This is a genomic window from Citrobacter sp. SX206 (assembly GCF_024181025.1).
In the GTDB taxonomy this organism is placed as follows: Bacteria; Pseudomonadota; Gammaproteobacteria; order Enterobacterales; family Enterobacteriaceae; genus Citrobacter; species Citrobacter youngae.
Window position 1 is genome coordinate 4,489,869 of sequence record NZ_CP049738.1, and the last position, 115,343, is coordinate 4,605,211.

The 115,343-nt window shown below is 52.6% G+C and carries 97 protein-coding genes, 9 tRNA genes, 6 rRNA genes and 1 pseudogene (2 of these 113 cut by a window edge); 31 read left to right on the forward strand and 82 right to left on the reverse strand.

What is annotated here, in order from left to right:
• The 3 genes from G8S19_RS21640 to ompL form a co-directional block, all read left to right on the forward strand.
• Positions 1 to 155 carry the 3' end of an MFS transporter gene (locus G8S19_RS21640; RefSeq protein WP_101741981.1) on the forward strand. 1,228 nt of this gene lie to the left of the window's left edge, so 155 of the gene's 1,383 nt are visible here — the last part of the coding sequence; its start codon lies off the left edge, out of view; the stop codon is at positions 153 to 155.
• Between the two features lie 46 nt (positions 156 to 201).
• Positions 202 to 1,623, forward strand: coding sequence for an MFS transporter (locus tag G8S19_RS21645; RefSeq protein ID WP_124022006.1), 1,422 nt, complete (start codon positions 202 to 204; stop codon positions 1,621 to 1,623).
• A 66-nt stretch (positions 1,624 to 1,689) separates the two neighbouring features.
• Entirely contained in the window at positions 1,690 to 2,382 is a 693-nt protein-coding gene (gene ompL, locus G8S19_RS21650; protein ID WP_048214041.1) for a porin OmpL, read from the forward strand.
• A 70-nt stretch (positions 2,383 to 2,452) separates the two neighbouring features.
• Here the strand turns inward: ompL and typA are convergent, their stop codons facing one another.
• Positions 2,453 to 4,276 carry a ribosome-dependent GTPase TypA gene (typA, locus tag G8S19_RS21655; protein WP_003028641.1) on the reverse strand — a complete coding sequence of 608 codons (1,824 nt, stop codon included), beginning with the start codon at positions 4,274 to 4,276 and terminating at the stop codon, positions 2,453 to 2,455.
• A 379-nt stretch (positions 4,277 to 4,655) separates the two neighbouring features.
• On the opposite strand from typA, the gene glnA reads away from it, so the two are divergent.
• The 4 genes from glnA (at position 4,656) to G8S19_RS21675 (ending at position 9,058) form a co-directional block, all read left to right on the forward strand.
• Positions 4,656 to 6,065 (forward strand): glutamate--ammonia ligase, encoded by a 1,410-nt coding sequence (gene glnA / locus G8S19_RS21660; protein WP_253685874.1) that lies wholly within the window; start codon positions 4,656 to 4,658, stop codon positions 6,063 to 6,065.
• 299 nt (positions 6,066 to 6,364) lie between these two features.
• On the forward strand, positions 6,365 to 7,414 hold the full coding sequence (gene glnL, locus G8S19_RS21665) for a nitrogen regulation protein NR(II) (RefSeq protein WP_005121842.1): 1,050 nt from the start codon (positions 6,365 to 6,367) through the stop codon (positions 7,412 to 7,414).
• 11 nt (positions 7,415 to 7,425) lie between these two features.
• Positions 7,426 to 8,835 (forward strand): nitrogen regulation protein NR(I), encoded by a 1,410-nt coding sequence (gene glnG, locus G8S19_RS21670; protein ID WP_101741990.1) that lies wholly within the window; start codon positions 7,426 to 7,428, stop codon positions 8,833 to 8,835.
• A 112-nt stretch (positions 8,836 to 8,947) separates the two neighbouring features.
• Positions 8,948 to 9,058 carry a YshB family small membrane protein gene (locus G8S19_RS21675; RefSeq protein WP_086523820.1) on the forward strand — a complete coding sequence of 37 codons (111 nt, stop codon included), beginning with the start codon at positions 8,948 to 8,950 and terminating at the stop codon, positions 9,056 to 9,058.
• Positions 9,059 to 9,147: 89 nt separating this feature from the next.
• Here the strand turns inward: G8S19_RS21675 and hemN are convergent, their stop codons facing one another.
• From hemN to G8S19_RS21690, 3 genes and pseudogenes are all read right to left on the reverse strand, one after another.
• Complete coding sequence (gene hemN, locus G8S19_RS21680) at positions 9,148 to 10,521, reverse strand: oxygen-independent coproporphyrinogen III oxidase (protein WP_124022005.1); 1,374 nt, start codon at positions 10,519 to 10,521, stop codon at positions 9,148 to 9,150.
• A gap of 188 nt (positions 10,522 to 10,709) precedes the next feature.
• Positions 10,710 to 11,219, reverse strand: coding sequence for a Der GTPase-activating protein YihI (yihI, locus tag G8S19_RS21685; RefSeq protein ID WP_239505706.1), 510 nt, complete (start codon positions 11,217 to 11,219; stop codon positions 10,710 to 10,712).
• Positions 11,220 to 11,388: 169 nt separating this feature from the next.
• A pseudogene (locus G8S19_RS21690) lies at positions 11,389 to 11,574 on the reverse strand (hypothetical protein).
• A gap of 209 nt (positions 11,575 to 11,783) precedes the next feature.
• Here G8S19_RS21690 and yihA point away from each other — a divergent pair.
• Entirely contained in the window at positions 11,784 to 12,416 is a 633-nt protein-coding gene (gene yihA, locus G8S19_RS21695; RefSeq protein ID WP_253685875.1) for a ribosome biogenesis GTP-binding protein YihA/YsxC, read from the forward strand.
• A gap of 333 nt (positions 12,417 to 12,749) precedes the next feature.
• Here yihA and polA read toward each other — a convergent pair whose 3' ends face one another.
• Positions 12,750 to 15,536 carry a DNA polymerase I gene (gene polA, locus G8S19_RS21700; RefSeq protein ID WP_124022004.1) on the reverse strand — a complete coding sequence of 929 codons (2,787 nt, stop codon included), beginning with the start codon at positions 15,534 to 15,536 and terminating at the stop codon, positions 12,750 to 12,752.
• A gap of 364 nt (positions 15,537 to 15,900) precedes the next feature.
• On the opposite strand from polA, the gene G8S19_RS21705 reads away from it, so the two are divergent.
• The gene (locus G8S19_RS21705) at positions 15,901 to 16,836 is read left to right on the forward strand and encodes an acyltransferase (RefSeq protein WP_115601221.1); all 936 of its coding nucleotides are present in this window, start codon (positions 15,901 to 15,903) and stop codon (positions 16,834 to 16,836) included.
• Positions 16,837 to 16,848: 12 nt separating this feature from the next.
• Here the strand turns inward: G8S19_RS21705 and dsbA are convergent, their stop codons facing one another.
• From dsbA to G8S19_RS21720, 3 genes are all read right to left on the reverse strand, one after another.
• Positions 16,849 to 17,472, reverse strand: a complete 624-nt coding sequence (gene dsbA, locus G8S19_RS21710; protein WP_003028621.1) for a thiol:disulfide interchange protein DsbA — start codon at positions 17,470 to 17,472, stop codon at positions 16,849 to 16,851.
• Positions 17,473 to 17,488: 16 nt separating this feature from the next.
• A complete protein-coding gene (locus G8S19_RS21715) occupies positions 17,489 to 18,475 on the reverse strand; it encodes a serine/threonine protein kinase (RefSeq protein ID WP_121585265.1) in 987 nt (328 codons plus the stop codon).
• Between the two features lie 76 nt (positions 18,476 to 18,551).
• Positions 18,552 to 18,821: a YihD family protein gene (locus G8S19_RS21720; RefSeq protein ID WP_003028616.1), complete on the reverse strand. Its 270-nt coding sequence runs from the start codon at positions 18,819 to 18,821 to the stop codon at positions 18,552 to 18,554.
• Positions 18,822 to 18,947: 126 nt separating this feature from the next.
• Between G8S19_RS21720 and mobA the strand changes: the two genes are divergently transcribed.
• Both mobA and mobB read left to right on the forward strand, forming a co-directional pair.
• On the forward strand, positions 18,948 to 19,475 hold the full coding sequence (gene mobA / locus G8S19_RS21725; protein ID WP_233608947.1) for a molybdenum cofactor guanylyltransferase MobA: 528 nt from the start codon (positions 18,948 to 18,950) through the stop codon (positions 19,473 to 19,475).
• Positions 19,472 to 19,981 (forward strand): molybdopterin-guanine dinucleotide biosynthesis protein MobB, encoded by a 510-nt coding sequence (mobB, locus tag G8S19_RS21730; RefSeq protein ID WP_115644184.1) that lies wholly within the window; start codon positions 19,472 to 19,474, stop codon positions 19,979 to 19,981. Before mobA ends, mobB begins: the two co-directional genes overlap by 4 nt.
• A gap of 149 nt (positions 19,982 to 20,130) precedes the next feature.
• Here the strand turns inward: mobB and rrf (G8S19_RS21735) are convergent.
• The 9 genes from rrf (G8S19_RS21735) to pepQ all read right to left on the reverse strand — a co-directional run bounded on the left by rrf (G8S19_RS21735) (position 20,131) and on the right by pepQ (position 29,662).
• Positions 20,131 to 20,246: ribosomal RNA gene (gene rrf, locus G8S19_RS21735) — 5S ribosomal RNA — on the reverse strand.
• 96 nt (positions 20,247 to 20,342) lie between these two features.
• A 23S ribosomal RNA gene (locus tag G8S19_RS21740) occupies positions 20,343 to 23,249 on the reverse strand.
• A gap of 206 nt (positions 23,250 to 23,455) precedes the next feature.
• A tRNA-Ala gene (locus G8S19_RS21745) sits at positions 23,456 to 23,531 on the reverse strand.
• Between the two features lie 75 nt (positions 23,532 to 23,606).
• Positions 23,607 to 23,683: transfer RNA gene (locus tag G8S19_RS21750), tRNA-Ile, on the reverse strand.
• A gap of 71 nt (positions 23,684 to 23,754) precedes the next feature.
• Positions 23,755 to 25,296: ribosomal RNA gene (locus tag G8S19_RS21755) — 16S ribosomal RNA — on the reverse strand.
• Together the 16S, 23S and 5S rRNA genes with 2 tRNA genes alongside form the textbook arrangement of a ribosomal RNA operon.
• 373 nt (positions 25,297 to 25,669) lie before the next feature.
• Positions 25,670 to 26,215 carry a menaquinone-dependent protoporphyrinogen IX dehydrogenase gene (gene hemG / locus G8S19_RS21760; RefSeq protein ID WP_005133225.1) on the reverse strand — a complete coding sequence of 182 codons (546 nt, stop codon included), beginning with the start codon at positions 26,213 to 26,215 and terminating at the stop codon, positions 25,670 to 25,672.
• Between the two features lie 11 nt (positions 26,216 to 26,226).
• Positions 26,227 to 27,678 carry a Trk system potassium transporter TrkH gene (trkH, locus tag G8S19_RS21765; RefSeq protein WP_003017848.1) on the reverse strand — a complete coding sequence of 484 codons (1,452 nt, stop codon included), beginning with the start codon at positions 27,676 to 27,678 and terminating at the stop codon, positions 26,227 to 26,229.
• 38 nt (positions 27,679 to 27,716) lie between these two features.
• Complete coding sequence (locus G8S19_RS21770; RefSeq protein ID WP_124022103.1) at positions 27,717 to 28,331, reverse strand: IMPACT family protein; 615 nt, start codon at positions 28,329 to 28,331, stop codon at positions 27,717 to 27,719.
• Positions 28,331 to 29,662: a Xaa-Pro dipeptidase gene (pepQ, locus tag G8S19_RS21775; RefSeq protein ID WP_253685876.1), complete on the reverse strand. Its 1,332-nt coding sequence runs from the start codon at positions 29,660 to 29,662 to the stop codon at positions 28,331 to 28,333. The genes G8S19_RS21770 and pepQ overlap by 1 nt, the downstream gene beginning before the upstream one ends.
• A 189-nt stretch (positions 29,663 to 29,851) precedes the next feature.
• On the opposite strand from pepQ, the gene fadB reads away from it, so the two are divergent.
• Together fadB and fadA are read left to right on the forward strand one after the other, a co-directional pair.
• On the forward strand, positions 29,852 to 32,041 hold the full coding sequence (gene fadB, locus G8S19_RS21780; RefSeq protein WP_124022104.1) for a fatty acid oxidation complex subunit alpha FadB: 2,190 nt from the start codon (positions 29,852 to 29,854) through the stop codon (positions 32,039 to 32,041).
• A 9-nt stretch (positions 32,042 to 32,050) separates the two neighbouring features.
• Positions 32,051 to 33,214 (forward strand): acetyl-CoA C-acyltransferase FadA, encoded by a 1,164-nt coding sequence (gene fadA, locus G8S19_RS21785; RefSeq protein WP_061066935.1) that lies wholly within the window; start codon positions 32,051 to 32,053, stop codon positions 33,212 to 33,214.
• Positions 33,215 to 33,392: 178 nt separating this feature from the next.
• Here fadA and G8S19_RS21790 read toward each other — a convergent pair whose 3' ends face one another.
• The 4 genes from G8S19_RS21790 to ubiD all read right to left on the reverse strand — a co-directional run bounded on the left by G8S19_RS21790 (position 33,393) and on the right by ubiD (position 37,760).
• Positions 33,393 to 34,373, reverse strand: a complete 981-nt coding sequence (locus tag G8S19_RS21790; protein ID WP_199986537.1) for a LacI family DNA-binding transcriptional regulator — start codon at positions 34,371 to 34,373, stop codon at positions 33,393 to 33,395.
• A 7-nt stretch (positions 34,374 to 34,380) separates the two neighbouring features.
• The gene (locus G8S19_RS21795) at positions 34,381 to 35,295 is read right to left on the reverse strand and encodes an ROK family protein (RefSeq protein ID WP_199986536.1); all 915 of its coding nucleotides are present in this window, start codon (positions 35,293 to 35,295) and stop codon (positions 34,381 to 34,383) included.
• Between the two features lie 229 nt (positions 35,296 to 35,524).
• On the reverse strand, positions 35,525 to 36,226 hold the full coding sequence (gene fre / locus G8S19_RS21800) for an NAD(P)H-flavin reductase (RefSeq protein WP_048214095.1): 702 nt from the start codon (positions 36,224 to 36,226) through the stop codon (positions 35,525 to 35,527).
• 40 nt (positions 36,227 to 36,266) lie between these two features.
• The gene (gene ubiD, locus G8S19_RS21805; RefSeq protein WP_040230095.1) at positions 36,267 to 37,760 is read right to left on the reverse strand and encodes a 4-hydroxy-3-polyprenylbenzoate decarboxylase; all 1,494 of its coding nucleotides are present in this window, start codon (positions 37,758 to 37,760) and stop codon (positions 36,267 to 36,269) included.
• A gap of 166 nt (positions 37,761 to 37,926) precedes the next feature.
• Here ubiD and rfaH point away from each other — a divergent pair, with 166 nt between their 5' ends.
• Complete coding sequence (gene rfaH / locus G8S19_RS21810) at positions 37,927 to 38,415, forward strand: transcription/translation regulatory transformer protein RfaH (protein WP_005133248.1); 489 nt, start codon at positions 37,927 to 37,929, stop codon at positions 38,413 to 38,415.
• A 10-nt stretch (positions 38,416 to 38,425) separates the two neighbouring features.
• Here the strand turns inward: rfaH and tatD are convergent, their stop codons facing one another.
• The 9 genes from tatD to udp form a co-directional block, all read right to left on the reverse strand.
• A complete protein-coding gene (gene tatD / locus G8S19_RS21815; RefSeq protein ID WP_048214093.1) occupies positions 38,426 to 39,208 on the reverse strand; it encodes a 3'-5' ssDNA/RNA exonuclease TatD in 783 nt (260 codons plus the stop codon).
• Between the two features lie 41 nt (positions 39,209 to 39,249).
• Positions 39,250 to 40,041: a Sec-independent protein translocase subunit TatC gene (tatC, locus tag G8S19_RS21820; protein ID WP_048214092.1), complete on the reverse strand. Its 792-nt coding sequence runs from the start codon at positions 40,039 to 40,041 to the stop codon at positions 39,250 to 39,252.
• 2 nt (positions 40,042 to 40,043) lie between these two features.
• Positions 40,044 to 40,592 (reverse strand): Sec-independent protein translocase protein TatB, encoded by a 549-nt coding sequence (gene tatB, locus G8S19_RS21825; protein ID WP_061066931.1) that lies wholly within the window; start codon positions 40,590 to 40,592, stop codon positions 40,044 to 40,046.
• Between the two features lie 3 nt (positions 40,593 to 40,595).
• Positions 40,596 to 40,850 (reverse strand): Sec-independent protein translocase subunit TatA, encoded by a 255-nt coding sequence (tatA, locus tag G8S19_RS21830; RefSeq protein WP_003017888.1) that lies wholly within the window; start codon positions 40,848 to 40,850, stop codon positions 40,596 to 40,598.
• Between the two features lie 78 nt (positions 40,851 to 40,928).
• Positions 40,929 to 42,569 (reverse strand): ubiquinone biosynthesis regulatory protein kinase UbiB, encoded by a 1,641-nt coding sequence (ubiB, locus tag G8S19_RS21835; protein ID WP_101743054.1) that lies wholly within the window; start codon positions 42,567 to 42,569, stop codon positions 40,929 to 40,931.
• Positions 42,566 to 43,171, reverse strand: a complete 606-nt coding sequence (ubiJ, locus tag G8S19_RS21840) for a ubiquinone biosynthesis protein UbiJ (RefSeq protein ID WP_124022108.1) — start codon at positions 43,169 to 43,171, stop codon at positions 42,566 to 42,568. Before ubiJ ends, ubiB begins: the two co-directional genes overlap by 4 nt.
• Positions 43,172 to 43,184: 13 nt before the next feature.
• The gene (ubiE, locus tag G8S19_RS21845) at positions 43,185 to 43,940 is read right to left on the reverse strand and encodes a bifunctional demethylmenaquinone methyltransferase/2-methoxy-6-polyprenyl-1,4-benzoquinol methylase UbiE (protein WP_003017897.1); all 756 of its coding nucleotides are present in this window, start codon (positions 43,938 to 43,940) and stop codon (positions 43,185 to 43,187) included.
• A gap of 94 nt (positions 43,941 to 44,034) precedes the next feature.
• Entirely contained in the window at positions 44,035 to 45,465 is a 1,431-nt protein-coding gene (rmuC, locus tag G8S19_RS21850) for a DNA recombination protein RmuC (protein ID WP_253685877.1), read from the reverse strand.
• Positions 45,466 to 45,605: 140 nt separating this feature from the next.
• A complete protein-coding gene (gene udp / locus G8S19_RS21855) occupies positions 45,606 to 46,367 on the reverse strand; it encodes a uridine phosphorylase (RefSeq protein ID WP_003017903.1) in 762 nt (253 codons plus the stop codon).
• A 265-nt stretch (positions 46,368 to 46,632) separates the two neighbouring features.
• Here udp and G8S19_RS21860 point away from each other — a divergent pair, with 265 nt between their 5' ends.
• Complete coding sequence (locus G8S19_RS21860) at positions 46,633 to 47,439, forward strand: dienelactone hydrolase family protein (RefSeq protein WP_003017905.1); 807 nt, start codon at positions 46,633 to 46,635, stop codon at positions 47,437 to 47,439.
• Between the two features lie 54 nt (positions 47,440 to 47,493).
• On the opposite strand, the gene metE is transcribed toward G8S19_RS21860, so the two are convergent.
• Positions 47,494 to 49,755 (reverse strand): 5-methyltetrahydropteroyltriglutamate--homocysteine S-methyltransferase, encoded by a 2,262-nt coding sequence (gene metE / locus G8S19_RS21865; protein WP_253685878.1) that lies wholly within the window; start codon positions 49,753 to 49,755, stop codon positions 47,494 to 47,496.
• Between the two features lie 117 nt (positions 49,756 to 49,872).
• Between metE and metR the strand changes: the two genes are divergently transcribed.
• Positions 49,873 to 50,826: an HTH-type transcriptional regulator MetR gene (metR, locus tag G8S19_RS21870; RefSeq protein WP_003017908.1), complete on the forward strand. Its 954-nt coding sequence runs from the start codon at positions 49,873 to 49,875 to the stop codon at positions 50,824 to 50,826.
• Here metR and G8S19_RS21875 read toward each other — a convergent pair.
• The 3 genes from G8S19_RS21875 to pldB form a co-directional block, all read right to left on the reverse strand.
• Positions 50,714 to 51,613 carry a carboxylate/amino acid/amine transporter gene (locus tag G8S19_RS21875; protein WP_016157852.1) on the reverse strand — a complete coding sequence of 300 codons (900 nt, stop codon included), beginning with the start codon at positions 51,611 to 51,613 and terminating at the stop codon, positions 50,714 to 50,716. The genes metR and G8S19_RS21875 overlap by 113 nt on opposite strands.
• Positions 51,614 to 51,688: 75 nt before the next feature.
• Positions 51,689 to 52,489: a sugar/pyridoxal phosphate phosphatase YigL gene (yigL, locus tag G8S19_RS21880; protein ID WP_048214085.1), complete on the reverse strand. Its 801-nt coding sequence runs from the start codon at positions 52,487 to 52,489 to the stop codon at positions 51,689 to 51,691.
• 15 nt (positions 52,490 to 52,504) lie between these two features.
• The gene (gene pldB / locus G8S19_RS21885; protein ID WP_124022114.1) at positions 52,505 to 53,521 is read right to left on the reverse strand and encodes a lysophospholipase L2; all 1,017 of its coding nucleotides are present in this window, start codon (positions 53,519 to 53,521) and stop codon (positions 52,505 to 52,507) included.
• 110 nt (positions 53,522 to 53,631) lie between these two features.
• On the opposite strand from pldB, the gene rhtB reads away from it, so the two are divergent.
• Entirely contained in the window at positions 53,632 to 54,252 is a 621-nt protein-coding gene (rhtB, locus tag G8S19_RS21890; protein WP_003828938.1) for a homoserine/homoserine lactone efflux protein, read from the forward strand.
• 162 nt (positions 54,253 to 54,414) lie between these two features.
• On the forward strand, positions 54,415 to 55,287 hold the full coding sequence (locus tag G8S19_RS21895; protein WP_061066923.1) for an Rpn family recombination-promoting nuclease/putative transposase: 873 nt from the start codon (positions 54,415 to 54,417) through the stop codon (positions 55,285 to 55,287).
• A gap of 38 nt (positions 55,288 to 55,325) precedes the next feature.
• On the opposite strand, the gene rhtC is transcribed toward G8S19_RS21895, so the two are convergent.
• The 3 genes from rhtC to pldA all read right to left on the reverse strand — a co-directional run bounded on the left by rhtC (position 55,326) and on the right by pldA (position 58,797).
• On the reverse strand, positions 55,326 to 55,946 hold the full coding sequence (gene rhtC, locus G8S19_RS21900) for a threonine export protein RhtC (protein WP_003828942.1): 621 nt from the start codon (positions 55,944 to 55,946) through the stop codon (positions 55,326 to 55,328).
• 63 nt (positions 55,947 to 56,009) lie between these two features.
• Positions 56,010 to 57,839: an ATP-dependent DNA helicase RecQ gene (recQ, locus tag G8S19_RS21905; RefSeq protein ID WP_253685879.1), complete on the reverse strand. Its 1,830-nt coding sequence runs from the start codon at positions 57,837 to 57,839 to the stop codon at positions 56,010 to 56,012.
• 88 nt (positions 57,840 to 57,927) lie between these two features.
• Complete coding sequence (gene pldA, locus G8S19_RS21910; RefSeq protein ID WP_003017916.1) at positions 57,928 to 58,797, reverse strand: phospholipase A; 870 nt, start codon at positions 58,795 to 58,797, stop codon at positions 57,928 to 57,930.
• Between the two features lie 165 nt (positions 58,798 to 58,962).
• Here pldA and yigI point away from each other — a divergent pair, with 165 nt between their 5' ends.
• Together yigI and rarD are read left to right on the forward strand one after the other, a co-directional pair.
• Positions 58,963 to 59,430 (forward strand): acyl-CoA thioesterase YigI, encoded by a 468-nt coding sequence (gene yigI, locus G8S19_RS21915; protein ID WP_003017917.1) that lies wholly within the window; start codon positions 58,963 to 58,965, stop codon positions 59,428 to 59,430.
• A 51-nt stretch (positions 59,431 to 59,481) separates the two neighbouring features.
• On the forward strand, positions 59,482 to 60,375 hold the full coding sequence (gene rarD, locus G8S19_RS21920; RefSeq protein WP_101743044.1) for an EamA family transporter RarD: 894 nt from the start codon (positions 59,482 to 59,484) through the stop codon (positions 60,373 to 60,375).
• Positions 60,376 to 60,448: 73 nt separating this feature from the next.
• Here rarD and corA read toward each other — a convergent pair whose 3' ends face one another.
• The 8 genes from corA to G8S19_RS21960 form a co-directional block, all read right to left on the reverse strand.
• Positions 60,449 to 61,399 (reverse strand): magnesium/cobalt transporter CorA, encoded by a 951-nt coding sequence (gene corA / locus G8S19_RS21925; RefSeq protein WP_003017920.1) that lies wholly within the window; start codon positions 61,397 to 61,399, stop codon positions 60,449 to 60,451.
• A gap of 154 nt (positions 61,400 to 61,553) precedes the next feature.
• On the reverse strand, positions 61,554 to 61,610 hold the full coding sequence (gene ysgD, locus G8S19_RS21930; RefSeq protein WP_212723238.1) for a YsgD/CorL family protein: 57 nt from the start codon (positions 61,608 to 61,610) through the stop codon (positions 61,554 to 61,556).
• A gap of 148 nt (positions 61,611 to 61,758) precedes the next feature.
• The gene (gene uvrD / locus G8S19_RS21935; RefSeq protein WP_115601240.1) at positions 61,759 to 63,921 is read right to left on the reverse strand and encodes a DNA helicase II; all 2,163 of its coding nucleotides are present in this window, start codon (positions 63,919 to 63,921) and stop codon (positions 61,759 to 61,761) included.
• 64 nt (positions 63,922 to 63,985) lie between these two features.
• Entirely contained in the window at positions 63,986 to 64,702 is a 717-nt protein-coding gene (yigB, locus tag G8S19_RS21940; RefSeq protein ID WP_101743043.1) for a 5-amino-6-(5-phospho-D-ribitylamino)uracil phosphatase YigB, read from the reverse strand.
• The gene (gene xerC, locus G8S19_RS21945) at positions 64,702 to 65,604 is read right to left on the reverse strand and encodes a tyrosine recombinase XerC (protein ID WP_048214078.1); all 903 of its coding nucleotides are present in this window, start codon (positions 65,602 to 65,604) and stop codon (positions 64,702 to 64,704) included. Before xerC ends, yigB begins: the two co-directional genes overlap by 1 nt.
• The gene (locus G8S19_RS21950; RefSeq protein ID WP_048214077.1) at positions 65,601 to 66,308 is read right to left on the reverse strand and encodes a DUF484 domain-containing protein; all 708 of its coding nucleotides are present in this window, start codon (positions 66,306 to 66,308) and stop codon (positions 65,601 to 65,603) included. Before G8S19_RS21950 ends, xerC begins: the two co-directional genes overlap by 4 nt.
• Entirely contained in the window at positions 66,305 to 67,129 is an 825-nt protein-coding gene (gene dapF, locus G8S19_RS21955) for a diaminopimelate epimerase (RefSeq protein WP_005133314.1), read from the reverse strand. Before dapF ends, G8S19_RS21950 begins: the two co-directional genes overlap by 4 nt.
• A gap of 36 nt (positions 67,130 to 67,165) precedes the next feature.
• Entirely contained in the window at positions 67,166 to 67,369 is a 204-nt protein-coding gene (locus G8S19_RS21960; RefSeq protein WP_005133315.1) for a lipoprotein, read from the reverse strand.
• 137 nt (positions 67,370 to 67,506) lie between these two features.
• Here G8S19_RS21960 and cyaY point away from each other — a divergent pair, with 137 nt between their 5' ends.
• Positions 67,507 to 67,827, forward strand: a complete 321-nt coding sequence (cyaY, locus tag G8S19_RS21965; RefSeq protein ID WP_003828967.1) for an iron donor protein CyaY — start codon at positions 67,507 to 67,509, stop codon at positions 67,825 to 67,827.
• Between the two features lie 46 nt (positions 67,828 to 67,873).
• Here the strand turns inward: cyaY and cyaA are convergent, their stop codons facing one another.
• Complete coding sequence (gene cyaA / locus G8S19_RS21970) at positions 67,874 to 70,420, reverse strand: class I adenylate cyclase (RefSeq protein ID WP_048214075.1); 2,547 nt, start codon at positions 70,418 to 70,420, stop codon at positions 67,874 to 67,876.
• Positions 70,421 to 70,809: 389 nt separating this feature from the next.
• Here cyaA and hemC point away from each other — a divergent pair, with 389 nt between their 5' ends.
• The 4 genes from hemC to hemY are packed head-to-tail and all read left to right on the forward strand — an operon-like array spanning position 70,810 to position 74,893.
• Positions 70,810 to 71,751: a hydroxymethylbilane synthase gene (gene hemC / locus G8S19_RS21975; RefSeq protein WP_137345892.1), complete on the forward strand. Its 942-nt coding sequence runs from the start codon at positions 70,810 to 70,812 to the stop codon at positions 71,749 to 71,751.
• Positions 71,748 to 72,488 carry a uroporphyrinogen-III synthase gene (gene hemD / locus G8S19_RS21980; protein ID WP_253685880.1) on the forward strand — a complete coding sequence of 247 codons (741 nt, stop codon included), beginning with the start codon at positions 71,748 to 71,750 and terminating at the stop codon, positions 72,486 to 72,488. The genes hemC and hemD overlap by 4 nt, the downstream gene beginning before the upstream one ends.
• A 21-nt stretch (positions 72,489 to 72,509) precedes the next feature.
• Positions 72,510 to 73,691 carry a uroporphyrinogen-III C-methyltransferase gene (hemX, locus tag G8S19_RS21985; protein WP_048214073.1) on the forward strand — a complete coding sequence of 394 codons (1,182 nt, stop codon included), beginning with the start codon at positions 72,510 to 72,512 and terminating at the stop codon, positions 73,689 to 73,691.
• 2 nt (positions 73,692 to 73,693) lie between these two features.
• Complete coding sequence (gene hemY / locus G8S19_RS21990; RefSeq protein ID WP_101743061.1) at positions 73,694 to 74,893, forward strand: protoheme IX biogenesis protein HemY; 1,200 nt, start codon at positions 73,694 to 73,696, stop codon at positions 74,891 to 74,893.
• A gap of 455 nt (positions 74,894 to 75,348) precedes the next feature.
• Here the strand turns inward: hemY and G8S19_RS21995 are convergent.
• From G8S19_RS21995 to trxA, 20 genes are all read right to left on the reverse strand, one after another.
• Positions 75,349 to 75,425 (reverse strand) — tRNA-Pro (locus G8S19_RS21995).
• A gap of 41 nt (positions 75,426 to 75,466) precedes the next feature.
• Positions 75,467 to 75,552: transfer RNA gene (locus G8S19_RS22000), tRNA-Leu, on the reverse strand.
• A gap of 20 nt (positions 75,553 to 75,572) precedes the next feature.
• Positions 75,573 to 75,648: transfer RNA gene (locus G8S19_RS22005), tRNA-His, on the reverse strand.
• A 57-nt stretch (positions 75,649 to 75,705) separates the two neighbouring features.
• Positions 75,706 to 75,782, reverse strand: a tRNA-Arg gene (locus G8S19_RS22010).
• 102 nt (positions 75,783 to 75,884) lie between these two features.
• The gene (locus tag G8S19_RS22015) at positions 75,885 to 77,270 is read right to left on the reverse strand and encodes an amino acid permease (RefSeq protein ID WP_048214071.1); all 1,386 of its coding nucleotides are present in this window, start codon (positions 77,268 to 77,270) and stop codon (positions 75,885 to 75,887) included.
• Between the two features lie 278 nt (positions 77,271 to 77,548).
• Entirely contained in the window at positions 77,549 to 78,289 is a 741-nt protein-coding gene (gene wecG, locus G8S19_RS22020) for a lipopolysaccharide N-acetylmannosaminouronosyltransferase (protein ID WP_005133328.1), read from the reverse strand.
• The gene (gene wzyE, locus G8S19_RS22025) at positions 78,289 to 79,644 is read right to left on the reverse strand and encodes an ECA oligosaccharide polymerase (RefSeq protein ID WP_048214069.1); all 1,356 of its coding nucleotides are present in this window, start codon (positions 79,642 to 79,644) and stop codon (positions 78,289 to 78,291) included. The genes wecG and wzyE overlap by 1 nt, the downstream gene beginning before the upstream one ends.
• Positions 79,641 to 80,720, reverse strand: a complete 1,080-nt coding sequence (locus G8S19_RS22030; protein ID WP_253685881.1) for a TDP-N-acetylfucosamine:lipid II N-acetylfucosaminyltransferase — start codon at positions 80,718 to 80,720, stop codon at positions 79,641 to 79,643. The genes wzyE and G8S19_RS22030 overlap by 4 nt, the downstream gene beginning before the upstream one ends.
• Complete coding sequence (wzxE, locus tag G8S19_RS22035; protein ID WP_115601244.1) at positions 80,717 to 81,967, reverse strand: lipid III flippase WzxE; 1,251 nt, start codon at positions 81,965 to 81,967, stop codon at positions 80,717 to 80,719. The genes G8S19_RS22030 and wzxE overlap by 4 nt, the downstream gene beginning before the upstream one ends.
• Before the next feature lies 1 nt (position 81,968).
• A complete protein-coding gene (gene rffA, locus G8S19_RS22040; protein ID WP_048214066.1) occupies positions 81,969 to 83,099 on the reverse strand; it encodes a dTDP-4-amino-4,6-dideoxygalactose transaminase in 1,131 nt (376 codons plus the stop codon).
• 4 nt (positions 83,100 to 83,103) lie between these two features.
• Positions 83,104 to 83,781, reverse strand: coding sequence for a dTDP-4-amino-4,6-dideoxy-D-galactose acyltransferase (rffC, locus tag G8S19_RS22045; protein ID WP_124022127.1), 678 nt, complete (start codon positions 83,779 to 83,781; stop codon positions 83,104 to 83,106).
• A complete protein-coding gene (gene rfbA, locus G8S19_RS22050) occupies positions 83,759 to 84,640 on the reverse strand; it encodes a glucose-1-phosphate thymidylyltransferase RfbA (protein ID WP_048214064.1) in 882 nt (293 codons plus the stop codon). Before rfbA ends, rffC begins: the two co-directional genes overlap by 23 nt.
• A 33-nt stretch (positions 84,641 to 84,673) precedes the next feature.
• Positions 84,674 to 85,741 (reverse strand): dTDP-glucose 4,6-dehydratase, encoded by a 1,068-nt coding sequence (rffG, locus tag G8S19_RS22055; RefSeq protein ID WP_124022119.1) that lies wholly within the window; start codon positions 85,739 to 85,741, stop codon positions 84,674 to 84,676.
• Entirely contained in the window at positions 85,741 to 87,003 is a 1,263-nt protein-coding gene (gene wecC, locus G8S19_RS22060) for a UDP-N-acetyl-D-mannosamine dehydrogenase (RefSeq protein WP_116361244.1), read from the reverse strand. Before wecC ends, rffG begins: the two co-directional genes overlap by 1 nt.
• Entirely contained in the window at positions 87,000 to 88,130 is a 1,131-nt protein-coding gene (gene wecB, locus G8S19_RS22065; protein ID WP_048214061.1) for a non-hydrolyzing UDP-N-acetylglucosamine 2-epimerase, read from the reverse strand. The genes wecC and wecB overlap by 4 nt, the downstream gene beginning before the upstream one ends.
• Positions 88,131 to 88,185: 55 nt before the next feature.
• Positions 88,186 to 89,232: an ECA polysaccharide chain length modulation protein gene (wzzE, locus tag G8S19_RS22070; RefSeq protein WP_124022120.1), complete on the reverse strand. Its 1,047-nt coding sequence runs from the start codon at positions 89,230 to 89,232 to the stop codon at positions 88,186 to 88,188.
• 12 nt (positions 89,233 to 89,244) lie between these two features.
• A complete protein-coding gene (gene wecA / locus G8S19_RS22075; RefSeq protein WP_005133353.1) occupies positions 89,245 to 90,348 on the reverse strand; it encodes a UDP-N-acetylglucosamine--undecaprenyl-phosphate N-acetylglucosaminephosphotransferase in 1,104 nt (367 codons plus the stop codon).
• 239 nt (positions 90,349 to 90,587) lie between these two features.
• On the reverse strand, positions 90,588 to 91,847 hold the full coding sequence (gene rho / locus G8S19_RS22080; RefSeq protein WP_002437993.1) for a transcription termination factor Rho: 1,260 nt from the start codon (positions 91,845 to 91,847) through the stop codon (positions 90,588 to 90,590).
• Positions 91,848 to 91,925: 78 nt separating this feature from the next.
• Positions 91,926 to 92,009 (reverse strand): rho operon leader peptide, encoded by an 84-nt coding sequence (locus G8S19_RS22085; protein ID WP_101743114.1) that lies wholly within the window; start codon positions 92,007 to 92,009, stop codon positions 91,926 to 91,928.
• Positions 92,010 to 92,185: 176 nt separating this feature from the next.
• Complete coding sequence (gene trxA, locus G8S19_RS22090) at positions 92,186 to 92,515, reverse strand: thioredoxin TrxA (RefSeq protein WP_001280776.1); 330 nt, start codon at positions 92,513 to 92,515, stop codon at positions 92,186 to 92,188.
• Between the two features lie 239 nt (positions 92,516 to 92,754).
• On the opposite strand from trxA, the gene rhlB reads away from it, so the two are divergent.
• Together rhlB and gppA are read left to right on the forward strand one after the other, a co-directional pair.
• The gene (rhlB, locus tag G8S19_RS22095; RefSeq protein ID WP_048214059.1) at positions 92,755 to 94,023 is read left to right on the forward strand and encodes an ATP-dependent RNA helicase RhlB; all 1,269 of its coding nucleotides are present in this window, start codon (positions 92,755 to 92,757) and stop codon (positions 94,021 to 94,023) included.
• Positions 94,024 to 94,031: 8 nt separating this feature from the next.
• The gene (gene gppA / locus G8S19_RS22100; RefSeq protein WP_048214058.1) at positions 94,032 to 95,516 is read left to right on the forward strand and encodes a guanosine-5'-triphosphate,3'-diphosphate diphosphatase; all 1,485 of its coding nucleotides are present in this window, start codon (positions 94,032 to 94,034) and stop codon (positions 95,514 to 95,516) included.
• A 50-nt stretch (positions 95,517 to 95,566) separates the two neighbouring features.
• Here gppA and rep read toward each other — a convergent pair whose 3' ends face one another.
• Positions 95,567 to 97,588, reverse strand: a complete 2,022-nt coding sequence (gene rep / locus G8S19_RS22105) for a DNA helicase Rep (protein WP_253685883.1) — start codon at positions 97,586 to 97,588, stop codon at positions 95,567 to 95,569.
• 84 nt (positions 97,589 to 97,672) lie between these two features.
• Here rep and ppiC point away from each other — a divergent pair, with 84 nt between their 5' ends.
• Positions 97,673 to 97,954: a peptidylprolyl isomerase PpiC gene (gene ppiC, locus G8S19_RS22110; RefSeq protein WP_003017999.1), complete on the forward strand. Its 282-nt coding sequence runs from the start codon at positions 97,673 to 97,675 to the stop codon at positions 97,952 to 97,954.
• Between the two features lie 93 nt (positions 97,955 to 98,047).
• On the opposite strand, the gene ilvC is transcribed toward ppiC, so the two are convergent.
• The gene (gene ilvC / locus G8S19_RS22115) at positions 98,048 to 99,523 is read right to left on the reverse strand and encodes a ketol-acid reductoisomerase (protein ID WP_048214056.1); all 1,476 of its coding nucleotides are present in this window, start codon (positions 99,521 to 99,523) and stop codon (positions 98,048 to 98,050) included.
• Between the two features lie 156 nt (positions 99,524 to 99,679).
• Here ilvC and ilvY point away from each other — a divergent pair, with 156 nt between their 5' ends.
• Complete coding sequence (ilvY, locus tag G8S19_RS22120) at positions 99,680 to 100,570, forward strand: HTH-type transcriptional activator IlvY (RefSeq protein ID WP_048214055.1); 891 nt, start codon at positions 99,680 to 99,682, stop codon at positions 100,568 to 100,570.
• An 86-nt stretch (positions 100,571 to 100,656) separates the two neighbouring features.
• On the opposite strand, the gene ilvA is transcribed toward ilvY, so the two are convergent.
• The 7 genes from ilvA to ilvL all read right to left on the reverse strand — a co-directional run bounded on the left by ilvA (position 100,657) and on the right by ilvL (position 107,209).
• Positions 100,657 to 102,201: a threonine ammonia-lyase, biosynthetic gene (ilvA, locus tag G8S19_RS22125; RefSeq protein ID WP_061068785.1), complete on the reverse strand. Its 1,545-nt coding sequence runs from the start codon at positions 102,199 to 102,201 to the stop codon at positions 100,657 to 100,659.
• A gap of 5 nt (positions 102,202 to 102,206) precedes the next feature.
• On the reverse strand, positions 102,207 to 104,057 hold the full coding sequence (gene ilvD / locus G8S19_RS22130) for a dihydroxy-acid dehydratase (protein WP_003844609.1): 1,851 nt from the start codon (positions 104,055 to 104,057) through the stop codon (positions 102,207 to 102,209).
• A 60-nt stretch (positions 104,058 to 104,117) separates the two neighbouring features.
• Complete coding sequence (locus tag G8S19_RS22135) at positions 104,118 to 105,047, reverse strand: branched-chain amino acid transaminase (RefSeq protein ID WP_003018014.1); 930 nt, start codon at positions 105,045 to 105,047, stop codon at positions 104,118 to 104,120.
• 17 nt (positions 105,048 to 105,064) lie between these two features.
• Positions 105,065 to 105,328 (reverse strand): acetolactate synthase 2 small subunit, encoded by a 264-nt coding sequence (gene ilvM / locus G8S19_RS22140; RefSeq protein ID WP_003018017.1) that lies wholly within the window; start codon positions 105,326 to 105,328, stop codon positions 105,065 to 105,067.
• Positions 105,325 to 106,971, reverse strand: a complete 1,647-nt coding sequence (ilvG, locus tag G8S19_RS22145) for an acetolactate synthase 2 catalytic subunit (protein ID WP_253685885.1) — start codon at positions 106,969 to 106,971, stop codon at positions 105,325 to 105,327. The genes ilvM and ilvG overlap by 4 nt, the downstream gene beginning before the upstream one ends.
• A 2-nt stretch (positions 106,972 to 106,973) precedes the next feature.
• Positions 106,974 to 107,024 (reverse strand): peptide IlvX, encoded by a 51-nt coding sequence (gene ilvX / locus G8S19_RS22150; protein WP_197724107.1) that lies wholly within the window; start codon positions 107,022 to 107,024, stop codon positions 106,974 to 106,976.
• 86 nt (positions 107,025 to 107,110) lie between these two features.
• Positions 107,111 to 107,209 (reverse strand): ilv operon leader peptide, encoded by a 99-nt coding sequence (gene ilvL, locus G8S19_RS22155; RefSeq protein ID WP_001311244.1) that lies wholly within the window; start codon positions 107,207 to 107,209, stop codon positions 107,111 to 107,113.
• 352 nt (positions 107,210 to 107,561) lie between these two features.
• Between ilvL and G8S19_RS22160 the strand changes: the two genes are divergently transcribed.
• Entirely contained in the window at positions 107,562 to 109,082 is a 1,521-nt protein-coding gene (locus G8S19_RS22160) for a YifB family Mg chelatase-like AAA ATPase (protein ID WP_124022126.1), read from the forward strand.
• 25 nt (positions 109,083 to 109,107) lie between these two features.
• Here the strand turns inward: G8S19_RS22160 and maoP are convergent, their stop codons facing one another.
• Entirely contained in the window at positions 109,108 to 109,446 is a 339-nt protein-coding gene (gene maoP / locus G8S19_RS22165) for a macrodomain Ori organization protein MaoP (RefSeq protein ID WP_003018025.1), read from the reverse strand.
• Positions 109,447 to 109,552: 106 nt separating this feature from the next.
• Here maoP and hdfR point away from each other — a divergent pair, with 106 nt between their 5' ends.
• Positions 109,553 to 110,398: an HTH-type transcriptional regulator HdfR gene (hdfR, locus tag G8S19_RS22170; RefSeq protein ID WP_101743119.1), complete on the forward strand. Its 846-nt coding sequence runs from the start codon at positions 109,553 to 109,555 to the stop codon at positions 110,396 to 110,398.
• A gap of 103 nt (positions 110,399 to 110,501) precedes the next feature.
• On the opposite strand, the gene G8S19_RS22175 is transcribed toward hdfR, so the two are convergent.
• From G8S19_RS22175 to G8S19_RS22200, 6 genes are all read right to left on the reverse strand, one after another.
• Positions 110,502 to 110,577, reverse strand: a tRNA-Trp gene (locus G8S19_RS22175).
• A 52-nt stretch (positions 110,578 to 110,629) separates the two neighbouring features.
• Positions 110,630 to 110,706 (reverse strand) — tRNA-Asp (locus G8S19_RS22180).
• 55 nt (positions 110,707 to 110,761) lie between these two features.
• A 5S ribosomal RNA gene (rrf, locus tag G8S19_RS22185) occupies positions 110,762 to 110,877 on the reverse strand.
• A 97-nt stretch (positions 110,878 to 110,974) separates the two neighbouring features.
• A 23S ribosomal RNA gene (locus G8S19_RS22190) occupies positions 110,975 to 113,881 on the reverse strand.
• Between the two features lie 219 nt (positions 113,882 to 114,100).
• Positions 114,101 to 114,176 (reverse strand) — tRNA-Glu (locus tag G8S19_RS22195).
• A gap of 85 nt (positions 114,177 to 114,261) precedes the next feature.
• Positions 114,262 to 115,343 (reverse strand): 16S ribosomal RNA (locus G8S19_RS22200); it runs 460 nt beyond the window's last position.

Consider the following 115,343-nt stretch of genomic DNA (forward strand, 5'->3'; position numbering starts at 1 on the left):
CCAGTACGGTCGAAGGATTGCGTCAGCTGATCTTTATTTATCCCTGCGCGTTAGCGGTGATCACCATTGTAGCTATGGGCTGTTTCTACAACCTTAACGAGAAGATGTATGTCCGTATCGTTGAAGAGATAGAAGCGCGTAAACAAACCGTTTGATAATAATAATGAATAGCGCTCTACGGGGCGCTATTGAGGAGCGATTATGTCTTTTCATGATCCGCTAACGCTAAAACTGAGCCTGCGTGAAAAATTCGCCTACGGAGTGGGTGACTTCGGCTCAAATTTGATGCTGTGTATCGGCACGCTGTATCTGCTTAAATTTTATACCGATGAACTAGGGATGCCGGCCTGGTACGGTGGGATTATCTTTTTAGTAGCGAAGTTCTTCACCGCCTTCACCGATATTCTGACCGGCGTGTTGCTGGACTCAAGGCGTAATATTGGCGCAAAGGGGAAATTCAGACCCTTTATTTTGTATGCGTCATTTCCTGTCGCCGTCGTCGCCAGCGCGCAGTTTTTAGCGACAGGCTTTACGCTGACGGTGAAAACCGGGCTGGCAACGGTGTTGTTCATGCTGTTCGGCCTGTTCTATAGCCTGATGAACTGTTCCTACGGCGCGATGGTGCCTGCAATTACTAAAAATCCACATGAACGCGCTCAGCTCGCCGCCTGGCGTCAGGGCGGCGCTACCGTAGGTCTGTTACTGTGTACCGTTGGCTTTATGCCGATTCAGGCGCTATTTGTCAGTTCGCCTTCGCTGGGTTATCTGATTGCCGCACTGCTCTTCTCTGTCTGCGGACTGTTCAGTATGTGGTGGTGCTTTAGCGGTGTGAAGGAACGCTATATCGAAATCGTGCCGGATCACCATAAACCCAGTATTCTCAAGTCGTTTTGCGCCATTTTCCGTAACCCTCCGCTGCTGGTGCTGTGTGTCGCCAACCTGTGCACGCTGGCGGCATTCAACATTAAGCTGGCAATTCAGGTGTATTACACCCAGTACGTGCTCAACGATATACATCTGCTGTCGTGGATGGGTTTCTTCAGCATGGGGTGCATTCTGCTTGGGGTACTGCTGGTGCCCGCAGCCGTAAAACGTTTTGGTAAAAAGCAGGTTTACCTTGGCGGTCTGGCGCTATGGGCAATCGGCGATGTGCTGAACTTTTTCTGGGGCAGCACGTCATTTTTATTCGTGATGTTTTCTTGCATGGCCTTCTTCGGAACCGCTTTTGTTAACAGCCTGAACTGGGCGCTGGTTCCGGATACGGTCGATTATGGCGAATGGAAGACGGGGATCCGTGCGGAAGGCTCGGTATATACGGGTTATACCTTTTCGCGCAAAATTTCCGCGGCGCTCGCAGGCTTCCTGCCTGGGATTATGCTGACACAAATCGGTTATATCCCCAACATAGTCCAGAGCGATGCTACCCTGCTCGGTTTGCGTCAACTTATTTTTCTCTGGCCTTGCGGACTTGCAATTATTGCAGCACTCACGATGGGCTTCTTTTATAAGCTCAACGAAACACGTTTTGCTTTTATTATTGAGGAAATCAGCCAACGGAAGAAAAATAATATCCAACCAGACCCGGTTACCAATAAAAAGAATACCTCTGCTGTAAACGTATAAAAATAATAGCCGCCTATTCCATCCCAATGAATGGCGGCCTCCCTACGCTTAAAAAATGGATTTATCATGAAAAAATTAACGACAATAATTCTCTTATCCTCTGTGGTATCAACCTCTGCTTTCGCTGGAGCCTATGTAGAAAACCGCGAAGCATATAACCTGGCGTCCGATCAAATAGAGGTCATGATGCGCGTCGGCTATAACTCTGATATGGGTGCGGGCATCATGCTCACCAACACCTACACGATGCAACGCAAGGATGAGCTAAAACACGGCTATAACGAAATAGAGGGCTGGTATCCGTTATTTAAACCGACAGATAAATTAACAATCCAACCTGGCGGGCTAATAAACGATAAGAGTATTGGTTCTGGCGGTGCTGTTTATCTGGATGTTAACTATAAATTTACACCATGGTTTAATCTTACCGTGCGTAATCGATATAACCATAATAACTACAGTTCAACCGACCTGAACGGCGACCTGGATAATAATGATACCTATGAAATAGGTAACTACTGGAACTTTGCCATTACCGATAAATTTTCCTATACCTTTGAACCGCACTATTTTATGCGAGTTAATGACTTCAATAGCAGCAACGGAAAAGATCATCACTGGGAAATTACCAATACCTTTAAGTATCGGATCAATGAACACTGGTTGCCCTACCTGGAATTACGCTGGTTAGATCGCAATGTTGAACCCTATCATCGCGAACAAAACCAGATTCGTGTTGGGGCAAAGTATTTCTTCTGATACTGCTGATGATAAAAAAAGCCGCTGATAATCAGCGGCTTTTTTATGCTTACCTGAGAAAGAGCGTTAATTACTCTTCTTTCGCGCCACGCATTGCACGGCGACGATCGTTTTCAGTCAGGTGACGCTTACGAATACGGATAGAGGTTGGAGTAACTTCTACCAGTTCGTCGTCATCGATGAATTCCAGAGCCTGCTCCAGAGTCATCTTAACCGGCGGAACCAGAACCGTCGCTTCGTCAGTACCGGACGCACGCATGTTGGTCAGTTTCTTACCGGTCAGGCAGTTTACAGTCAGGTCGTTAGAGCGGCTGTGAATACCGATGATCTGGCCTTCGTAAACTTCAGCACCGTGACCCAAGAACAGCTTACCGCGGTCCTGCAGGCTGAACAGTGCGAACGCAACTGCTTTACCCTGGCCGTTGGAGATCAGTACGCCGTTCTGACGCTGACCCACATCACCCGCACGAACGTCGTCGTAGTGGCTGAAGGTGGAGTACAGCAGACCGGTACCGGAAGTCATGGTCATGAATTCTGAACGGAAGCCGATCAGACCACGGCTTGGGATCACGTAGTCAAGACGTACGCGGCCTTTGCCATCTGGATTCATGTTTTTCAGGTCGCCTTTACGCTCACCCAGAGCCTGCATGACAGAACCCTGATGCTGCTCTTCGACGTCCAGCGTTACGTTTTCGAACGGCTCTTGTTTACGGCCATCGATTTCGCGGAAGATAACTTTCGGACGGGAAACCGCCATTTCGAAACCTTCACGACGCATGTTTTCAATCAGAACAGACAGGTGCAGCTCACCACGACCGGATACGCGGAACGCATCCGCATCTTCGGTTTCTTCAACGCGCAGCGCAACGTTGTGCACCAGCTCTTTGTTCAGGCGGTCAAGGATCTGACGAGAGGTAACATATTTACCTTCTTTACCACAGAACGGAGAGGTGTTTACGCAGAAGAACATGGTTACGGTCGGTTCATCAACGGACAGAGCCGGCAGCGCTTCGACGTTCTGCGGGTCGCAGATGGTGTCGGATATGTTCAGTTCGCCCAGACCGGTGATCGCGATGATATCGCCGGCTTCGGCAATATCGCTCTCGATACGTTCCAGACCCAGATGAGTCAGAACTTTACCGACTTTACCGTTACGGGTTTTGCCTTCGCTATCAATGATAGTGATCTGCTGGTTCGGTTTAACTTTACCGCGTTTAATGCGGCCGATGCCGATTACGCCAACGTAGTTGTTGTAGTCCAGCTGAGAGATTTGCATCTGCAGCGGGCCATCAAGGTCTACGTTCGGAGCCGGTACACGATCAACGATGGTCTGGTACAGCGGAGTCATGTCTTCAGCCATATCTTCGTGATCCAGGCCTGCGATACCGTTCAGCGCGGAAGCGTAAACGATCGGGAAGTCCAGCTGTTCGTCGGTAGCGTCGAGGTTAACGAACAGGTCGAATACCTGATCAACAACCCAGTCAGGACGCGCGCCAGGACGGTCAACTTTGTTGATAACAACAATTGGCTTCAGGCCATGGGCAAAGGCTTTTTTGGTCACGAAGCGCGTCTGCGGCATCGGACCATCCATTGCATCCACCACCAGCAGCACGGAGTCGACCATGGACATTACACGTTCAACTTCACCACCGAAGTCGGCGTGCCCCGGGGTATCAACGATGTTGATGCGGTAGTCATTCCATTTGATAGCGGTGTTTTTAGCGAGGATGGTAATCCCACGCTCTTTCTCCAAATCGTTGGAGTCCATCACGCGCTCTTGGGTTTCAGCACGTGCATCGAACGTACCGGATTGTTGGAGCAGCTTGTCTACCAGGGTCGTTTTACCATGGTCTACGTGCGCGATGATGGCGATGTTACGCAAATTTTCGATCACAACTTTGCCTCAGGCATTTTAGAAATAGCGCGTTATTGTACACGGATTAATCGCAGTACAAAACAGGATCACAAACATCCTCCGCAAACAAGTATTGCAGAGTTTCTTTGTGATCACATTCACGGAGCGTTAAAAGGGGTAATCTGACATGCTTTGCACCAATATGGTGCTTAATGTTCACATTAAAGCACTATAATGGTGCAATACAACCTTCATGGTGCAGCCCCTTTGCACGATAGTGCGCATGATAACGCCTTTTAGGGGCAATTTAAAAGTTGGCACAGATTTCGCTTTATATTTTTTACGGCGACACGGCCAATTTTTGCAGAATTGAAGACTTCGTTACCACGACGACCATGACCAATCCGGGAGAGTAAGTATGTCCGCTGAACACGTTTTGACGATGCTGAACGAACACGAAGTGAAGTTTGTTGATTTGCGCTTCACTGATACCAAAGGTAAAGAACAGCACGTCACTATTCCTGCTCATCAGGTAAATGCCGAATTCTTTGAAGAAGGCAAAATGTTTGACGGCTCCTCAATCGGTGGCTGGAAAGGCATTAACGAATCAGACATGGTTCTGATGCCAGATGCGTCGACTGCACTCATCGACCCGTTCTATGAAGAGTCTACCCTGATCATCCGTTGCGATATCCTGGAACCCGGTACGCTGCAGGGCTATGACCGCGACCCGCGCTCCATCGCTAAACGCGCTGAAGAGTATCTGCGTTCTACCGGCATCGCAGACACCGTTCTGTTCGGGCCAGAGCCAGAATTCTTCCTGTTTGACGACATCCGTTTCGGCGCGTCTATTTCCGGTTCCCACGTGGCAATCGATGACATCGAAGGCGCATGGAACTCCTCCACCAAATACGAAGGTGGTAACAAAGGTCACCGTCCTGGCGTGAAAGGCGGTTACTTCCCGGTTCCTCCGGTAGATTCTTCTCAGGACATCCGTTCTACCATGTGTCTGATCATGGAAGAAATGGGTCTGGTTGTTGAAGCGCATCACCACGAAGTGGCGACCGCTGGCCAGAACGAAATCGCGACCCGCTTTAACACCATGACCAAAAAAGCGGACGAAATTCAGATCTACAAATACGTTGTGCACAACGTGGCGCACCGTTTCGGTAAAACCGCGACCTTTATGCCAAAACCGATGTTCGGTGATAACGGTTCCGGTATGCACTGCCACATGTCCCTGTCCAAGAACGGCGTAAACCTGTTCTCTGGCGACAAATATGCGGGTCTGTCTGAGCAGGCGCTGTTCTACATCGGCGGCGTAATCAAACACGCTAAAGCGATCAACGCCCTGGCTAACCCGACCACCAACTCCTACAAGCGTCTGGTCCCAGGCTACGAAGCGCCGGTAATGCTGGCTTACTCTGCCCGTAACCGTTCTGCTTCTATCCGTATTCCGGTAGTTGCTTCTCCGAAAGCGCGTCGTATTGAAGTGCGTTTCCCGGACCCGGCTGCTAACCCGTACCTGTGCTTCGCAGCGCTGCTGATGGCTGGTCTTGACGGTATCAAGAACAAGATCCACCCGGGCGAAGCGATGGACAAAAACCTGTATGACCTGCCGCCGGAAGAAGCGAAAGAGATCCCACAGGTTGCTGGTTCTCTGGAAGAAGCACTGAAAGAACTGGATCTGAACCGTGAGTTCCTGACTGCAGGCGGCGTGTTCACCAATGAAGCGATCGATGCGTACATTACGCTGCGTCGCGAAGAAGATGACCGTGTGCGTATGACTCCGCACCCGGTAGAGTTTGAGCTGTACTACAGCGTTTAATTTAACTTTTACACTCTCACATAAAAACGTGCAGAGGATGTAATAACCAATGGATTTCTTGCTACAGCAAGGCAGCAATTGAGTGAATCCCCGGGAGCTTACATAAGTAAGTGACTGGGGTGAGCGAAAGCAGCCAACACAGCTGTCGGGAGAAAGACGAAGGTTTTAGTTGCCGTGGAACTTTTAGCCCATCCCAGGATGGGCTTTTTTCTCCACTAACAACCTGCTTTCTCGCGCTTTTTTGATGTAAAAAGCTATAATGCACTAAATTGGTGCAACACTTTTCAGGAGACTGCTGAATGGCAACCGGCACGCTGCCCGATGCTGGGCAGATCCTCAATTCTTTAATCAACAGCATCTTACTCGTCGACGATGAGCTGGCGGTGCATTACGCCAACCCGGCGGCACAGCAGCTGCTCGCCCAAAGCTCCCGCAAACTGTTTGGTACACCGCTTCCCGATCTGTTGAGTTATTTCTCCTTAAACATCGGACTGATGCGAGAGAGCCTGGAAGCAGGCCAGGGATTTACGGATAACGAAGTGACGCTGGTGATAGACAGCCACTCACATATCCTCTCAGTGACCGCTCAGAGGCTGCCTGATGGCCTTATCCTGCTGGAGATGGCGCCAATGGATAACCAGCGCCGTCTGAGTCAGGAGCAGCTCCAGCACGCCCAGCAGATTGCCGCCCGCGATCTGGTGCGCGGTCTGGCGCACGAAATCAAGAACCCTTTAGGTGGATTACGCGGCGCAGCGCAGCTACTCAGCAAAGCGCTTCCGGACCCGGCGCTGACCGAATATACCAAAGTCATTATTGAGCAGGCCGACCGCCTGCGTAATCTGGTCGACCGTCTGCTGGGACCACAACAGCCTGGCATGCATGTCACGGAAAGTATTCACAAGGTGGCGGAGCGCGTGGTGGCGCTGGTCTCAATGGAGCTCCCGGAAAACGTCACGCTGATTCGTGATTACGACCCGAGTCTGCCCGAATTACTGCACGATCCAGACCAGATCGAGCAGGTTCTGTTAAACATCGTGCGCAATGCTTTACAGGCGTTGGGACCGGAAGGCGGTGAGATCATTCTGCGTACCCGCACCGCGTTTCAGCTCACGCTGCACGGCGTACGTTATCGCCTGGCGGCACGGATTGATGTTGAGGATAACGGTCCGGGTATTCCCTCGCATTTGCAGGACACGCTGTTCTACCCAATGGTCAGCGGTCGCGAAGGCGGTACCGGGCTTGGATTATCCATCGCCCGTAATTTGATTGATCAACATTCCGGCAAAATTGAATTTACCAGTTGGCCGGGTCATACCGAGTTCTCGGTTTACCTGCCTATCAGGAAATAAAGGTGACGTTTATGCAACGAGGAATAGTCTGGGTAGTTGATGACGATAGTTCCATCCGTTGGGTGCTTGAACGTGCGCTCGCAGGGGCAGGGCTAAGCTGTACCACATTTGAAAGTGGTAAAGAGGTGCTGGACGCGCTGGCCAGCAAAACGCCTGACGTACTGTTGTCGGATATTCGCATGCCGGGCATGGACGGTCTGACGCTGTTAAAACAGATCAAAGCGCGGCATCCGATGCTTCCGGTCATCATAATGACCGCACACTCCGATCTGGATGCTGCCGTCAGCGCCTACCAGCAAGGGGCGTTTGATTATCTGCCCAAACCTTTTGATATCGATGAAGCCGTGGCGCTGGTCGAACGTGCCATCAGCCATTATCAGGAACAGCAGCAACCGCGCAATATTCAGATCAACGGCCCAACAACTGACATCATCGGCGAAGCGCCGGCAATGCAGGATGTCTTTCGCATAATTGGCCGACTGTCCCGGTCGTCAATCAGCGTATTGATTAACGGAGAGTCCGGGACCGGTAAAGAGCTGGTCGCCCATGCGTTGCATCGTCATAGCCCGCGCGTCAAAGCGCCCTTTATCGCGCTGAACATGGCGGCTATTCCGAAAGATTTGATCGAGTCTGAGCTGTTTGGCCATGAAAAAGGGGCGTTTACCGGGGCAAATACGATTCGCCAGGGGCGCTTTGAACAGGCTGACGGCGGTACGCTATTTCTCGATGAAATAGGTGATATGCCGCTGGACGTGCAAACGCGTTTACTGCGCGTATTAGCCGACGGGCAATTTTATCGCGTTGGCGGCTATGCGCCCGTGAAGGTGGACGTACGTATCATCGCCGCCACGCACCAGAATCTGGAACTGCGCGTACAGGAAGGCAAATTCCGCGAAGACTTATTCCATCGTCTGAACGTCATCCGCGTGCATCTGCCGCCGCTGCGTGAACGTCGGGAAGATATCCCCCGTCTGGCACGTCATTTCCTGCAGGAGGCCGCGCGCGAACTGGGCGTTGAAGCCAAACAATTACACCCGGAAACCGAGGCGGCGCTGACCCGTCTGGCCTGGCCGGGTAACGTGCGTCAGCTTGAGAACACCTGCCGCTGGTTAACCGTCATGGCCGCCGGGCAGGAAGTGCTGATTCAGGACTTACCGGCCGAACTGTTTGAAGCCAGCGTGCCCAATGCGCCTTCACACATGCAGCCGGACAGCTGGGCAACCCTGTTGGCACAGTGGGCAGACCGGGCCTTGCGTTCCGGTCATCAAAACCTGCTTTCTGAGGCTCAACCGGAGATGGAGCGCACGCTGTTGACCACCGCGCTACGTCATACCCAGGGGCACAAACAGGAAGCCGCACGCCTGCTTGGCTGGGGCCGTAATACCTTGACGCGTAAGTTAAAAGAACTCGGAATGGAGTGACGATTCGTCACTGTGTAAAGATTGATCATTGAGCGCAAACTGCTGCTATTTTGCGCTTTACTGTTCCGATGAGTTAAGTATGATCGTGCCCGGCAAACGGGGGGAAGTCATCATGCTGGAATCAATCATTAATCTGCTATCGAGCGGCTCAGTCGACAGCCACACGCCACAAACTGCGGTTGCCGCAGTGCTGTGTGCGGCGCTGGTTGGGCTGTTTAGCTGAAGGCGCGCCGGATGGCGCTAACGCTTATCCGGCCTACAGATTATCGCGACGTGTAGGCCCGGTAAGCGTAGCGCCACCGGGCAACCCGGTTAAATGACGCGGGAGAACTGCTGCATCCGCGCTTTCTGGCGCAGATATGCATCAAAGCACATGCAAATATTACGGATCAGCAGGCGCCCCTTCGGCGTAACCTGAATCCCCTTCTCATCCACATCCACCAGCCCATCTTTCGCCAGTGGTGCCAGCAGTTTCAGGTCTTCGGCAAAATAATCAGCGAAGTTGAGATCCCATTGCTGTTCCACGGCGGCATAGTCGAGGCGGAAGTTGCAGATCAAAAGCTTAATAACATCCCGACGAATGCAGTCGTCGCGGGTCAGCGTAATTCCGCGCCACAGTGCGTTCCCTTGCTCGTCGACCTGCTGGTAATAGTGCTTCAGCTCTTTCTGGTTCTGCGCGTAGCTGTCGCCAATCATGCTGATAGCCGATACGCCCATCCCCAGTAAATCAGTATCGCCCTGGGTGGTATAACCCTGGAAATTACGGTGCAGCACACCTTTGCGTTGAGCAATGGCCAGTTCATCATCCGGGCGGGCAAAGTGATCCATCCCAATGAACTGATAACCCGTTTCGGTCAGTGAAGAGATGGTCTCCTGCAGAATATCCAGCTTCTGCTGCGCGCTGGGCAGGTCAGCATCTTTAATCTTGCGTTGGGCAGCAAACAGCGTTGGCAGGTGCGCGTAGTTAAAGACGCTCAGACGGTCTGGATTCAGCTCAGACACGCGTTTCAGGGTGAAGGCGAAGCTTTCCGGTGTCTGTTTTGGCAGGCCATAAATCAGATCAATATTTGTTGAGGTAAAGCCAATCTCCCGCGCATGATTCAGCAGCGCAAAGATAAATTCCTCATCCTGCTCACGGTTCACCAGGCGCTGAACTTCTTTGTTGAAGTCCTGTACCCCCATGCTCAGGCGGTTAAAACCTTCAGCACGTAAATGATCAAGGACATCCAGCTCAATTTCGCGCGGATCAACTTCGATCGAGATTTCGGCGTCATCGTTAAAGTTGAAGTTACCACGCAGCAGCGACATCAAACGGCTGATTTGCGCTTTATTTAAGTAAGTTGGCGTACCGCCGCCCCAATGCAGTTGGCTGACATGGCGTCCGACGAACAGCGGAGCGCGGTGAATGATTTCTTGTTCCAGGGCATCGAGGTATTGATCGGCTTTATGCTGCTGGCGAGTCACAATCTTGTTGCAGCCACAGAAGTAGCACAGTTTGTGGCAGAACGGGATGTGAACGTATAGCGAGAGCGGACGCTCAGGATAACGCGCCACGGCCTTTAGAAATGCTTCTGTGCCGTAGTCTTCAGAAAACTCCAGCGCGGTCGGGTACGAGGTATATCGTGGCCCGGAATAGTTATATTTCTGGATCAGGGCCAGGTCCCAGTCTATTAGCTGCTCTGACATGCTCACTCCTTCCGATGGCGTCTCTGGCGGGTACGGCGTACCGGCTTAACCCCAGTGCGGGTGATGAGCCGGTTGCGCAGCCACTTCTGTCGCCGCGACAACCGCTGTAGTTTAACGAATAACCACACCAGATAACATATAACCGGAAGGGTTATAAGCAGGACGGGAAGACCCACGGTGTAAAACCGTTAGTTGCCGCCTTTCAGCAGGCGCATCATGTCTTCCTGCTTTTCTTCCTCTTCCTCTTCTTCCTCGTCATCGTAAGAAAGACCCAGCTTTTGCATCAGCTCATCGATGCGGTCCAGCTTGGCATCAACCCAGGCCTGATCTTCCGCGCTCAGGGTTTCTCCTGCTTCAAGACGCTCCAGCAGCGCATCCAGGCGCTCATCCGTTTCCAGTAAATCCAACTCAGCCTGTGGTGAAAGCATAGGTTTCTCACTCTTCGGTTTGTGCTGTTTGGTGACTTTTTCGGTCACGCCCAATGGAATGGGGTTTTTGCTGCCAATACGAGGATCTTTTTGCTTGTTTTGGTTTCCGCCACCAGAACCGCCTTCGCTACCGGACGCACGGCTACCCGCCGCATGACCACGGTGTTTTTTCTGGCGCTTACGGTCGCGAGCTTCCTGGTTAATTTCTTCGCGTGTTTTACGACGCGCTTTTGCAGGACCTTTACCGCGTGGTGTAGAAGTTGGTTTCATCATGATTCGTCTTTGGCTGTATTTATTCAGTATATAATTGCGCCGGAATCTAGCAGAAATAAAGAAAAAAGGCGACAGAGTAATCTGTCGCCTTTTTTCCTGACTCTCAACCCTTACGGGCTCTACTATCCCTGTTGGCTATCAACACACCCTGTTTTTCCCTTAGCCTCTAACATTCCGTGTTGTTTCCATTTCCTTTTATTAACGTCTCCGGACGTTTGTCTTCCTGACAATCCTGTGTCTTCGCCTCCTGGCGCTCCTGACCCTCATCCTGAGTCGTTTATCCTGTCAGCTTCCTCGCTATGGACGCTACTTTACCGTTTTGGTTTAAACGTACAAGTAACCTGGGTAACAATTTCAACTTTTCAGAATTTAACCCGTCAGTAATTACATGATTTATTTGAATTAGTCTATTTTATGCTCTGTCATCTCGTATAGAAACTATCGGCAATGTCTCACAAAGTGCGAGGTTTTGACTTACACAGCCCACTCGTCGAAAAACCAGCCTTTTGCTGGTGTTCAGGTATAATCGCTGCAAAGCCTTGATTGATGGAGACGACCACGTTGACTAACTTGAATTATCAACAGACGCATTTTGTGATGAGTGCGCCTGATATTCGCCATTTACCTTCCGATACGGGAATCGAAGTGGCTTTTGCTGGCCGTTCCAACGCAGGCAAATCCAGTGCGCTAAATACCCTGACCAATCAAAAGAGTCTGGCGCGTACCTCTAAAACTCCAGGCCGTACTCAGCTCATCAACCTGTTTGAAGTTGTGGACGGTAAACGCCTGGTCGACCTGCCTGGTTATGGTTATGCCGAAGTCCCGGAAGAGATGAAACGTAAATGGCAGAGCGCACTGGCCGAATACCTGGAAAAACGCCAGAGCCTGCAAGGTCTGGTGGTATTGATGGATATTCGCCACCCGCTAAAAGATCTCGACCAGCAGATGATCCTGTGGGCTGTGGAGAGCAACGTTCAGGTTCTGGTGCTGCTGACTAAAGCAGACAAGCTGGCCAGCGGCGCACGCAAAGCGCAGCTGAATATGGTACGTGAAGCCGTACTGGCATTTAACGGTGATGTGCAGGTAGAAGCATTTTCATCACTGAAAAAGCTGGGTGTGGACAAACTGCGGCAGAAGCTGGATAGCTGGTTTAGTGAGCTGGCGCCGATTGAAGAGATGCAGGACGGGGAATAACCCACCGTATTGCCGGATGGCGCCGCTGCGCGTCTTATCCGGCCTACAGCATGTACAAAACTTTTCTTTCGCACAATAAAAAACGCCCCAGTCATTACTGACTGGGGCGGCTAAAATATTCAGCCAAATCCGATTACGTGAAGTAAAAGGTCTGAAAGATAGAACATCTTACCTCTGTACCCTACGTGAATAACTTTACTCTTTTTTAAGCAGCTCAGAAAGCACTTTTTGTAATTTTTTTTCATTCCTTACATAGGGAATTCTAATGGACATCACAAAAAGCTCTATCTTATGTTGCTTAGTTACGAAAAAGAGCCGTTATTCAGTAAACCCTTAGTGCGCCTGATCCCAGTTCTCACCACTACCGACTTCCACCAGCAATGGCACATCAATTTGCGTCTCGTTTTCCATCAGCTGATGGATCTTTTTCGAGACGCTTTCGAGGTCATCTTTATGCACTTCAAACACCAGTTCATCGTGCACCTGCATGATCATACGCACACGCGGTTGCTCGGTTTGCAGCCATCTGTCCACCGCAATCATCGCTCGTTTGATAATGTCTGCGGCAGTACCCTGCATCGGGGCGTTAATTGCCGCGCGTTCTGCACCGGCGCGGCGAGCGCCATTACTGGATTTAATGTCCGGTAAATAGAGGCGACGACCTTCCAGCGTTTCAACGTAACCCTGCTCTTTTGCCTGTGCACGCGTTCGTTCCATATATTCCAGCACGCCAGGGTAGCGCTCGAAGTAGAGATCCATGTACTTCTGTGCTTCTTTACGCGGAATATTCAGCTGACGCGCCAGGCCGAAGGCGCTCATGCCATAGATCAGACCAAAGTTAATGGCTTTTGCGCTACGACGTTGCTCGCTGGTCACAGAATCAAGCGGTAAACCAAAGACTTCTGCCGCCGTTGCGCGGTGAATATCTTTCCCTTCGGCAAACGCGGTAAGCAGACCTTTATCACGTGAAAGGTGCGCCATGATACGCAGCTCGATCTGCGAGTAGTCCGCAGAGACAATCACGAAGTCTTCTGGCGCAATGAACGCCTGACGAATACGACGACCTTCGTCATTACGTACCGGGATGTTTTGCAGGTTCGGATCCGTTGAAGACAAGCGACCCGTTGCGGTAACTGCCTGATGATAGGAAGTGTGCACGCGCCCGGTCTTCTTGTTAATCATCAACGGAAGCTTATCCGTGTAGGTCGACTTAAGTTTTGCTAACCCACGATATTCCAGGATAACTTTCGGCAACGGATAATCCAGCGCGAGCTCTTCCAGCACCTCTTCTGACGTTGATGGCGCGCCGCCAGGGGTTTTCTTCAGCGGCTTAATACCTTGCTTTTCAAACAAGATAGTTTGCAGCTGCTTGGTAGAAGAAAGGTTAAACGCTTCTCCGGCAATCTCGTGCGCTTTTTGCTCCAGCTCGTTCAAACGCAGCGTCAGCTCTTCTGAATGCTTGTGCAGAACAGCCGGATCGATTTTCACACCATTGCGCTCAACGCGGGACAGAACCGGGACCAGCGGCATATCAATATTTTCGAAAACATTTAGCGGCCCTTTGTGCTGCTGCAGTTCTGGCCACATCTTCAGATGCAACTGAAGCGTAACATCGGCATCCTCTGCAGCATAGCGCCCGGCCTCTTCCAGTGCTATCTGGTTAAAGGTCAGCTGGTTTTTACCTTTCCCGGCAATCTCTTCAAAGGTGATGGTTTTATGTTTCAGCCAGCGATCTGACAGGCTGTCCATATCGTGTCGGCCTGCAACACTGTTAAGAATGTAGGATTCGAGCATGGTGTCAAAGGTGATGCCGCGAAGCTCGATGCCATAGTTCGCCAGGATACCGCGATCGTACTTCAGGTTTTGCCCAACTTTATGCGCGTTCTCATCTTCCAGCAGCGGCTTCAGGAGCGCCAGCGCGCGGTCGCGAGAGATCTGATCGGGGGCATCCAGGTAATCATGAGCGACAGGAACATACGCAGCCACACCTGGCTCAATGGCAAAAGACAGGCCAACCAGATTCGCGGAGATGTTGTCCAGGCTGTCAGTTTCAGTATCAAAGGCAAAGACGGGCGCTTTCTTCAGCTTTGCAATCCACGCTTCCAGTGTCGCTTCGTCCAGAATCGTCACATAGTTATCATACGAAAGAACCGTAGCCGGCTCCTCAGGCGTTTCATCGACAACGATGGTCTCCTGCGGTTTAGCTGCCGGTTTCGTCCCTTTCGCCTGTAGCCATTTACCGGCTTCAACGTCAGTAACCCAACGCTTGAATTCATACTGTTTAAACAAGCCCAGCAGTTCTTCTGCTGCTGGTTGGCGCACTTCCAGCTGCTCGCAGGTTAATTCCAGCTCAACATCCGTTTTGATGGTAGCCAGCTTATACGAGAGATACGCCACTTCTTTATTCTGCTCGAGTTTGCCTGCCATGGTTTTGGCACCACGGAAGCTCAGCCCTGCTATTTTGTCGGATTCCGCATAGAGAGTATCCAACCCACCCAGCCCCTGCAGCAACGCCTGAGCCGTTTTTTCACCCACGCCTGGTACACCTGGAATGTTATCTGAGGAGTCCCCCATCAGCGCCAGGAAATCGATGATCAATTCAGGCGGAACACCGTACTTATTTACGACCTCATCCGGACCAAGGATCGTATTAGTCATAGTGTTGATGAGGGTGATATTCGGCGTCACCAGTTGAGCCATATCTTTATCGCCGGTGCTAATCAGTACCGGACGCCCCACCTTCTCTGCCTCACGTGCCAGCGTACCGATGACATCGTCCGCTTCCACGCCTGAAACCGCCAGCAATGGCAGCCCCATCGCTTTTACCATCGCATGCAGAGGTTCAATCTGCGCACGTAAATCGTCCGGCATTGGCGGGCGGTGCGACTTGTAGTGTTCGAATAATTCATCACGGAAGGTTTTACCCTTAGCGTCGAATACCACCGCTGCATGCGTAGGTTGATATTGCAGAATCAAGCTACGCAACATGTTGAGGACGCCGTACATCGCACCAGTAGGCTCTCCTGCGCTGTTCGTCAGCGGCGGGAACGCGTGGTATGCGCGATACAGGTAAGATGAACCGTCTACAAGGATAAGTGGGTTTTCTGGGATCTGAACCATAATGTCCGTGCCTGTTTATCAGATTATGGGTAAAGGATGCCACAGACAGGATGAAAACATGAGTTTTTCGCCGCATTTGTCGAAAATCTTTTGCAGATCTTCTGCGTTGCTCGCAAAGCGTGCTGTGGATAACTTTGTGAATAAATAATTTTCAGCTCTTTAAATGTAGCAACAAAATTATCACTTCATAATTTTTTTATATAAATTTCAAAGCATTAAATAAAGACACAGCATTTTATTCCATTTTTACAGCTTATATCCTGATGTGGATAGATATTCCTGTTTTTTCTATTCAGCGAAGATCCATCATTTGGTTCGTTTTCTGATAAAATCAGCCCCTTGCGCCTCATTTAGCGCACTATCTATGGCTAACCTTTTGAATAATTTAATTATGACGAGAATACTCGCTGCGATAACGCTGTTGCTGAGTATCGTATTGACCATATTGGTCACGATTTTTTGTTCTGTGCCGATCATCCTTGCAGGGGTTGTAAAACTCCTTTTGCCCATTCCTGTCGTCTGGCGCAAGGTTTCTGTCTTCTGTAATTTCATGATGTATTGCTGGTGTGAAGGTCTGGCGCTACTGCTGCACCTTAATCCACGATTAAAGTGGGATATCGAGGGGCTGGAAGGTCTTAGCAAGAAAAATTGGTATCTGCTCATTTGTAACCATTACAGCTGGGCTGATATCGTTGTGCTTTGCGTTCTATTCCGTAAGCACATCCCGATGAATAAATACTTCCTCAAGCAGCAGTTAGCCTGGGTACCCTTTATTGGCCTGGCCTGCTGGGCGCTGGATATGCCGTTTATGAAACGCTATTCGCGTGGTTATCTGCTTCGCCACCCGGAACGGCGCGGTAAAGATGTCGAAACAACGCGTCGTTCCTGCGAGAAATTTCGTGCGCATCCAACAACCATTGTGAATTTTGTTGAGGGTTCACGGTTTACCAAAGAAAAACGCGAGCAAACCCGTTCACCCTATCAAAACCTGCTTCCTCCCAAGGCGGCCGGTATTGCGATGGCCTTGAACGTCCTGGGGTCACAGTTCGATAAAATGTTGAACGTCACGTTGTGCTATCCGGAAAACAGCAGCCGACCGTTCTACGATATGCTGAGCGGTAAGTTAACGCGGATTGTCGTGCGGGTGAATCTGGAGCCAATCCATGAAGAGTTGCACGGTGATTACGTAAACGATAAGGGATTCAAGCGTCGGTTTCAGCTATGGCTAAATACGCTGTGGAGTGAGAAAGACGCGCAGCTCGATGCAATTAAAGCCTCAAATAAAAAAGCCGGTCAGTGACCGGCTTTTCTTTTACTTCTGACCGACCAGATACTTCACGGTATCCGCATACTGTTGTACAAAGATATCCATGCTGCTGGTGTCCATACCCTGCGGGTTGACCTGATATTTGCCATTAACAAACATCGCCGGCACGCCCTGCAGCTGCAAGTCAGCCGCCGCTTTTTCCTGCTGCGCCACGAGTGATTTCACCACGAAGCTGTTCCATGCCGCATCATAGTCTTCGCCTTTAATACCTGCGTCGACAAACACTTTGCGGATATCTGCAACAGATTGAACGGTCTGAGTTTTCTGAACCCCTTCAAACAGCGGAACAGTGACCTGATCTTCAACGCCCAGCGCCATAGCAACCGCCCATGCCTGCGTCAGATCTTTACCCAAAGGCCCCAGAAATTCGACGTGGTATTTGGTCATCTTGGTGCCTTCCGGCAGCTTTTTCTTCACATTATCAGACACGTGAAGCACTTCTTCAAACTGGTAGCAATGTGGGCAGTAGAAGGAGAAAAACTCCAACACCTGCGGTTCACCCGCAACAGGCTTTTCCAGTGTGATGTACTGCTTACCATCCTGGAACTGCGCTGCCGATGCGCTAAAAGCTAAAACCATACCAGCCAGCGCCAGCCATATTTTTTTCATGTTCAAGTTTCTCCGATTAATACATTGGCGTTAATTGTAAGGGGGGCTCTTGCAGAATTTTTGCCTGCTCAATAAAGGTCGCAGTCTGACGATGCCAGTAATCTTCCCCGGTTAACCACGGGAAGTTTTTTGGAAACGCAGGGTCAGCCCAACGTCGAATTAGCCAGGCAAGATAATAAACTAAACGCATAGCGCGTAAAGGTTCTATCAGTCCGATTTCAGAGATGTCGAACTCACTAAACTCTTCATAAGCCTCGATAATGGTTTCAAGCTGCATGCGTTGTTCAGCTTTATCGCCATTGAGAAGCATCCATAAATCCTGAACAGCCGGACCATTACGAGCATCATCTAAATCGACAAACATCGGGCCATCGCGCCACAAAATATTACCGGCATGACAATCACCGTGCAGGCGTAACGTGGTAAAACGCGTATGCCAGCGTTCGGTAACGATCGCGATAAGCGCATCCGTGGCCTTCAGGAAGGCCGCTTTTTGCCCTGATGGGATTAGCTGTGCGTGTTCAAAAACGTTACGCGGCTCAGTCAGATACTCTTCAAGGCCAATCGTTGGGCGGAAGGCAAAAGTACGCTTGCATCCGGTCTGATGCATACGCCCCAGATAGCGACCCACCGCCTCCATCTGATCGATGTTGTCGGCCTCAAACTGTCGCCCGCCGACGCTGGGGAAGATCGCATAATGAAAACCCTGATGACTTAACAGCGTTTGGCCGTTTAGTACTAGCGGCGCAGCGACCGGGACTTCATCGCTCACCAGTTCCAGAGCAAACTGGTGTTCTTCCTGGATCTGATCGACAGACCAACGTTCAGGGCGATAAAACTTAACGACAAAACGTCGACGGTCTTCGTCCTGGAATTGATAGACACGGTTTTCATAGCTGTTAAGCGGGGTAAGCCCGGAATCCACCCGGATCCCCTGCTCAAACAGTGCATCCATGATGGTATCCGGGTGTAGCGTCTGGAAATTAAAAGCGTTGTCGTTCATCCCATCATCCGGAAAATACTACGAATGATTCAGGATATCATTTCGCAGCGCTTTCGGTGGTGGCGATTACAAGCTTTTACTCTTTAATTACGCCACGTGCGCGGAGTAGTGCAGTTTTAAAATCTTCTTCATAATCTTTCTGAATACCTGGGATGACCGCGTCTTTCGCCGAGTCACGCATTTTCAGGTGATAGATCAGAATGTCATCAGTTAAATCCGCCAGTTCGCCGTCAAAACCTGACTCTTGCGCCAGTTTCTGCAAAAATTGCATCAGGTTTAGATCGGGTTCTTTCTGCCAGGCTGGCTGGAGGAGTTCAATAACTTCATTCAGACGTTTACATTTCATGGTTGTGCTCCTTAGGCTCAATACGGATACGTTAGCAGGGTCAATCCCACATTAAAAGAGGCGATATCAGTGATTCTGGATAGTGCAATAACAGGGGTTGTGCTGGCAGGTGGTAAGGCCAGACGGATGGGCGGAACCGATAAAGGTTTGCTTGAGCTGGACGGAAAACCTCTTTGGCGACATGTGGCCGACATTCTCGCTTTGCAGGTCGAAACCGTGGTGGTCAATGCTAATCGCCACCGGGAGATTTACCAGCAAAGCGGCCTGAAAGTGATCCCCGATTCATTGGCCGATTATCCTGGTCCACTGGCCGGAATGCTGTCGGTATTCCTGCAACAAACAGGAGACTGGTTTCTATTCTGCCCGTGCGATATGCCCTATATTCCTCACGATCTGGTCACACGTTTGAAGGAACAGCGCAAAGCTGCACCGGTTGTCTGGGTGCATGATGGTGAAAGAGATCACCCAACCATTGCGCTGATGCACCGCTCTATGCAGCCTTTGCTGCAGGATTATCTTCAGTCCGGTGAACGACGCGTTATGGTCTTTATGCGTCTGGCTGGCGGTCATGCTGTCGATTTCAGCGATCATAAAGATGCGTTCGTAAACGTGAACACCCCCGAAGAGCTCGCAAAATGGCAGGAAAAATCATGATCCCATTACTCGCCATTGCGGCATGGAGCGGCACGGGAAAAACCACGCTGCTCAAAAAATTGATCCCGGAACTACGTGCCAGAGGTATACGTCCCGGATTGATTAAGCATACTCATCACAAGATGGATGTCGACAAGCCCGGTAAAGATAGCTATGAGTTACGCAAAGCCGGAGCGGCGCAAACGCTGGTTGCCAGTAAGCAACGTTGGGCGTTAATGGTTGAAACACCTGAAGAGCCCGAACTGGACCTGGCCTATCTGGTTAGCCGGATGGATGCTTCGACGTTAGATATGGTGCTTGTTGAAGGCTTTAAGCATGAACCTGTCGCGAAGATATTGCTGTTTCGTGAAGCGGCAGGGCACAGCATTGCTGAGTTGTCTATTGATGAGCACACTATTGCGGTGGCCAGCGACGTTGCGCTGGATGTAGGTGTGCCGATTCTGGACCTCAATGATCTAAACAGCATCGTCGAGTTTATTGTTAGTTGGCTGCGTACCCACCCGTAGGCCGGATAAGGCGCTGCGCCGCATCCGGCAATGTGCGCCGGGAGTGCCTGACGGCGCTACGCTTATCAGGCCTACAACAGCCTGGTTATCCGGAAATACAGACGTAAAAAAGCCCATCCGTCAGGATGGGCTTCTTCACTTTATTTGATGCCTGGCAGTTCCCTACTCTCGCATGGGGAGACCCCACACTACCATCGGCGCTACGGCGTTTCACTTCTGAGTTCGGCATGGGGTCAGGTGGGACCACCGCGCTACAGCCGCCAGGCAAATTCTGTTATCAGACCGCTTTATGCGTTCTGATGTCATCTGTATCAAGCTGAATCTGATGTCTGCCTCTTCGCCAAAACATCTTCGGCGTTGTAAGGTTAAGCCTCACGGTTCATTAGTATCGGTTAGCTCAATGTATCGCTACACTTACACACCCGACCTATCAACGTCATCGTCTTTAACGTTCCTTCAGGAGACTTATAGTCTCAGGGAGAACTCATCTCGGGGCAAGTTTCGTGCTTAGATGCTTTCAGCACTTATCTCTTCCGCATTTAGCTACCGGGCAATGCCATTGGCATGACAACCCGAACACCAGTGATGCGTCCACTCCGGTCCTCTCGTACTAGGAGCAGCCCCCCTCAATTCTCCAGCGCCCACGGCAGATAGGGACCGAACTGTCTCACGACGTTCTAAACCCAGCTCGCGTACCACTTTAAATGGCGAACAGCCATACCCTTGGGACCTACTTCAGCCCCAGGATGTGATGAGCCGACATCGAGGTGCCAAACACCGCCGTCGATATGAACTCTTGGGCGGTATCAGCCTGTTATCCCCGGAGTACCTTTTATCCGTTGAGCGATGGCCCTTCCATTCAGAACCACCGGATCACTAAGACCTGCTTTCGCACCTGCTCGAGCCGTCACTCTCGCAGTCAAGCTAGCTTATGCCTTTGCACTAACCTCCTGATGTCCGACCAGGATTAGCTAACCTTCGTGCTCCTCCGTTACTCTTTAGGAGGAGACCGCCCCAGTCAAACTACCCACCAGACACTGTCCGCAACCCGGATTACGGGTCCACGTTAGAACACCAGCCATTAAAGGGTGGTATTTCAAGGTTGGCTCCATGCAGACTGGCGTCCACACTTCAAAGCCTCCCACCTATCCTACACATCAAGGACCAGTGTTCAGTGTCAAGCTATAGTAAAGGTTCACGGGGTCTTTCCGTCTTGCCGCGGGTACACTGCATCTTCACAGCGAGTTCAATTTCACTGAGTCTCGGGTGGAGACAGCCTGGCCATCATTACGCCATTCGTGCAGGTCGGAACTTACCCGACAAGGAATTTCGCTACCTTAGGACCGTTATAGTTACGGCCGCCGTTTACCGGGGCTTCGATCAAGAGCTTCTCCTTACGGATAACCCCATCAATTAACCTTCCGGCACCGGGCAGGCGTCACACCGTATACGTCCACTTTCGTGTTTGCACAGTGCTGTGTTTTTAATAAACAGTTGCAGCCAGCTGGTATCTTCGACTGATTTCAGCTCCATGAGTAAATCACTTCACCTACATATCAGCGTGCCTTCTCCCGAAGTTACGGCACCATTTTGCCTAGTTCCTTCACCCGAGTTCTCTCAAGCGCCTTGGTATTCTCTACCTGACCACCTGTGTCGGTTTGGGGTACGATTTCGTGTTACCTGATGCTTAGAGGCTTTTCCTGGAAGCAGGGCATTTGTTACTTCAGCACCGTAGTGCCTCGTCATCACACCTCAGCGTTAAAAAGGTACCGGATTTACCTGGAACCTCCGCCTACATGCTTAAACCGGGACAACCGTCGCCCGGCTAACATAGCCTTCTCCGTCCCCCCTTCGCAGTAACACCAAGTACAGGAATATTAACCTGTTTCCCATCGACTACGCCTTTCGGCCTCGCCTTAGGGGTCGACTCACCCTGCCCCGATTAACGTTGGACAGGAACCCTTGGTCTTCCGGCGTGCGGGTTTTTCACCCGCATTATCGTTACTTATGTCAGCATTCGCACTTCTGATACCTCCAGCATGCCTCACGACACACCTTCAACGGCTTACAGAACGCTCCCCTACCCAACAACACATAGTGTCGCTGCCGCAGCTTCGGTGCACAGTTTAGCCCCGTTACATCTTCCGCGCAGGCCGACTCGACCAGTGAGCTATTACGCTTTCTTTAAATGATGGCTGCTTCTAAGCCAACATCCTGGCTGTCTGTGCCTTCCCACATCGTTTCCCACTTAACTGTGACTTTGGGACCTTAGCTGGCGGTCTGGGTTGTTTCCCTCTTCACGACGGACGTTAGCACCCGCCGTGTGTCTCCCGTGATAACATTCTTCGGTATTCGCAGTTTGCATCGGGTTGGTAAGTCGGGATGACCCCCTAGCCGAAACAGTGCTCTACCCCCGAAGATGAGTTCACGAGGCGCTACCTAAATAGCTTTCGGGGAGAACCAGCTATCTCCCGGTTTGATTGGCCTTTCACCCCCAGCCACAAGTCATCCGCTAATTTTTCAACATTAGTCGGTTCGGTCCTCCAGTTAGTGTTACCCAACCTTCAACCTGCCCATGGCTAGATCACCGGGTTTCGGGTCTATACCCTGCAACTTAACGCCCAGTTAAGACTCGGTTTCCCTTCGGCTCCCCTATTCGGTTAACCTTGCTACAGAATATAAGTCGCTGACCCATTATACAAAAGGTACGCAGTCACCCCATAAAGAGGCTCCCACTGCTTGTACGTACACGGTTTCAGGTTCTTTTTCACTCCCCTCGCCGGGGTTCTTTTCGCCTTTCCCTCACGGTACTGGTTCACTATCGGTCAGTCAGGAGTATTTAGCCTTGGAGGATGGTCCCCCCATATTCAGACAGGATACCACGTGTCCCGCCCTACTCTTCGAGTTCACAACCTGTGCATTTTGGTGTACGGGACTATCACCCTGTACCGTCGGACTTTCCAGACCGTTCCACTAACACACAAGCTGATTCAGACTCTGGGCTGCTCCCCGTTCGCTCGCCGCTACTGGGGGAATCTCGGTTGATTTCTTTTCCTCGGGGTACTTAGATGTTTCAGTTCCCCCGGTTCGCTTCATTACGCTATGTATTCACGTAATGATAGTGTGTCGAAACACACTGGGTTTCCCCATTCGGAAATCGCCGGTTATAACGGTTCATATCACCTTACCGACGCTTATCGCAGATTAGCACGTCCTTCATCGCCTCTGACTGCCAGGGCATCCACCGTGTACGCTTAGTCGCTTAACCTCACAACCCGAAGATGTTTCGTAAAACACCACCGTGTTGCGAAAATTTGAGAGACTCGAACACACCATTTTTCATTTCTTATTACGGAGAAATGAAACAGTGTGTCGTTTCAATTTTCAGCTTGATCCAGATTTTTAAAGAGCAAAACTTCGCAGTGAACCTTTTCAGGTACACTCTGAAGTTTTCTTGTGTTTTTGCAGTAAAGATGGTGGAGCTATGCGGGATCGAACCGCAGACCTCCTGCGTGCAAAGCAGGCGCTCTCCCAGCTGAGCTATAGCCCCATCGTAGTTATCTCATTCACCTTAATTCTTGCTGAGACTGTGCGGGTCATTTCACAACACGGTATCAGAAAGAATTGGTAGGCCTGAGTGGACTTGAACCACCGACCTCACCCTTATCAGGGGTGCGCTCTAACCACCTGAGCTACAAGCCTGCAGAGATTTTCTTACTGCTAATTTTCATCAGACAATCTGTGTGAGCACTACAAAGAACGTTTCTTTAAGGTAAGGAGGTGATCCAACCGCAGGTTCCCCTACGGTTACCTTGTTACGACTTCACCCCAGTCATGAATCACAAAGTGGTAAGCGCCCTCCCGAAGGTTAAGCTACCTACTTCTTTTGCAACCCACTCCCATGGTGTGACGGGCGGTGTGTACAAGGCCCGGGAACGTATTCACCGTGGCATTCTGATCCACGATTACTAGCGATTCCGACTTCATGGAGTCGAGTTGCAGACTCCAATCCGGACTACGACGCACTTTATGAGGTCCGCTTGCTCTCGCGAGGTCGCTTCTCTTTGTATGCGCCATTGTAGCACGTGTGTAGCCCTACTCGTAAGGGCCATGATGACTTGACGTCATCCCCACCTTCCTCCAGTTTATCACTGGCAGTCTCCTTTGAGTTCCCGGCCGAACCGCTGGCAACAAAGGATAAGGGTTGCGCTCGTTGCGGGACTTAACCCAACATTTCACAACACGAGCTGACGACAGCCATGCAGCACCTGTCTCAGAGTTCCCGAAGGCACCAAGGCATCTCTGCCAAGTTCTCTGGATGTCAAGAGTAGGTAAGGTTCTTCGCGTTGCATCGAATTAAACCACATGCTCCACCGCTTGTGCGGGCCCCCGTCAATTCATTTGAGTTTTAACCTTGCGGCCGTACTCCCCAGGCGGTCGACTTAACGCGTTAGCTCCGGAAGCCACGCCTCAAGGGCACAACCTCCAAGTCGACATCGTTTACGGCGTGGACTACCAGGGTATCTAATCCTGTTTGCTCCCCACGCTTTCGCACCTGAGCGTCAGTCTTTGTCCAGGGGGCCGCCTTCGCCACCGGTATTCCTCCAGATCTCTACGCATTTCACCGCTACACCTGGAATTCTACCCCCCTCTACAAGACTCTAGCCTGCCAGTTTCGGATGCAGTTCCCAGGTTGAGCCCGGGGATTTCACATCCGACTTGACAGACCGCCTGCGTGCGCTTTACGCCCAGTAATTCCGATTAACGCTTGCACCCTCCGTATTACCGCGGCTGCTGGCACGGAGTTAGCCGGTGCTTCTTCTGCGAGTAACGTCAATTGCTGAGGTTATTAACCTCAACACCTTCCTCCTCGCTGAAAGTACTTTACAACCCGAAGGCCTTCTTCATACACGCGGCATGGCTGCATCAGGCTTGCGCCCATTGTGCAATATTCCCCACTGCTGCCTCCCGTAGGAGTCTGGACCGTGTCTCAGTTCCAGTGTGGCTGGTCATCCTCTCAGACCAGCTAGGGATCGTCGCCTAGGTGAGCCGTTACCCCACCTACTAGCTAATCCCATCTGGGCACATCCGATGGCAAGAGGCCCGAAGGTCCCCCTCTTTGGTCTTGCGACGTTATGCGGTATTAGCTACCGTTTCCAGTAGTTATCCCCCTCCATCGGGCAGTTTCCCAGACATTACTCACCCGTCCGCCACTCGTCACCCAAGGAGCAAGCTCCTCTGTGCTACCGTTCGACTTGCATGTGTTAGGCCTGCCGCCAGCGTTCAATCTGAGCCATGATCAAACTCTTCAATTTAAGTTTGATGCTCGTGAATTAAACTTCGTAATGAATTACGTGTTCACTCAGAGACTTGGTATTCATTTTTCGTCTTGCGACGTTAAGAATCCGTATCTTCGAGTGCCCACACAGATTGTCTGATAAATTGTTAAAGAGCAGTGCCGCTTCGCTTTTTCTCAGCGGCGCGGGGTGTGCATATTACGCCATCCCGCTACGAAGTCAAGCATTTAATTTCGCTTTCTTCGCCGGAGTTCTCAGTGGAACCCCGCTGACCCGGCGGCTTGCGTGCCGTTGTTCCGTGTCAGTGGAGGCGCATTATAGGGAGTTATTTCAGGCTGACAAGGGGAAATTTAAAATAATTTTCCAAGTGCGTGTTTTTTATTCTTTGCGTTTATTTTAACAACGTTTTGTTGGTTAATTGGGCAATTTCCCGGGCAAATCCCGCCACCTGTTCCCAGTCGGTATAGATCACTTCTTTCTTCGTATCCGTTTCACCACCTGACATCTTCATAATAAGTTGGATCATAACGCGGTCATACCAGCGATAGCGGGGATACAACAAAGCACCCGCAATGACTGCACTGTGGTCTGGTCGCCACGGTGAACTCATCAGAAACTTACGCGCATAGCTATTAGTTTGCGGTGTGCGTTTCTCCGGTTTACGGGCAACCAGGTTTACAGAGTAAAACGCACTCGGCATCGTATTCAGCTGCGTGGCATGCTTTTTCACAAATTCCTGAAATGCAGAATGGTAATGGCCATAGCGAATTGATGCACCAATCACCACACTGTCATAATTTTTCCACTCAGGCTCTTCGGTACGATGCAAATTCATGACATCTGCCCAGACACCCAGCTCTTTAAGTTCAGAAGCCAGATACTCAGCGATTTCGCGCGTTTGTCCGTCCCGGGAAGAAAAAAGAATCAGTGTTTTCACGTGTTACTCCATTATTCACGCCAGAAAGTAGGGGTAAAGAGCACCAGCAGAGTAAAGACCTCCAGACGACCAAACAGCATGTTGGCAATCAGGATCCATTTCGCCACCGGGTTCATGCTGGCAAAATTGTCGGCAACAACCCCCAGCCCAGGCCCGAGGTTATTCAGCGTCGCCACAACTGAGGCAAACGCAGAGAAGTCATCCACACCGGTCGCAATAATTGCCAGCATACTGATAATAAAGACCAGCGCATAGGCAGAAAAGAAGCCCCATACCGCTTCAAGGATTCGTTCCGGCAACGCTCGGTTGCCCAACTTAATGCTATAGACCGCATTGGGGTGAACCAGTCGCTTCAGTTCGCGGTTACCCTGTTTGAACAGTAACAAGATACGAATCACCTTCAAGCCACCGCCCGTTGACCCGGCACAGCCACCAATAAACGCAGAACACAGTAGCAGCACCGGCAGGAACAACGGCCAGCGAGCAATACTGTCCGTAGTAAATCCGGCGGTCGTCGCCATCGATACCACCTGGAAAAATGCCTGGTTGATCGTCGTGAGCGCCGACCCATAGGTATTATGTATCCACAACACCAGCGTACAGACGGCCACCAGCGTTAGCTGCACCCCGATAAACATGCGGAATTCCGGATCGCGCCAGTAGACCTTCAGACTACGCCCGCTTAATAAAGAGAAGTGCAGGCCATAGTTACAACCGGAGATCAGCAGGAAGATAGCAATAATCGTGTTAATCGTGGGGCTGTCGAAATACCCCACACTGGCATCGTGTGTGGAAAAGCCGCCGATAGCAATGGTGGCGAAGCTGTGCCCAATGGCGTCAAAGGCAGGCATGCCGGCAAACCACAGCGCCAGCGCACACGCAACCGTCAATAGCACATAGATGAGCCACAAGGTTTTCGCCGTTTCGGCAATACGTGGGCGCATTTTGTTATCTTTCAGCGGCCCCGGCATTTCTGCACGATAGAGCTGCATGCCACCCACGCCAAGAATAGGCAGGATAGCCACCGCCAGCACGATGATCCCCATCCCGCCGAACCATTGCAGCATCTGGCGATAAAAGAGAATGGCATGCGGCAGTGAATCCAGCCCCACCAGCGTCGTCGCACCTGTGGTGGTTAATCCGGAAAAGGATTCAAAAAAAGCGTCGGTTATTGTGAGGTTAGGACTTTCCGCAAAAATGAACGGCAACGCACCCACGCTCCCCAGCACGGTCCAGAATAAGACGACGATCAGAAACCCTTCACGGGATTTCAGTTCGCCCTTCTCTTTACGGTTTGGCCACCACAGCATGGAGCCGATAGCCAGAGCCACGAAGAAAGTTTGGGTGAATGCACGCCCTGCCCCATCGCGGTAAATGAGCGCTACCAGTCCGGGGATAATCATTGTCCCCGAAAATAAGATGACCAGCAGTCCAACGATTCGGGTGATGGCGCGAAAATGCATCTCTGCCGCTTCCTTAGTTCTTTAAAATGAGGTGGGGATTATTCTGCAATCGATAACAATTGCAATGAACCACGACTAAAATCCGCCAGCTTTGCTGAAAATTCATCCACTTTCGCATAAGGAAGTGCTACCCGAAGCAGAACGAATGCCTGGTAATCACTGAAAACGATTTTACCGTCAAACTGCCCCAACAGTGTTTCAATGCCTGCCAGTTGGCCGTACTCACACTGCAAAGTATATTCGGTTAATGGCGTCTTGCGCTGTGTCGTTAACTGGCGCAGCGCCTGATTCACACCACCACCGTAGGCTTTTACCAACCCCCCCGTACCGAGAAGGATACCGCCGTAGTAGCGCACCACCACCGCAGTAATCTCACCAACGCCGCTCCCCATCAGTTGAGCGAGCATCGGTTTGCCTGCGGTACCCGCCGGTTCGCCATCGTCTGAAAATCCCAGCTGTTGCGAGTCATTGGGCGCACCCGCCACCCACGCCACACAATGATGACGGGCATCCGGGTGTTCCGCTTTAACTGACTCAACAAATGCTTTCGCCGCTTCTACACCGTCCGTATGGGCGAGCAACGTAATGAAGCGGCTTTTTTTGATCTCTTCAACGACGATAACCGGCGCCGCAGGGATTAACCAACTGTCCATTACGCCAGTTTCAAATCCCGCGTCATGTTTTCAATATTGCTCTCGTGGACAACCACGTTGTCTTCAATACGAATCCCGCCGAACGGCTTCAGGGCTTCGATTTTTTGCCAATTGAAGTGTTTGCTGAGTTGCCCTTCACGCCACGGTGCCAACAGCGATTCAATAAAGTAGATGCCCGGTTCGATGGTCAGAACCATGCCCGGTTGCAAAACGCGGGTGCAACGCAGATAAGGATACTTCGACGGCGCGGCCAGGTGGGTACCGCTGTCATCCTGCATAAAGCCAGCAACATCATGCACCTGCAGACCCAGCGGGTGACCAATGCCGTGCGGCATAAACGGCCCGGTAAGATCGTTTTCTACCATCGCCTCTTCACTCATATCGGTGATGATTTGATGCTTACGCAGCAGTTTCGCGATGCGCTGATGGAACTGAATGTGATAATCCACATAGCTGGTGCCTGCTTTCATCGTGGCAATCAGCGCCAGTTGCTCGTCATTCACATCTTTCACCAGATGCGCATAGTCGTTGTCGCTTTTCGCCGACCAGGTACGCGTCAGGTCTGCCGCATAGCCGTTATATTCCGCACCCGCGTCCAGCAGGAAGCTGCGGATTTCAGACGGAGCCTGATGATCCAGCTTGGTGTAATGCAGAACCGAAGCATGCTCGTTAAGTGCAACGATGTTGCTGTACGGCACGTCGGTGTCACGATGACCGGTAGCCGTCAGGTAAGCGAGGTTGATGTCAAACTCGCTCATTCCGGAACGGAACGCTTCTTCCGCGGCACGGTGTCCATTCACCGCCATTTTCTGGGCTTCGCGCATACAGGCCAGTTCGTAATCTGTTTTATAGGCGCGGTAATAGTGCAGGTAGTCGATCACCCCTTTCGGGTTGATGTTGCTGGCCGCGATATCCAGCTGCAGTGCGCGTTCCGGAACCGGACCAATATAACCGATATTGCCGCGAGCAGCAGGCAGTTGACTACCAATACCGTCCGCTTTTGGCAGCGCGATGATCTCAATTTCTTCCGTCCAGAAGGAGGTCGGCAACGGCTCAACGTTGTGCCAGTAATCGACCGGCAGGTAGAACCACAGTTTCGGCTTGTTCACGCCATCCACCAGCAACCAGCAGTTAGGAACCTGCGTTACAGGCACCCAGGCTTTGAACTGCGGATTAACCTTAAACGGATATGGATGATCGTCGAGAAAGACGTTAATCAGCTCACCTGAGTGAATAAGTAACGCATCCAGCTTGAAGCGTTCCAGCGCGTCGCGCGTCCGTTCTTGTAGGGTAACGATATGATTTTTATAGAGAGCGGCCAGTGATTCCATTTTCTATCCTTCTGTTTTTTTGACCTCAAGTCTCCGCATCTTAGCACATCGCCTTGTGAGTGCGTGATTTCTGCCGAGCGTGATCGAATCGTCATTTCTTTAATCATTCATTTGCATTTTTTTAACATAAAACACACACTTCGATTCATCTGGTATGACCAGATCACCTTGCGGATTCAGGAGACTGACATGCTTTACAAAGGCGACACCCTGTACCTCGACTGGCTGGAAGATGGCATCGCCGAACTGGTGTTCGATGCCCCTGGTTCGGTCAATAAACTCGACACGGCCACCGTTGCCAGCCTGGGCCATGCGCTTGATGTGCTGGAAAAACAACCGAATTTAAAAGGGCTGCTTCTGCGCTCTAACAAAGCAGCCTTTATTGTTGGTGCCGATATCACCGAATTCCTTTCACTGTTCCTCGTGCCTGAAGAACAGTTAAGCCAGTGGCTGCATTTTGCCAACAGCGTCTTTAACCGCCTCGAAGATCTACCTGTTCCGACCCTCTCAGCGGTAAATGGCTATGCGTTGGGCGGTGGCTGCGAGTGTGTCCTGGCAACCGATTATCGTCTGGCAACGCCGGACCTGCGCATTGGCTTGCCGGAAACCAAGCTGGGCATTATGCCGGGCTTTGGCGGCTCCGTGCGTATGCCACGTATGCTGGGCGCGGACAGCGCGCTGGAAATCATTGCTGCAGGTAAAGATGTTGGCGCTGACCAGGCGCTAAAAATCGGCCTGGTCGATGGCGTGGTGAAGCAAGACAAACTGCTTGATGGCGCGATTGCCGTATTACGTCAGGCGATTAACGGCGACCTTGACTGGAAAGCCAAACGTCAGCCGAAGCTGGAGCCGTTGAAACTCAGCAAAATTGAAGCGGCTATGAGCTTTACCATCGCCAAAGGCATGGTGGCGCAGACGGCAGGTAAGCATTATCCCGCACCGATTACCGCGGTAAAAACCATTGAAGCAGCGGCTCGTTTTGGCCGTGAAGAAGCACTGAATCTGGAAAATAAAAGCTTTGTGCCACTGGCGCACACCAGTGAAGCCCGCGCGTTGGTTGGTATCTTCCTGAACGATCAGTTCGTGAAAGCCAAAGCCAAAAAACTCACCAAAAATATTGATGCGCCAAAGCAAGCGGCAGTGCTGGGTGCAGGTATTATGGGCGGCGGCATCGCGTATCAGTCAGCCTGGAAAGGCGTGCCGGTTGTGATGAAAGATATCAACGACAAATCATTAACGCTCGGCATGACCGAAGCGGCCAAGCTACTGAACAAACAGCTTGAGCGCGGCAAAATTGACGGTCTGAAAATGGCGGGCGTGATTTCCACTATTCATCCAACCCTCGACTATAGCGGTTTTGAGCGTGTGGATGTGGTGGTTGAAGCGGTCGTAGAAAACCCGAAAGTGAAAAAAGCGGTGCTGGCGGAGACTGAAGACAAAGTTCGCCCGGATACGGTACTGGCGTCGAATACCTCCACCATCCCAATCAACGAACTGGCCAGCGCGCTCAAGCGCCCGGAAAACTTCTGTGGGATGCACTTCTTTAACCCGGTGCACCGTATGCCGCTGGTTGAGATCATTCGCGGCGAGAAAAGCTCGGATGAAACCATCGCCAAAGTTGTCGCCTGGGCAAGCCAGATGGGCAAAACGCCAATTGTGGTCAACGATTGCCCCGGTTTCTTCGTGAACCGCGTGCTGTTCCCGTATTTTGCCGGTTTCAGCCAGCTGCTGCGCGATGGGGCGGATTTCCGCAAAGTCGACAAAGTCATGGAAAAACAGTTTGGCTGGCCGATGGGCCCAGCTTATCTGCTGGACGTGGTGGGAATTGATACCGCACATCACGCGCAGGCAGTGATGTCCGCAGGCTTCCCTCAGCGTATGCAGAAAGATTATCGCGACGCGATAGACGCCCTGTTTGATGCTAACCGTTTCGGACAGAAAAACGGTCTTGGATTCTGGCGTTATAAAGAAGACAACAAGGGCAAGCCGAAAAAAGAAGAGGATGCCACCGTTGACGGTTTGCTGGCAGATATCAGCCAGCCGAAGCGCGACTTTAGCGATGAAGAAATTATCGCCCGCATGATGATCCCAATGGTCAACGAAGTGGTACGTTGTCTGGAAGAAGGCATTATCGCCAGCCCGGCAGAAGCCGATATGGCGCTGGTGTATGGCCTGGGCTTCCCTCCGTTCCACGGCGGCGCGTTCCGCTGGCTGGATACGCTCGGCAGCGCGAAGTATCTCGATATGGCTCAACAGTATCAGCACCTTGGCCCGCTGTATGAAGTTCCGGCCGGTCTGCGTGACAAAGCGCGCCATAACGAACCGTATTATCCCCAGGTTGAGCCTGCCCGCCCGGTTGGCAGCCTGAAAACGGCTTAAGGAGTCACAATGGAACAGGTTGTAATTGTTGATGCGATCCGTACCCCGATGGGCCGTTCGAAAGGGGGCGCGTTTCGTAACGTGCGGGCAGAAGATCTCTCCGCACATTTAATGCGTAGCCTGCTGGCGCGTAATCCGGCGCTGGAGCCAACCGCGCTGGATGACATTTACTGGGGCTGTGTGCAGCAAACGCTGGAGCAGGGTTTCAACATTGCCCGTAACGCCGCGCTGCTGGCAGAAATTCCGCACTCCGTTCCGGCGGTCACCGTCAACCGCCTGTGCGGTTCCTCGATGCAGGCGCTGCACGACGCGGCACGTATGATCATGACCGGCGATGCTCAGGCGTGCCTGATTGGTGGCGTGGAGCATATGGGCCATGTACCAATGAGCCACGGCGTTGATTTCCATCCAGGCATGAGCCGCAACGTAGCAAAAGCTGCGGGGATGATGGGGCTGACGGCAGAAATGCTCTCGCGTATGCACGGTATCAGTCGTGAAATGCAGGATGCCTTCGCCGCACGTTCACATGCTCGCGCCTGGGCTGCAACACAGTCTGGCGCATTTAAAAACGAAATCATCCCGACCGGCGGTCATGATGCCGACGGTGTGCTGAAACAGTTTAACTATGATGAGGTTATTCGTCCGGAAACCACTGTCGAAGCGCTATCCACCCTGCGCCCGGCGTTCGATCCGGTGAGCGGAACGGTCACTGCCGGTACCTCCTCCGCGCTCTCCGACGGAGCAGCGGCAATGCTGGTCATGAGTGAAAGTCGCGCCCGTGAGCTGGGTCTGACGCCGCGTGCCCGTATTCGTTCGATGGCTGTTGTTGGCTGCGACCCGTCAATCATGGGTTACGGTCCGGTTCCGGCCTCAAAACTGGCGCTGAAAAAAGCGGGACTCTCCACCAGCGACATCGGCTTGTTTGAGATGAACGAAGCCTTTGCCGCCCAGATCCTGCCGTGCATTAAAGATCTGGGGCTGATGGAGCAGATCGACGAGAAGATCAACCTCAACGGCGGCGCGATCGCCCTGGGCCACCCACTGGGTTGCTCCGGGGCGCGTATCAGCACCACCCTGCTCAACCTGATGGAACGCAAAGACGTGCAGTTTGGTCTGGCAACGATGTGTATCGGGTTAGGTCAGGGCATCGCGACGGTATTTGAGCGAGTTTAATCAAAGATAAATTCCCCTAAATAATTCTCGCTGCATCGCGGCGGCAACTGAGCGAATCCCCGGGAGCATAGATAACTATGTGACCGGGGTGAGCAAAGGCAGCCAACAAAGAGGCAGAGTGAATTATGACGGGGAAAGGTTTAGTTGCCGTTCTTCCCGCCTGTCAGGGGCGGGTTTTTTATTTACCTGAACTACCACGCACCACTAATTGCACCGGCAACAGCAGATTCTCTTCCAGTTTCTCTTCCAGCAATAAACGCAGCGCTTCACGCCCCAGTTGCTTTTTATCAACCGCAATAGTGGTCAGCGGCGGATGTGACCAGGCCGCAGCATCGATATCATCAAACCCCACCAGCGCGAGATCTTCCGGGATACGTATATCCTGCTGCACACACACCCGCTGAACAACCATCGCCGCCGCGTCGTTATAGGCAAAAATGGCATCAGGCGGCTCCGGCAGCCTGAAAAGCTCATTAACCGCTTCCACCAGGGATTGCTCGGTATCCAGCAGCGGTGGCGCAACGGCGTCGTATTCTGGCGGCATCAGCAAACGGGCCTCATACAATGCCTGACGGTAGCCCTTCTCGCGCTGACGGATGCTGTAGTGCGCAAGCGAACTGGCAAGAAAAGCGATACGGCTGCGCCCCTGTTCGATCAAGTGTTTTGTCGCCAGATAGCCGCCCTGGGTATTGTCCGGATTGACGCATGGCAAACCTGGAGCCCACAGATCCACCAGCACCAACGGCAATTTCATCTGTTGCAGCAAGCCAAGTAATTCAGGCTCAAAAAAACCGGCGCAGATCAGCGCATCCGGCTGGTGCAGCATCACCTGCTCACTCACTGCATCACCTGGGCCTATAGAGAGAAAACTCAGCGCAATACCCTGATCCCGGCAGGCATCATCGATACCCAGCAGCAGCTGCGAGTAAAACGGCAATGCCCGGCTGATATTGTGCTGGCGGTGAAGCAAAAACAGGACTCGCTTGAGCTTGTCACTGCGCAGGCGGGAAAAATCATAACCCTGCTGTTGCGCCACAGAAATAATGCGCAGCCGGGTATCTTCACGTAGCCCTGGCTGCCCTTTTAGTGCGCGGGATACAGCGCCAACTGAAACGCCGCAGGCTTCGGCAATATCTCTGATTCGTACAGGTTTCGTCATTTCACTCTCATTGATTTACGCTGGCCTTTTGTGCTCCCAGCCAGGCCGCGCCGCGTACGCCGCTGCTGTCGCCGTGTCGGGCCTGAACGATCGGCGTACGGCACTGTTTACCAAATACGTACTGCGCCACTCGCGCCTGCAATCCTGCGTACAGTAACGCGATATTAGATACCCCACCGCCCAGCACGATAACATCGGGATCGAGCGTATTCACAACCCCCGCCAACGCGCGCGCCAGCTGATCGCAATAGCGTTCCCATAACAAACAGGCATCTGCATCACCCGATTCTACCCGCTGCATAATATGTGGCACACCTGCATGTTGCGCGGTGTGATTCATATACTGACGCTCCAGGCCGCTGCCGGAAATAAAGCTCTCAATACAGTTCACCTGTCCGCAATAGCATGTCACTTCAGCCCCGTCCCGAGATTCGTGGTAGCGCGGCAATGCATTATGTCCCCACTCTCCTGCACAGGCGTTAGGTCCAGAGATCAAACGGTTATCGATGCATAGTCCACCGCCGCATCCGGTACCGAGGATAACGCCAAATACGACACGATAGCCCCGTCCGCTACCGTCCATCGCTTCCGACAGTGTGAAGCAGTTGGCGTCATTAGTTACGGGTACTGGCATTCCTAATGCACGCTCAAGATCTTGCGAAAAAGCCTGCTGATTCAGCACCAGGATATTGGAATTCTTAATCAAACCTTCGCTATCCACCGCGCCGGGCACCCCGATACCCACCGATAAAGGCTGATTAACGGCCTGTCTCGCCTTAGCAATCATCTCGGTCACAGCCTGGAAAAAATCACCGTAACTCTGCTTTGGTGTCGCACTTCGCTCGCAGAAAACAATTTCACCCGCGTTATCAATCACCACCGCTTCAATTTTAGTCCCGCCGATATCCAGTCCGAGCCTCATGGTTTTCCCTCGCTGACGTCCCGCAATGTGATGCGATACAGCTTGCCCATTTTGTTTACTAAACAAAATGAGACCCGTCACAAAAACTCAGTTTTATGATTAATAGATAGAAAAAACATGTTTACTAAAAAATGTGCTGAAAAAGAGAAACAACAAGACCGGGTTTGCACCCAGTTAGAAGAAGTAAGGTTGGTAATGGATGCGCCGGAAGGGATCCGGCGCACAGCGCTTAAATGAACGCGAAAGCGTCGCCAAACAGGCGATCTTCACGCGCACTACGTTCATTGCAGAACAGGTCGCGCGCGATTTTAGCCATCTCGAAACGCCCGGCGATATAAATATCATGTTCCGCCAGAGTGCCGTAATCCTGTAATACTGCCGTTAATACGGTTCCCGTACGACCACGCCAGCCGTCTTCAGGCTGCTCTACCACCGGCTCAACGCGCAGGTTCGGGTGATTCACCGACAATGCTTCCAGCTCTGAGAGATCGTAGAGATGCTTCTCTTCGCGCCCGCCCCAGTAAATAGTGATATCGCGGTTTGGATTGCGCGCCAGCGCGGTAAGCAGAATAGAACGCACGTAAGAGAACCCTGTACCTCCGGCAATCAGGATCAGCGGACGATTCTCATCATCCCGCAGCCAGGCTTCACCGTGCGGGATATCGACCTTAATTTCCCGATCTTTCAGAATTCGGTCCATAACAGCCATGGCATAAAGATTTAGCTCAGAAGCACCCACGTGCAGCTCAATGAACCCATGCTCATCCGGCGTAGATGCCATGGAGAACGGGCGTTTATCACGTTCGTCCATCACGACCATTAAATACTGACCTGCACGAAAGGAAAACGCCGCGTCCGGCACTAAACGTACGCGATATACGGTGTCAGTGATAGCTTCTACCGAGGTCACTTTACAGCTTAAGGTTGTCATGCGCTCTCTCTGTCGGATCAATAGGCAAAACGATCGCGCCTCAGGCGCTTTTGCCGTCATTAAAGATGGCTAATTCATCCCAAATTGCGTCAATACGCGCAGTCACTTCAGGATCTTTTTTAATCGGGCGTCCCCACTCTCGTTGGGTTTCACCCGGCCATTTATTTGTGGCATCCAGCCCCATTTTTGAACCAAGGCCGGAAACCGGCGAGGCAAAATCCAGGTAATCAATCGGCGTATTCTCTACCAGTACCGTATCCCGGGCCGGGTCCATACGGGTAGTAATTGCCCAAATCACATCGTTCCAGTCACGTGCGTTGACATCATCATCGCAGACAATAACAAATTTGGTGTACATAAACTGACGCAAAAATGACCAAACGCCCATCATGACGCGTTTGGCATGACCCGCGTACTGTTTTTTCATCGTCACCACGGCCAGTCGATAAGAACAACCTTCCGGCGGCAGATAAAAGTCGACGATTTCCGGGAACTGCTTTTGCAGAATAGGAACAAAGACCTCATTCAGCGCCACACCGAGAACCGCTGGCTCATCTGGTGGGCGTCCGGTGTAGGTGGAGTGATAAATCGCATCTTCACGTTGGGTAATGTGGGTGACGGTGAAAACCGGGAAGCTATCCACTTCATTGTAATAACCCGTATGATCGCCATACGGTCCTTCCGGTGCCAGTTCACCCGGCTCGATATAACCTTCCAGTACGATTTCAGCGCTGGCGGGTACTTCGAGATCGTTGGAGATGCATTTGACGACTTCGGTCTTGGTGCCACGCAGCAGCCCGGCGAAGGCGTACTCTGATAATGTATCAGGTACAGGGGTCACCGCGCCCAGAATGGTCGCCGGGTCTGCCCCTAACGCAACGGAGACTGGGAAACGCTCACCAGGGTGTGCAGCGCACCACTCCTGATAATCCAGCGCGCCGCCACGATGTGAAAGCCAACGCATAATGAGCTTATTTTTGCCAATCAACTGTTGGCGATAAATACCCAGATTCTGTCGCTCTTTATGCGGACCACGCGTGACGGTGAGTCCCCATGTAATCAGTGGCGCAGCATCTTCCGGCCAGCAGGTCATAATCGGAATGCGGTTTAAATCAACGTCATCGCCTGAAGAAATTTTTTGCTGACAAGGCGCACCGCGTAGCCGTTTGGTCGGCATGTTCAGCACCTGCTTGAACTGTGGCAGCTTATCAAACAGATCGCGGAATCCTTTCGGCGGCTCCGGCTCTTTTAAAAACGCCAACAGCTTACCAACTTCCCGTAGTGCTGAGACATCTTCTTGCCCCATCCCCATGGCGACACGCTTCGGCGTGCCAAACAGATTGCACAGCACCGGCATTGAATAGCCTTTTGGATTCTCAAACAGCAGCGCAGGCCCACCGGCACGCAAGGTGCGATCGGCAATTTCAGTGATCTCCAGATGGGGATCCACTGGAAGCGTAATGCGTTTGAGCTCGCCCTGCTGTTCAAGCTGCGTCAGGAAGTCGCGTAAATCGTGATATTTCATGGCGTCCATTATGGCCTCTGTGTAAGCGCCTCATTATACGGCGTTCATCATTGTGATGCTGTATTTTTGTTAAATTAGCGTGAACTCTGGCAACCAACACCGATGAGGCTTGAAAGATGAAGTGTATAATGACTTTTGCTATGCTTGCGCTCAGAACAAGCGGATAAGAGTTATTATGCAAGCCTGGTATTTACTGTACTGCAAACGCGGGCAACTTCAACGTGCCCAGGAACACCTGGAAAGACAAGCAGTAAACTGTTTGACGCCAATGATCACCCTGGAAAAAATGGTGCGTGGTAAACGTACCACAGTCAGTGAGCCACTTTTCCCTAATTACATGTTTGTCGAGTTCGATCCGGAAGTGATCCACACCACGACCATCAATGCGACACGTGGCGTTAGCCATTTTGTACGTTTTGGAGCGACACCAGCCACCGTCCCCTCTCCCGTCATTCACCAGCTTTCTATCTACAAGCCCGAAGGAATTGTTGACCCGGAAACGCCGCATCCTGGAGACTGCGTCATTATCACTGAAGGGGCATTTGAAGGGTTGAAGGCGATTTTCACCGAACCCGACGGCGAAGCACGTTCCATGCTCCTGCTTAACCTGTTGAATAAAGAGGTTAAGCAGAGCGTGAAAAACACCGGCTTTCGAAAAATATAAACAGACTGACTCAGAAGGTCACTTCGAATAACGTTCTGACGTTGGCATCAATCGCCGTTGATAGCCACTGAGGATCTTCCCCGCGCCAGTGCGCAATACGCTCAAGAATATGCGGCAGGTGTGCAGGTTCATTGCGTCGGGAAGTCGGCTTCGGGGCCAGATCGCGTGGGAGTAAATAGGGCGCGTCTGTTTCTATCAGCAGCCTTTCCACTGGGATAAACGGCAGTAGCTCCCGTAGTTCCATACCCCGACGCTCATCACAGACCCATCCGGTAATCCCGATATAAAGCCCTCTGTCCACGCAGTCCTGCATCTCCCGGCGCGAACCAGTGAAACAGTGCAGCACTGCGCCGGGGAGGCTGTCCAGCCAGGGTTCCAGCAGCGTCAGAAAACGTTCGTGGGCATCCCGACAATGCATGAAAACAGGCATCTGCAATTCGGCGGCAATACGCAATTGCGCCTCAAAAGCCCGTTCCTGTTCCTGCGCAGTGGAGTAATTACGATTGAAATCCAGGCCACACTCACCAATGGCGACCACTTCAGACTGGTTCGCCAGTGCAATAATTTCCGCCTCTGTTGAGGATTGCCATTGGCTACTGTCATGCGGGTGGACGCCAGCTGTGGACCAGCAATGTGGATAATGCTGTGCCAACTTTAGCGCCTGCTGGCTTTCATGCAGGTTTGTTCCGGTCAGAAGCATGCCGTTTACACCCGCAGCAAAGGCGCGCGCCACAACCTCATCCCTGTCTTTCGCAAATTGTGAACTGGTTAGATTAACGCCAATATCAAACATGCTTCCTCCCATATGACAACCGCCCTTACGGGCGGCTGAATTTACTCTTCGGTTTTCTCGGTGGCTTCGGCTTCTTTCGCATTCTCAGCCTCGTTGTCTTCGTCTCGCGTACGTCGCTTGCCGACATAAAAACGAGAGAAGAAAACACCCACCTCGAACAGGCAGTACATCGGTATCGCCAACAGCGTTTGCGAGAAGACATCTGGTGGAGTCAGTAACATCCCCACGACAAATGCCCCGACAACTACGTAAGGACGTTTCTTACGTAGGTCCTCAGGTGTCGTAATGCCCATCCAGCACAACAATACAATGGCGACAGGAACCTCAAAAGAGACACCAAACGCCATAAACAGCGCCATGACAAAGCTGAGATAACTGGCAATGTCTGTCGAAACCTGCACGCCTTGCGGAGCTGTGTTGGCAAGGAAGCCAAACGCCAACGGGAAGACGACAAAATAGGCGAATGCCATCCCGATATAGAACAACAGCGAACTTGAGACCAGCAGCGGCACGACAAGGCGACGTTCATGCTTATACAAAGCAGGCGCAATAAATGCCCATACCTGGTACAGGATCACTGGTGCCGACAGGATCAGCGACACCATAAAGGTTAGCTTTATCGGGGTAAAGAACGGTGAAGCCACATCGGTGGCGATCATCGTTGCACCCTGAGGCATCTGCTTAATCAGCGGTGCCGCAACCATATGGTAAATGTCGTTGGCAAAATAAACCAACGCCAGAAAGATCACCATAACCGCAATAATGCAGTTCAGGAGTCGCTTACGCAGCTCAATAAGATGCGTGATGAGCGGTTGAGTATCTTCTACAGACATGTTTACGGTTTATCACTCGACGAGGGTGAGGATTCGACAGCAGGTGCAGCAGGTTTCTTTTCCGCGTCCATCGACGTAACGGAAACAGTGTCCTTCAACTCCGGCGTGTCAGCACCCGTGGATTCCGGTTTTTGCTCCGGCGAACTGGCCTGTGCTTCAGCAGTAGCAGGGGTAACCCCCTCGTGCTGCGCTTCACTTCCTTTCACTACAGGGTTATGGATAGTGTGCGCTTCATCGCTCGCTTTCTCAGGATCGTGCACGCTGTAAGAACGCTTCATCGACTCAGCCGCTTCACGCAGCTCATCCATCGATGCTTTCAGCTCCGGCGTCAAATTTGTCAGGCTCGCTTTCTCTACTTTCTTCAGGCTGTCCTGAAACTCCTGAAGCTTAAGCTCCTGGGTCAGTTCATTCTGCACAGTAGTTGCAAGAGAGCGCAGCGCACGGACCCAGCCCGCGACCGTTTTTACTGCCACTGGCAATCGTTGTGGCCCCAGTACGATGAGGCCGATAACGAACACCAATAACAGTTCGCTAAAACCGATATCAAACACGGATTATACCTGCTCTTTATCTTGGCTTTTGGCGTCTTCTTTCTTCACTTCACCCTGCTTATCGGTGATGGATTTAGCGGTAAAATCAGCGTCCTGGCTGGTTTTATCCTGCTTAGGTTCATCATCACCCATCGCTTTCTTGAAGCCTTTAATAGACGCGCCAAGGTCGGAACCGATGGAGCCGAGTTTCTTGGTGCCAAATAGCAGTACAACGATGACGGCAATGATCAACAACTGCCAAATACTGATACCACCCATACATGTTCCTCTGTCATAGATGATGAATTAATAAGGCCGTAGTATACGTTACACGACCTGCTTTGGGCGATGAAAAAATCAGCGCATTTTGCGCCAGCCGATCAGCCAGGCGATAACACCACCCGCGATTAACCAGCCCGGCATAAGCCCCCACTCAGGGCGGCTTACCAGCAGGAATGTCCCACTTAACAGCAACGTTGCGCCAATACCCAATAAATAACGGGATTGTCCCTGACGTACGTGATTCGCATGAAGCTCGCGCGCAATCTTATCAACACTGTGCTGTAAATATTTGCCCTGGCGCAAACTGTCATACACCAGTTCAGGTATTTCTGGCATTTTTTCGACCCAGAACGGTGCTTTTTCTTTAAATGCCCTGACAAGCGCCGGAATACCGACCTGATCTTTAATCCAGGATTCAAGGAAAGGTTTGGCCGTTTTCCACAGATCCAACTGAGGATAGAGCTGTCGGCCAACACCCTCAACGTACAACAGCGTCTTCTGTAACAGCACCAGTTGAGGCTGGACTTCCATATTAAATCGACGTGCCGTATTGAACAGATTCAACAGCACGTGACCAAAGGAGATCTCTGCTAGCGGCTTTTCGAAGATCGGCTCACACACGGTACGAATGGCGAATTCGAACTCTTCAACGTTGGTATCCGGTGGAACCCATCCAGAATCCACGTGCAGTTCAGCAACTTTGCGGTAATCGCGGTTAAAGAACGCAATGAAGTTTTCAGCCAGATAGCGCTTATCTTCTTTATTTAATGAGCCCACGATCCCGCAATCAATACCGATGTATTTCGGGTTTTCAGGGTGCTCATAGCTGACGAAAATGTTGCCCGGGTGCATGTCCGCATGGAAAAAGCTGTCGCGGAAAACCTGAGTAAAAAAGACCTGAACACCGCGTTCGGCCAGCAGCTTCATATTGGTGCCGTTCTTCTCAAGCGTGGCGACATCTGAAACGGGAATACCGTAAATGCGCTCCATCACCATCATGTTCTGACTGCAATAGTCTGAGTACACTTCCGGGATGTACAACATTGGGCTGTCTTCAAAATTACGCCGCAGTTGAATGGCGTTTGCCGACTCACGCAGCAGGTTCAGCTCGTCGATCAATGTTTTTTCATATTCACGGACCACTTCTGTTGGCCGCAGACGACGACCATCCGGCAGCAGGCGAGGAACCCAACGAGCAAGGCGATAGATCAGTTTTAAATCGGCTTTGATTACCGGCAGGATATCCGGACGAATAACTTTGATCACCACCTCTTTGCCATTCGACTTCAGTCGCGCGGTGTGAACCTGAGCAACAGACGCAGATGCCAGTGGTGTTATCTCAAAATCATCAAACCACTCTTCAACAGGTAGCCCACCCATTGCTTCTTCAATTTGTTCTTTTGCCCGTTGTCCATCGAATGGAGCAACCCGATCCTGCAACAGGGCCAACTGATCGGCGATGTGCGGCGGAAACAGATCTCGACGGGTGGAGAGCATTTGACCAAATTTGATCCATACCGGCCCCAATTCCTGCAAAGCCAGTCTCAGCCTTTCACCCAGCGGCTTATCTTTATGTCGGTTTGGCATCCAAAACAATGTGTAACGCCACAGACGGAGCGGCAGCGTAATACGCATTTTGGGGATGAGTTCATCAAGACCGTAGCTTAAAAAAGTGCGAATGATGAAATAAAGGCGCCGTACTTCTCCTGGCGTCATTTGGCCTCCAGTTTTTCCAGCCGTCTGGCCAGAGATTCGACCGCGCGCTCAACCGCTGCCGTTTCTTCCGCAAACCATGCAACTTCAAGCAGGCCAGGGGCCATACGCCACTCTTCAGTGATCGCTTCGGTAACATAACGTTGCTGACGTTGAATGCCATGACGTAGGAACTTCGCGCCACCGCGCAGGACTTTGCTAACACCTTCCGCGACGATATCACCGGTATAAGGAGCTAATAGCTCTGCAGGGTCGAATTCCGCCAGGTCAGCCAGCGCCACAAAGTTCTGCACCACCTGAATATCGCCCTGCACTTCCAGTTCGCCGCTGCGAATAAGCGTGGTGAGTTGCTGCCGATCGCGTAGTTTCGGTAACACGCTGGCATGTGTAATCACGGTGCAATCGGCTTCGCCTTCCCATGCCCCCAGCACATCGACCTGGCGCTCACTGAATACCAGGACTAGCGACGTCGAAAATCCTTTCAGGTCAAAACGCAGCACCTTACTCTGCAAACGCGTTCGGGCCGATTTCAGCGCAGGAGAACGGTACAGAAAGGTGTTGAGCAGATTTTCAACGCCTGCGGTCACTAAGGGTTTTAAAGGCATCCCCAATCTCCTGTCAGAACTTGTAGCCACGATGCAGCGCAACGACACCTGCCGTCAGGTTGTAGTAATCAACGCTTTCGAACCCGGCATCTTGCATCATTGCTTTTAAGGTGTCCTGATCGGGATGCATGCGGATGGATTCCGCCAGATAGCGATAACTGTCTGCATCGCTTGCTACCATGGAGCCAATGCGCGGCAGAACGTGGAAAGAGTATGCGTCGTAGGCTTTGCTCAGAGGTTCGATAATCGGCTTGGAGAATTCCAGCACCAGTAGACGTCCGCCCGGCTTCAACACGCGATACATAGAGCGTAATGCTTTGTCTTTATCCGTAACGTTGCGCAGACCGAAAGAGATGGTGATGCAGTCAAACGTGTTGTCAGGGAAAGGTAGTGCTTCCGCATTCGCCTGAACGTACTCAACGTTACCCACCACACCAATATTGCGCAGCTTTTCGCGACCCATTTTGAGCATTGAGTCATTGATATCCGCCAGCACAACTTTGCCGGTTTCGCCTACCATGCGAGAGAATTTCGCCGTCAGATCGCCGGTACCGCCCGCTAAATCGAGAACGGTTTGCCCGCGACGCACGCCACTGCAGTCAATGGTGAAGCGCTTCCACAAACGATGAATGCCGAATGACATTAAGTCATTCATAACGTCATATTTAGAGGCCACAGAATGAAAAACGTGGGCCACCATGTCAGCTTTCTGCTCTTTAGCGACGGTCTGAAAGCCAAAGTGCGTCGTTTCTTGTGAATTATCCACCATCTCAGTGCCTGCTCATTCAAAAAATGTTCGAGAAGTGTAACAGATTGGGCCAATTTGCCCTACCCTTCTGCCGGGTTCAACTACCCCAAATGGACTAGCTTGATTGCTGATTTACCGTTTCATCATCGGGGTAAGGCTCATCTTGTTGCGTCTCAGGGACCGAGCGCAAACGGTACTCTTCATCCTGGGTAGTGGCTTGTTCAGCCAGCTCAGGATTAATCTCACGCTTAATTTCCACGCCTAAGCCACGGAAGGCTTCCGCCTGCGATAAGACATTTCCACGCCCCGAAGAGAGCTTCTTCATTGCCTGTCGGTAATTATCCTGGGCTTTATCCAGGCTTTGGCCGATTGCCGACATATCATCCACAAACAATCGCATCTTGTCATAAAGTTTACTGGCCCGATCGGCAATTTGTTGCGCGTTACGGCTCTGATGCTCGTAGCGCCACAGATTGGCAATCGTACGCAATGCCACCAACAGCGTAGTGGGACTGACCAGCATAATGTTATTTCTAAGCGCTTCGGTAATCAGTTCGGGCTGCCTGTCGAGCGCCAGTAAAAAAGCAGGCTCAACGGGGATAAACATCAGCACATAGTCAAGCGTACGTAACCCAGGAAGCTGCTGATAGTCTTTGCGACCCAGCAGACGAATGTGGTTGCGCACCGAAGCGATGTGCTCCTGCAACGCGCTCTCGCGGGTGAATTCATCTTCAGCGTTAAAATAGCGTTCATAGGCGACCAGCGTCATTTTCGCGTCGATCACCACATCTTTGCCCTGCGGTAGTCGGACAATAACATCTGGCTGCATCCGCGAGCGCACATCATTCTCGATGCTAACCTGGGTTTCGTATTCATAGCCTTCGCGCAGACCGGAAGCCTCAAGCACCCGCGTGAGTACGACTTCGCCCCAGTTACCCTGCGTTTTGTTATCGCCTTTTAATGCCCGCGTCAGGTTTACCGCTTCCTGTGCCATCTGCGCGTTCAGTTGCTGAAGATTACGAATTTCGTGCGCCAGGGTATGACGTTCCTGTGCCTCTTTACCGAAGCTGTCCTGAACCTGGCGGCGAAAACCGTCCAGTTGTTCGCGAAGCGGTGCCAGCAGGCTGTTCAGGCTTTGGCGATTTTGCTCATCTACGCGGCGATTGCTGTGCTCGAATATACGGTTCGCCAGATTCTCAAACTGTTCGCTCAGGCGCTGTTCGCTGTTGATCATCTGGCGAATTTTATCTTCCGCATGCTGCTGCGTCGCTTCCAGCCGGGTAGTGACTTCACGGAGATCGGCCTCCAGTGAGGTGTTGATACTGTGCAGGCTGCGGAGTTCGTTATTCAGCAGTTCGCACTCATCACGCCAGTGGGCTTCCTGTGAGAGTTGTTGCCGGGCGGCGCTTAGCGCGATATCCAGTTCACGTCGTTCTTCGATGAGATCGGCACGGATCCTGTCGGCATGCGCTTTTGTTGCCAGCCACCCAACCAGCAGCCCTGCAGCTAACGCCAGCACGGCACTCATCATAATTGAAATATCCACAACGCCCCCTTACAGCAACGACTTACCCGCACAAAATAGAATTGTGCTGTATAAACGTCCAGTTTAAAAGGAATTTCCTGCGAGGTACTACGCAAAATAAAAAGGCCGAACGCGTCGGCCTTTTTGAATAGACGGGAGAATTACAGTAAACGACGCGCAGCTTCCACCACGATTTTCACCGCGTGGCTTTCGGTTTGTTTCATCGTTTCCGCATTAGGAATCTCTTGCTGAGTACGGTTCACGATAACACCCGCGACCATACCGGCACGCAGACCCTGGCTTGCGCACATGGTCAGCAGCGTGGCAGATTCCATTTCGTAGTTCATAACGCCCATAGACTGCCACTCTTCCATCGAGCCTTTGAAACGGCTCACTACGCGACCAGAGAAGGTGTCGTAACGCTCCTGGCCCGGGTAGAAGGTATCAGAAGACGCGGTAACGCCAACGTGGGTAGTGGCGCCGATAGATTTCGCCGCTTCCACCAGCGCGGTGGTGCACTCGAAGTCTGCAACAGCCGGGAACTCCATTGGCGCGAAGTGCAGGCTTGCGCCGTCCAGACGGACAGACGCTGTGGTGACCAGGACATCACCCACGTTGATATGTGGCTGGATAGCGCCAGTCGTACCGATACGCAGGAAGGTACGAATGCCCAGCTGTGCCAGTTCTTCTACGGCAATAGAGGTTGACGGGCCGCCGATACCGGTAGAGCAAACGATCACGGCTTTACCATCCAGCTCAGCACGCCAGGTAGTGAACTCGCGATGAGATGCCAGCTTAACCGGCTTATCCATCAGCGCGGCGATCTTTTCCACACGCTCCGGGTCGCCAGGGACGATAGCAAGCGTAGCCCCTTGTAAATCGCTCTTAGTGAGGCCGAGATGAAAAACATCAGACTTAGACATAAAAACTCCTCTGTGAATCGGTTTTGTCAGAAGAAGCAAAAACACACTTTACCGAAGGCATGAACATATTTTCGTGACAGTCATCACTATGATGTAAATCAATTGCATTCAATTACCATGAAATAGTGATACGCATCACATAAATGATGCGATGTAAGGAAGCCCTGCACAAAAGATAGCCCGTTTAAGGCAATGTGGTTCGTTGCATGTGTCTATAGTTAACAATGCGCTTTTTGGCTGAATATTTAAGGGTACGGAGAATACCATGACAACACAACAATCTGGCTTTGCACCTGCTGTATCTCCACCGACGTCTACCACGGTTCACACTCCGGATAACGCGATTATCGCCGGTGTAACGTCCATACCTTCACAAGGCGATGATATGCCAGCGTATCACGCACGACCAAAACAAACCGATGGCCTACTTCCCGTGGTCATTGTCGTGCAGGAGATTTTTGGTATTCATGAGCACATTCGTGACGTTTGCCGCCGTCTGGCTCTGGAAGGGTATCTGGCTATCGCACCCGAACTCTATTTTCGCGAAGGCGATCCCAATGACTTTGCCGATATCCCGACGCTTCTAAGCGGCCTCGTCGCCAAAGTGCCTGACTCTCAGGTACTGGCCGATTTGGATCACGTCGCCAGTTGGGCCTCCCGCAACGGGGGAGATGCGCACCAACTGATGATCACCGGATTTTGCTGGGGTGGACGCATCACCTGGTTGTATGCCGCACACAATCCACAGCTAAAAGCGGCGGTGGCGTGGTACGGCAAACTGGTGGGCGATAAAACGCTGAACTCCCCCAAACATCCCGTTGATATCGCAACCGATCTTAACGCCCCCGTTTTGGGACTGTATGGCGGCCAGGATACCAGTATTCCACAAGATACCGTTGAAACAATGCGTCAGGCGCTGCGTGCCGCCAATGCGAAAGCGGAAATCGTGGTCTATCCCGATGCCGGGCATGCGTTTAACGCCGATTATCGCCCGAGCTATCACGAAGAGTCCGCGAAAGACGGCTGGCAGAGAATGCTGGAGTGGTTCGCGCAATACGGTGGGAAGAAATAATTCCCGCCAGGCAAACCAATAAACAAAACGGAGGCATCAGCCTCCGTTTTGTTTTTACGCCTGACGCAGATTCTGCGCCGCTTTAACCATGTTTGCCAGCGCAGCACGGGTTTCCGGCCAGCCGCGCGTTTTCAGGCCGCAATCCGGGTTCACCCACAGACGCTCAGCCGGAATACGCTGCTCGGCTTTCTTCAACAGGGCTTCAATCCATTCCACGCTCGGAACGTTCGGCGAGTGAATATCGTAAACGCCCGGCCCGATTTCGTTCGGATAGTCGAACTCTTCGAACGACTCCAGCAACTCCATATCAGAGCGCGAGGTTTCGATGGTGATCACGTCCGCGTCCAGCGCCGCAATGGAGTCCATGATGTCGTTGAACTCGCAGTAACACATGTGGGTGTGGATCTGGGTTTCATCCTTCGCCACTGCCGCGTTAATGCGGAAGGCTTCCACGCCCCACTCCAGATACGCCGCCCAGTCGCTGCGACGCAGCGGTAAACCTTCACGCAGTGCCGGCTCATCAATCTGGATGATGCCGATCCCCGCCGCTTCCAGATCCGCAACTTCATCACGCAGCGCCAGCGCAATCTGCTTCGCGATGGTTTCACGCGTCACGTCTTCACGCGGGAATGACCAGCAAAGAATGGTCACCGGACCGGTCAGCATACCTTTTACCGGTTTGTCGGTCAGCGACTGGGCATACTTCGCCCACTCCACGGTGATCGCTTCCGGGCGGCTGACGTCGCCAATGACTACCGGTGGCTTCACGCAACGGGAGCCATAGCTCTGCACCCAACCGTTCTGGGTAAAGACGAACCCGTCCAGATGCTCACCAAAGTATTCCACCATGTCGTTACGTTCGGCTTCACCGTGTACCAGCACGTCGAGACCCAGACGCTCCTGTTCAGCGATCGCCTGTTTAATATGTTCCGCAATTCCGGTGCGATAGTTACCAGCATCCAGGTTGCCCTTTTTGAAGTCCAGACGCAGACCGCGAATTTCGGTGGTTTGCGGGAATGAGCCGATAGTCGTGGTCGGCCATGCCGGCAGATTAAAGCGGGCACGCTGCGCCTCGGCACGAACCGGATAGGCGTTGGCGCGCTGGCTGTCCTGAGCGGTGATCGCCGCCAGGCGTTTTTCCACTGCGGCGTTATGGACACGGGTAGAGTGACGACGAGCCTGAATCGGTGCGCTCCACTCGACAATTGCCGCCGTATCACCGCTGTTCAACGCATCACGCAACAGCGCCAGCTCGCCGCATTTTTGCAGGGCGAAGGCAAACCAGCTCTTCACCTCTGCATCAAGGCGGGTTTCCACGCTGAGATCGATGGGGCTATGCAGCAGGGAGCAGGAAGAAGCCACCCACAGGTCACGTTTCCCGACGATATCTTTAATTTGCGCGTATTTTTCGCTGAGGTCGGCGCGCCAGACGTTACGACCATTGACCAGACCCGCTGACAGCAGCCAGTCGGCAGGCAGACGTTTGTGCAGCTCGGCGACATCATCTTTACCGTGCACGAAGTCAACGTGCAGCCCCTGCACCGGCAGCGCGGTAATGGTATCCAGGTTTGGCGTTACGCCTTCGAAGTAGGTGGTTAGTAGCAGCTTCACCTGGCCCTGCAGGGCGTCATAAGCCGGTTTAAAGGCATCCAGCCATGCTTGCGGCAGCTCCAGCACCAGAGCAGGTTCATCAATCTGCACCCACTCAATACCCCGTTTTGCCAGCTCAGCCAGCACCTGCTGGTAAACCGGCAGAATGTCGTTCAACAAGCTCAGGCGGTCAAACTGTTCGCCTTTCACTTTCCCCAGCCACAGGTAAGTTACCGGCCCCAGCAGCACAGGTTTCACCTTGTGCCCGAGTGCCAGCGCTTCGTCTACTTCGTCCAGCAGTTGCGTCCAGGTCAGTTTGAACTGCTGACCCTTGGTGAATTCCGGCACCATGTAGTGATAGTTGGTGTTAAACCATTTGGTCATTTCTGCTGCCGCCGCTGGCTCACCGGTCGGTGCGCGGCCACGGCCAATGCGGAATAAGGTATCGATATCAACCGAGGCGTCTTTATTCTGATGACGCGCCGGAACGTTGCCGAGCAGCAGGCTGGTGGTCAGCACGTGATCGTACCAGGCAAAATCACCTACCGGCAGCAGGTCAACACCCGCCTGCTTCTGCTGATCCCAGTGGCGGGCACGCAGCTCGCGGCCAACGGTCAGCAAATCTTCACGGGAAGAATTTCCCGCCCAGTAACTTTCTTGCGCTTTCTTCAACTCGCGACGCAGGCCAACGCGAGGGAAACCGAGGGTGTGATTAAGTATTGTCATTACATGCCTCTTATTTAATTTGCAGGTTTTAGCCGTCCAGATGTTTACACCGCTATATTTCGCAAGTACTGTATATTCCTCAAGCGCAATTTGTTCATGCCGAAGTGAAGGACTTTCATGATCGAGATTAAACACCTGAAAACGCTCCAGGCGTTGCGGAATAGTGGTTCGCTGGCAGCCGCCGCGGCGACGTTGCATCAGACCCAATCCGCTCTTTCTCACCAGTTCAGCGATCTGGAGCAGCGCCTTGGCTTTCGACTTTTTATCCGCAAAAGCCAGCCTCTGCGCTTTACGCCGCAGGGAGAAATCCTGCTGCAGTTAGCCAATCAGGTGTTGCCGCAAATTGGTCGTGCGCTGCAGGCCTGCAACGAACCGCAGCAAACCCGACTGCGAATCGCAATTGAATGTCACAGTTGTATTCAATGGCTGACGCCCGCGCTGGAGAATTTTCGTGCCAACTGGCCGCAGGTGGAGATGGACTTTAAATCCGGCGTGACGTTCGATCCGCAACCGGCGCTACAGCAGGATGAGCTGGATCTGGTGTTAACCTCCGACATTCTGCCGCGCAGCGGACTGCACTACTCACCGATGTTCGATTTTGAAGTCCGCCTGGTACTGGCGCCGGATCACCCGTTAGCCAGCAAAACGCAAATTACGCCAGAAGATTTGGCCAGCGAGACACTGCTCATTTATCCGGTGCAACGGAGTCGACTGGATGTCTGGCGGCATTTCCTGCAGCCCGCGGGCGTGAGTCCGTCGCTGAAGAGCGTGGATAACACCCTGCTGCTGATTCAGATGGTTGCAGCCAGAATGGGTATCGCGGCGTTACCGCACTGGGTAGTGGAGAGTTTTGAACGCCAGGGTTTAGTAGTGACTAAAACCCTGGGTGATGGATTGTGGAGCCGACTGTACGCCGCCGTGCGTGATGGCGAGCAGCGACAGCCGGTCACAGAAGCGTTTATTCGCTCAGCGCGGAATCACGCCTGCGATCACCTGCCGTTTGTACGGAGTGCGGAACGACCCACTTTCGATGTACCCACAGTGAAGCCACTATCACAGCCGCACCAATGATGAAACTTGGCCAGTGAGGTTGTTGATGCCAGATAGCCAGGTTAACCAACAGCCCTGCCGGGACATGCATATTGTTCATGATGCCCAGCGTGCCCGCATCCACCTGGGTCGCGCCGTAGTTCCACATAAAGTAACCAATGCCGGACGCTGCCACGCCAAGAAAGACCAGAATTCCCCACTGTAGCGTGGTTGCAGGCATTTTCTGCGCATTGCCCAGCATGAACCAGGCCACTACAGCCACCATAAAGGCGCCCATATAAAACCAGGCAAAGGCGTTGTGCTGCGGCATTGGCCGCGTTTCCATCAGACGCTTATAGCCCACCATACCAATGGCAAAGCTGATATTGGACAACTGTACCAGCAGCAGACCGGTCCAGAAGTGGCTTGTCACCTGATCGTAACGAATGATCCCCGCGCCAATCACCGCCAGTAACGCACTGAAAGCGTAGCTCCAACGCAAACGGCGCCCGCTCATCAGGTCATAAATCAGCGTGATGTAGAGCGGCGTCAGCACGGTGAAAAGCAACAGCTCTGAAACCGTCAGATACAGGTAGGCGTGAAAACTCAGCATATACATAATGCCAAGCTGCATGGCCCCCACCAGCATATACAGCGCGATCGTTTTTACGCTGTGCCCGCGGGTGCGTAAAAAAGGCAGGAACACCAGCGCCGCAAGTCCAACGCGCACCAGCACTGCAAAATAGCTATCGACATGACCGGCAAGGTATTCGCCAAACAGGCTGAAGGAAAAGGCCCACAAAATAGTGGTAATGATGAGTAGCGCCACAATGGATGCCTCTTAGAACAGGGAACATCCATTGTAGCGGAGAGCTTAGTTGACAACTGGTCAACTAAAGAACAATCACTTTAAAAAGAGATCGCGCAGGTAGTGCGGCACGGCATCGTCGGCGTTGAGTCCGATGACTTCCAGCTCCGGATGCAGATCCTTCAGGCGCTGGTGGGCATTGCCCATGATGCAGCCTTTGCCCGCCATGGAGAGCATTTCCGCGTCGTTCATCCCGTCGCCAAAAGCGATACAGTCTTTCAGGCTATAGCCCATCGCTTTCGCTACCGCTTCCAGCGCATGACCTTTCGACACGCCGCCCGCCATGACTTCCAGACAGGTAAGCGTAGAGAAGCTGACATTGACGCGATCGCCCCAGCGAGCGTTAATCGCCTGTTCCAGCGGCAGCAACCTTTCGTGAGAATCAGTGGTGAAAAACACTTTGCTGACGCCATCCGGCTCCAGCAGCGCAGGTTCAAACAGTGAATAATTGAATACCGCCTCTTTAAAGAAACGCATTTCTTCCGGGCGGTGGCGGTTCATGAACCACTCATCATCGCGATAAACGTTGGTCACGATATCCGGGTTGGCATTCACTACACCAAACAGGTCGCTGGCAATGTCGCGATCCAGGTTATGGGAAAACACCAGATTCCCGTCAGAATCATGCACCCGCGCGCCGTTGGAGGTGATCATGTAGGTTTTAATGCCGAGGTTATCGCGAATTTGCCCCACATCAACATGATGACGACCGGTGGCAAACACGAAGTGAACACCGCGAGCCGTCAGTAGTTTTAGCGTCTCTTTGGCATAAGGGGACAAAGTATGGTCGGGAGAAAGCAGCGTACCGTCTAAATCAGACGCAACAACCTGATACATAAGAAAATTCAACCTCTAGGCAAAGCGGGTTCCGCTGGATGAGTTATGCTTGTCGAAAAATTCGACAATAGCGTTAAGCGCGACTGAGCGCATGGCGTCCTTTTCAAAAAGGATCTCATGGTACGCGCCTTTTATGACAAGCGGCTGACCTCCTTCTACCGGATGGCCTGCTGCAGCGCGGAGTTCACAAAAACGATCGTGCATGCGGTTATCCACTACACGCTCTTCTTCGGCCTGAATCAGCAGCGTCGGCGTCGCGTCGTCTCCCGCGCCAGCCAGAACCTGTTCGCCCGCCTGAATGCCTTCACGCACCCAGTGATAGGTAGGGCCACCCACACGTAACCGCGGATCATCTGCGTAGAAGCGTAGGTTACGCCGATAGCGCTGTCGACTATGGGTAAGCGCATTCATACCGAATGGCAGCGCCCGCCAGCGACCGGTTCCCATCGCATAGCCTTCACGGATGCGCGGATGCCCTTCAGCCCAGTCAAGAATGTGGCGCACCATCCAGTCGGGAAAGCGCATCACAATACCAAACATCGGCGCGCAAAGCGCGATGGCATCACACTGATTCGGGTGGCGCTGCAGGAACAATGTGGCAATCGCTCCGCCCATAGAATGCGCCAGTATATAGCGTTTTCTCCACGGACCGGGTAGCACTTCCTGCTGCCAGAAGGCGGTTAAATCGTCAACATAGTCATTAAAGTTATCGACATGCCCGCGATGCGGATCCGAAAGCATTCGCCCGGAACGCCCCTGGCCACGGTGATCGATAATGAGCACGTCAAAACCAGAATGAAACAGGTCATACGCCAGTTCAGCGTATTTCACGTAGCTTTCTATGCGTCCAGGACAGACGACGATGACGCGATCATTTTTTTCTGCATGAAAACGCACAAAATGTACGGGGATATTATCCACACCCGTAAATTCCGCTTCTTCCCGCTGACGCCAGAAATCTGTCAGTGGCCCCATGGAAAAAGCAGCAAACGCGTTTTCTCTTGTTTCCCAGTCTTTTTGCTGCTGAAACATCGGGTATCCAGCCTCGCTGACCAAGTAAAATCGTTTTTTTCGCCGTCGCTGACACAACCTAACGGCAGTAGCGTATTGTGGCATAAAAATAGACAATCCGGGAGTTTCTCATGACCTTTGAATGGTGGTTCGCCTACCTGCTGACCTCTATTATTTTGAGCTTGTCTCCAGGCTCTGGCGCAATCAACACTATGACCACCGCCATCAGCCATGGTTATCGCGGTGCCAGCGCGTCGATTGCGGGTTTACAGACCGGGCTGGGCATTCATATCGTTTTGGTAGGCGTGGGGCTGGGAACGCTATTTTCACGTTCGGTGATCGCGTTTGAGGTGCTGAAGTGGGCGGGAGCGGCCTATCTGATTTGGCTGGGTATTCAACAATGGCGCGCGGCGGGTGCTATCGATCTGAACACCATGGCGAATACACAATCGCGCAGCCGCCTGTTCAAACGCGCGGTCTTTGTGAATCTGACCAACCCCAAGAGCATTGTTTTTCTTGCCGCCCTGTTCCCGCAGTTTATCCTGCCGCAGGAACCGCAACTGATGCAGTACGTGGTGCTTGGCGTTACGACCATCGTGGTCGATATCATTGTGATGATCGGTTACGCGACGCTGGCCACGCGCATTGCTGGCTGGATTAAAGGGCCAAAGCAAATGAAGGCGCTGAACAAAGTGTTCGGCTCGCTGTTTATGCTGATAGGCGCCCTGCTGGCATCGGCAAGGCATGCCTAGCAAATGGAACGGCACTCGCAAAGAAATGCTAACAGTATGAGCGTCTGAATATGACTTTCCGTACTTAGCCGCAAAGGAGGAAAAGTCTTTTATTCTGCGCTGTTAGGTGTTGAATACCAGAGTCAGAATGCCGCCACTCTCACTTCTCACGGATGATGGACGATGGCGGAAGCAACGACACCCCATGACGCAGTATTTAAGACCTTCCTCTCCCGCGTGGAAACCGCGCGGGACTTTATTGAACTTCATCTTCCGCCTTCGTTAATTAAAATCTGCAAACTGGAAACGCTCCGTCTGGAATCAGGCAGTTTTGTGGAGGACGATCTGCGCCCCTATTTCAGCGATATTCTCTACTCACTGGAAACCACCAGCGGGCATGGCTATGTACATGTGCTCATCGAGCATCAAAGCTCACCTGACAAGCATATGTCATTTCGCCTGATGCGCTACGCTATCGCAGCGATGCAGCGTCATCTTGAGGCTGGAAACGACACTCTACCGCTGGTGATTCCAGTGCTCTTTTACCATGGCAAGCAAAGCCCATGGCAAGGCTCAATGAACTGGCTGGATCACTTTGAGGATTCGGGAACCGCCCTTCAACTTTACAGCACACCATTTCCGTTGGTGGATGTGACGGTTATTCCAGATGATGAAATCATGCAGCATCGCAGTATGGCGGCGCTGACATTAGTGCAAAAGCATATTCGCCAGCGCGACATGGCACAGCTGCTGGATAAACTTACCCGCCTGTTTATGCTGGAGAAGATGAGCGGACAACAAATAACCGTGCTGGTAAACTACATGGTGCAAGCAGGGAATACACAAGATGTTCAGACATTACTGTATAAGCTGGCACAGCGTGTGCCGCAGCATGGAGACAAACTGATGACAATGGCGGATCAACTACGTGAAGAGGGCAAACGCATTGCCCTCACTGATGTAGCAAAAGCAATGCTCAAGCGAGGTCTGGATACCGATGCGATTATGGAAATGACCGGCCTTTCGAAGGATGAATTACAGAAGCTTGCGCAATAAACCGTACTCCGCCTGGGGCTCCCAGGCGGGTAACAAACTTAGCGCGAAATAATCAGGTGGATGCCGAAACCCGCGAACAGCGCGCCAGCAAAACCATCAATCCACTTCGCCAGACGCTGATAGCCACGACGCATTTTCGGCAGCGCAAACAGGCTGGCAACTACGGTAAACCACGCCAGGGTTTCCACGATGATCAGAGCAAAAATCCCCCAACGCGCGCCCGTTCCCACGTTATCGCCAACGAACAATGAGAAGACGGAGCCAAAATAGATAATGGCTTTAGGGTTCGCCAGATTGGTCAGCAGACCTTTCAAAAAGCTGCGCCCGCTCTGCGCCAGCTCCACCTGCGGAGTGGGAGCCGCAACATCCTGTTTTTTAAACGCGCCGCGCAGCATCTGGTAGCCCATCCAGCACAGATACAGACCCCCACCGACCATAATAATGGTGTGCAGCCAGGCCATTTTTTCGATAATCAGATGCAGGCCGAGCAGTGCCACGCCAGCCCAGACCATGACGCCACAGGTAATACCCAGCACGCCCATCATCGCTTCTTTGCGCGAACGGCTAACCGCAGTTTGAGAAACAAAAAAGAAATCGGGACCGGGACTCATCAGCGCAACGATGTGCACCAACGCAACGGTGAAAAATAGCGTTAACATAAAAATGACTCGCGGGGGAATAGTTCAGTGAGTCACCATCCTGGCACTTTTTTGCCCGGCTGACTACTCTTCGTCGTCACCATCAACGTGTGCGCGAATAAGCGCCATAAACTCTTTACCGAAACGCTCAAGTTTACGCATCCCCACACCGTTGACGCTCAGCATTTCGCTCGGTGAAACTGGCATCTGCTCCGCCATTTCAATCAGCGTGGCGTCGTTGAACACCACGTACGGCGGGATGTTCTCTTCATCGGCAATAGCTTTACGCAGCTTACGCAATTTGGCGAACAGTTTGCGGTCATAGTTGCCGCCGAAGGATTTCTGCATCGCGCGCGGTTTCAGCGCCACAATACGCGGTACCGCAAGCTGTAGTAGAACTTCACCGCGCAGCACCGGACGCGCGGCTTCGGTTAACTGTAACGCGGAGTGATGAGCAATATTCTGCGTCACCAGGCCCAGGTGAATAAGCTGGCGAATAACGCTCACCCAGTGTTCGTGGCTTTGCTCACGACCAATGCCGTAGACCGGCAGTTTGTCATGAGCCAGTTCGCGAATACGCTGATTATTCGCTCCGCGCAGCACTTCCACGACGTACCCCATGCCGAAGCGTTGGTTAACACGGTAAATCGTCGACAGCGCTTTGCGCGCATCCATGAGTCCGTCGTACTGTTTTGGCGGATCGAGGCAGATGTCGCAGTTACCGCAAGGCTCCTGACGCCCTTCGCCAAAATAATTCAGCAGCACCAGGCGACGACAGGTTTGCGCCTCGGCAAACGCCCCCATCGCATTGAGCTTATGGCGCTCGATATCCAGCAGTTGCCCAGCGGGTTTCTCTTCGAGGCAACGGCGTAGCCATGCCATATCTGCCGGATCGTAAAACAGCATTGCTTCCGCAGGCAGGCCGTCACGCCCGGCGCGGCCGGTTTCCTGGTAATAGGATTCGATATTGCGCGGAATGTCGAAATGCACCACGAAGCGTACGTTAGGTTTGTTGATCCCCATACCGAACGCCACGGTCGCCACCACGATTTGCAGGTCGTCGCGCTGGAATTTCTCCTGCACCTCGGCGCGTACGGCATTTTCCAGCCCGGCATGATAAGCCCCGGCGCTGATGCCACGGCTTTGCAGACGCGCGGCGGTGTCCTCGACTTTAGCGCGACTGTTACAGTAGATAATGCCAGACTTACCGCGCTGCTCTTGCACGTAGCGCATCAGTTGATCGAGCGGCTTAAACTTCTCCATCAACATGTAGCGAATGTTCGGGCGGTCAAAGCTGCTGATCTGAATTAACGGGTCGTTGAGTCCCAGCAGACGCACAATGTCCAGCCGGGTTGTCTCATCCGCGGTCGCGGTCAGCGCCACAAACGGCAGGGTTGGGAAACGTTGGCGCAACTGGCCCAGCGCCGCGTATTCGGGGCGGAAATCATGCCCCCACTGCGAAATACAGTGCGCTTCATCAACCGCCAGCAGCACCGGATTCCAGTGCGCCAGATGCTCAAGGAAGTTATCCAGCATCAGGCGTTCGGGCGCAATGTACAGTAAGCGAATCTGTCCTGTACGACAGCCTGCCATCACCTCAAGCTGCTGCTCACGACTTTGAGTAGAGTTAAGGCACGCCGCCGCCACGCCGTTGGCCAGCAGTTGATCGACCTGATCCTTCATCAAGGAAATCAGCGGAGAAACAACAACGGTGAGTCCGTTTAGCAATAATGCGGGAATTTGATAGCACAGGGATTTACCGCCGCCGGTCGGCATAACGACCAGGCAGTCGCGACCAGAGAGCACGGTATCAATGATTTCTTCCTGACCAGGGCGAAACTGTTGGTAGCCAAAGGTTTCTTGCAAAACCTGTTTAGCGCCCATTTCCAGATTCAACACTTCCGCCTGCGCCACATTAACCCCATTAGCCTGAAATAAAAACAGGCGCTATTTTCAGCGCCTGAGAGAGAAACTGCAATGATTAAAATACTCTCAATACTTATCAGAAGATATCGTTGAGCATCACGCCCACACCAACACGGGTCTGATTGAAGTTATAGTCAATCAGCGATTCGCCGTAACCGCTGTAAACCTGGGTGTAAAGACGTACATGCTTCGTAATGGGGTAACTGACACCCAACTCAGCGCCGCCGTAACCGGTATTCCAGTTGTACTGACCTTTCGCACTTAAGACGGCGTCACCGAGGTGATAACCCAGTTTGAGCTGATAGTAGCCCATATATTTTGTGATATCCGGGTTATCATCAGTGCTGCCAATGACGTACCACGGCTTAACTTCCACCAGCCAGTTACCGTTTTCAGCCATCAGACGAGTATAAAGACGGTTCCAGCTACGTGAAGTGGGATCGGAGCGACCGTTGGAGTCATGGTTATAACCCATTTCGACATCACGAAGCGTCCAACCGGCAAAGCGGTAGTCGGTGGCGAAACCGAGGAACAATTGCGGTTCGTAGTTGGTTTCGCGAAACGGTGAAGACTCTTCACTGTTAGAAAGCTGCCACCAGGACTTCTGGGTATAGGAGCCGCCGAGTACCGAATTTGGGCCTAATATCCCGCGCCAGAGCGGAAACGCCAGGCTTAGCTGAAACTTAACCTCATCTTTGCGCGCATTTTCGGACCAGCTATAGCTGCTGATCGCCTCTTTGTTCATGTCACTGGTATTGGTGTAGATAAGATAGTTAGTGTCATAAGGATAAAGCGTGAAAGGGTTGTCATGTTCCTGCAGCATGTTGGCGATAATACTGCCACGAACCGCCGGTGCATCATGAATCTCTTTCACTGTCGCTTCCTGCGCATACGCGGTCAACGGCAGCATGACTGCTGGTAGTAACCATCCCAGAATCGCCCGCATCAGTACTGTTCTCCTGAACCAAAATATTGATGAATTGTATAATTATCTGGCAAGTATTCTACATACTTAGCGAGTTCCTCGTTAGTTATCCCGTCCTAAAGTAGAAAACAACAAATAATAAGCATAATATCAACATTTCATTAACCATTAGGATGTAGGGATCATATGTCTGCCGTACTTACTGCTGAGGAAGCGCTGAAGTTAGTGGGTGAAATGTTTGTCTATCATATGCCGTTTAACCGGGCGCTGGGACTGGAGCTTGAACGCTATGAGAAAGAATTTGCTCAATTAGCCTTTAATAACCAACCGATGATGGTCGGCAACTGGGCGCAAAGCATTTTGCATGGCGGCGTGATCGCCTCGGCGCTGGACGTCGCCGCCGGACTGGTGTGCGTTGGGAGTACGCTGACTCGCCATGAAACGATCAGCGAAGACGAACTGCGTCAGCGGATGTCACGCATGGGAACCATCGATTTGCGCGTTGATTACCTGCGCCCTGGTAGAGGGAACCGCTTTACCGCCACCAGCAGCCTGCTGCGGGCGGGTAATAAAGTCGCCGTTGCACGCGTGGAACTGCATAACGAAGAACAGCTTTATATTGCCAGCGCAACCGCCACTTATATGGTGGGGTAAGCAGCCAAAAAAAGGTAAACTGCTGTTACATTTCTGCAATGAGTTTTCCCGATGGATGCTAAACAAACGCGGCAGGGCGTGTTACTCGCTCTTGCTGCTTATTTTATTTGGGGTATCGCTCCTGCCTACTTCAAGCTGATTTACTATGTCCCGGCAGATGAGATCCTGACGCACCGCGTCATCTGGTCATTTTTCTTTATGGTGGTACTGATGAGCATCAGCCGCCAGTGGTCGGGTGTCAAAACGCTGCTACAAACGCCAAAGAAGATCTTCCTGCTGGCGCTCTCTGCAGTGCTCATCGGCGGAAACTGGCTGCTGTTCATTTGGGCAGTCAATAATCACCATATGCTGGAAGCCAGCCTCGGCTATTTTATTAACCCACTGGTGAATATTGTGCTGGGAATGCTTTTCCTCGGCGAACGCTTTCGTCGCATGCAGTGGCTGGCGGTACTGTTAGCCGCCTGTGGCGTACTGGTACAGCTGTGGACCTTTGGATCGCTGCCAATAATCGCGCTAGGACTGGCGTTCAGCTTTGCTTTCTATGGTCTGGTGCGCAAGAAGATTGCGGTCGAAGCACAAACCGGCATGCTGATCGAAACCCTGTGGCTTTTACCCGTTGCAGCCATCTATCTGTTTGGTATTGCGGACAGCCCAACCAGCCATATGGGGCAAAACCCGATGTCGCTCAATCTGCTGCTGATTGCTGCGGGTGTCGTGACCACCATTCCGCTGCTGTGCTTTACCGGCGCGGCAACCCGCCTGCGTCTGTCGACGCTGGGTTTCTTCCAGTATATCGGACCTACGCTGATGTTCCTGCTGGCCGTCACCTTCTACGGTGAAGTCCCAGGAACGGATAAAATGGTCACATTTGCGTTTATCTGGGTCGCGCTGGCGATTTTCGTGATGGATGCGATTTATACGCAACGACGGGTACGTCGGAGCTAGGGCATTGCCGGATGGCGCTTCGCTTATCCGGCCTACAAAAGCACATCGCCGTAGGCCGGATAAGTCACCGCTATTACAGCCAGTTCTTGCGCTTAAAGTACAGATACGGCGCCAGACCGGCGAGCATCATAAAGACAATCGCCCCAGGATAACCGAAGCTCCAGTGCAGTTCCGGCATGAATTCAAAGTTCATCCCGTAGCTTGAAGCCACCAGCGTCGGCGGCAGGAACACCACGGAGACCACCGAGAAGATCTTGATGATGCGGTTCTGCTCGATGTTGATAAAACCCATCGCCGCCTGCATCAGGAAGTTAACCTTCTGGAACAGCGATTCATTGTGCGGCAGCAGAGATTCGATATCGCGCAGGATCTCACGCGCCTGCTCCAGCTGACTGCCCGGCAACCGCGCTTTACGCACCAGGAAATTCAGTGCGCGCTGGGTATCCATCAGACACAGACGTACCTTCCAGCCGATATCTTCCAGTTCCGCCAGCGTCGACAGCGCTTCGTCATATTCATCGCCCTGACGCCCTTCCATGATCACACGGCTGAGTTTTTCCAGGTCGCTGTAGATGTTTTCGATCTCATCCGCCAGCTGTTCAATTTTGGTTTCGAACAGGTCGAGCAACAGCTCGTAGGCATTGCCATCCACCATCGCCTGGTTACGCGCACGCATGCGGTACAGGCGAAAGGCCGGCAATTCGCGCTCGCGCAGGGTAAACAGACGGCCTTCGCGAATAGTAAATGCGACGGTTGAGTTACCCGCGTGATCGTCGGCGTCTTCATAAAAGAAGAAGGAGTGAATGTGCAGACCGTCTTCGTCTTCAAAAAAACGCGCGGATGCTTCGATGTCTTCCAGTTCAGGGCGCGTAGCCAGATTCTGGCCCAAGTCCTTTTGCACACGGTTTCGTTCTTCGTCATCCGGCTCGACTAAATCGACCCAAACCGAACTGGCCAGGTGCTCGATCTCGTCTGCCTCAAGGCGAGTTAAACGATTGTTTTCCAGTTGAAATGCGCTCAGCATGACCGGGACTCCCAATGCAAAAAATTATCGGACAGTTCGGAGGGCACACAGAAACAAATTGGGTTTCAGACCATTAAACAGCCTGACTCAGCGCGACGGGAAAAAACAGAAGGTCGCTGACAACCGCGAAGGCTATCAGCAAAAAGGGATAGCCTTAGGAGTTGATCCTGGATGACAGGATAATGAGCCAGTATCTACTGGGTGTGTCCAAGGCGAATGTCCTCTTAGCGTAATCGTGCGCGCATGTTACGCCAGCAAAATTTTGACGTCAACACGCAACGAAACGCTAGCCTGGATAAATTACCTGCTCATCAGTAAGGCTAGCAGATCGTTACAAAATAATGATATTTTTCTGAAAGTTATACCGTTTCCAGTCGGGCATAGGCCGCCACCAGCCATTTGATCCCCTGCCCCTGGAACGCAACCTGCAAACGACTGTGCTCGCCGCTGCCTTCCAGATTGACAATGGTGCCCTCGCCAAACTTGGCATGGCGCACCCGCTGGCCAAGCTTATAGCCGGTATCATTTTCCGCCATTGGCGTGCCCATTCGCTGATGGCTCACCGGACGGCTGACCGTGGCGCGCAGACGTACCTCTTCAACACACGTTTCCGGCAGTTCACCAATAAAGCGCGACGGGCGATGGTAAACCTCTTTGCCGTACAGACGACGCGTTTCGGCGTAGGTCAGCGTCAGCTTTTGCATTGCGCGGGTCACGCCGACGTAGGCAAGGCGGCGTTCCTCTTCGAGACGTCCGCCTTCGTCCAGCGACATCTGGCTGGGGAACATGCCTTCTTCCATGCCGACGATAAACACCTGCGGGAACTCCAGACCTTTCGCCGAGTGCAGGGTCATCAGCTGAACCGCATCCTGCCAGGTATCCGCCTGCCCTTCGCCCGCTTCCAGCGCGGCGTGAGACAGGAATGCCTGCAGCGGCATTAAGTCTTCATCTTCTTCGTTGTAGCTGAACTGGCGCGTTGCCGTCACCAGTTCGTCTAAGTTTTCGATACGCGTCTGGCCCTTCTCGCCTTTTTCCTGCTCGTACATCATGCGCAGCCCGGAGTCTTTAATCACCCGGTCAGTTTGCACGTGCAGCGGCATATCGGCGGTCTCCTGGGCCAGTGCGTCAATCAGCTCCATAAAACGCTGTAAGGCGCTGGCGGCGCGACCCGCAAGGGCTTTTTCCTGCAACAGTTCACGACAGGCCTGCCACAGCGTTAGCTGGCGGTCACGGGAGGTCTGACGCACCACATCTAAAGTACGATCACCAATCCCGCGGGTCGGTGTATTCACCACGCGCTCAAATGCGGCGTCGTCATTGCGATTAGCGATCAGGCGCAGGTAAGAGAGTGCATCTTTGATTTCCTGGCGTTCGAAGAAGCGCATCCCGCCATAAATCCGATACGGCATGCTGGCCTGTAACAACGCCTCTTCCAGTACGCGCGACTGGGCGTTGCTGCGATAAAGAATAGCGCATTGCTCCAGCGCACCACCGTTGTCCTGCCAGGTCTTGATGCGGTTAACGACAAAGCGCGCTTCATCGAGCTCGTTGAACGCGCAGTACAGCGAGATCGGTTCACCGTCGACGCCGTCGGTCCACAGCTTTTTACCCAGACGTCCGTTGTTGTTCTCAATCAGGGCGTTAGCTGCGCTGAGGATATTGTTGGTCGAGCGGTAATTCTGCTCGAGGCGAATGGTTTCTGCGCCCGGGAAATCGGTGAGGAAGCGCTGGATGTTTTCCACCTGCGCCCCGCGCCAGCCGTAGATCGACTGGTCGTCATCACCCACGATCATCACTTTACCGGTATCGCCCGCCAGCAGGCGGATCCAGGCGTATTGAATGTTGTTGGTGTCCTGGAATTCGTCCACCAGGATATTGGTAAAGCGTTCGCGATAGTGCTGCAGGATATGCGGTTTGTTGAGCCACAGTTCATGGGCGCGCAGCAGCAGCTCGGCGAAATCCACCAACCCGGCGCGGTCACACGCTTCCTGATAGGCTTGATAAACCTTCTGCCAGGTTTGTTCAACCGGGTTACCGTAGCTTTGCAGGTGGTGCGGACGCAGCCCTTCGTCTTTCTGGCTATTGATAAACCACATCGCCTGACGCGGCGGCCACTGCTTCTCATCCAGGTTCATCGCCTTGATCAGGCGCTTGAGCAGACGCAATTGGTCTTCGCTGTCGAGGATCTGGAAATCCTGCGGCAGGTTGGCATCCATATGGTGCGCGCGCAGCAGACGGTGCGCCAGACCGTGGAACGTACCCACCCACATACCGCCCTGGCTGGTTCCCATGATCTGACCAATACGGTGGCGCATTTCCGCCGCCGCTTTGTTGGTAAAGGTTACCGCCATAATTGAGTACGGCGAGTTGTTCTCTACCGTCAGTAACCAGGCGATACGGTGCACAAGCACGCGCGTTTTACCACTCCCCGCGCCTGCCAGAACCAACATGTTGCTGCGTGGCGCGGCCACAGCCTGGCGCTGTTCGTCATTGAGGCTATCGAGCAGGTAAGAAACGTCCATTGGCACCGCCGGAAAAAAAAGAGTCCCAGAAATACACTGGGAATTTATACAGAGTTGCTGATGATTATATCAGCGAGGTCAGAGATGCCAACTGTGAAATTTCGATATGCGGCAGCAAACGACTGTCTGCGGTGTGCATCAGGTCGGCATTTTCCGGTTTGATCCAGCAGGCCTGCATACCACAACGGATGGCGCCCGCGACGTCTGTCGTCAGGTCATCACCCACATGCAGGATCTCACCCACAGGCATGTTCAGTTTTTTCGCCGCCAGCGCGTACATGTCGCTGAACGGTTTTGATCGTCCGTCGGGACCGGCGCGCAGCACAAACTCAAAGTAATCACCCAGGCCAAACAGTTCCGGCTGCGCGTTACCGTTGGTAATCGCCACCAGCGGCCATTTGCGGGCCAGCGCTTTCAGCGTGTCATGCGTCGTCTGCGGGACTTCAATGCGGCTACGCCATTTGGCAAAATTCATCATCGCCGCATTCGCCCCCATTCTGGCTTCTGCCGCTGACAAACCCGCTTCCAGCATAGCGCGCTCTACGGCACGGTGACGCCATTGGGTAACATCGTGGTAGATTTCCGGCTCGGCGTCGCGAACGGCCTGACGTAAGCGCTGGAGGTCGCTATTTTGCAGCGAACTCAGCGCCGGATGGTAATTCTGTACAAACGCGAGCGCTTCCTGCTCGGTGCGTGTGATAACGGGACGGTTATCGTAAAGAGTGTCATCAAGGTCAAAGGTGAGCGCAGAAATGCGCCCCAAAGGCCGGTAAAAACGCATTATTTCCCCCGTTTGGCGCGCGGATGCGCCGCATCGTACACTGAAGCCAGGTGTTGAAAATCAAGATGGGTATAGATTTGGGTTGTGGAGAGATTGGCATGACCCAATAACTCCTGCACTCCGCGCAGATCGCCGCTCGACTCCAGCATATGCGTCGCAAAGGAGTGGCGTAGTTTGTGGGGATGTACGTGGCTGTTCAGCCCCTGCTTGATACCCCATTCAGCAAAGCGTTTCTGCACGTTCCGCGCAGAGATGCGTTTGCCCAGTTTTGACAGAAATAGCGCATCGTCATCGCTGCCAAATAGCCCGCGCAGATCCAGCCAGTGCTCAATCCACGCCACCGCATTGCGGCCAATCGGCAGGCGGCGCTCTTTACTGCCCTTGCCCATCACCCACACTTCGCCGGTGTCGAGATCGAGATGTTTAATATCCAGCCCAACCAGTTCAGATAAACGCAGCCCGGCACCGTACATCACTTCCAGCATCGCACGGTCGCGCACGGCGAGGGGATCGTTGAGATCGATATCCAGCAGGCGATTAACGTCGTCGACGTCGATATTTTTGGGTAAATGGCGCGGCGCTTTGGGTGCGGAAACGCTTTTTGCCGGATTGGCGTTCAGCTCGCCCTGACTGACCATCCAGTCGAAGAAACTGCGCAGCGCAGACAGGCGCAAAGCCAGGCTCGCCGGTCCCAACCCTTTACGGCGACTGCGCACGGCAAAACTACGAACCATGAGCGCATCACACTGCTGCCAGCTTTGCAGACCGGTTTCACCGGCTAACGCGATGATGGCATCAAGCTGACGCTGATAATTAAGCAAGGTGATCGGGCTAAGCTGGCGCTCAACGCCCAGATAGCGCAAAAAGCGCGCCACATCCTGAGAAAGGGGTGAATCGGTCATACGCGTTCAATCCAGCGCTCCAGCAGCTCCGGCAACATCAGCGAGATTTCCTGCAGCAATTGCGTGCCTTGCCCCTGCTGGTAATGATTAACATCACGACTGCTGAACAGCATCACGCCAAGGGATCCATCCTGCCCGAGCATCGACATCGCGACTGAGCCTATGGCTTTCGCCTCCGGCATCATCACCAGCAATTCCGGACCATTAAGCGGCCCAAGATAGTGCTGCGACTGACCCAAACGCTGGATACGCAACGGTTCAAAAGCCTGACGGCTTAATGCCAGATGGGTGAATTTTGAGGGCGCGCCAAGTCGCCAGCGATCCGGGAACAAACGAATCGTCGCTCCCGCCAGCCCTAACTCACGCGCCCAGCGATGAAATCGCATCAGCATGTCGTCGAGACTGTTCGCGGACACCAGTCGTCCTTGCAGATTTAACAGTCGATAGAACAGGCTTTCGTTGGCATTCGCTTGTTCCATCAACAGCGCCATGTTCTCTTCCAGCACGTTAATATGATTACGTGCCCGAGCCATATGCCATTCAACTAAAGAGACCGTGCCCCGCACCGGGTGCGGGACGCGCATCGCTTCAACCGCTTGAGCATTACGGATAAAAAACTCAGGATTACGTTGCAGATAATCGACGACCGCCCGGTCGTCCAGTTCCATGAGCGTTTCCTGTAGTTCTTCCCCTGGTTGCTTCATAAGTGAATAAATCCGTCGTAGACATGTGCCGCCGGGCCAGTCATATATAACGGATGACCCGGGCCTTTCCAGGCGATATCAAGTCGACCGCCCGGTAATTCCACCCTCACTTCATCTGCCAGCAGACCCTGCTGAATACCAACCGCAACAGCGGCGCACGCCCCGCTGCCGCAGGCCTGCGTTTCACCCGCCCCGCGCTCATAAACACGCAGTCGAATATGCTCACGCTTGACCACTTGCATGAAGCCGATATTGGCGCGTTCAGGGAAGCGCTCGTGACTTTCCAGAACCGGTCCCAGTGTTTCTACCGTGGCCGTATCAACATCATCAACCTGAATCACGCAGTGCGGATTCCCCATTGAAACTACGCCGCACAATACTGTCTGCTCGGCCACTCGCATAATATAGGTCTTCTCTGCTTTATTGGCACGAAAAGGGACCTGCGAGGGTTCAAAGTTGGGTTCACCCATGTTGACCCGCACCAGCTCATCATCCGTTACGCTTAATACCATCCGGCCATTCGCAGTACTGACGCGAATATCGCGCTTATTGGTCAGCCCTTTCAGGCGAACAAAGCGGGCAAAACAGCGGGCGCCATTGCCACACTGTGACACTTCACTGCCGTCGGCATTAAAAATACGGTAGTGGAAATCCAGCTCCGGATCGTACGGAGGCTCAACCACCAGCAGTTGATCAAATCCAACGCCGAGATGTCTGTCGGCCAGGCGGCGGATCAGCTCGGGTGAGAAAAAGACATTCTGCGTTACCGCGTCGACGACCATAAAATCGTTGCCAAGGCCATGCATTTTAGAGAATTGCATTGTTTACTCCGTTCACGCGGGTACAGAAACTTACCGTCAGTAATTCACCTGAGAAGGTCCATCACTGATTCCACGATCGTTTTTATCTGGCGTCGTAGATTGTGCTGGTGACTGAATGCTCTTCGTCGGAGGCGGCGCGTTTTTGTCTGCTGGCGGGAAATAGAGAGGTCCCTTCAGACCACAGCCCGTCAGGCTGAACAGTGTAAAAAGTACAGCGAGTGCCTGAAACACGTTTTTCATTATGGATTGCCTGTAAGTTCATGCTTTCTGTTTTCTATCATCGCAGGAGAAGGCGTAAAAGCAAGAGTTTGGCTAAAAACTGCAACGTGATTTATTCCGCGTTATACTGCGACCATCACGAAAAACAGGATAAAAAAATGAACGACAGTGAATTTCATCGCCTTGCCGACACCCTGTGGATGACCATTGAAGAACGCCTGGACGACTGGGACGGCGACAGCGATATCGATTGTGAAATCAACGGCGGCGTGCTGACCATCAGCTTCGAAAACGGCAGTAAAATTATCATTAACCGTCAGGAGCCGCTGCACCAGGTGTGGCTGGCGACCAAACAGGGCGGCTACCACTTTGATCTGAAAGGCGACGAGTGGATCTGCGATCGCAGCGGCGAAACGTTCTGGGATCTGCTGGAACAGGCGGCAACGCAGCAGGCAGGTGAAGAGGTGAGCTTCCGCTAAGTGTGATTGCCGGATAAGGTGTTTACACCGGCATCCGGCATCATGTTCACGAAAAATACTGCTGCAACAGCGGCGTGTCGTTATCCTGACTGGTTTGCGGGACTGGACTAATCGGCTGGGTGCGGAACGGGATCACCTGCGCGCGCCCGTCAGTTTTCACAATCTGATAAAACTGCGGCAGGTTAAAGTTGATAAAACTGGAGCCGTAAGTGAAGCGATCGTGCGACGATGAATAGAAACGGCTGACGTCGCGTACCAGTTCCTCTTTGCTACCTTCACAGTGGTGATACACCTCGACCCGGTTACTCTCGTCCAGAATGTAGATGTTAAAGCCCTGCTCATCACCCGTTTCTTCGAAAAAGAACTGAATGATCCCTTCACTGGCAAATCCGTCCACCACCGACGGGAGTTTCACATGGTTGGTTTCAACCTGGACGGAAAGCCCGTGCAGTTTGTTATGTGAAATCGCGCCATAGAATTCAATCGCGTTTTCCAGCTTCTGTACCGAGACGTTCAGACGTTCGAAGAACAGTCCCCATGTCTGGCCGGAAACACGCAGTGCTTTAAAGCGTCCGGTTTCCTGGCGCGTACTGGACAGGCGTAATTCGATGCACTCAGACACCAGTTGCTGTACGCGAGTACGAATTAAACCGCGCAGATGCTGGCTATAGCAGAAGACCTCGACGCTATCCGGCGGTGCGGCATCCTGATGCATTTTGCCCAGAATCGTTTTTAACGCTTCAATCATCGCCTGCTCGCCGTTGAAGTGCAGGGTTCGCACTTCATTCCACGAGTTGCGATACAGCAGGTCTACGCTACCCACCAGACAATTTTGCTCTTCGCCAAAGCTGAAGACATCCAGCTTACGGAAATCAAAATGCACCACCTGATTGCGAAACGCTGCCGTCGGGTCATATTCGAGGTTAACGATAATCGCCAGATGGCGAATTTCGCACGGGCTGTATAGCGCTTTCGGCGTTGGCGCAGGCAGTCGCAGCGGGAAGTGGTGCGACACATCAGCGACCATCTCCTGCAGCTTCGGCAAGTCGACAATACCGTTACCCTTAATAAACAAATGCGTACGCGATGTCAGCAGGCCATTGAACCATGCCCACGCCACCAGCTTGTTGAGATAGCGGTTATATTCCAGCGGCTGATGGCTGATGATCGAGTCCATGTTCGGCGCACGGTTGTAAAGATACCAACCCGAACGGTTGGCACGACCCGGCGGTACATGGATAAAGGTCAGATTGGGTTCTGAGAGATCCGGTGAGATCTGCGGGTTCACCAGCGTCACTTTGCCGGGCAAGGCTTCAAATGCGGCATACAGCTTACGGGTCAGCACGCCAATATCCTGCGGACTGGCGCTGACGCTAAGATTGTTACGGCGCGCAAAACGGATCAAATTACGATAGCTCTGCATCATTGCGTCGAGCAGTTCGTTGTGCGCTTCGCGTACCTGGTCAATTTTCCAGTTAGCGCGATTATCCAGCATGGTCAGACGGGCTTCATCCCAACCCCACTCTGTCACTAACTGACTTAATACTTCACGACGCCAGCCCACGCAGGCGCGTTCACGGCTCAGTTTCTCACAGACTTTTAAGTAGAAACATCGACGCACTAAATCCAGACGCGTCGGGTCTTCGATCGCCGTGAGGTATTCGGTCACGCGCTCCAGCATCATGCAGTATGGGTCGAGACCAAAAGAGACAATCTCGCCGTCGTGCAGGCGCTGTTTAATGTCTTTCGCCAACAGGCGTGGATTGGGGTATTCCCAGGAATAGGCTTCCAGCAGCAGCGTTTTCAGCACCGCTTTGTACGGGGAGTCGATACTCTTGTACAGCTGCCAGAGGCTGGCGCCAAAATACTCTTCGGCAGAGAGCGAACTGAGCCCGCCGAGATCCAACCATTCGTTTGGCGTTAGCACCCCTTGTGCGTAGAGCGTCATGACGTAATCGTCGTAATGCTCTTCTTCGTCGCCCGGCACCATATTCCACAGAATACGTTTACCCGCGAGGCGCACAGCGGTGCGATAGAATTCATCAAGCAGCAGAATATGCTGCGTCGAGCCACAGTCCTCACCACCCAGACTGCCGCTTTCATTGTGACGGAAACGGTTTTCGTCAATCAGGAAGAAACTGACTTCCACGCCCAGCGACGCGGCCCAACTTTCCAGCAGGCTACATTTACGCTGCAGCAACTGGCGCTCTTCGCTATCCAGCCAGGATTGATGGCAGACCCAGATATCAAGGTCAGACGAACAGCTCTGCCCTACCGAAGAGGTACTGCCCATCGAGTAAACGCCGGTGATCGGCAGTTCGCCCTTTGGGGGATCCTGCGGCGACATACCGCGGTACAGTTCCAGCTCATTCAGGTAGTGGCGTTGGGTTTCATCAGGCGTGTAAAAGCATATGCCTTTGGGAACGTTACCATCGAGGTAACCCGGCATCAGTGGGTGGTGGTAGTGCAATAATGTCGGCAGCAGACTGTATACCTGCTGGAAGGCAGGTCCCATGGCAGCAAGCGCGCGATCCACACGCAGTTGATTTATGGCATCCAGTCTCTGTTTCAGAGTCTCAATATAGAGGTACAAGACGTATCGCCTGATGTTGCATCCGTCATGGTGTCGATAGCGGCGGCGCAAACGCTCACCACCCTCGTTATCAATCCGGATAAACCGTATGTCAAAAATAACCGTTACCTTTTTCACCTGCACTTTTATTAGTTACAGATGAAAAAATGGTCTAAAACGTGATCAATTTAACACCTTGCTCATTGACCGTAAAGAAAGATGCGCTACTTACAAGTGTAGCACCGTTCGTTACGTGTAAATTCCTTCATACGGTCGGGAGGTTTCTCGTCATTAATCACTGCCAGTGATGATGCAGCGCCTTTTCCTCTCACTTACGTTTGAGCGTAACGCTGACATCCCTTTGATAAGGATGTTAGGATGGTCAATGATTGATAATGACGGTAACAAGCATGTTAGACAATGTTTTGAGAATTGCCACACGCCAAAGCCCCCTTGCGCTCTGGCAGGCACATTATGTCAAAGACGCCTTAATGGCAAACCACCCCGGTCTGATCGTGGAACTGGTTCCCATGGTGACCCGTGGCGACGTGATTCTGGATACCCCACTGGCAAAAGTCGGGGGTAAAGGTTTGTTTGTTAAAGAGCTGGAAGTCGCACTACTGGAAAAACGCGCCGATATCGCCGTGCACTCCATGAAGGATGTGCCGGTTGAATTCCCTGACGGTCTTGGACTGGTCACCATTTGCGAGCGTGAAGATCCGCGTGATGCTTTTGTCTCCAATAAGTACAACACGCTGGATGAACTCCCGGCAGGTAGCATCGTTGGAACGTCCAGCTTACGTCGCCAGTGCCAGTTGGCGAAGCGTCGTCCGGACCTCATCATCCGTTCGCTGCGCGGCAACGTAGGCACTCGCCTGAGCAAACTGGATAACGGCGACTACGACGCGATTATTCTGGCGGTCGCCGGATTAAAACGCTTAGGACTGGAGTCGCGAATCCGTACTGCTCTGCCGCCAGAAGTCTCCCTGCCTGCGGTCGGACAAGGCGCAGTTGGCATAGAATGTCGACTGGATGACATGCGCACTCAGGCGCTGTTAGCGCCGCTCAACCATGAAGAAACTGCGCTACGCGTCAAAGCCGAACGTGCCATGAACACCCGCCTGGAAGGGGGATGTCAGGTGCCCATCGGCAGTTATGCCGAACTCATCAACGGTGAGATTTGGCTACGAGCGCTGGTTGGCGCGCCTGACGGTTCGCAGATGGTATGCGGAGAACGTCGCGGCGCCGCGCAGGATGCGGAAAAAATGGGTATATCTCTGGCAGAAGAACTGCTGGAGAACGGTGCGCGCGCCATTCTGGCTGAAGTTTATAACGGAGATGCCCCCGCATGAGTATTCTGGTCACCCGCCCGTCTCCCACTGGGGAAGAGTTAGTGAGCCGTCTGCGCACACTGGGGCAGGTGGCCTGGAGCTTTCCGCTTATTGAGTTCGCGCCGGGCCGGGAACTGCCAACGCTTGCCCCCCGTCTTTCGGCGCTCACCGAAAACGATCTGGTCTTCGCACTCTCGCAGCACGCCGTCACCTTTGCCGATGCCGAGCTTCAGCGGCAAGGGGTAAGTTGGTCCACTCTCCCGCACTATTTTGCCATCGGCCGTACAACGGCGCTGGCGTTACACACCGTGAGCGGATGCAATATTCACTACCCTCTGGATCGGGAAATCAGCGAAGTCTTGCTACAATTACCTGAATTACAAAATATTGCGGGAAAACGCGCACTGATATTACGCGGCAACGGTGGCCGCGAGCTAATAGGTGAAACCCTGACAGCACGCGGAGCTGATGTCGATTTTTGTGAATGTTATCAACGCAGTGCAAAACATTACGATGGCGCAGAGGAAGCGATGCGCTGGCAATCTCGCGGCGTGACCACGCTGGTTGTCACCAGCGGAGAGATGCTACAACAGCTCTGGTCGCTCATTCCGCAATGGTATCGTGAGCACTGGTTACTACGCTGTCGGCTGCTGGTCGTCAGTGAGCGTCTGGCGCACCTCGCCCGGGAACTGGGCTGGCAAGATATTAAGGTCGCTGATAACGCTGACAACGATGCGCTGCTACGCGCATTACAATAACTCTCATAATGGGATGCCATAATGACGGAACAAGAAAAAACCTCCGCCGTGGTTGAAGAGACCAGGGAGGCCGTGGAAACCACATCACAGCCAGTCAATACTGAAAAAAAGAGTAAGAACAGCACGGCGCTGATTCTGAGCGCGGTGGCGATTGCTATTGCGCTGGCGGCAGGTGTGGGGCTGTATGGCTGGGGAAAACAGCAGGCCACTACGCAGACAGCAACCAGTGATGCGCTGGCAAACCAGCTCATGGCGCTGCAAAAAGCGCAAGAAACCCAAAAGACCGAGCTGGAAGGCATTATTAAGCAGCAGGCAACACAGCTGGATGAAGCCAATCGCCAGCAGACTGCGCTGGCCAAACAGCTTGATGAGGTTCAGCAAAAAATCGCCACTATCTCCGGAAGCGATGCCAAAACCTGGCTACTGGCGCAGGCCGATTTTCTGGTGAAACTGGCGGGGCGTAAATTATGGAGCGATCAGGACGTTACCACCGCCGCAGCGTTGCTGAAAAGCGCCGACGCCAGCCTGGCTGACATGAATGACCCCAGTTTAATTGCCGCTCGTCGCGCGATTACCGACGATATCGCCAGCCTCTCTGCGGTAACTCAGGTCGACTATGATGGCATTATCCTCAAGGTAAACCAGCTCGCTAACCAAATTGATAACCTGCGTCTGGCTGATAACGATACCGATGATTCACCGATGGATTCTGACAGCAGCGAGCTTTCCAGTTCCATTAGCGAATGGCGCGTCAATCTGCAAAAAAGCTGGCAGAACTTTATGGACAGTTTTATCACCATTCGCCGTCGTGATGAAACCGCCGTCCCGCTACTGGCGCCAAACCAGGATGTTTACTTACGTGAGAACATCCGTTCACGCCTGCTAGTGGCGGCGCAAGCCGTACCTCGCCATCAGGAAGAAACATACCGCCAGGCGCTGGAAAATGTCTCCACGTGGGTTCGCGCCTATTACGACACTGACGATGCGGCGACAAAAGCGTTCCTTGAAGAGGTCGATCAACTGAGCCAGCAAAGCATCAGCATGGACGTACCGGAAACGCTTCAGAGCCAGGTTATTCTTGAGAAGCTAATGCAGACTCGCGTGCGTAATTTGCTGGCCCAGCCATCCACATCACCGGCTGAAGCCGCACCTGCACCAGTACCTCAGGCAGATGCTCCGGCAGCCGCGCCGCAGGGAGAATAATGATGCTAAAAGTATTGTTGCTCTTTGTGCTGTTGATCGCCGGGATCGTCGTCGGTCCGATGATAGCCGGTCATCAGGGCTACGTGCTGATCCAGACGGATAACTACAACATCGAAACCAGCGTGACGGGTCTGGTGATCATTCTGATCGTCGCGATGGTCATTCTTTTTGCGATTGAGTGGCTGCTGCGCCGTATATTCCGTACTGGTGCGCATACCCGCGGCTGGTTCGTGGGGCGTAAACGCCGTCGTGCGCGTAAACAGACCGAGCAGGCGCTGCTTAAACTGGCAGAAGGCGACTATCAGCAGGTTGAAAAGCTGATGTCAAAAAATGCCGATCACGCAGAACAGCCGGTGGTGAATTACCTGTTGGCGGCAGAAGCGGCTCAGCAGCGTGGTGATGAAGCTCGCGCTAATCAACACCTTGAACGCGCAGCCGAACTCGCCGGAAATGATACGATCCCAGTCGAAATAGCCCGTGTTCGTTTGCAGCTGGCGCGTAATGAAAACCATGCCGCACGCCACAGCGTAGACAAACTGCTGGAAGTGACGCCACGTCATCCGGAAGTCTTGCGCCTGGCTGAACAGGCTTATATTCGCACCGGCGCATGGAGTTCTTTGCTGGATATCATTCCATCAATGGCGAAAGCGCATGTGGGTGATGACGAGCACCGTGCGATGCTGGAACAGCAGGCATGGGTGGGTCTGATGGATCAGGTTCGCGCCGATCAGGGCAGCGAGGGATTACGCGCATGGTGGAAAAACCAGAGCCGTAAGACTCGTCATCAGGTTGCCCTGCAGGTGGCGATGGCAGAACATCTGATTGAGTGTGACGATCACGATACGGCACAGCAAATCATCATCGATGGTCTGAAACGTCAGTATGACGACCGCCTGGTGCTGCCGATCCCACGTCTGAAAACCAACAACCCGGAACAGATAGAAAAAGTACTGCGCCAGCAAATTAAAGTGGTGGGCGACCGCCCACTGCTGTGGAGTACGCTTGGTCAGTCATTGATGAAGCACGGTGAATGGCAGGAAGCTACGCTCGCCTTCCGTGCCGCGCTTAAACAACGCCCGGATGCATACGACTACGCCTGGCTTGCCGACGCACTGGACAGGCTGCATCAGCCGGAAGAAGCCGCCACCCTGCGTCGTGATGGCCTGATGTTGACACTGCAGAACAACAATCCCCCGCAGTAACTCCTGAATGCCCGGTGACGCTTTCGCTTACCGGGCCTACATATTTTTCAATCGTATACGCAAAATCATTCGAGAAGCAGCTCGAAGGATTTTGTTTATGCATAAAAAAACGCCCGCTCGGTAAGGAGCAGGCGTTAAACAGGTCTGTATGACAACATAAATGGGTGCTTCACTCAACGTTATGTCCATGGTGTTTGATGAAGCTAAAGCGACATCTGTCAGTGGACGATAAGCACCGTAAACGGCTCTGCATCATTCCTGAGTTTATGAGGCCTGATGGCGAACATAAGAGATGGAATGAGCATCTACACGCATATTATTACACAGCGTATGCGGTGATTGCACTGTAAAAACCAGGGATTGCGGCTTTTTAGGACTTCATGACATTTGGGGGAGAAGAGGTACAAAAGCGAAGAACAGAAAACAAAAAACCCCGCCGAAGCGGGGTTCAAAATTGGTCGGCGAGAGAGGATTCGAACCTCCGACCCACTGGTCCCAAACCAGTTGCGCTACCAAGCTGCGCTACTCGCCGTTTTACTGCTTTTTGAATTTTTAGTTCAATTCTTTAAGTCGTGGTGCGAGGGGGGGGACTCGAACCCCCACATCCTAAGGACACTAACACCTGAAGCTAGCGCGTCTACCAATTCCGCCACCTTCGCATTTCACAACTTTAAATTAATGGGGTGGCTAATGGGATTCGAACCCACGACAACTGGAATCACAATCCAGGGCTCTACCAACTGAGCTATAGCCACCACTGCAAATCTTTTACGCGGTATTAAAACCACCGCAGCTCCGGCACCATTACTAAATGGTGCGCCCGACAGGATTCGAACCTGAGACCTCTGCCTCCGGAGGGCAGCGCTCTATCCAGCTGAGCTACGGGCGCTTAGCGCCGTTGCGGGGCTGGATATTACGGAGGTCTCGGTCTGCTGTCTAGTGCTTTTTTAAAATAAATTATCGTTTGGTCACGCTTTGTGCGTTTTGTCGCTTATTCCTGCAATTTTTGGGCTGTGCCATGACGATTCAGGCCAAAAACCTTATAAATGAGCGTCACCGCCAGTAAGAAGCCGATGCCAACAAACAGCGACATTCGGGTATCTTCATTAAAGTACATGCCGATTAATACGCAAATCAGGAACGCCATCGTCAAATAATTCGCCCACGGGAACAAAATCGAGCGGAAAGGATGACTGGCGATCGCCGCCTTATGGGCCTGACGGAAACGCAGCTGGCTTATCAGGATCACAAACCATGGCACCATCCCCGGCAGTACGCTGGCGCTATAAACATAAACGAATACACGCTGCGGGTTGGGAATGATGTAGTTCAGGCACGAACCAATCAGCAGGATGGCGATAGAAATGGCCACGCCGGCAACCGGTACGCCATGACGCGAAACTTTTCCAACAGCGGCGGGTAGTTGGCGATTCTTTGCCAGCGCATAGAGCATACGGCCACAGCTGTACATCCCGCTGTTACAGCCAGATAGCGCCGCCGTCAGGACCACAAAGTTGATAATCCCAGCGGCTGCTGTAATACCAATCCTGGCAAAAGTGAGAACGAACGGGCTGCCGTTACTGCCAATCTCATTCCACGGGAAAATAGTGACGATAACAAAAATCGCCCCCACGTAGAAAATCAGGATACGCCACAGCACTTTACCTACCGCGCTACGCAGCGTGACCTGTGGGTTCTTCGCTTCACCAGCCGTGATGCCGATCAGCTCCACGCCCTGATAGGAAGCAACAACAATACACAATGCTGTCAGGAACCCTTTCCAGCCCCCCGCGAAGAAACCGCCATGCTCGGTCAAATTGCCAAAGCCGATCGCCTGACCACCGTTACCAAAGCCGAAGAAAATAACCCCTACGCCAATGACAATCATCACAATGATGGTGGTCACTTTGATCATGGCAAACCAGAATTCGATTTCACCATACAAGCGAACTGCTGCCAGGTTTGCTAACGCAACCAGTCCAACAGCAATCAGTGCGGGTATCCATTGCGCCATTTCCGGGAACCAGAACTGCACGTAGACCCCAATGGCGGTAATCTCCGAGATCCCCACCGCCATCCACATAAACCAGTATGACCATGCGGTAAGATAGCCAAAGAAGGGGCTCATGTAGCGGTGAGCGTAAACGGCGAATGAGCCGGTGACCGGCTCCAGGAACAACATCTCCCCCATGGAACGCATGATGAAGAAGACGAACAACCCAGCGACGATATACGCCAGAAGAACCGACGGTCCCGCCCATTTCAGGGTACTGGCAGCCCCCATAAACAGTCCGACGCCAATGGTGCCCCCAAGGGCAATTAATTCGATGTGACGAGCCTCCAGCCCACGCTGTAGCTCAGGTTTGTTCTCGGCCATAGATCCTCTTGTTGTGTTTGCATCGTTTCCGGTATTACCGGTTATCGTTATGGGTACATCGTTTTTTGCCATAACAGGCCATTCAGCACCGACCACTTTACGGTTGGCGCCAAAAACACCACGGCACTGCAATGATTGTTGCGAATGGTTTCTTAAAATCGCCTAAATGGCAATTAAAGCATTCAAAAAATGAATAGATTGTGCGAGAAAGCAGCGATTATGTTGTGAATAAGTAGCGCGTTTAGCATAACGCGCTACTGAACAACGCAGAGGTGATGTCAGAGATTGCCGGTATAGTGCCAGCGGAGATAACGTAATAAACGAAGTTGGCGGGTGATACGACTCGGTTGCAGCAGCAAGCGATACAGCCACTCCAATCCCAGGCTCTGCCAGAATTTGGGCGCGCGCTTTACGTGCCCGGTAAACACATCGTAGGTGCCGCCCACGCCCATATACAGCGCATGCGGATGGACCTGGCGACAGTCGCGCATAAAAATTTCTTGTTTCGGCGAACCCATCGCCACGGTAACAAGTTGTGCGCCGCTGGCATGAATACGCTCAAACAGCGCCTGACGCTGATCGGCGGTAAAATAGCCGTCCTGACTGCCAACAATATTGACGTGCCATTGTGCGCGCAGTTTTGCCTCTGTTTGCGTCAGGACATCAGGCTTACCGCCCACCAGGAATACGGGCGTTCCTTCCTTCCCGGCGCGAGCCATCAGCGCTTCCCAGAGATCGGCCCCCGCCACACGTGATACCTGCGCCTGCGGGAATTTTTTACACACGGAACGCACCACGCTGATCCCATCCGCATATTTAAACTCAGCGGCCTCGATCAACGTCCGAACCTCTGGGTTATCCTCCGCTGTCAGCATTTTTTCAGCGTTAATTGCTACCAGCGTCCCCTGCCTGAGACGTCCCTCGGCAAACAGGTAATTCAGCGCATGTTGCATATCGCGCCAGCCAATCAGTTCTAATCCGCGCAGTGAATACAGCGGCGCAGTTGTGTTATCTGTCATTACGATCCTTCAACCTGTGTCCGGGGCACCGACTTTATTCGTTTATGGATGAGTCCCGCACTATCAAACAGCCAGTACAACAATTTTGCCACCAACAGACAGACGCCGAAAATCACGAGGAAAAAAACCACTCGCGAGACAAACGAATCTAACCCTTCACGTGCCAAAACGATCATATTAAAAATGGCACCGAAACAGAAACTGTGCAAAATCGCCGACTTATAGCGATTAGTTTCCCGGTTGCCTAATTCATACAACCAGTCGAACCATTTAATAATTAGGCCGACGACAATCGCGCCTAACGGTATAAACAGCGCCCCGCCCATCACCACCAGCGAACCAATTAACGTCGGCGAAATCGCCAGCCCCGAGTGGTTATTCAACACTTCCCAGGTAAAGTAGTTCGCTGAGTTGAGAACAATGCCAGGTCGTCCCGGCCACAGCCAGGAAGGGATAAAGACGTAGAAGTCACGAACAATCGGTGCCAGTCCCTGAAACTCAATATTGTGGTAATTTTGCAGCAATAGCGCCAGATTCTCCCACGGCGAGAAGGTATCGCGCGTGAGGTACAGGAAAGTATAGAACGCCTCATCACCGCTGACGTTCATCCCGTAGCGCTTCAGCGCCAGCCAGAACATCCCGACAATACCCAGGACGCCCGCCGCGGCCAGCATCCACAGCGAAATCCAGCCGCGAATAATGCCGATAAACAGGAAAATGGCAAACGCGATAATAATATTGGCGCGGGTTCCGCCAACAATCATGTACGTCAGCAAACCAAATGCAACGGTACTCACCAGGAAGAACAACCACGCTTTGCTGTCCTGACGCAGGAAGTAGACCACCAGCATCGCCGGAATGAAGAAGTAGAAGAAGCGTTTCAGAGCCACCCCGGAGACTTCACTGGAGAAAATCTGGCTATAGGATTGCAACCTGAACAGCAGGAAACCGTTGTGCATAAAGAAAATGCCCACGCTCACCAGCGCAATCGCCATCAGGATAATCCAGGTCAAATGTGCTTCAACGCGATTGATGGTAAACAGCGGTTTGCGCGTTCTCTCCGGGCTCCGTTTCCGCAGGCGTGTTTTATAGGTCACATAGTACACTGCGTAGAAGCAGGCAGCGGACAGCAACGCCTGCAGCAAAATTTCCGGCGGGGCCACCGCCACATCAAAGCGAAATACCAGCACGCTGGTCAACGGAAAACCAAAGAAAAACGTCAATAAGAACAGCAATGAGAAGAAGACATTGAAGTTAAACCGCACGCGTCGGAATTCAAACCAGGTCAGCGTGGCGATAAACAAAGTCGAGAGCAGCCACACCACCAGCAGACCGCTGAATTGCATCAGACTCATACGGTTTCTCCTGAGGCAATGCGCAGCGCGTTATGCCACGGTTGCAGATAATTCGGGCTAAAGAAAGTAATTGCACTTTTATCAACCGATGCCAGTTGGCGCTGCGCCTCGCGTACGATACCTTCATTGAGTACATCTGTCGTAAACAGAACCGGGATGTTTTGCTCTGCCATATCCTGCCAGAATGGGTTTTCACGATTGAGCACGCACGGGATCCCCGCCTGAATCAGCAGACACAATGTACCAATCCCCTGCTGACGGGCAAAGATAAAGTAACCCAGATCGCACTGACGCAGTAGCGCCAGATAGGCATCAAACTCCAGCTTTTCACTGAGAATTTGCAGGTTATCGGCGCTAAATAACGCCAGACCCGCCTGGCGCACTTCTTCAATATAGCCTGCATTATTTGCCGGGTAACCCATTGGCACAATCACGTTAACCGTGTCGCCGAACTGCTGATGGACAGCACGCAGCGCGGCAATATGCTCATTACTGCGATCGCCAGAGTTTCCGACCAGGATCGTCATTTTCCCGCGTCGCTGGCGCTCATTGCTCATATTGTTCAGCGACGGATCCATACGGGTTGGGAAATAGAGCAATTCCCCGCGAACACGCGGATGCAGCTCAGCGAAATAGCTCAGATCGCCTCGCGTGGCAAAGACACAACCCACGCGGTTTTGTGCCATTCGGCGAATCGGGTAAAACAGACGGAATTTCAGCCCACTGGAGACTTCATACAGATCGGCACCCCAAATATGCCAGTAAAACTGCTCAGGCTTAATCCCCCCGCTCAGCAATGCCAGCCACAGACTAGTATTGAACTGCCCATGAAAGAAGAAACGCTGCTGGCGATCCGTCTTAGCTTTGGCGATAACGGCCTCTGCCAGCGCCTTTTTTCCACCGTAGAAACTCAGTGATAACGCCGGGTAGCTCTCGCTAAATCCCGTATCCTGACCGGCAACCATAAACACGCGTGCGTGCTCACTTGTTGCAGCCAACGCGTCGTTGAAGAACCGCAGCACGGTTTGGTTATGGTGAGGGATATTCGATCCCAGAACGTGAATCAGTACAGTCATACCCGCCTACGCCAGAGTAAAAACACGCCACAACAAAGAGAAAAATAGACGATGTACGTTGCCATATAGGCCTGTGCCGCGCCCAGAGCACCGTGCGCGGGGATCAACCAGTGGGCAAATGCCGTCAACAAAATGAACTGGCTAATTTCGGCCAGAATATAAAACCGCAGCGAGGCCTTCGCGATCACCAGATAGCCAAATACGTAGGCACCCACTTTCAGTACATCCCCCACCAGTTGCCAGGCAAACAAATCACGCATGGCGGTGAATTTAGCGGAGAAAAGCAGCCAGATAGCAAAATCACGTAACAGCCAGACGGTAAAACTCGCGGCGGCAACTGCCGGTAATACAAATTTCAGCGATTTGATAACTTCACGCGTGATGTCGCGCTTTTCAGTCAGGCGAGACAGTGTTGGCAGCAGATACACACTGAATGAAGCGGTAATAAATTGCAGGTACGCATCAGAGATACTGCTCACCCCCTGCCAAATCCCCACGTCATCCCAGCTGTATTGCGCCGCCAATAGGTTTCGCATCATCACATACGCCACGGGCAGCGTCACAGAGGTAATGAGCGCCATCAACGTAAACTTGCTAAGTTTCCCTGCCAGCCCGTTATCCCAGGAAGGTTTCAGGTATTGCACAGGGAGGGTTCCACGCTTGATCAGCATAAGCATGGCGGGCACCACCACCAGCGCTGGTACCAGCGCCAGCCCCAGCAAAGCACCTTCGTATCCGCCCAACCGATAGCAGCCGTAGTAGGCCACGACGCCGACCAGGCTGCCAATAATCAGCGATAGCGCATTACCTGCGGCATCGCGGAATCCTTTCATCAACGCCAGCAACAGGTTTGCCCAGGCAATCCCCATCTGTACCAGCGCAACCAGGCGTACCAGCCCCTGAAAATGCGTATGACCAAACAATCCCTGACTGATAGGCGCTGCTGCCAGCAAAAAAATCGCCGCCATCAGCGTAGAGAATCCCAACACCATTGCGGATGATGTCCCCACCACCTTACGCAACCGCGCCGGGTCATCATGGTGCTGCGCAACGTATTTCGTGACGCCGTTGAAAATCCCGGCGCCCGCCAACACGCCAAGCACGGTGACCATCTGACGGAAGTTTCCCGCCTGGCCCACACCCGCAGGGCCGAAAGAGACCGCCAGCAGTTTTACCACCAACAAACCCGCACCAATTTTTACCAGCGTACTGGTAGCCGTCCACAAGGACGCTTTAGCCAGCGACATATCAGGAGAAGTAGTTGAGTAAGGTCGTAATCACTGTGCGCTGGTTCACCAGCGACAGGTTATAAAACAGCGGCAGACGCAGCAGACGTTCACTCTCTTTGGTGGTGTAACGATCGACTCCGGAAAACACGCCAAATTTATCGCCAGCCGGACAATCATGCAGCGGGATATAATGGAATACCGCCATAATTTCGGCTTCTTTCAGGAAGTTAATCAACGCCGTGCGATCGTCAATATCACGCAGCTTGATATAAAACATATGGGCGTTCTGCGCACAACCTTCCGGGATGGCGGGTAAATCAATACGCCCGGCACGCGCCAGCGGTTCGAGGGCATCATAATAATTCTGCCACAGCACCAGGCGCTGATGATTAATACGCTCTGCCGCTTCCAGTTGCGCCCACAGATAGGCAGCCTGGAGATCGGACATCAAATAGCTGGAGCCAATATCACGCCAGGTATATTTATCAACCTGACCGCGGAAAAATTGACTGCGATTCGTCCCCTTTTCACGGATGATTTCTGCACGTTCAACTAATTTACGGTCGTTGATCAGCGTCGCCCCGCCTTCACCGCCTGCGGTATAGTTTTTGGTTTCATGGAAGCTAAAGCAGCCAATATGCCCAATGGTCCCCAGCGCACGGCCTTTGTAGGTCGACATTACGCCCTGAGCAGCATCTTCTACCACGAACAGGTTGTATTGTGACGCCAACGCCATAATGGTATCCATTTCACAGGCAACCCCGGCGTAGTGCACCGGCACAATAGCGCGGGTTTTCTCGGTGATCGCCGCTTCAATCAGCGTTTCATCAATGTTCATGGTATCCGGGCGGATATCGACAAAGACGATTTTTGCGCCACGCAGCACGAATGCGTTCGCGGTAGATACAAATGTGTAGCTGGGCATGATGACTTCATCGCCGGGCTGGATGTCCAGCAATAATGCCGCCATCTCCAGTGATGCGGTACAGGAAGGCGTCAGCAGCACTTTCTCACTGCCAAAATGCTGCTCCAGCCATTGCTGGCAACGGCGGGTAAAACCACCATCGCCACACAGCTTGCCGCTGCTCATCGCTGACTGCATGTATTCAAGCTCGGTTCCCACCACCGGCGGTGCGTTAAATGGAATCATTTTGTCACCTGTATAACCAGTACGCGGTGCTTTCCACATTTGCACCGCTCTGTATATAACGTTTAAGCGCGGCGGTGTTGCCCATCTGGGTCGCCACCCGCAATGTTGTTTTACCGCGAGCCTGTGCCCAGCAAAGCGCAGCCTGCATGAGTTCGGCACCCGCACCACGACCAGCCAGTAAGCCAATACGTGCATCAGTATCATTGACGTCACGTAGTGAGACATAACCGCGAATCCCACCTGTCTGTGTACGAAAAATGAGGCACTGATGATCGAACGTGCCCAGCACAGCGTTTTCTATCCACTGTGCATAAAAACGCGCACTGGCCTCCACGGGATACCACGGTACGCGGAAACGACTTTGGGCGAACGCCTCTCCTGCCAGTCGACGCAGCAGCGGAATATCCGCAGCTTGCGCCACCTGTGCACCGGGATTTTCACGGGCGCACGTTACCGGCAGAACAAAGTCCATCTCACCTTCGACCAGTGAAAAGCCCAACTGCTGTAAAGCATCTAATTCATACGTATTTGCAGCAGGAATTTTTGCCTGCACCCGTTCCCAGCGCTGTAAAACTTCTGCTGTCAGGATCGGTGCGTGCGGGTCAAACCGTACGATGGCGCTATTCACGCCAAAGAACGTATTTTCCCAATCCAGAGACTCAATACTGGCGCGGACGGGCACGGAGAAGCTCCAGCAAATATTGGCCGTAGCCTGTTTTAGCCAGAGAGCTGGCGGCACGTCTAACACCTTCATCATCCAGCCAGCCATTACGCCATGCGATCTCTTCCAGGCAGGCGATTTTAAAGCCCTGACGTTTCTCCACCGTCTGCACAAACGTGCTCGCTTCAATCAGACTGTCGTGCGTACCGGTATCCAGCCAGGCAAAGCCACGGCCAAGCAATTCAACGGTCAGATTGCCATCGTCAAGGTACATCTGGTTAATGGAGGTAATTTCCAGTTCCCCACGCTCAGAAGGTTTCACGCGCTTTGCGTATTCCACTACCTTACTGTCGTAGAAATAGAGTCCTGTCACCGCCCAGTTTGATTTTGGTTCTTTCGGCTTCTCTTCCAGCGAGACTGCGCGAAAATTGTCATCAAACTCAACCACACCGAAACGCTCAGGATCCATCACCTGATAGCCAAATACCGTCGCACCTTGTGTTCTGGCAGCGACGTGGCGTAGTTTTGGACTAAATCCCTGACCAAAGAAGATATTGTCCCCAAGCACCAGACATGATGGTTCGCCGTTAAGGAACGTTTCACCAATAATGAATGCCTGTGCTAAACCATCCGGGCTGGGCTGCTCTGCATAATGCAATTCAATACCGAACTCAGAGCCATCTCCCAGCAAACGCTGGAAATACCCTTTATCTTCCGGTGTGGTAATAATGAGGATCTCGCGAATTCCCGCCAGCATCAGTACCGATAGCGGGTAATAGATCATGGGCTTATCGTAAATAGGCAATAGCTGCTTCGATACGCCGCGCGTAATGGGGTACAGGCGAGTGCCTGAGCCACCTGCCAGAATGATACCTTTCATATGATCCCTCCTCCGGGCGCCAAAACCAGGTTGTTAGCCCTTCAGGCCCAAACGCTCACCCTGGTAGCTGCCATCCTGCACGGGTTTCCACCAGGCCTCATTTGCCAGATACCATTGCACGGTTTTACGCATGCCACTTTCAAACGTTTCCTGCGGCACCCAGCCAAGTTCACGCGCAATTTTCGACGCATCAATGGCATAGCGCAGATCATGGCCTGGGCGATCTTCAACATAAGTGATCAATTCACGATACCGCATAACACCTTTTGGTTTTTGCGGTGCCAGTTCTTCCAACAAGCTGCAAATCGTTTCGACCACGTCCAGGTTTTTACGCTCGTTATGACCACCAATATTATAGGTCTCGCCAACCGCGCCTGTAGTCGCGACGCAATAGAGCGCCCGGGCATGATCTTCCACATACAGCCAGTCACGAATCTGCTGTCCGTTGCCGTACACCGGCAGAGGTTTTCCCGCCAGTGCATTGAGAATCATCAGCGGGATCAGTTTTTCCGGGAAATGGTAGGGCCCATAATTGTTGGAGCAGTTAGTTATTAACGTTGGCAGCCCGTACGTACGTAGCCAGGCACGTACCAGATGATCGCTGCTGGCCTTTGACGCGGAATAAGGACTACTCGGTACATACGGCGTTGTTTCGGTAAAGAAATCATCCGTAGAATGCAGGTCGCCGTACACCTCGTCGGTTGATATATGGTGGAAACGAAACGCCTGCTTTTTATCATCGGCTAACACATTCCAGTATGCGCGAGCGGCTTCCAGCAACGTGTAGGTTCCGACAATATTGGTTTCAATAAATGCGGCGGGGCCATCGATAGAACGATCAACATGACTTTCTGCCGCCAGGTGCATCACGCAATCCGGCTGATACTGTTGAAACACGTTGTCGAGCGCCAGGCGATCGCAGATATCAACTTGTTCAAAGGCAAAACGGGCATTCTGTGCAACCGGCGCCAGCGACATCAGGTTTCCGGCATAGGTTAACTTATCAACCACTACCACGGCATCCCGAGTCTCATTAATGATGTGACGCACAACCGCTGAGCCAATAAATCCTGCACCACCGGTAACCAGAATTCGTTTCATTAGCGCCAGACTCCTTTAGTATCAACCACGTATTGCTGGTGAACCGCATCGCCTTTAATCGCTTTAAATTCATTATGGTCAACCAGCATCACCAGCACATCGGCGCTTGCCAGCGCATCGTCCAGTTTCGCCAGTTGGCACAGGCCATCCAGTTTTTTCGGCAACTGATGGATATTCGGTTCAACCACCAGCGTCTCGCCGCTGTGCCAGCGTGCGATACTTTGCGCCACCCCCATTGCCGGGCTTTCACGTAAATCATCAATATTCGGTTTGAACGCCAGACCAAAACAGGCAATTTTTACGTCGCTGGCACGTTTATTGGTCTCCGTCAGACAATCCGCTACAGCGGCTTTTACCCGATCGACAACCCAATGAGGCTTACTATCATTTACCTCGCGCGCGGTGCGGATCAATCTCGCCTGCTGCGGGTTCTGCGCCACAATAAACCACGGGTCGACCGCGATACAGTGCCCGCCAACACCAGGTCCAGGCTGCAAAATGTTAACCCGCGGGTGACGGTTCGCCAGACGGATCAGTTCCCAGACGTTAATCCCCTGATCGTCGCAAATCAGCGACAGTTCATTAGCAAAGGCGATATTGACATCGCGGAAGCTGTTTTCGGTCAACTTGCACATTTCTGCAGTGCGGGCGTTAGTCACCACACATTCACCTTCGAGGAAGATGTTGTACAGTTCGCTGGCGCGCATAGAACAAACGGGGGTCATTCCGCCAATCACACGGTCATTTTTAATCAGTTCAACCATTACCTGGCCTGGCAGCACGCGCTCCGGACAATAAGCAATGTTCACGTCAGCCTGTTCCCCCGCCTGCTGCGGGAAAGTCAGATCAGGGCGCATTTCTGCAAGCCATGCTGCCATCTGCTCCGTTGCCCCGACAGGTGACGTCGATTCAAGGATCACCAACGCCCCTTTTTTCAGCACCGGCGCAAGCGACTTCGCTGCGGCTTCAACATAGACCATATCGGGTTCATGCTCCCCCTTGAAGGGGGTCGGCACAGCAATCAGATAAGCGTCTGCTTCAACAGGTGTCGTAACCGCACGCAGAAAGCCATTTTCGACTGCTGTTTTCACCACAGCACCCAAATCAGGTTCAACGATGTGGATTTCACCGCGGTTAATGGTATCCACCGCATGTTGATTTACATCTACGCCAATAACATGTTTTTGACGGGAAGCAAAAGCGGCCGCCGTCGGCAGTCCGATATAACCCAGCCCAATGACAGAAATGGTCGTAAAACTCATAGCGATATCCGATTATTTTTTAACGCGTGTAAAATGCGGCCACACGCCTGCCCATCACCATACGGATTATGGGCGCGGCTCATGGTCTGATATTCATTTTCGTCATGCAGCAAGCGCGTGACTTCTGCCACAATACGCTGAGGGTCAGTCCCAACCAGACGTACTGTGCCTGCGGTAATGGCTTCTGGCCGCTCCGTTGTTTCTCGCATCACCAATACAGGTTTGCCCAGAGAAGGGGCTTCCTCCTGAATCCCGCCGGAATCGGTAAGGATAAGCCAGGCATGATTCATCAGCCAGACGAATGGCAGATAGTCCTGTGGCTCAATCAGAATCACGTTCTCAACATGACCCAAAATACGATTTACCGGCTCGCTAACGTTGGGGTTCAGGTGTACGGGATAGACAATCTGTACATTCTGATTAGCCGCGGCAATTTCCGCCAGTGCATGGCAGATTTGCTCAAAGCCGCGACCAAAGCTTTCCCGACGATGACCGGTTACCAGGATCATCTTCTTATCCGCATCCAGGAAAGGATAGCGCTCAGCCAGTTCAGCGCGCAGTGCTTCATTTCCGAGTACACGATCGCGAACCCAGATCAACGCATCAATAACCGTGTTCCCCGTGACAAAAATACGGTCATCCGGAATGGTTTCACGCAACAGGTTTTGGCGTGAATTTTCAGTTGGGGAAAAGTGATACATTGCCAGGCGCCCGGTCAGTGTACGGTTTGCCTCTTCCGGCCAGGGAGAATAGAGATCGCCAGTTCGCAACCCAGCCTCAACATGCCCCACCGGAATACGCTGATAAAACGCGGCCAGGCTGGTCGCAAGGGTTGTTGTTGTATCACCGTGGACTAGCACCACATCAGGTTTGAACTCAGCGAGGATTGGCTTTAATCCTTCCAGAATTCGACAGGTAATTTCTGTCAGTCCCTGACCTGGCTGCATAATATTGAGATCGTAGTCAGGTACGATGGAAAAGAGGTGCAATACCTGATCGAGCATCTCCCGATGCTGTGCAGTGACGCAAACTTTCGCGTCGAAATCAGGATCTTTAGCCAGCGCATGAACCAGAGGAGCCATCTTAATGGCCTCCGGTCGCGTACCAAATACAGTCAGTACTTTCACATCGATTCTCTTCGGATTGGCAGTGAGAGCCCAGCCCCTCACTGCAACGGTATTGCTAAATCGAACGGCGACGGGTTAACGCGACACCAGCACCGATCAGGGCCCCAACGATGCCCCAAATAATCATCAGGAAGGCACGACGTGGGCTATCACGTTTTACCGGTTCTTCCGGTGTCCGCAAATAACGATAGGTCTGAAAACGCGGATCCAGGGTCGGTCCTACGTTCAGCGTGTTCAGCATGGCTCTGTTTTGAAAATAGTCCATATCAAAATCTGGGCCAACAGATTGCAGGTTTTCGAGTCGCGCCTGCAGCATAGGGCGTCCGAGTAAAAACAACTCAGAATCAGGCAACTCTTCAGCAGGGACATCAGTAGAAGTACGCGAAATATTATGCTGCTCAGCAATTTTGAGCGCTTGTTCAATGTTATGAACACGGCGAGAGAAAATCGATTTTGCTACCTCTTCCTGCCGTTTGACCTGCGCTTTCATTTGCACCGTCCGCGCAGCCCATGCGCCTTTCAGCTCATCGTTCAGATGACGTGCTGCACGCTGGCTGGCAAAGGCCACGTACTGGCGCAGAAGATTGTTGGCATCAGGTGCCGTTTCCGCAATAAGCTTCACGCTGTCATTGGTGTTCCGCAACGCATCACCAGGCATAAACTGAATGTTGTTGATCAGTTCATCCAGCAGCGCGGCATCGGCTTTACTGTTTCCGACCATACGCTGCTTGTAATAATCAGTCTGCTGCCAGAATTCACGGCGCGTATCCCAGGAGGCAAGCTGCATGATAAATTCTTTATAGGCTTCATCCATCACCGACGGCTGGTCCGTTGATGCGAGGCTGGCCTTAATATCCAGGTTGCGCAGGAACTGTTGTTGAGAGTAATAGCCCCCCAACATATTCACCGTAGGCTTGTCTGAAATAGCCGTTGCGCTCCACTCCTGACGGGCGAAAAAAGTATAGGCGAGAGCAACAAGTGCAAATGCGAGTGCCATACCGACAATCCACACCTTCCCTGCCCATAAGGTACGAAACAACCCACGGATATCCAGTTCATTTTCAGCGCTCATGGCGTCTTCCCCCGGTAATGGTTGTGTCATCGCATCCTCAATTCACTTGGTTAAGTTTGGTTTGCCTTCACGAATTCTTCGCAGTCTGCGCTTCACTCGCTTGATAAATCTCGCCACTTTCCAGGCACGCTTGATACAGTATCCGTAGAGGCCAAATGCCATTAAAAACAGCACCAGCATGGCCCATTCCGGAACCAAACGGAAATATTCAGCCAGCACACCGATCGATGCCAGCACGGCCGCCGCCAGCGTAATCAGAACAAATGCCTGGCGGGAAGTAAACCCTGCCCGCATCACCAAATGATGAATGTGCTGGCGATCGGCTGAGAACGGGCTCATGCCCTTACGCAAACGGCGGTACATGATCGCCACCATATCCATTAACGGGATGGCGATAATCCACAGTGCGGTAACTGGGCTTATAGGATGTGTTTTGCCCTGCGTGGTTTCCAGCAGGATCCAGATGATGGTAAAACCAATCAGCGTACTGCCAGCATCACCCATGAAGACTTTATAACGGCGCCCAAGAACGCCCAGGTTCAGCAGAATATAAGGCAGAATGGCGGCGATCATCGCAAAACACCATACGGCCAGACTCGTCTGCCCATCGAACCACAGGATAAACCCCATCGCCGCGAATGAAACGCTGGACAGCCCACCTAACAGGCCGTCAATACCGTCCACCATATTGAAAGCATTAATTGCCGCCCAGACGGCAAACAGCGTCAGTAAATAGCCAAACGGGCCAAGAATCATCTCCCAGGGGCCAAAAATATACCCAAGGCTAAGAAGATAGAGTTTGCCAACCGACATCATGATAATGCCGATCGCGGCCTGGATAGTTGCGCGGATTTTTACACTGATATCAAAACGATCGTCCAGCGCGCCAACCAAAACCAGCACGCCGGCACAGGCCAGATAGAGAGAAGCATGCGGGATGTAATAATCAGCAATCACAAACGTAAAGCAAATACCTGCGTAAGCCGAAATCCCCCCAACCAGCGGGATCAATCCTTGATGCCGTTTGCGAAAGTTGGGTTTATCCACTAAACCAATCTTTTTTGCGACCTTACGCGCAAAGAAAAGAAACAGTGTTGTGAATAAAAAAATACTGATGAGATCAGTGCTTACTGTCAGTAAATTCACAATGCATGCTCTCAGAGAAAATTAATAGCAGAAGTATAACCACGAAGACCTTTATTCAGAAGGGAAACCCGTCTCCATATCCGATGGTTCTGTATAATTATCAACCACAAGATACAAATTACGAATCTTTTTCAACCTGGCGGTATGTCATACCGTATTATTGTTATTGTGTCGTTAAGATTACAGGCATAAAAGCAAAACGCCACGTAAAAACGTGGCGTTTTCGGATGATGCCTGAATTATGAGCGCTTCATCATATCGAAGAAGTCATCATTGGTCTTCGTCATCGCCAGCTTGTTAATGAGGAACTCCATTGCATCAATTTCACCCATCGGATGGATGATTTTGCGCAGGATCCACATTTTCTGCAGCTCTTCCTGGGTGGTAAGCAGCTCTTCTTTACGGGTACCGGAACGATTGTAGTCGATAGCCGGGAAGACGCGTTTTTCAGCGATCTTACGAGAGAGATGCAGTTCCATGTTGCCGGTACCTTTAAACTCTTCGTAGATAACTTCATCCATTTTAGAGCCGGTATCGATAAGCGCAGTCGCGATGATGGTCAGGCTGCCGCCCTCTTCCACGTTACGTGCCGCACCGAAGAAACGCTTCGGACGGTGCAGGGCGTTGGCATCAACACCACCGGTCAGGACTTTACCGGAAGCCGGGACCACGGTGTTGTACGCACGCGCCAGACGCGTGATGGAGTCGAGCAGGATGATAACGTCTTTCTTATGTTCAACCAGACGTTTCGCCTTCTCGATTACCATTTCCGCAACCTGAACGTGGCGAGATGCGGGTTCATCAAAGGTAGAAGCCACAACTTCACCTTTAACCAGACGCTGCATCTCGGTCACTTCTTCCGGACGTTCGTCAATCAGCAGCACCATCAGCACACAGTCCGGGTGGTTGTAGGCAATGCTCTGCGCAATGTTCTGCAGCAGCATGGTTTTACCCGCTTTTGGCGGTGCCACAATCAGACCACGTTGGCCACGACCGATCGGCGATGCCAGATCCAGTACGCGCGCCGTTAAGTCCTCGGTAGAACCATTACCACGCTCCATACGCAGACGGGAGTTTGCGTGCAGCGGCGTTAAGTTTTCGAAGAGGATCTTGTTACGGGCGTTTTCCGGTTTGTCGTAGTTAACTTCGTTAACTTTCAACAGCGCAAAATAGCGTTCACCTTCTTTTGGCGGGCGAATCTTACCAGAAATGGTATCACCAGTGCGGAGGTTGAAACGGCGGATTTGGCTTGGAGAAACGTAGATGTCATCAGGACCGGCGAGGTAGGAGCTGTCTGCAGAGCGGAGGAAACCAAATCCATCCTGCAATATCTCCAGCACACCGTCACCAAAGATATCTTCGCCACTCTTTGCGTGCTGCTTCAGGATGGCAAAAATAATGTCCTGCTTGCGCATACGAGCCAGGTTTTCAAGGCCCATATTTTCGCCGAGAGTGATCAGCTCAGAAACCGGCGTATTCTTTAATTCGGTAAGATTCATAATGGTGTGAGTTCTTAAACTTGGGGTAAATCTCGAACTTAATGTTGTGAATGGTATGGCAGGGTCATCCATGCCTGTTTACGGCCATCGACTCATGTCTGTTCGCTGTCTGGTCACAGGAAAGTACGCAGAACTGAAACGACAAGACGGATTGAGTGACAAGGCCCTGAATCTGTCTACTTCTCGCACGAGAAACAACGGGAAGTATTGGATAAAGCTAGATTCAAACTTAATAAGGTATGTTTAATACGAAGTCAACACTAACTTAGCACGACTCAAGTCGGGCGTCCAGTCATCCGAATCATTTCGAAGTATGGCCGCCCGATCATGATACTTCCTTACGCTAAGTTAGCGTCGAGGAACTCTTTCAACTGACCTTTGGACAGCGCGCCGACTTTAGTCGCCGCAACTTCGCCGTTTTTAAACAGCAGAAGGGTCGGGATGCCACGAATACCATACTTCGGCGCGGTGCCTGGGTTTTGGTCAATGTTCAGTTTAGCAACCGTCAATTTGCCCTGATATTCGTCAGCGATTTCATCCAGAATCGGAGCGATCATTTTGCACGGACCGCACCACTCTGCCCAGAAATCAACGAGGATAGCTCCGTCCGCTTTGAGTACATCCGTGTCAAAACTGTCGTCAGTCAGGTGAATAATTTTATCGCTCATAATAACTCCACAGGAATAAGCCTGGTGTGTTGGTGTTTACACATCATCCTTCAAGCCGCCTTTTTGTTGGCTGTGCGCTGCGTCCTGGTCACGTACTCAATACGCTTCTTTGGACCCATTCACTTGCCATCTCGACGCATCATGAATGAATTGTGTACAGTATTAACCAACTAAAGGTTGACTTTATTTCACCGGATACGCTTTCGTAAAGCAATAGTAAGCTGATATTCTACCACACTATGAGCAAAACACATTTAACAGAACAGAAGTTTTCCGACTTCGCCCTGCACCCGAAGGTGATAGAAGCCCTTGAAAATAAAGGGTTTCATAACTGCACGCCCATTCAGGCTCTCGCGCTGCCGCTTACGCTGGCAGGCCGTGATGTTGCAGGGCAGGCGCAAACCGGTACCGGAAAAACGATGGCGTTCCTGACGTCAACGTTTCATTATCTTCTCTCTCATCCCGCGATTGACGATCGCAAGGTAAACCAACCGCGTGCGTTAATTATGGCGCCAACGCGTGAGTTAGCCGTGCAGATCCACGCCGACGCCGAGCCGCTGGCACAGACCACCGGTCTGAAATTAGGCCTGGCTTATGGCGGCGACGGTTACGACAAACAGCTGAAAGTGCTGGAAAGCGGCGTCGATATTCTTATCGGCACGACCGGTCGTCTTATCGACTACGCAAAACAGAACCATATCAACCTGGGCGCGATTCAGGTCGTGGTGCTGGATGAAGCCGATCGTATGTACGATCTGGGCTTTATTAAAGATATCCGTTGGCTGTTCCGTCGTATGCCGCCAACCACCCAACGTCTGAACATGCTGTTTTCTGCAACACTGTCTTATCGCGTTCGCGAACTGGCGTTTGAACAAATGAATAACGCCGAGTACGTTGAAGTCGAACCGGAACAGAAGACGGGCCACCGTATTAAAGAAGAACTCTTCTATCCTTCCAACGAAGAGAAAATGCGTTTGCTGCAAACGCTGATTGAAGAAGAGTGGCCAGATCGCGCCATTGTTTTTGCTAACACCAAACATCGCTGTGAAGAGATCTGGGGCAGTCTTGCTGCTGACGGACATCGCGTAGGCCTGCTTACCGGTGACGTGGCGCAGAAAAAACGCCTGCGTATCCTTGATGAGTTCACCCGTGGCGATCTCGATATTCTCGTCGCAACCGATGTCGCGGCGCGTGGCCTGCACATCCCAGCCGTAACGCACGTGTTTAACTATGACCTGCCGGATGACTGTGAAGATTACGTCCACCGTATTGGTCGTACAGGTCGTGCAGGCGCAAGTGGTCATTCTATTAGCCTGGCTTGTGAAGAGTACGCGCTGAATTTACCTGCAATCGAGACCTACATTGGCCACTCGATTCCGGTCAGCAAGTACAACCCGGACGCGCTAATGACTGACCTGCCAAAGCCGCTGCGCATGACGCGCCCACGCCCAGGCAATGGCCCGCGTCGTACCGGTGGTGCTCCGCGTAATCGTCGTCGTTCAGGTTAACGTAAGATATGCTCACAACCACTTCGCTGTACGCCGCAATCGATTTAGGCTCGAATAGTTTTCATATGCTGGTTGTACGCGAAGTGGCGGGAAGCATCCAGACGCTCACGCGTATTAAACGCAAGGTGCGTCTGGCCGCTGGACTCAACAGCGACAACATTCTCTCCGCTGAAGCCATGGAACGCGGCTGGCAATGCCTGCGCCTGTTTGCTGAACGTCTGCAGGATATCCCGCAACCGCAAATCCGCGTGGTCGCCACGGCAACATTGCGCATCGCGGTAAACGCCGATGTCTTTATCGCCAAAGCGCAAGAGATCCTCGGCTGCCCTGTCCAGGTCATCAGTGGTGAAGAAGAAGCACGACTGATTTATCAGGGTGTCGCCCACACCACTGGCGGTGCCGATCAGCGTCTGGTCGTTGATATTGGCGGTGCCAGTACGGAACTGGTTACCGGCTCCGGCGCCCAAACAACCTCTCTGTTCAGCCTGTCAATGGGCTGCGTTACCTGGCTCGAACGGTACTTCACCGATCGTAATCTGGCGCAGGAAAATTTTGACGAAGCCGAGAAAGCGGCGCGTGAGGTTCTGCGCCCGGTCGCCGACAAACTGCGTTTTCATGGCTGGAAAGTTTGCGTTGGTGCCTCCGGTACCGTCCAGGCGTTGCAGGAAATCATGATGGCGCAGGGTATGGATGAGCGCATTACGCTGGCCAAACTTCAGCAGCTTAAGCAGCGTGCTATCCACTGCGGTCGTCTGGAAGAGTTGGAAATCGAAGGGTTAACGCTGGAACGCGCACTGGTGTTCCCTAGCGGGCTGGCAATCCTGATCGCGATTTTCACTGAGTTGAATATTCAATGCATGACCCTGGCCGGCGGCGCACTGCGTGAAGGTCTGGTTTACGGTATGCTGCACCTGCCTGTCGATCAGGATATTCGCAGCCGTACGCTGCGTAATATTCAGCGTCGCTTTATGGTTGACACCGATCAGGCGAACCGCGTCGCACAGTTGGCTGTACATTTATTCGATCAGGTGAAAGATGAGTGGCATCTTGAGGCCATTAGCCGTGAACTGCTGCAAAGTGCCTGTCAGCTGCATGAAATAGGGCTGAGCGTGGAATATAAGCAGGCACCGCTGCATGCCGCCTGGCTGGTGCGTAATCTCGATCTTCCGGGCTTCACTCCCGCGCAGAAAAAGCTGTTAGCCACGCTGTTATTAAATCAGACCAACCCAGTCGATCTCTCTTCGCTCCACCAGCAAAACGCCGTGCCGCCGCGCATCGCGGAGCACCTTTGCCGTTTGCTACGCCTGGCGATCATCTTCGCAAGCCGCCGCCGTGACGATTTAGTGCCACATATCACCCTGCAAGCTCAGGATGAAGATCTGACGCTAACGTTGCCGGAAAGCTGGCTGGAACATCATCCATTAGGTAAAGAGTTGATCGATCAGGAAATCCAGTGGCAAAGCTATGTCCACTGGCCGCTGGAAGTGCGTTAGATGCTGGCTGCCGGATGGCGCTCACGCTTATCCGGTCTACCAAATAAATATTACTTCTCTTTGGCTTTCGCCATCATTGCCCGGATATTCGCAATGCTGGCCTGCCCCTTTTGCATCCGCTCCTCAGCGCTCACCACTTTACGCTCCTGTTCCCAGATAACGTCATCCTGTGGCAGTTCCAGCAGGAAGCGGCTTGGCTCCGGACGCACCAGTTCACCGTACTGACGGCGTTCTTTGCACAACGTGAAGATAAGCTCTTTCTGTGCACGGGTAATGCCGACGTAGGCCAGACGACGCTCTTCATCAATGTTGTCTTCATCGATGCTGCTCTGATGAGGTAAGAAGCCCTCTTCCATTCCCACCATAAACACATAGGGGAACTCCAGCCCTTTTGAGGCATGTAACGTCATCAACTGCACCTGGTCCAGCTCTTCTTCACTCTCTCCACGCTCCATCATGTCGCGCAGGGTAAAGCGGGTAACGACCTGGGTCAGGGTCATTGGCTCTTCCAGCTCACTGCCTTCCAGCATCTCCGTCATCCAGCTGAACAGCGTGTTGACGTTCTTCATACGCATTTCTGCCGCTTTCGGGCTCGGCGAGGTTTCATACAGCCAGGATTCGTAATCAATGCCATGGATCAGGTCACGCACGGCAGCAATCGGTTCACGCTCCGCGAGGCGCTGGATTTCCCCCAGCCAGTGCGTAAAGCGGGTTAGAGAATCATAACCGCGGCCGGTCAGCGTCTGGCTTAGACCCATATCAAAGCTGGCAGTAAACAAGCTTTTATTACGCGTCATCGCCCACTCACCCAACTTTTGCAGTGTGGCCGGGCCGATTTCACGTTTTGGCGTGTTTACGATCCGCAAAAATGCGCTGTCGTCATCCGGGTTGCTCAGCACACGCAGGTAGGCCAGCAGATCTTTGATTTCCGGACGCGAGAAAAACGACGTTCCGCCGGAAATTTTGTACGGGATATGGTTCTGCATTAGAAACTTTTCGAACACGCGCGACTGATGATTACCGCGATACAGGATCGCATAGTCCTTATACTGCGTCTTATTCACAAAGTGATGAGCAATCAACTCCCCGGTCACGCGTTCCGCTTCATGCTCTTCGTTGTTGGCACTCAGTACTTTCAGCTCAGGTCCGTAGCCCAGCTCAGAGAACAAGCGCTTTTCAAAGACGTGCGGGTTGTTAGCAATGAGGATGTTCGCCGCCTTGAGGATACGCCCGGAGGAACGGTAGTTTTGCTCCAGCTTCACCACCTGTAGCGCCGGAAAATCTTTGCTCAGCAGCACCAGGTTTTGCGGACGCGCGCCGCGCCAGGAGTAAATAGACTGATCGTCATCACCCACCACGGTAAAGCGCGCACGTTGCCCCACCAGCAGCTTCACCAGCTCGTACTGGCTGGTGTTGGTATCCTGGTATTCATCCACCAGCAGGTAGCGGATTTTGTTCTGCCAGCGCTCGCGCACCTCTTCATTACGCTGAAGCAGCAACGTCGGCAGTAGGATCAGATCGTCAAAGTCCAGCACGTTGCACGCCTTCATATGCGCGTCGTACAAACCATAGCAGTGCGCGAAAATACGATCGCGTTCGCCTTTAGCGCTGGCCGCTGCCTGCGCCGGGGTCATCAGATCGTTTTTCCAGTTGGAGATCGTTGAGATCAGCTGTTGAAGGATAAGTTTATCGTCTTCAATTAGCCCTTCGGTCAGTTCCTTAAGCAGAGCCACCTGGTCGGTATCGTCAAACAGCGAGAAGTTCGACTTCATCCCCAACGCCGCAAATTCACGCTTGATGATATCCAACCCCAACGTGTGGAACGTGGAGATCATCAATCCACGCGCCTCTTTACGACCCAGCGTCTGCGCCACACGCTCTTTCATTTCACGCGCGGCCTTATTGGTAAAAGTCACCGCCGCGATATGCCGCGCCTGATAGCCACAAACGCGGATCAGGTGCGCAATTTTATTGGTGATAACGCGCGTCTTTCCGGAACCCGCCCCCGCCAGCACCAGGCAAGGTCCTGTGACAAATTCGACGGCTTGTTGTTGTCCGGGATTCAAACGCATAAAGATCACTCAATGAAAGTCAGGAGGGGAAATTTAGAGCATGGTAGTATAGCCAGCCTCAACCACCCCACTCAAGGCACGATCATGGCAAAAACAGCAGCAGCAGTGCATATCCTTGTTAAAGAAGAGAAACTGGCTTTGGATCTTCTGGAACAAATTAAAAACGGTGCCGACTTTGGCAAGCTGGCGAAGAAACACTCAATCTGCCCATCAGGCAAACGCGGCGGTGATTTAGGCGAATTCCGCCAGGGCCAGATGGTCCCGGCGTTCGATAAAGTCGTCTTCTCTTGCCCGGTGCTGGAGCCAACTGGCCCGCTGCACACGCAGTTCGGTTACCACATCATTAAAGTGCTGTACCGTAACTAATAAAAAAGCCGGGTGGCGGCTGTCGCCTTACCCGGCCTACATTCTTGGCTAAATTGTAGGTCGGGTAAGCGCTAGCACCACCCGACAATCTATTTAACCCGCTACCGCAATACGCTTCATATCCGTCATATAACCACGCAGTTTCTTACCAACCTGCTCGATAGCGTGGCCGCGAATCGCTTCGTTCACATCACGCAGCTGCGCGTTATCTACCGCACCCTCAGCAATCGCTTTGCCCAGATCGCCGGTCTGCAGAGTGGTCATGAACTCTTTCAGCAGCGGTACGCAAGCGTAAGAGAACAGGTAGTTACCGTATTCTGCGGTATCGGAGATAACCACGTTCATTTCGTACAGACGCTTACGCGCGATGGTGTTCGCGATCAGCGGCAGTTCGTGCAGTGATTCGTAGTAAGCAGACTCTTCGATGATGCCAGAATCAACCATGGTTTCGAACGCCAGCTCAACGCCCGCTTTCACCATCGCAATCATCAGAACGCCTTTATCGAAGTACTCCTGCTCGCCGATTTTGCCTTCAAACTGCGGGGCGGTTTCGAACGCGGTTTTGCCGGTCTCTTCACGCCAGGTCAGCAGTTTCTTATCGTCGTTGGCCCAGTCAGCCATCATGCCGGAGGAGAATTCACCGGAGATGATGTCGTCCATGTGTTTCTGGAACAGCGGTGCCATGATCTCTTTCAGCTGTTCGGACAGCGCATAAGCGCGCAGTTTTGCCGGGTTAGACAGACGGTCCATCATCAGCGTGATACCGCCCTGCTTCAGCGCTTCGGTGATGGTTTCCCAGCCGAACTGAATCAGTTTTTCCGCATAAGCCGGGTCAGTACCTTCTTCCACCAGCTTGTCGAAGCACAGCAGAGAGCCCGCCTGCAGCATACCGCACAGAATAGTCTGCTCGCCCATCAGGTCAGATTTCACTTCTGCAACAAAGGAGGATTCCAGTACGCCAGCACGGTGACCGCCGGTTGCCGCAGCCCAGGCTTTAGCGATCGCCATGCCTTCGCCTTTCGGGTCGTTTTCCGGGTGGACGGCGATCAGCGTCGGTACGCCGAAACCACGTTTGTACTCTTCACGCACTTCGGTACCCGGGCACTTCGGTGCCACCATCACAACGGTGATGTCTTTACGGATCTGCTCGCCCACTTCGACGATATTGAAACCGTGGGAGTAACCCAGCGCCGCGCCGTCTTTCATCAGCGGCTGTACGGAACGCACAACGTCGGAGTGCTGTTTGTCTGGCGTCAGGTTAACCACCAGGTCAGCCTGCGGGATCAGTTCTTCGTAGGTACCTACTTTGAAGCCGTTTTCGGTCGCTTTACGCCACGAAGCACGTTTCTCAGCGATCGCTTCTTTGCGCAGTGCGTAGGAAATATCCAGACCGGAGTCACGCATGTTCAGGCCCTGGTTCAGACCCTGAGCGCCACAGCCGACGATGACCACTTTTTTACCCTGAAGGTAGCTTGCGCCGTCGGCGAATTCTTCGCGGCCCATGAAGCGACATTTGCCCAGCTGAGCCAGCTGCTGACGCAGATTCAGTGTATTAAAGTAGTTAGCCATGATGGTGTACTCCGTGATGTTGTGTTGTGGTGCTTATTATTCGGTTCGCTTTTGCGAGAATGAACCCACTATATGACAGGAAATTTATTGCGGAAATTGATATATTCACAACGTCACATTGCAATATCTGCAACGTCAAAATAAAGAGGTTCGCCGGTGGATTTACGCGATCTGAAAATGTTCCTGCATCTGGCGGAAAGCCGCCATTTTGGCCGCAGCGCGCGGGCGATGCACGTCAGCCCCTCCACGCTCTCCCGGCAAATTCAGCGTCTTGAAGAAGACCTCGGCCAGCCGCTGTTTGTCCGCGATAACCGCACGGTGACGCTCACCGAAGCCGGTGAGGAGCTGCGCGTGTTTGCCCAGCAGACGCTGCTGCAGTATCAGCAATTACGCCATACCATTGATCAACAAGGACCGTCGTTGTCCGGTGAACTGCATATCTTCTGCTCAGTGACTGCCGCCTACAGCCATTTACCACCGATCCTCGACCGCTTCCGCGCCGAGCATCCGTCGGTGGAAATCAAGCTCACCACCGGTGACGCGGCTGATGCAATGGAAAAAGTCGTCACCGGCGAGGCCGATCTGGCAATTGCCGGTAAGCCCGAGACACTGCCCGGCGCGGTGGCCTTTTCCATGCTGGAGAATCTGGCTGTGGTATTGATAGCGCCAGCACTGCCCTGCCCGGTGCGCAACCAGATTTCGGTGGATGAGCCAGACTGGTCAACGGTGCCGTTTATCATGGCCGACCAGGGGCCGGTGCGCCGCCGCATTGAGCTGTGGTTCCGGCGCAATAAAATCAGCAACCCGTCGATTTACGCCACCGTGGGCGGCCACGAGGCGATGGTGTCGATGGTGGCGCTGGGCTGCGGCGTAGCATTGTTGCCAGAAGTGGTGCTGGAGAATAGCCCGGAGCCGGTACGTAACCGCGTGATGATTCTGGAACGTAGCGACGAAAAAACACCGTTCGAGCTGGGCGTATGCGCACAAAAAAAGCGGCTGCATGAGCCGCTTATTGATGCTTTCTGGAAGATATTGCCAAATCACTAGCCGCCGAACGGCGGCGCAAGCACCTTAACCGGCAGAGAGTCAGGGCGCAGGCCAGACAGGCGCAGTGCCGTCAGGCTCCCCAAACATTACCCCGCGAGAAAAAAACGAAACGCGGGGTTATGTGTTTCATCATGACAGTCATAGCCCAGTTCGTTCAGCCGCGTTTCGAAATCAGGTTCATGCTCACCCAACTCAAACGCCGCCAGTACACGGCCGTAGTCAGTTCCATGACTGCGATAGTGGAACAATGAAATATTCCAGTGCGTCCCCAGTGTATGCAGAAACTTCAGCAGCGCCCCCGGCGATTCCGGGAATTCGAAGCTGAACAGCCGTTCCTGCAAGGGTTTCGACGGACGTCCACCGACCATATAGCGCACGTGCAGCTTCGCCATTTCGTCGTCAGACAGATCCACCACACTGTAGCCGCCGTCACTAAGCAACTGGAGGATTTCTTTACGTTCTTCCAGACCACGGCTCAGGCGTACGCCGACAAAAATGCAGGCATCTTTGGCATCAGCAAAACGGTAGTTAAACTCAGTAACCGAGCGCCCACCCAGCAGTTGGCAGAATTTCAGGAAGCTGCCCTTCTCTTCCGGGATGGTCACCGCCAGCAATGCTTCACGTTGCTCCCCCAACTCGCAGCGTTCAGACACGTAGCGCAGGCCGTGGAAGTTAACGTTAGCTCCGGAAAGCACATGCGCCAGCCGCTCACCGCGAATATTGTGCTGGGCGATGTATTTTTTCATTCCCGCCAGCGCCAGCGCGCCCGATGGCTCAGCCACGGCTCGCACATCTTCAAACAGGTCTTTCATCGCTGCGCAAATAGCATCGCTATCAACGGTGATAATGTCGTCGAGGTATTCCTGGCACAGACGGAAGGTTTCATCACCAATGCGTTTGACCGCCACGCCTTCAGCAAAGAGACCGACGCGCGGGAGATCAACCGGATGACCGGCATCCAGCGCCGCTTTAAGGCAGGCGGAATCTTCAGCTTCAACGGCGATCACTTTGATCTGCGGCATCAGCTGTTTGATCAACACCGCCACGCCCGCCGCCAGACCGCCGCCGCCCACCGGGACAAAAACACGGTCGAGGTGAGCATCCTGCTGCAGTAACTCCAGCGCCAGCGTACCCTGCCCGGCAATCACCATCGGATGATCGAACGGCGGAACCCAGGTAAAACCCTGCTGCTGCGATAGCTCAATCGCTTTGGCTTTGGCTTCATCAAAATTCGCGCCATGCAGCAGCACTTCTCCGCCGAAGCCACGCACGGCATCAACTTTGATATCGGCGGTGGCCGTTGGCATGACAATCAGTGCCTTCACGCCTAGTCGTGCAGAAGAGAACGCGACGCCCTGGGCATGATTACCCGCCGATGCGGTGATGACCCCATGCGCTTTTTGCTCTTCGGTCAGGCCCGCCATCATGGCGTAGGCTCCGCGCAGCTTGAAGCTATGAACGGGTTGACGGTCTTCGCGCTTGACCAGAATTACGTTATCGAGGCGCGAAGAGAGCTTGTCCATTTTTTGTAGCGGCGTTACCTGCGCCGCTTCGTAGACCGGCGCACGCAATACCGCTCTGAGATACTCGGCGCCCTCAGGAGCACCAGATAGAGGTTGTGAATCCGCCATGGTCATTATCCCCCGAGTTTCGACTTATCGCGCACCGCGCCTTTGTCGGCGCTGGTTGCCAGACTGGCGTAGGCGCGCAGCGCAAAGGAGACCTGACGCTGACGATCTTTAGGCGTCCAGGCTTTGTCACCGCGTGCTTCCTGTGCTTCGCGGCGTGCCGCGATTTCCGCATCGCTCAACTGCAGTTGAATACCACGATTCGGGATATCGATAGCAATCATGTCGCCATCTTCGATAATCGCGATATTACCGCCGCTGGCCGCTTCCGGGGAAACGTGGCCGATAGACAGGCCGGATGTGCCGCCGGAGAAACGGCCATCTGTTATCAGCGCACAGGCCTTGCCGAGCCCCATCGATTTCAGGAAGGTGGTTGGGTAGAGCATTTCCTGCATACCTGGCCCGCCTTTCGGCCCTTCGTAGCGAATCACCACCACGTCGCCCGCCACCACTTTGCCGCCAAGGATCGCCTCAACCGCGTCATCCTGGCTTTCGTACACTTTCGCCGGGCCGGTAAATTTCAGGATGCTGTCATCCACACCTGCGGTTTTCACAATACAGCCGTTTTCCGCGAAGTTACCGTACAGGACTGCCAGACCGCCATCTTTGCTGTAAGCATGTTCCAGAGAACGGATACAGCCTTCGGCGCGATCGTCATCCAGCGTGTCCCAGCGGCAGTCCTGCGAGAACGCCTGAGTGGTACGGATGCCCGCCGGGCCAGCGCGGAACATCTTTTTCACCGCGTCATCTTTGGTCAGCATCACGTCATACCGATCGAGCGTTTGCGGCAGCGTCAGCCCCAGCACGTTTTTCACGTCGCGGTTCAGCAGTCCGGCACGATCCAGTTCGCCTAAAATACCCAATACGCCGCCTGCGCGGTGCACATCTTCCATATGGTATTTCTGCGTGCTCGGCGCCACTTTACACAGCTGTGGGACTTTGCGGGACAGCTTGTCGATATCACTCATTGTGAAGTCGATTTCCGCTTCCTGCGCCGCCGCCAGCAGGTGCAGAACGGTGTTGGTGGAGCCGCCCATGGCGATATCCAGCGTCATGGCATTCTCAAACGCCGCCTTGCTGGCAATGTTGCGCGGCAGCGCAGAAGCATCATCCTGCTCATAGTAGCGTTTAGTCAGCTCAACGATGCGTTTACCCGCGTTAAGGAACAGCGTTTTACGGTCGGCGTGAGTCGCCAGCAGCGAACCGTTACCCGGCTGCGATAAACCCAGCGCTTCGGTCAGACAGTTCATCGAGTTTGCGGTGAACATCCCGGAGCATGAGCCGCAGGTCGGGCAGGCGGAACGCTCAACCTGTTCGCTTTGTGAGTCAGAGACTTTCGGGTCCGCGCCCTGAATCATTGCATCAACCAGATCGAGCTTGATGATTTGGTCAGAGAGCTTGGTTTTCCCGGCTTCCATCGGGCCACCAGAAACAAAGATCACCGGAATGTTCAGACGCAGGGAGGCCATTAACATCCCCGGGGTGATTTTGTCGCAGTTGGAGATGCAGACCATCGCATCGGCGCAGTGGGCGTTAACCATGTACTCAACGGAGTCAGCGATCAGCTCGCGTGACGGCAGTGAATACAGCATGCCCCCGTGGCCCATGGCGATACCATCATCCACAGCAATGGTGTTGAACTCTTTCGCTACGCCGCCAGAGGCTTCGATTTGTTCGGCAACCAGCTTACCGAGATCGCGCAGATGGACATGGCCCGGCACAAACTGGGTAAAGGAGTTCACCACAGCGATAATCGGTTTACCGAAGTCATCATCGGTCATCCCGGTGGCGCGCCACAGTGCGCGGGCACCCGCCATATTACGGCCGTGGGTGGTGGTAGCAGAACGATACTTAGGCATGCTTGATTAACTCCCGTCTGTCTAATAATTGGGACGGTGCGTGCCGTCCCAAATTTATGTTTATTGATTAACCTGATCTAACCAGCCGTATTTATCTTCCGTTTCACCGGTGAAGAGGCCAAAGAAGGCCTGCTGGATGCGTTTGGTGACAGGGCCGCAGCGGCCTTCGCCCACCTGAATACCATCGACGCTGCGTACGGGCGTGATTTCGGCCGCAGTACCGGACATAAACACTTCGTCGGCCAGGTACAGCGATTCACGGGACAGCACCTGCTCACGCACTTCGATATCGAGATCTTTCGCCAGCTTAATGATTGCGTCACGGGTGATACCTGGCAGCGCGGAGGAGGTAAACGGCGGGGTAAACAGAATGCCGTCTTTTACTTCAAACAGGTTTTCACCCGCGCCTTCAGAGATGTAACCATTCACATCCAGCGCAATACCTTCCTGGTAACCATGACGACGCGCTTCGCTACCCACCAGCAGCGAAGACAGATAGTTACCACCAGCCTTAGCAGCGGTAGGGATAGTGTTTGGCGCAACGCGGTTCCAGGAAGAAACCATCGCATCGATCCCCTGTTCCAGCGCTTCAGCACCGAGGTAAGCCCCCCACGGGAACGCGGCGATAATCACGTCGGTGGTGTAACCCGCTGGCGGGTTAACGCCCATCCCCACGTCGCCAACAAACACCAGCGGACGGATATAGGCGCTGGTCAGATTGTTTTTACGAATCACCTCACGGCAAGCTTCCATCAGCTCATCAACGCTCTGAGAAACCGGAAAACGATAGATCTTGGCTGAATCACGCAGACGCTGCATATGTTCGCGATGACGGAACACCACCGGCCCTTTGTGAGAATCGTAGCAACGGATGCCTTCAAATACAGAAGTACCGTAGTGCAGCGCGTGGGACATCACGTGAACCTTCGCGTCTTCCCAACGAATCATCTCGCCATTAGACCAAATGTAATCAGCTTTTTTCGTCGTCATTTTTCTTCCTTTTGCGCTCAGGCGCGGATTTGTTGTGATGTGGTTGTGCTCTGGCAGATGGCAACATGTGCAACGTCCACCAGTTTACTTAACTGACTAAACAGTAAGTCGACCGACCGGGGGCTGGCAACGGTCAATTCGATATTTATATTCTGCGCATCGCTGGCGGCTTCCATATTCATGGAGCACACCTGAAAACCACGATGGCGTACCACGCGTAAAACACGTTCTAACGTTTCCGGATTGAAACGAGCCTCAACGGCGACCTGATGTTGCATCATGATAATTTCTCCAGCATTTCTGAGTTACTGGCACCTGGCGGTACCAGAGGCCAGACATTCTCAAGTTCGTCGATTGAGACATGAAGCAGGTATGACCCCTCGCTGTTCAGCATGGTGTCGAGTGCCGCTTCAACCTGGTCTTTACGGGTGATGTGCTGACCAGGTATGCCGAAGGCGCTGGCCAACATGAGGAAATCGGGGTTATCGGTAAGGGTGGTTTCGCTATAACGTTCCAGGAAAAACAACTGCTGCCATTGTCGCACCATGCCTAACCGCTGGTTGTCGAGTAAAACTATCTTCAGCGGCAACTGCTTGCGTTTTACGGTGCCGAGTTCCTGTACATTCATCATGAAGGAACCGTCACCGGAGATACAGATTACCGTATCGTTCGGGCGAGCAACCTGTGCGCCAACCGCGGCAGGTAAACCAAAGCCCATCGTACCCAAGCCGCTCGAGGTGATGAAATTTTCCGGGCGGGTATAGGTCATATGCTGTGCAGACCACATCTGATGCTGGCCAACATCCGTCGTAACAACGCTATCCGCTGGTTTACGGTCCGACAGTTGTTTTAACAACAACGGTGCATAGATGGCCTCACCCGGATGGTCGTAGCGCCAGGTATGCTCTGCTCGCAGTTCTGCACTGTGCTGACGCCATTCGTCAATCTTCAACGTCTGCTGTAATGCCGGCAGCAGCGAATTTAAATCGCCCTGCAGGGCCACATGCGCCTGGCGCAGTTTGTTCATTTCTGCCGGGTCGATATCCATGTGGATCACGCTGGCGTTCGGTGCGAAAGTATTCAGCTTACCAGTCACCCGGTCATCAAAACGCGCGCCAACTGCAATCAGTAAATCACACTCTTGCACCGCGAAATTTGCCGCTTTAGTCCCGTGCATTCCCAACATGCCCAAATAGTAGGGGTAGTCAGCATCTACTGCGCCCAGACCTTTCAGCGTGCAAGCGACAGGCATTTGAGTAAGCGCAATAAACTCACGCAGGGCCGGAACCGCCTGTGCCATACCTACGCCGCCACCAACGTACAGAATGGGTTTCTGCGCCTGCGCCAGCATGTTACGCGCCTGCTCAACGTCAGCATGCGGAAAAGCCTCAACGTTTTCGACGGTCGTAAAATACGGCTCCAGCGTACCGCTGGCTAATTGGATATCTTTCGGGATATCCACCAGAACCGGACCCGGGCGACCGGAATTCGCCACGGCGAAGGCCTCAGCCATGATGCGCGGCAGCTCTTCCAGTGACTGCACCAGGAAGCTGTGTTTGGTGCAGGACAGCGACATACCAAGCACGTCCACTTCCTGGAACGCATCCGTTCCGATGAAAGGTGATGCCACCTGGCCGGTGATCGCGACCACTGGAACAGAATCTAACAACGCATCGGCAAGTCCGGTGATCAGGTTGGTAGCACCAGGACCGGAAGTGGCGATACAAACACCGGTTTTACCCGTTGCACGGGCATAACCAATCGCCGCCATCGCCGCACCCTGCTCGTGTCGGCACAACAGGTGCTCTACGCCGCCGTCATACAATGCATCGTAAACCGGCATAATTGCGCCACCGGGATAACCAAAGACGGTTTGAACCCCTTGTGCACGCAACGCATGTACCACCCACTGTGCCCCATTCATAGTTACATCCCCGTCGTAAATCTTGAGAAACAGAATTTTATGCTGTCGTTCACTTTCTGCTCCTCGTTTAAGTTTTTAAGGTCAAAAAAAACCCCCGGACCTTTCGGTGCGGGGGTCTTAGTTCGTTAAGGCTTGTTTTCTAAGCCTTTCCTCGTCCAAGTGCAGCCCCGCACGGTGGGATAATAATCACCACCACGCTAATCACGACCAGGCTAATCACTCGTAGAAGGGCTGTCATTTTTGTATTTTCTTGCATCTTGTTCGAAGGAATACCTAAAGAGTTACCATAGAATTTGCGAATAGCACAAGATATTTTTGTTTTCATTTTTCTGACGCCGTTAACGGTTTAGATAAATATCGTTGTTTTTTATACAAAAAATATAAAATGAAAATATTTCACGTTTCAGCGCATCAGCACCACCTGCGATCTCTTTCCTCGGCACACTTATACGCATTTGCGAGCGAGATTCCAGACATGGGGCAAGCAATTCCTGATTACACAAAAACACAGGAATAAGCGTCTAAAAACATCAATTATGCAGAATCTTGCTGATATCTATTGCGACATAATATTCCCATCAGGAGGGGTTATGTCACTATCGATTGTTCACACACGCGCCGCCCTCGGCGTGAATGCACCAGCCATTACCATCGAGGTACATATTAGTAATGGCCTGCCTGGTTTAACCATGGTGGGGTTACCTGAAACGACAGTGAAAGAGGCTCGCGATCGGGTACGCAGTGCAATTATTAATAGCGGGTATGAATTCCCGGCCAGGAAGATAACCATCAACCTGGCTCCGGCTGACCTCCCCAAAGAAGGGGGGCGATATGATTTACCTATCGCTGTTGCGCTTCTGGTCGCTTCTGAGCAGCTTACACCCCATAATCTCGATACCTATGAGCTGGTAGGCGAATTAGCGCTTACAGGCGCTTTACGCGGCGTTCCAGGCGCTATATCAAGCGCAACCGAAGCGATTCGTGCAGGCCGGCGAATCATTGTCGCTAAAGAGAATGCCGCAGAGGTTGGTCTAATACACGGCGAAGGGTGCCTGATTGCCGATCACCTGCAGGCGGTATGCGCATTCCTGGAAGGAAAGCATGATTTAGACAAACCGCAATCTGCAGACTTTACCGCCGAACCTTCACCAGAGGATCTCAGCGATGTTATCGGTCAGGAACAGGGTAAACGAGGGCTGGAGATCACCGCCGCTGGTGGTCACAACCTCCTGTTTATCGGCCCGCCTGGTACGGGCAAGACCATGCTGGCCAGCCGTCTCAGAGGACTGCTTCCTCCACTTAGCAACGATGAGGCGCTGGAAAGTGCAGCGATCCTCAGTCTGGTTAATTCCGATACGATACAAAAACAGTGGAAGCAACGCCCTTTTCGTTCTCCCCATCATAGTGCTTCATTAACCGCAATGGTCGGTGGAGGCTCTATTCCTGCGCCAGGCGAGATCTCCCTGGCACATAACGGTATATTATTTCTGGATGAATTACCTGAGTTTGAGCGACGCACGCTGGATGCACTGCGCGAACCCATTGAGTCCGGGCAGATACATCTATCCCGTACCAGAGCAAAAATAACCTATCCCGCGCGCTTTCAACTCATTGCTGCAATGAATCCAAGCCCGACAGGCCATTATCAGGGGAATCATAACCGCTGTACCCCAGAACAGACTCTGCGCTACCTCAATCGATTATCAGGTCCATTTCTTGACCGCTTTGACCTCTCCCTCGAAATTCCCTTACCGCCACCCGGCATACTCAGCCAGAGCGTAGTGAAAGGTGAAGATAGCGCAACGGTGAAGCAACGCGTCATCGCCGCACGAGAGCGTCAGTATCGGCGGCAAAATAAGTTAAATGCGTATCTGGACAGCCAGGATATCCATAAATACTGTGTACTGCGCAGCGATGATGCGCACTGGCTTGAGGACACGTTAGCTCGTCTTGGATTGTCCATCCGCGCCTGGCTACGCCTGATAAAAGTCGCACGTACCATTGCAGATATTGAACAGTGCGACCATATCACCCGCCAGCACTTGCAGGAGGCCGTTGCTTATCGGGCGATAGACAGGTTATTAATTCACCTGCAGAAATTACTGACATAAAAAAAGGGCTTACGCCCTTTTTTTATTAATCATCAGATTCGGTGTAGTCTTCTGCACCTTCCACCTGAGGTTTCCCACCAGACAGCGTGTGGAAGCGTTTTGGACGCTTAATGCGCGTCATGTATTTAGACCACACGCGTTCAGCTTCGGTAACTGGCTCACGTTCACCACGGCATACCGCAACAAACAATTTTTCTTCTTCTGTTACTGGCTCACGTTTACCCAGATCCAGCTCGTTGAAGGCATAGCCATGACGCTCAAGCAGCTGTGCCTCTTTAATGGTGAAATCACCATGACGGGAGAATCCACGGGGGTAATATTTATTGTCGAAATATCGATTAGTCGTCGTAAAGCTTTCCGCCATCCTGCACGCTCCTAATTCTTTGGCCGAGCTATTTATGGCGCGGAGTATTAGTTACGCTTGACAGAGCGTCAAACAAAAGATTTAAATCATCACGACAAATAATTTTATGGAGCGCGTTGTGGATACGGAATTGTTAAAAACTTTCCTGGAAGTTAGCCGGACACGCCACTTTGGTCGGGCAGCTGAAGCGCTCTACCTGACCCAGTCAGCGGTGAGTTTTCGGATCAGACAACTGGAAAATCAACTGGGTGTGAACCTGTTCACCCGACACAGAAACAATATTCGTTTGACCGCTGCAGGTGAAAAATTATTGCCTTACGCTGAAACGCTGATGAATACATGGCAAGCAGCACGTAAGGAGGTCGCGAATACCTCACGGCACAACGAGTTTTCGATCGGTGCCAGTGCATCCCTTTGGGAATGCATGCTCAATGACTGGTTGCGGCGTTTATACCAATCTCAGGAGCCACAATCCAGCCTGCAGTTTGAAGCGAGGATCGCTCAGCGCCAGTCGCTAGTAAAGCAGCTCCATGAACGACAGCTGGATCTGTTAATTACGACCGAAACCCCAAAAATGGACGAATTTAGCAGCCAACTGTTGGGATATTTCACGCTGGCGCTCTATTGTAGCTCTCCATCGCAAACCAAAGATGAACTGAATTACCTACGCCTGGAATGGGGACCGGATTTTCAGCAGCACGAAGCGGGATTGATTGCTGGAGATGAAGTGCCGGTACTTACCACCAGTTCTGCAGAACTGGCAAGACAGCAACTTTCTGTAATTAAAGGGTTTAGTTGGCTTCCCGTCAGTTGGGCCAGAACCAAAAGCGATCTTCATACAGTTACTGACAGTGCGACTCTTTCACGTCCGTTATATGCGGTTTGGCTGCAAAATAGCGACAAACATGCACTTATTCGCGATCTGCTGAAAACAAATATTTTGGAAGATTAATGAAAACGCTGGCAAGGATGCCGGGAAAAAATGAACTGGAAGATCCAGAATATGATGTTCAGGTAAAAAAAAAATCCTTAGCAAGGATGCTAAGGATTGTTTCTGGCAGGGGCGGAGAGACTCGAACTCGCGACACCCGGTTTTGGAGACCGGTGCTCTACCAACTGAGCTACGCCCCTAAATTTTCTTATCATTAAGCCTGCTACTAAGCAGGCTTAATTTTCTAATAAGTGGCGGAACGGACGGGACTCGAACCCGCGACCCCCTGCGTGACAGGCAGGTATTCTAACCAACTGAACTACCGCTCCACCGAATTTCTTTGTCACTACCCGGATTATTCATCCCGGTTTACTGCAATTTGATGCCTGGCAGTTCCCTACTCTCGCATGGGGAGACCCCACACTACCATCGGCGCTACGGCGTTTCACTTCTGAGTTCGGCATGGGGTCAGGTGGGACCACCGCGCTACAGCCGCCAGGCAAATTCTGTTTATCAGACCGCTTCTGCGTTCTGATGTCATCTGTAATCAAGCTGAATCTGATGTCTGTCTCTTCGCCAAAACATCTTCGGCGTTGTAAGGTTAAGCCTCACGGTTCATTAGTATCGGTTAGCTCAATGTATCGCTACACTTACACACCCGACCTATCAACGTCATCGTCTTTAACGTTCCTTCAGGAGACTTATAGTCTCAGGGAGAACTCATCTCGGGGCAAGTTTCGTGCTTAGATGCTTTCAGCACTTATCTCTTCCGCATTTAGCTACCGGGCAATGCCATTGGCATGACAACCCGAACACCAGTGATGCGTCCACTCCGGTCCTCTCGTACTAGGAGCAGCCCCCCTCAATTCTCCAGCGCCCACGGCAGATAGGGACCGAACTGTCTCACGACGTTCTAAACCCAGCTCGCGTACCACTTTAAATGGCGAACAGCCATACCCTTGGGACCTACTTCAGCCCCAGGATGTGATGAGCCGACATCGAGGTGCCAAACACCGCCGTCGATATGAACTCTTGGGCGGTATCAGCCTGTTATCCCCGGAGTACCTTTTATCCGTTGAGCGATGGCCCTTCCATTCAGAACCACCGGATCACTAAGACCTGCTTTCGCACCTGCTCGAGCCGTCACTCTCGCAGTCAAGCTAGCTTATGCCTTTGCACTAACCTCCTGATGTCCGACCAGGATTAGCTAACCTTCGTGCTCCTCCGTTACTCTTTAGGAGGAGACCGCCCCAGTCAAACTACCCACCAGACACTGTCCGCAACCCGGATTACGGGTCCACGTTAGAACACCAGCCATTAAAGGGTGGTATTTCAAGGTTGGCTCCATGCAGACTGGCGTCCACACTTCAAAGCCTCCCACCTATCCTACACATCAAGGACCAGTGTTCAGTGTCAAGCTATAGTAAAGGTTCACGGGGTCTTTCCGTCTTGCCGCGGGTACACTGCATCTTCACAGCGAGTTCAATTTCACTGAGTCTCGGGTGGAGACAGCCTGGCCATCATTACGCCATTCGTGCAGGTCGGAACTTACCCGACAAGGAATTTCGCTACCTTAGGACCGTTATAGTTACGGCCGCCGTTTACCGGGGCTTCGATCAAGAGCTTCTCCTTACGGATAACCCCATCAATTAACCTTCCGGCACCGGGCAGGCGTCACACCGTATACGTCCACTTTCGTGTTTGCACAGTGCTGTGTTTTTAATAAACAGTTGCAGCCAGCTGGTATCTTCGACTGATTTCAGCTCCATGAGTAAATCACTTCACCTACATATCAGCGTGCCTTCTCCCGAAGTTACGGCACCATTTTGCCTAGTTCCTTCACCCGAGTTCTCTCAAGCGCCTTGGTATTCTCTACCTGACCACCTGTGTCGGTTTGGGGTACGATTTCGTGTTACCTGATGCTTAGAGGCTTTTCCTGGAAGCAGGGCATTTGTTACTTCAGCACCGTAGTGCCTCGTCATCACACCTCAGCGTTAAAAAGGTACCGGATTTACCTGGAACCTCCGCCTACATGCTTAAACCGGGACAACCGTCGCCCGGCTAACATAGCCTTCTCCGTCCCCCCTTCGCAGTAACACCAAGTACAGGAATATTAACCTGTTTCCCATCGACTACGCCTTTCGGCCTCGCCTTAGGGGTCGACTCACCCTGCCCCGATTAACGTTGGACAGGAACCCTTGGTCTTCCGGCGTGCGGGTTTTTCACCCGCATTATCGTTACTTATGTCAGCATTCGCACTTCTGATACCTCCAGCATGCCTCACGACACACCTTCAACGGCTTACAGAACGCTCCCCTACCCAACAACACATAGTGTCGCTGCCGCAGCTTCGGTGCACAGTTTAGCCCCGTTACATCTTCCGCGCAGGCCGACTCGACCAGTGAGCTATTACGCTTTCTTTAAATGATGGCTGCTTCTAAGCCAACATCCTGGCTGTCTGTGCCTTCCCACATCGTTTCCCACTTAACTGTGACTTTGGGACCTTAGCTGGCGGTCTGGGTTGTTTCCCTCTTCACGACGGACGTTAGCACCCGCCGTGTGTCTCCCGTGATAACATTCTTCGGTATTCGCAGTTTGCATCGGGTTGGTAAGTCGGGATGACCCCCTAGCCGAAACAGTGCTCTACCCCCGAAGATGAGTTCACGAGGCGCTACCTAAATAGCTTTCGGGGAGAACCAGCTATCTCCCGGTTTGATTGGCCTTTCACCCCCAGCCACAAGTCATCCGCTAATTTTTCAACATTAGTCGGTTCGGTCCTCCAGTTAGTGTTACCCAACCTTCAACCTGCCCATGGCTAGATCACCGGGTTTCGGGTCTATACCCTGCAACTTAACGCCCAGTTAAGACTCGGTTTCCCTTCGGCTCCCCTATTCGGTTAACCTTGCTACAGAATATAAGTCGCTGACCCATTATACAAAAGGTACGCAGTCACCCCATAAAGAGGCTCCCACTGCTTGTACGTACACGGTTTCAGGTTCTTTTTCACTCCCCTCGCCGGGGTTCTTTTCGCCTTTCCCTCACGGTACTGGTTCACTATCGGTCAGTCAGGAGTATTTAGCCTTGGAGGATGGTCCCCCCATATTCAGACAGGATACCACGTGTCCCGCCCTACTCTTCGAGTTCACAACCTGTGCATTTTGGTGTACGGGACTATCACCCTGTACCGTCGGACTTTCCAGACCGTTCCACTAACACACAAGCTGATTCAGACTCTGGGCTGCTCCCCGTTCGCTCGCCGCTACTGGGGGAATCTCGGTTGATTTCTTTTCCTCGGGGTACTTAGATGTTTCAGTTCCCCCGGTTCGCTTCATTACGCTATGTATTCACGTAATGATAGTGTGTCGAAACACACTGGGTTTCCCCATTCGGAAATCGCCGGTTATAACGGTTCATATCACCTTACCGACGCTTATCGCAGATTAGCACGTCCTTCATCGCCTCTGACTGCCAGGGCATCCACCGTGTACGCTTAGTCGCTTAACCTCACAACCCGAAGATGTTTCGTAAAACACCACCGTGTTGCGAAAATTTGAGAGACTCGAACACACCATTTTTCATTTCTTATTACGGAGAAATGAAACAGTGTGTCGTTTCAATTTTCAGCTTGATCCAGATTTTTAAAGAGCAAATATCTCAAACGTCACCCGAAGGTAAGTTTTGAGATATTAGGGCCGGCGACTTTCACTCACACAAACCAGCAAGTGGCGTCCCCTAGGGGATTCGAACCCCTGTTACCGCCGTGAAAGGGCGGTGTCCTGGGCCTCTAGACGAAGGGGACGTGTCAGTCTCAATCGCAAGACGCCTTGCTATTTACTTTTCATCAGACAATCTGTGTGAGCACTACAAAGAACGTTTCTTTAAGGTAAGGAGGTGATCCAACCGCAGGTTCCCCTACGGTTACCTTGTTACGACTTCACCCCAGTCATGAATCACAAAGTGGTAAGCGCCCTCCCGAAGGTTAAGCTACCTACTTCTTTTGCAACCCACTCCCATGGTGTGACGGGCGGTGTGTACAAGGCCCGGGAACGTATTCACCGTGGCATTCTGATCCACGATTACTAGCGATTCCGACTTCATGGAGTCGAGTTGCAGACTCCAATCCGGACTACGACGCACTTTATGAGGTCCGCTTGCTCTCGCGAGGTCGCTTCTCTTTGTATGCGCCATTGTAGCACGTGTGTAGCCCTACTCGTAAGGGCCATGATGACTTGACGTCATCCCCACCTTCCTCCAGTTTATCACTGGCAGTCTCCTTTGAGTTCCCGACCGAATCGCTGGCAACAAAGGATAAGGGTTGCGCTCGTTGCGGGACTTAACCCAACATTTCACAACACGAGCTGACGACAGCCATGCAGCACCTGTCTCAGAGTTCCCGAAGGCACCAAGGCATCTCTGCCAAGTTCTCTGGATGTCAAGAGTAGGTAAGGTTCTTCGCGTTGCATCGAATTAAACCACATGCTCCACCGCTTGTGCGGGCCCCCGTCAATTCATTTGAGTTTTAACCTTGCGGCCGTACTCCCCAGGCGGTCGACTTAACGCGTTAGCTCCGGAAGCCACGCCTCAAGGGCACAACCTCCAAGTCGACATCGTTTACGGCGTGGACTACCAGGGTATCTAATCCTGTTTGCTCCCCACGCTTTCGCACCTGAGCGTCAGTCTTTGTCCAGGGGGCCGCCTTCGCCACCGGTATTCCTCCAGATCTCTACGCATTTCACCGCTACACCTGGAATTCTACCCCCCTCTACAAGACTCTAGCCTGCCAGTTTCGGATGCAGTTCCCAGGTTGAGCCCGGGGATTTCACATCCGACTTGACAGACCGCCTGCGTGCGCTTTACGCCCAGTAATTCCGATTAACGCTTGCACCCTCCGTATTACCGCGGCTGCTGGCACGGAGTTAGCCGGTGCTTCTTCTGCGAGTAACGTCAATTGCTGAGGTTATTAACC

Coding starts and splice junctions, on each gene's coding strand:
- glnG (WP_101741990.1), top strand. CDS start 7,426: ATGCAACGAGGAATAGTCTGGGTAGTTGATGACGATAGTTCCATCCGT.
- rffG (WP_124022119.1), bottom strand. CDS start 85,741: ATGAAACGAATTCTGGTTACCGGTGGTGCAGGATTTATTGGCTCAGCG.
- wecG (WP_005133328.1), bottom strand. CDS start 78,289: ATGACAGATAACACAACTGCGCCGCTGTATTCACTGCGCGGATTAGAA.
- hemN (WP_124022005.1), bottom strand. CDS start 10,521: ATGTCAGAGCAGCTAATAGACTGGGACCTGGCCCTGATCCAGAAATAT.
- metR (WP_003017908.1), top strand. CDS start 49,873: ATGATCGAGATTAAACACCTGAAAACGCTCCAGGCGTTGCGGAATAGT.
- fadB (WP_124022104.1), top strand. CDS start 29,852: ATGCTTTACAAAGGCGACACCCTGTACCTCGACTGGCTGGAAGATGGC.
- metE (WP_253685878.1), bottom strand. CDS start 49,755: ATGACAATACTTAATCACACCCTCGGTTTCCCTCGCGTTGGCCTGCGT.
- ilvC (WP_048214056.1), bottom strand. CDS start 99,523: ATGGCTAACTACTTTAATACACTGAATCTGCGTCAGCAGCTGGCTCAG.
- rep (WP_253685883.1), bottom strand. CDS start 97,588: ATGCGTTTGAATCCCGGACAACAACAAGCCGTCGAATTTGTCACAGGA.
- cyaY (WP_003828967.1), top strand. CDS start 67,507: ATGAACGACAGTGAATTTCATCGCCTTGCCGACACCCTGTGGATGACC.
- wzyE (WP_048214069.1), bottom strand. CDS start 79,644: ATGAGTCTGATGCAATTCAGCGGTCTGCTGGTGGTGTGGCTGCTCTCG.
- dapF (WP_005133314.1), bottom strand. CDS start 67,129: ATGCAATTCTCTAAAATGCATGGCCTTGGCAACGATTTTATGGTCGTC.
- ilvM (WP_003018017.1), bottom strand. CDS start 105,328: ATGATGCAACATCAGGTCGCCGTTGAGGCTCGTTTCAATCCGGAAACG.
- xerC (WP_048214078.1), bottom strand. CDS start 65,604: ATGACCGATTCACCCCTTTCTCAGGATGTGGCGCGCTTTTTGCGCTAT.
- tatC (WP_048214092.1), bottom strand. CDS start 40,041: ATGTCTGTAGAAGATACTCAACCGCTCATCACGCATCTTATTGAGCTG.
- G8S19_RS21675 (WP_086523820.1), top strand. CDS start 8,948: ATGCTGGAATCAATCATTAATCTGCTATCGAGCGGCTCAGTCGACAGC.
- rhtC (WP_003828942.1), bottom strand. CDS start 55,946: ATGTTAACGCTATTTTTCACCGTTGCGTTGGTGCACATCGTTGCGCTG.
- pldB (WP_124022114.1), bottom strand. CDS start 53,521: ATGTTTCAGCAGCAAAAAGACTGGGAAACAAGAGAAAACGCGTTTGCT.
- G8S19_RS21705 (WP_115601221.1), top strand. CDS start 15,901: ATGGCTAACCTTTTGAATAATTTAATTATGACGAGAATACTCGCTGCG.
- tatA (WP_003017888.1), bottom strand. CDS start 40,850: ATGGGTGGTATCAGTATTTGGCAGTTGTTGATCATTGCCGTCATCGTT.
- G8S19_RS21790 (WP_199986537.1), bottom strand. CDS start 34,373: ATGACGAAACCTGTACGAATCAGAGATATTGCCGAAGCCTGCGGCGTT.
- G8S19_RS22030 (WP_253685881.1), bottom strand. CDS start 80,720: ATGACTGTACTGATTCACGTTCTGGGATCGAATATCCCTCACCATAAC.
- wzzE (WP_124022120.1), bottom strand. CDS start 89,232: ATGACACAACCATTACCGGGGGAAGACGCCATGAGCGCTGAAAATGAA.
- fre (WP_048214095.1), bottom strand. CDS start 36,226: ATGACAACCTTAAGCTGTAAAGTGACCTCGGTAGAAGCTATCACTGAC.
- glnL (WP_005121842.1), top strand. CDS start 6,365: ATGGCAACCGGCACGCTGCCCGATGCTGGGCAGATCCTCAATTCTTTA.
- pldA (WP_003017916.1), bottom strand. CDS start 58,797: ATGCGGGCGATTCTGGGATGGTTACTACCAGCAGTCATGCTGCCGTTG.
- G8S19_RS21860 (WP_003017905.1), top strand. CDS start 46,633: ATGACAACACAACAATCTGGCTTTGCACCTGCTGTATCTCCACCGACG.
- maoP (WP_003018025.1), bottom strand. CDS start 109,446: ATGGCGGAAAGCTTTACGACGACTAATCGATATTTCGACAATAAATAT.
- hdfR (WP_101743119.1), top strand. CDS start 109,553: ATGGAGCGCGTTGTGGATACGGAATTGTTAAAAACTTTCCTGGAAGTT.
- hemC (WP_137345892.1), top strand. CDS start 70,810: ATGTTAGACAATGTTTTGAGAATTGCCACACGCCAAAGCCCCCTTGCG.
- rffA (WP_048214066.1), bottom strand. CDS start 83,099: ATGATTCCATTTAACGCACCGCCGGTGGTGGGAACCGAGCTTGAATAC.
- hemD (WP_253685880.1), top strand. CDS start 71,748: ATGAGTATTCTGGTCACCCGCCCGTCTCCCACTGGGGAAGAGTTAGTG.
- G8S19_RS21770 (WP_124022103.1), bottom strand. CDS start 28,331: ATGGACAGTTGGTTAATCCCTGCGGCGCCGGTTATCGTCGTTGAAGAG.
- G8S19_RS21715 (WP_121585265.1), bottom strand. CDS start 18,475: ATGAACGACAACGCTTTTAATTTCCAGACGCTACACCCGGATACCATC.
- ubiE (WP_003017897.1), bottom strand. CDS start 43,940: ATGGTGGATAATTCACAAGAAACGACGCACTTTGGCTTTCAGACCGTC.
- G8S19_RS21950 (WP_048214077.1), bottom strand. CDS start 66,308: ATGAAGCAACCAGGGGAAGAACTACAGGAAACGCTCATGGAACTGGAC.
- tatD (WP_048214093.1), bottom strand. CDS start 39,208: ATGTTTGATATTGGCGTTAATCTAACCAGTTCACAATTTGCGAAAGAC.
- ubiB (WP_101743054.1), bottom strand. CDS start 42,569: ATGACGCCAGGAGAAGTACGGCGCCTTTATTTCATCATTCGCACTTTT.
- gppA (WP_048214058.1), top strand. CDS start 94,032: ATGCTCACAACCACTTCGCTGTACGCCGCAATCGATTTAGGCTCGAAT.
- ilvA (WP_061068785.1), bottom strand. CDS start 102,201: ATGGCGGATTCACAACCTCTATCTGGTGCTCCTGAGGGCGCCGAGTAT.
- yigB (WP_101743043.1), bottom strand. CDS start 64,702: ATGCGTTTTTACCGGCCTTTGGGGCGCATTTCTGCGCTCACCTTTGAC.
- fadA (WP_061066935.1), top strand. CDS start 32,051: ATGGAACAGGTTGTAATTGTTGATGCGATCCGTACCCCGATGGGCCGT.
- G8S19_RS22015 (WP_048214071.1), bottom strand. CDS start 77,270: ATGGCCGAGAACAAACCTGAGCTACAGCGTGGGCTGGAGGCTCGTCAC.
- dsbA (WP_003028621.1), bottom strand. CDS start 17,472: ATGAAAAAAATATGGCTGGCGCTGGCTGGTATGGTTTTAGCTTTTAGC.
- ilvL (WP_001311244.1), bottom strand. CDS start 107,209: ATGACAGCCCTTCTACGAGTGATTAGCCTGGTCGTGATTAGCGTGGTG.
- wzxE (WP_115601244.1), bottom strand. CDS start 81,967: ATGTCGCTGGCTAAAGCGTCCTTGTGGACGGCTACCAGTACGCTGGTA.
- wecC (WP_116361244.1), bottom strand. CDS start 87,003: ATGAGTTTTACGACCATTTCTGTCATTGGGCTGGGTTATATCGGACTG.
- pepQ (WP_253685876.1), bottom strand. CDS start 29,662: ATGGAATCACTGGCCGCTCTCTATAAAAATCATATCGTTACCCTACAA.
- rfaH (WP_005133248.1), top strand. CDS start 37,927: ATGCAAGCCTGGTATTTACTGTACTGCAAACGCGGGCAACTTCAACGT.
- hemY (WP_101743061.1), top strand. CDS start 73,694: ATGCTAAAAGTATTGTTGCTCTTTGTGCTGTTGATCGCCGGGATCGTC.
- rfbA (WP_048214064.1), bottom strand. CDS start 84,640: ATGAAAGGTATCATTCTGGCAGGTGGCTCAGGCACTCGCCTGTACCCC.
- G8S19_RS22135 (WP_003018014.1), bottom strand. CDS start 105,047: ATGACGACGAAAAAAGCTGATTACATTTGGTCTAATGGCGAGATGATT.
- mobB (WP_115644184.1), top strand. CDS start 19,472: ATGATCCCATTACTCGCCATTGCGGCATGGAGCGGCACGGGAAAAACC.
- G8S19_RS21720 (WP_003028616.1), bottom strand. CDS start 18,821: ATGAAATGTAAACGTCTGAATGAAGTTATTGAACTCCTCCAGCCAGCC.
- ubiD (WP_040230095.1), bottom strand. CDS start 37,760: ATGGACGCCATGAAATATCACGATTTACGCGACTTCCTGACGCAGCTT.
- rhtB (WP_003828938.1), top strand. CDS start 53,632: ATGACCTTTGAATGGTGGTTCGCCTACCTGCTGACCTCTATTATTTTG.
- rarD (WP_101743044.1), top strand. CDS start 59,482: ATGGATGCTAAACAAACGCGGCAGGGCGTGTTACTCGCTCTTGCTGCT.
- trkH (WP_003017848.1), bottom strand. CDS start 27,678: ATGCATTTTCGCGCCATCACCCGAATCGTTGGACTGCTGGTCATCTTA.
- yigI (WP_003017917.1), top strand. CDS start 58,963: ATGTCTGCCGTACTTACTGCTGAGGAAGCGCTGAAGTTAGTGGGTGAA.
- corA (WP_003017920.1), bottom strand. CDS start 61,399: ATGCTGAGCGCATTTCAACTGGAAAACAATCGTTTAACTCGCCTTGAG.
- uvrD (WP_115601240.1), bottom strand. CDS start 63,921: ATGGACGTTTCTTACCTGCTCGATAGCCTCAATGACGAACAGCGCCAG.
- rhlB (WP_048214059.1), top strand. CDS start 92,755: ATGAGCAAAACACATTTAACAGAACAGAAGTTTTCCGACTTCGCCCTG.
- hemX (WP_048214073.1), top strand. CDS start 72,510: ATGACGGAACAAGAAAAAACCTCCGCCGTGGTTGAAGAGACCAGGGAG.
- polA (WP_124022004.1), bottom strand. CDS start 15,536: ATGGTTCAGATCCCAGAAAACCCACTTATCCTTGTAGACGGTTCATCT.
- ilvG (WP_253685885.1), bottom strand. CDS start 106,971: ATGAATGGGGCACAGTGGGTGGTACATGCGTTGCGTGCACAAGGGGTT.
- yigL (WP_048214085.1), bottom strand. CDS start 52,489: ATGTATCAGGTTGTTGCGTCTGATTTAGACGGTACGCTGCTTTCTCCC.
- trxA (WP_001280776.1), bottom strand. CDS start 92,515: ATGAGCGATAAAATTATTCACCTGACTGACGACAGTTTTGACACGGAT.
- G8S19_RS21795 (WP_199986536.1), bottom strand. CDS start 35,295: ATGAGGCTCGGACTGGATATCGGCGGGACTAAAATTGAAGCGGTGGTG.
- ompL (WP_048214041.1), top strand. CDS start 1,690: ATGAAAAAATTAACGACAATAATTCTCTTATCCTCTGTGGTATCAACC.
- yihI (WP_239505706.1), bottom strand. CDS start 11,219: ATGAAACCAACTTCTACACCACGCGGTAAAGGTCCTGCAAAAGCGCGT.
- G8S19_RS22160 (WP_124022126.1), top strand. CDS start 107,562: ATGTCACTATCGATTGTTCACACACGCGCCGCCCTCGGCGTGAATGCA.
- G8S19_RS21960 (WP_005133315.1), bottom strand. CDS start 67,369: ATGAAAAACGTGTTTCAGGCACTCGCTGTACTTTTTACACTGTTCAGC.
- rho (WP_002437993.1), bottom strand. CDS start 91,847: ATGAATCTTACCGAATTAAAGAATACGCCGGTTTCTGAGCTGATCACT.
- ilvD (WP_003844609.1), bottom strand. CDS start 104,057: ATGCCTAAGTATCGTTCTGCTACCACCACCCACGGCCGTAATATGGCG.
- G8S19_RS21895 (WP_061066923.1), top strand. CDS start 54,415: ATGGCGGAAGCAACGACACCCCATGACGCAGTATTTAAGACCTTCCTC.
- ppiC (WP_003017999.1), top strand. CDS start 97,673: ATGGCAAAAACAGCAGCAGCAGTGCATATCCTTGTTAAAGAAGAGAAA.
- mobA (WP_233608947.1), top strand. CDS start 18,948: ATGGGCGGAACCGATAAAGGTTTGCTTGAGCTGGACGGAAAACCTCTT.
- ubiJ (WP_124022108.1), bottom strand. CDS start 43,171: ATGCCTTTAAAACCCTTAGTGACCGCAGGCGTTGAAAATCTGCTCAAC.
- glnA (WP_253685874.1), top strand. CDS start 4,656: ATGTCCGCTGAACACGTTTTGACGATGCTGAACGAACACGAAGTGAAG.
- G8S19_RS21645 (WP_124022006.1), top strand. CDS start 202: ATGTCTTTTCATGATCCGCTAACGCTAAAACTGAGCCTGCGTGAAAAA.
- udp (WP_003017903.1), bottom strand. CDS start 46,367: ATGTCTAAGTCTGATGTTTTTCATCTCGGCCTCACTAAGAGCGATTTA.